114 protein-coding genes, 1 tRNA gene and 1 pseudogene (1 of these 116 running past the window's edge) are annotated in these 112130 nt (G+C 69.3%); 41 read left to right on the plus strand and 75 right to left on the minus strand.

Annotation, left to right across the window (positions count from 1 at the left end; all coding sequences use genetic code 11):
• Positions 1–456, minus strand: the beginning of a protein-coding gene (locus tag INTCA_RS14820) for a sensor histidine kinase (protein ID WP_148236614.1). Its footprint begins 765 nt before the window's first position; the window shows 456 of its 1221 coding nt (coding positions 1–456); the start codon lies at positions 454–456; its stop codon lies beyond the left edge, outside the window.
• Between the two features lie 161 nt (positions 457–617).
• On the opposite strand from INTCA_RS14820, the gene phoU reads away from it, so the two are divergent.
• On the plus strand, positions 618–1328 hold the full coding sequence (phoU, locus tag INTCA_RS14825) for a phosphate signaling complex protein PhoU (RefSeq protein ID WP_013493738.1): 711 nt from the start codon (positions 618–620) through the stop codon (positions 1326–1328).
• 127 nt (positions 1329–1455) lie between these two features.
• Here phoU and INTCA_RS14830 read toward each other — a convergent pair whose 3' ends face one another.
• From INTCA_RS14830 to mshA, 3 genes are read right to left on the minus strand one after another with little or no spacing between them, the layout of a single operon-like run.
• On the minus strand, positions 1456–2199 hold the full coding sequence (locus tag INTCA_RS14830; RefSeq protein WP_013493739.1) for a phosphoglyceromutase: 744 nt from the start codon (positions 2197–2199) through the stop codon (positions 1456–1458).
• A 31-nt stretch (positions 2200–2230) separates the two neighbouring features.
• Positions 2231–2758, minus strand: a complete 528-nt coding sequence (locus INTCA_RS14835; RefSeq protein WP_013493740.1) for a YbjN domain-containing protein — start codon at positions 2756–2758, stop codon at positions 2231–2233.
• A gap of 35 nt (positions 2759–2793) precedes the next feature.
• Positions 2794–4095: a D-inositol-3-phosphate glycosyltransferase gene (gene mshA, locus INTCA_RS14840; RefSeq protein WP_013493741.1), complete on the minus strand. Its 1302-nt coding sequence runs from the start codon at positions 4093–4095 to the stop codon at positions 2794–2796.
• Between the two features lie 136 nt (positions 4096–4231).
• Here mshA and INTCA_RS14845 point away from each other — a divergent pair, with 136 nt between their 5' ends.
• The gene (locus tag INTCA_RS14845; protein ID WP_041308858.1) at positions 4232–5029 is read left to right on the plus strand and encodes a class I SAM-dependent methyltransferase; all 798 of its coding nucleotides are present in this window, start codon (positions 4232–4234) and stop codon (positions 5027–5029) included.
• A 90-nt stretch (positions 5030–5119) separates the two neighbouring features.
• Here the strand turns inward: INTCA_RS14845 and INTCA_RS14850 are convergent, their stop codons facing one another.
• The 10 genes from INTCA_RS14850 to INTCA_RS14895 all read right to left on the minus strand — a co-directional run bounded on the left by INTCA_RS14850 (position 5120) and on the right by INTCA_RS14895 (position 13171).
• Complete coding sequence (locus tag INTCA_RS14850) at positions 5120–5590, minus strand: phosphomannose isomerase type II C-terminal cupin domain (protein WP_013493743.1); 471 nt, start codon at positions 5588–5590, stop codon at positions 5120–5122.
• Between the two features lie 72 nt (positions 5591–5662).
• Complete coding sequence (locus INTCA_RS14855) at positions 5663–5974, minus strand: DUF2516 family protein (protein WP_013493744.1); 312 nt, start codon at positions 5972–5974, stop codon at positions 5663–5665.
• 37 nt (positions 5975–6011) lie between these two features.
• Positions 6012–6437 carry a D-aminoacyl-tRNA deacylase gene (dtd, locus tag INTCA_RS14860; protein ID WP_013493745.1) on the minus strand — a complete coding sequence of 142 codons (426 nt, stop codon included), beginning with the start codon at positions 6435–6437 and terminating at the stop codon, positions 6012–6014.
• A gap of 10 nt (positions 6438–6447) precedes the next feature.
• Positions 6448–7512, minus strand: a complete 1065-nt coding sequence (locus INTCA_RS14865; protein WP_013493746.1) for an asparaginase — start codon at positions 7510–7512, stop codon at positions 6448–6450.
• 37 nt (positions 7513–7549) lie between these two features.
• A complete protein-coding gene (locus tag INTCA_RS14870) occupies positions 7550–8560 on the minus strand; it encodes a hypothetical protein (protein ID WP_013493747.1) in 1011 nt (336 codons plus the stop codon).
• Between the two features lies 1 nt (position 8561).
• On the minus strand, positions 8562–8978 hold the full coding sequence (locus INTCA_RS14875; RefSeq protein WP_013493748.1) for a helix-turn-helix domain-containing protein: 417 nt from the start codon (positions 8976–8978) through the stop codon (positions 8562–8564).
• A gap of 87 nt (positions 8979–9065) precedes the next feature.
• Positions 9066–10514, minus strand: a complete 1449-nt coding sequence (locus tag INTCA_RS18790; protein WP_148236616.1) for a hypothetical protein — start codon at positions 10512–10514, stop codon at positions 9066–9068.
• Between the two features lie 197 nt (positions 10515–10711).
• Positions 10712–11572, minus strand: a complete 861-nt coding sequence (locus tag INTCA_RS14885) for a beta-keto acid cleavage family enzyme (protein WP_013493750.1) — start codon at positions 11570–11572, stop codon at positions 10712–10714.
• Positions 11573–11595: 23 nt separating this feature from the next.
• Positions 11596–12627, minus strand: a complete 1032-nt coding sequence (gene ygfZ / locus INTCA_RS14890) for a CAF17-like 4Fe-4S cluster assembly/insertion protein YgfZ (RefSeq protein WP_041308860.1) — start codon at positions 12625–12627, stop codon at positions 11596–11598.
• A gap of 46 nt (positions 12628–12673) precedes the next feature.
• Complete coding sequence (locus INTCA_RS14895) at positions 12674–13171, minus strand: heme-binding beta-barrel domain-containing protein (RefSeq protein WP_013493752.1); 498 nt, start codon at positions 13169–13171, stop codon at positions 12674–12676.
• Positions 13172–13194: 23 nt separating this feature from the next.
• Here INTCA_RS14895 and INTCA_RS14900 point away from each other — a divergent pair, with 23 nt between their 5' ends.
• Positions 13195–13566 (plus strand): DsrE family protein, encoded by a 372-nt coding sequence (locus INTCA_RS14900; RefSeq protein WP_013493753.1) that lies wholly within the window; start codon positions 13195–13197, stop codon positions 13564–13566.
• 135 nt (positions 13567–13701) lie between these two features.
• On the opposite strand, the gene INTCA_RS14905 is transcribed toward INTCA_RS14900, so the two are convergent.
• On the minus strand, positions 13702–14541 hold the full coding sequence (locus INTCA_RS14905; protein WP_013493754.1) for a hypothetical protein: 840 nt from the start codon (positions 14539–14541) through the stop codon (positions 13702–13704).
• A 6-nt stretch (positions 14542–14547) separates the two neighbouring features.
• Entirely contained in the window at positions 14548–14820 is a 273-nt protein-coding gene (locus INTCA_RS14910) for a MoaD/ThiS family protein (RefSeq protein WP_041308861.1), read from the minus strand.
• Between the two features lie 100 nt (positions 14821–14920).
• Between INTCA_RS14910 and INTCA_RS14915 the strand changes: the two genes are divergently transcribed.
• The 8 genes from INTCA_RS14915 to pstB all read left to right on the plus strand — a co-directional run bounded on the left by INTCA_RS14915 (position 14921) and on the right by pstB (position 24124).
• The gene (locus tag INTCA_RS14915) at positions 14921–15604 is read left to right on the plus strand and encodes a response regulator transcription factor (protein WP_013493756.1); all 684 of its coding nucleotides are present in this window, start codon (positions 14921–14923) and stop codon (positions 15602–15604) included.
• Positions 15601–16512, plus strand: coding sequence for a mycothiol synthase (gene mshD, locus INTCA_RS14920; RefSeq protein ID WP_013493757.1), 912 nt, complete (start codon positions 15601–15603; stop codon positions 16510–16512). The genes INTCA_RS14915 and mshD overlap by 4 nt, the downstream gene beginning before the upstream one ends.
• Before the next feature lie 115 nt (positions 16513–16627).
• Positions 16628–18940: an RNA degradosome polyphosphate kinase gene (locus INTCA_RS14925; protein ID WP_041308862.1), complete on the plus strand. Its 2313-nt coding sequence runs from the start codon at positions 16628–16630 to the stop codon at positions 18938–18940.
• Positions 18941–18985: 45 nt separating this feature from the next.
• Positions 18986–19936 (plus strand): NUDIX hydrolase, encoded by a 951-nt coding sequence (locus INTCA_RS14930; RefSeq protein ID WP_013493759.1) that lies wholly within the window; start codon positions 18986–18988, stop codon positions 19934–19936.
• 209 nt (positions 19937–20145) lie between these two features.
• Positions 20146–21264, plus strand: a complete 1119-nt coding sequence (gene pstS, locus INTCA_RS14935) for a phosphate ABC transporter substrate-binding protein PstS (protein ID WP_041307799.1) — start codon at positions 20146–20148, stop codon at positions 21262–21264.
• A 95-nt stretch (positions 21265–21359) separates the two neighbouring features.
• A complete protein-coding gene (pstC, locus tag INTCA_RS14940; protein WP_013493761.1) occupies positions 21360–22367 on the plus strand; it encodes a phosphate ABC transporter permease subunit PstC in 1008 nt (335 codons plus the stop codon).
• On the plus strand, positions 22364–23329 hold the full coding sequence (gene pstA / locus INTCA_RS14945; protein ID WP_013493762.1) for a phosphate ABC transporter permease PstA: 966 nt from the start codon (positions 22364–22366) through the stop codon (positions 23327–23329). The genes pstC and pstA overlap by 4 nt, the downstream gene beginning before the upstream one ends.
• 18 nt (positions 23330–23347) lie before the next feature.
• Positions 23348–24124 carry a phosphate ABC transporter ATP-binding protein PstB gene (gene pstB / locus INTCA_RS14950; RefSeq protein ID WP_013493763.1) on the plus strand — a complete coding sequence of 259 codons (777 nt, stop codon included), beginning with the start codon at positions 23348–23350 and terminating at the stop codon, positions 24122–24124.
• Here the strand turns inward: pstB and INTCA_RS14955 are convergent.
• From INTCA_RS14955 to INTCA_RS14970, 4 genes are all read right to left on the minus strand, one after another.
• The gene (locus INTCA_RS14955) at positions 24100–25167 is read right to left on the minus strand and encodes an inorganic phosphate transporter (protein ID WP_013493764.1); all 1068 of its coding nucleotides are present in this window, start codon (positions 25165–25167) and stop codon (positions 24100–24102) included. The two genes, pstB and INTCA_RS14955, sit on opposite strands and share 25 nt — an antisense overlap.
• The gene (locus INTCA_RS14960) at positions 25167–25790 is read right to left on the minus strand and encodes a DUF47 domain-containing protein (protein ID WP_013493765.1); all 624 of its coding nucleotides are present in this window, start codon (positions 25788–25790) and stop codon (positions 25167–25169) included. Before INTCA_RS14960 ends, INTCA_RS14955 begins: the two co-directional genes overlap by 1 nt.
• 155 nt (positions 25791–25945) lie before the next feature.
• Complete coding sequence (locus tag INTCA_RS14965; protein ID WP_013493766.1) at positions 25946–26131, minus strand: hypothetical protein; 186 nt, start codon at positions 26129–26131, stop codon at positions 25946–25948.
• A gap of 575 nt (positions 26132–26706) precedes the next feature.
• Entirely contained in the window at positions 26707–27318 is a 612-nt protein-coding gene (locus tag INTCA_RS14970; protein WP_013493768.1) for a hypothetical protein, read from the minus strand.
• A 102-nt stretch (positions 27319–27420) separates the two neighbouring features.
• On the opposite strand from INTCA_RS14970, the gene INTCA_RS14975 reads away from it, so the two are divergent.
• Positions 27421–27496 (plus strand) — tRNA-Lys (locus tag INTCA_RS14975).
• A gap of 14 nt (positions 27497–27510) precedes the next feature.
• Here the strand turns inward: INTCA_RS14975 and INTCA_RS14980 are convergent.
• Genes INTCA_RS14980 through INTCA_RS14990 form a run of 3 tightly spaced genes read right to left on the minus strand, consistent with a single transcriptional unit; the run spans position 27511 to position 30367 of the window.
• A complete protein-coding gene (locus tag INTCA_RS14980) occupies positions 27511–28635 on the minus strand; it encodes a tyrosine-type recombinase/integrase (RefSeq protein WP_013493769.1) in 1125 nt (374 codons plus the stop codon).
• Positions 28635–28820, minus strand: coding sequence for a helix-turn-helix domain-containing protein (locus INTCA_RS14985; protein ID WP_013493770.1), 186 nt, complete (start codon positions 28818–28820; stop codon positions 28635–28637). The genes INTCA_RS14980 and INTCA_RS14985 overlap by 1 nt, the downstream gene beginning before the upstream one ends.
• The gene (locus tag INTCA_RS14990; RefSeq protein ID WP_013493771.1) at positions 28817–30367 is read right to left on the minus strand and encodes a replication initiator; all 1551 of its coding nucleotides are present in this window, start codon (positions 30365–30367) and stop codon (positions 28817–28819) included. Before INTCA_RS14990 ends, INTCA_RS14985 begins: the two co-directional genes overlap by 4 nt.
• 1531 nt (positions 30368–31898) lie before the next feature.
• Between INTCA_RS14990 and INTCA_RS15000 the strand changes: the two genes are divergently transcribed.
• Positions 31899–32264, plus strand: a complete 366-nt coding sequence (locus INTCA_RS15000; protein ID WP_013493773.1) for a hypothetical protein — start codon at positions 31899–31901, stop codon at positions 32262–32264.
• An 80-nt stretch (positions 32265–32344) separates the two neighbouring features.
• Here the strand turns inward: INTCA_RS15000 and INTCA_RS15005 are convergent, their stop codons facing one another.
• Complete coding sequence (locus INTCA_RS15005) at positions 32345–32707, minus strand: hypothetical protein (protein ID WP_013493774.1); 363 nt, start codon at positions 32705–32707, stop codon at positions 32345–32347.
• A gap of 184 nt (positions 32708–32891) precedes the next feature.
• Here INTCA_RS15005 and INTCA_RS15010 point away from each other — a divergent pair, with 184 nt between their 5' ends.
• Complete coding sequence (locus INTCA_RS15010; protein WP_148236621.1) at positions 32892–33797, plus strand: leucine-rich repeat domain-containing protein; 906 nt, start codon at positions 32892–32894, stop codon at positions 33795–33797.
• Positions 33798–34110: 313 nt separating this feature from the next.
• Complete coding sequence (locus INTCA_RS18795) at positions 34111–34509, plus strand: hypothetical protein (RefSeq protein WP_148236623.1); 399 nt, start codon at positions 34111–34113, stop codon at positions 34507–34509.
• Positions 34510–34653: 144 nt separating this feature from the next.
• Here the strand turns inward: INTCA_RS18795 and INTCA_RS15020 are convergent, their stop codons facing one another.
• The 4 genes and pseudogenes from INTCA_RS15020 to INTCA_RS15040 form a co-directional block, all read right to left on the minus strand.
• Positions 34654–35256 (minus strand): hypothetical protein, encoded by a 603-nt coding sequence (locus INTCA_RS15020; protein WP_013493777.1) that lies wholly within the window; start codon positions 35254–35256, stop codon positions 34654–34656.
• 212 nt (positions 35257–35468) lie between these two features.
• Positions 35469–37328, minus strand: a complete 1860-nt coding sequence (locus INTCA_RS15025) for an IS481 family transposase (RefSeq protein WP_013493778.1) — start codon at positions 37326–37328, stop codon at positions 35469–35471.
• Positions 37329–37582: 254 nt separating this feature from the next.
• Positions 37583–38041, minus strand: coding sequence for a hypothetical protein (locus INTCA_RS15030; protein WP_148236625.1), 459 nt, complete (start codon positions 38039–38041; stop codon positions 37583–37585).
• A 681-nt stretch (positions 38042–38722) separates the two neighbouring features.
• Positions 38723–40168, minus strand: a pseudogene (locus INTCA_RS15040) (IS1380 family transposase).
• Positions 40169–40947: 779 nt separating this feature from the next.
• Here INTCA_RS15040 and INTCA_RS15045 point away from each other — a divergent pair.
• From INTCA_RS15045 to INTCA_RS15050, 3 genes are all read left to right on the plus strand, one after another.
• The gene (locus INTCA_RS15045) at positions 40948–41595 is read left to right on the plus strand and encodes a SigE family RNA polymerase sigma factor (RefSeq protein ID WP_244859835.1); all 648 of its coding nucleotides are present in this window, start codon (positions 40948–40950) and stop codon (positions 41593–41595) included.
• A gap of 3 nt (positions 41596–41598) precedes the next feature.
• Positions 41599–41772 (plus strand): hypothetical protein, encoded by a 174-nt coding sequence (locus INTCA_RS19900; RefSeq protein WP_013493781.1) that lies wholly within the window; start codon positions 41599–41601, stop codon positions 41770–41772.
• Positions 41773–41932: 160 nt separating this feature from the next.
• Positions 41933–42268, plus strand: a complete 336-nt coding sequence (locus INTCA_RS15050; RefSeq protein ID WP_013493782.1) for a hypothetical protein — start codon at positions 41933–41935, stop codon at positions 42266–42268.
• A gap of 104 nt (positions 42269–42372) precedes the next feature.
• Here the strand turns inward: INTCA_RS15050 and INTCA_RS15055 are convergent, their stop codons facing one another.
• Together INTCA_RS15055 and INTCA_RS15060 are read right to left on the minus strand one after the other, a co-directional pair.
• Entirely contained in the window at positions 42373–42639 is a 267-nt protein-coding gene (locus INTCA_RS15055; RefSeq protein ID WP_013493783.1) for a Txe/YoeB family addiction module toxin, read from the minus strand.
• On the minus strand, positions 42636–42881 hold the full coding sequence (locus tag INTCA_RS15060) for a type II toxin-antitoxin system Phd/YefM family antitoxin (RefSeq protein ID WP_013493784.1): 246 nt from the start codon (positions 42879–42881) through the stop codon (positions 42636–42638). Before INTCA_RS15060 ends, INTCA_RS15055 begins: the two co-directional genes overlap by 4 nt.
• 669 nt (positions 42882–43550) lie before the next feature.
• Between INTCA_RS15060 and INTCA_RS15065 the strand changes: the two genes are divergently transcribed.
• A complete protein-coding gene (locus tag INTCA_RS15065) occupies positions 43551–43832 on the plus strand; it encodes a hypothetical protein (RefSeq protein WP_013493785.1) in 282 nt (93 codons plus the stop codon).
• A 236-nt stretch (positions 43833–44068) separates the two neighbouring features.
• On the opposite strand, the gene INTCA_RS15070 is transcribed toward INTCA_RS15065, so the two are convergent.
• From INTCA_RS15070 to INTCA_RS15110, 10 genes are all read right to left on the minus strand, one after another.
• Positions 44069–44803 carry a hypothetical protein gene (locus tag INTCA_RS15070; protein WP_148236627.1) on the minus strand — a complete coding sequence of 245 codons (735 nt, stop codon included), beginning with the start codon at positions 44801–44803 and terminating at the stop codon, positions 44069–44071.
• A gap of 380 nt (positions 44804–45183) precedes the next feature.
• Positions 45184–45744 (minus strand): IS110 family transposase, encoded by a 561-nt coding sequence (locus INTCA_RS18800; RefSeq protein WP_052338031.1) that lies wholly within the window; start codon positions 45742–45744, stop codon positions 45184–45186.
• A 76-nt stretch (positions 45745–45820) separates the two neighbouring features.
• The gene (locus INTCA_RS20675) at positions 45821–46393 is read right to left on the minus strand and encodes an IS110 family transposase (RefSeq protein WP_083807993.1); all 573 of its coding nucleotides are present in this window, start codon (positions 46391–46393) and stop codon (positions 45821–45823) included.
• A complete protein-coding gene (locus INTCA_RS20500; protein ID WP_267896152.1) occupies positions 46390–46512 on the minus strand; it encodes a hypothetical protein in 123 nt (40 codons plus the stop codon). The genes INTCA_RS20675 and INTCA_RS20500 overlap by 4 nt, the downstream gene beginning before the upstream one ends.
• Before the next feature lie 81 nt (positions 46513–46593).
• Entirely contained in the window at positions 46594–48177 is a 1584-nt protein-coding gene (locus tag INTCA_RS15085; RefSeq protein WP_013493787.1) for an ABC transporter permease, read from the minus strand.
• Complete coding sequence (locus tag INTCA_RS15090; protein ID WP_013493788.1) at positions 48174–48866, minus strand: ATP-binding cassette domain-containing protein; 693 nt, start codon at positions 48864–48866, stop codon at positions 48174–48176. The genes INTCA_RS15085 and INTCA_RS15090 overlap by 4 nt, the downstream gene beginning before the upstream one ends.
• A gap of 48 nt (positions 48867–48914) precedes the next feature.
• On the minus strand, positions 48915–49178 hold the full coding sequence (locus INTCA_RS19645) for a hypothetical protein (RefSeq protein WP_013493789.1): 264 nt from the start codon (positions 49176–49178) through the stop codon (positions 48915–48917).
• A 122-nt stretch (positions 49179–49300) separates the two neighbouring features.
• Positions 49301–49924 carry a peroxiredoxin family protein gene (locus INTCA_RS15100; protein ID WP_013493790.1) on the minus strand — a complete coding sequence of 208 codons (624 nt, stop codon included), beginning with the start codon at positions 49922–49924 and terminating at the stop codon, positions 49301–49303.
• A complete protein-coding gene (locus INTCA_RS15105) occupies positions 49921–50907 on the minus strand; it encodes a cytochrome c biogenesis CcdA family protein (protein ID WP_013493791.1) in 987 nt (328 codons plus the stop codon). Before INTCA_RS15105 ends, INTCA_RS15100 begins: the two co-directional genes overlap by 4 nt.
• Positions 50907–51233: a glutaredoxin gene (locus INTCA_RS15110; protein ID WP_013493792.1), complete on the minus strand. Its 327-nt coding sequence runs from the start codon at positions 51231–51233 to the stop codon at positions 50907–50909. The genes INTCA_RS15105 and INTCA_RS15110 overlap by 1 nt, the downstream gene beginning before the upstream one ends.
• Positions 51234–51395: 162 nt before the next feature.
• Here INTCA_RS15110 and INTCA_RS15115 point away from each other — a divergent pair, with 162 nt between their 5' ends.
• Entirely contained in the window at positions 51396–51848 is a 453-nt protein-coding gene (locus INTCA_RS15115) for a hypothetical protein (RefSeq protein WP_013493793.1), read from the plus strand.
• A 493-nt stretch (positions 51849–52341) separates the two neighbouring features.
• On the opposite strand, the gene INTCA_RS15120 is transcribed toward INTCA_RS15115, so the two are convergent.
• The 4 genes from INTCA_RS15120 to INTCA_RS15135 all read right to left on the minus strand — a co-directional run bounded on the left by INTCA_RS15120 (position 52342) and on the right by INTCA_RS15135 (position 56848).
• Positions 52342–52632 carry a metal-sensitive transcriptional regulator gene (locus INTCA_RS15120; RefSeq protein WP_013493795.1) on the minus strand — a complete coding sequence of 97 codons (291 nt, stop codon included), beginning with the start codon at positions 52630–52632 and terminating at the stop codon, positions 52342–52344.
• Between the two features lie 71 nt (positions 52633–52703).
• The gene (locus INTCA_RS15125; RefSeq protein WP_083807923.1) at positions 52704–55751 is read right to left on the minus strand and encodes a heavy metal translocating P-type ATPase; all 3048 of its coding nucleotides are present in this window, start codon (positions 55749–55751) and stop codon (positions 52704–52706) included.
• A gap of 93 nt (positions 55752–55844) precedes the next feature.
• Positions 55845–56045: a zf-HC2 domain-containing protein gene (locus INTCA_RS20680; protein WP_013493797.1), complete on the minus strand. Its 201-nt coding sequence runs from the start codon at positions 56043–56045 to the stop codon at positions 55845–55847.
• The gene (locus INTCA_RS15135) at positions 56042–56848 is read right to left on the minus strand and encodes a prolipoprotein diacylglyceryl transferase (RefSeq protein WP_013493798.1); all 807 of its coding nucleotides are present in this window, start codon (positions 56846–56848) and stop codon (positions 56042–56044) included. Before INTCA_RS15135 ends, INTCA_RS20680 begins: the two co-directional genes overlap by 4 nt.
• A 653-nt stretch (positions 56849–57501) precedes the next feature.
• Between INTCA_RS15135 and INTCA_RS15145 the strand changes: the two genes are divergently transcribed.
• Positions 57502–57714 carry a hypothetical protein gene (locus INTCA_RS15145; protein ID WP_013493800.1) on the plus strand — a complete coding sequence of 71 codons (213 nt, stop codon included), beginning with the start codon at positions 57502–57504 and terminating at the stop codon, positions 57712–57714.
• A 416-nt stretch (positions 57715–58130) separates the two neighbouring features.
• Here the strand turns inward: INTCA_RS15145 and INTCA_RS20595 are convergent, their stop codons facing one another.
• The 3 genes from INTCA_RS20595 to INTCA_RS15160 are packed head-to-tail and all read right to left on the minus strand — an operon-like array spanning position 58131 to position 60694.
• On the minus strand, positions 58131–58886 hold the full coding sequence (locus tag INTCA_RS20595; RefSeq protein WP_052338032.1) for a heavy metal translocating P-type ATPase: 756 nt from the start codon (positions 58884–58886) through the stop codon (positions 58131–58133).
• A gap of 18 nt (positions 58887–58904) precedes the next feature.
• Positions 58905–60389, minus strand: coding sequence for a multicopper oxidase family protein (locus tag INTCA_RS15155; RefSeq protein ID WP_013493801.1), 1485 nt, complete (start codon positions 60387–60389; stop codon positions 58905–58907).
• Between the two features lie 53 nt (positions 60390–60442).
• Positions 60443–60694: an SHOCT domain-containing protein gene (locus INTCA_RS15160; protein WP_013493802.1), complete on the minus strand. Its 252-nt coding sequence runs from the start codon at positions 60692–60694 to the stop codon at positions 60443–60445.
• Positions 60695–60850: 156 nt separating this feature from the next.
• Between INTCA_RS15160 and INTCA_RS15165 the strand changes: the two genes are divergently transcribed.
• Positions 60851–61585, plus strand: a complete 735-nt coding sequence (locus INTCA_RS15165; protein WP_013493803.1) for a response regulator transcription factor — start codon at positions 60851–60853, stop codon at positions 61583–61585.
• The gene (locus tag INTCA_RS15170) at positions 61582–62736 is read left to right on the plus strand and encodes a sensor histidine kinase (protein ID WP_041307810.1); all 1155 of its coding nucleotides are present in this window, start codon (positions 61582–61584) and stop codon (positions 62734–62736) included. The genes INTCA_RS15165 and INTCA_RS15170 overlap by 4 nt, the downstream gene beginning before the upstream one ends.
• A gap of 66 nt (positions 62737–62802) precedes the next feature.
• On the opposite strand, the gene INTCA_RS15175 is transcribed toward INTCA_RS15170, so the two are convergent.
• The 4 genes from INTCA_RS15175 to INTCA_RS15190 form a co-directional block, all read right to left on the minus strand.
• Positions 62803–63771, minus strand: a complete 969-nt coding sequence (locus INTCA_RS15175) for a YVTN family beta-propeller repeat protein (RefSeq protein WP_244859837.1) — start codon at positions 63769–63771, stop codon at positions 62803–62805.
• 636 nt (positions 63772–64407) lie between these two features.
• Positions 64408–64641, minus strand: a complete 234-nt coding sequence (locus INTCA_RS15180) for a hypothetical protein (protein WP_148236629.1) — start codon at positions 64639–64641, stop codon at positions 64408–64410.
• 26 nt (positions 64642–64667) lie between these two features.
• Positions 64668–65825: a cytochrome b gene (locus tag INTCA_RS15185; protein WP_013493807.1), complete on the minus strand. Its 1158-nt coding sequence runs from the start codon at positions 65823–65825 to the stop codon at positions 64668–64670.
• Positions 65826–65830: 5 nt separating this feature from the next.
• Positions 65831–66331, minus strand: coding sequence for a hypothetical protein (locus tag INTCA_RS15190; protein ID WP_041307812.1), 501 nt, complete (start codon positions 66329–66331; stop codon positions 65831–65833).
• 445 nt (positions 66332–66776) lie between these two features.
• Here INTCA_RS15190 and INTCA_RS15195 point away from each other — a divergent pair, with 445 nt between their 5' ends.
• The 8 genes from INTCA_RS15195 to INTCA_RS20505 all read left to right on the plus strand — a co-directional run bounded on the left by INTCA_RS15195 (position 66777) and on the right by INTCA_RS20505 (position 76136).
• On the plus strand, positions 66777–67430 hold the full coding sequence (locus INTCA_RS15195; RefSeq protein WP_013493809.1) for a response regulator transcription factor: 654 nt from the start codon (positions 66777–66779) through the stop codon (positions 67428–67430).
• Complete coding sequence (locus INTCA_RS15200) at positions 67417–68895, plus strand: PAS domain-containing sensor histidine kinase (protein ID WP_013493810.1); 1479 nt, start codon at positions 67417–67419, stop codon at positions 68893–68895. Before INTCA_RS15195 ends, INTCA_RS15200 begins: the two co-directional genes overlap by 14 nt.
• 319 nt (positions 68896–69214) lie before the next feature.
• Positions 69215–69625, plus strand: a complete 411-nt coding sequence (locus INTCA_RS15205; protein ID WP_342341435.1) for a MerR family transcriptional regulator — start codon at positions 69215–69217, stop codon at positions 69623–69625.
• A 177-nt stretch (positions 69626–69802) separates the two neighbouring features.
• Entirely contained in the window at positions 69803–71299 is a 1497-nt protein-coding gene (locus INTCA_RS15210; protein WP_041308872.1) for a SulP family inorganic anion transporter, read from the plus strand.
• 159 nt (positions 71300–71458) lie between these two features.
• A complete protein-coding gene (locus tag INTCA_RS15215; RefSeq protein WP_013493813.1) occupies positions 71459–73156 on the plus strand; it encodes a ribonuclease J in 1698 nt (565 codons plus the stop codon).
• A gap of 585 nt (positions 73157–73741) precedes the next feature.
• Entirely contained in the window at positions 73742–74032 is a 291-nt protein-coding gene (locus tag INTCA_RS15220) for a hypothetical protein (RefSeq protein WP_013493814.1), read from the plus strand.
• Between the two features lie 92 nt (positions 74033–74124).
• On the plus strand, positions 74125–74799 hold the full coding sequence (locus INTCA_RS15225) for a response regulator transcription factor (protein WP_013493815.1): 675 nt from the start codon (positions 74125–74127) through the stop codon (positions 74797–74799).
• Positions 74796–76136 (plus strand): sensor histidine kinase, encoded by a 1341-nt coding sequence (locus INTCA_RS20505; RefSeq protein ID WP_013493816.1) that lies wholly within the window; start codon positions 74796–74798, stop codon positions 76134–76136. The genes INTCA_RS15225 and INTCA_RS20505 overlap by 4 nt, the downstream gene beginning before the upstream one ends.
• A gap of 307 nt (positions 76137–76443) precedes the next feature.
• Here INTCA_RS20505 and INTCA_RS15235 read toward each other — a convergent pair whose 3' ends face one another.
• From INTCA_RS15235 to INTCA_RS15300, 14 genes are all read right to left on the minus strand, one after another.
• Positions 76444–76935: a hypothetical protein gene (locus INTCA_RS15235; RefSeq protein ID WP_013493817.1), complete on the minus strand. Its 492-nt coding sequence runs from the start codon at positions 76933–76935 to the stop codon at positions 76444–76446.
• Positions 76936–77054: 119 nt separating this feature from the next.
• Positions 77055–78605 (minus strand): hydrogenase large subunit, encoded by a 1551-nt coding sequence (locus tag INTCA_RS15240; protein ID WP_013493818.1) that lies wholly within the window; start codon positions 78603–78605, stop codon positions 77055–77057.
• On the minus strand, positions 78602–80053 hold the full coding sequence (locus tag INTCA_RS15245) for a proton-conducting transporter transmembrane domain-containing protein (protein WP_199921540.1): 1452 nt from the start codon (positions 80051–80053) through the stop codon (positions 78602–78604). The genes INTCA_RS15240 and INTCA_RS15245 overlap by 4 nt, the downstream gene beginning before the upstream one ends.
• 80 nt (positions 80054–80133) lie before the next feature.
• Positions 80134–80793 (minus strand): hypothetical protein, encoded by a 660-nt coding sequence (locus INTCA_RS15250; RefSeq protein WP_013493820.1) that lies wholly within the window; start codon positions 80791–80793, stop codon positions 80134–80136.
• A 36-nt stretch (positions 80794–80829) separates the two neighbouring features.
• Positions 80830–81753, minus strand: a complete 924-nt coding sequence (locus tag INTCA_RS15255) for a respiratory chain complex I subunit 1 family protein (RefSeq protein ID WP_199921541.1) — start codon at positions 81751–81753, stop codon at positions 80830–80832.
• A gap of 32 nt (positions 81754–81785) precedes the next feature.
• Positions 81786–83876: a proton-conducting transporter transmembrane domain-containing protein gene (locus INTCA_RS15260; RefSeq protein WP_013493822.1), complete on the minus strand. Its 2091-nt coding sequence runs from the start codon at positions 83874–83876 to the stop codon at positions 81786–81788.
• A complete protein-coding gene (locus tag INTCA_RS15265; protein ID WP_218916270.1) occupies positions 83873–84325 on the minus strand; it encodes an NADH-quinone oxidoreductase subunit B family protein in 453 nt (150 codons plus the stop codon). Before INTCA_RS15265 ends, INTCA_RS15260 begins: the two co-directional genes overlap by 4 nt.
• A 26-nt stretch (positions 84326–84351) precedes the next feature.
• Complete coding sequence (locus INTCA_RS15270; RefSeq protein ID WP_013493824.1) at positions 84352–84711, minus strand: ArsR/SmtB family transcription factor; 360 nt, start codon at positions 84709–84711, stop codon at positions 84352–84354.
• Between the two features lie 260 nt (positions 84712–84971).
• Positions 84972–86129 (minus strand): sensor histidine kinase, encoded by a 1158-nt coding sequence (locus INTCA_RS15275; RefSeq protein WP_052338034.1) that lies wholly within the window; start codon positions 86127–86129, stop codon positions 84972–84974.
• 50 nt (positions 86130–86179) lie between these two features.
• A complete protein-coding gene (locus INTCA_RS15280) occupies positions 86180–86926 on the minus strand; it encodes a response regulator transcription factor (RefSeq protein ID WP_013493826.1) in 747 nt (248 codons plus the stop codon).
• 2 nt (positions 86927–86928) lie between these two features.
• Positions 86929–87717, minus strand: coding sequence for a hypothetical protein (locus INTCA_RS20145; RefSeq protein WP_013493827.1), 789 nt, complete (start codon positions 87715–87717; stop codon positions 86929–86931).
• Positions 87714–87980: an SHOCT domain-containing protein gene (locus INTCA_RS15290; RefSeq protein WP_013493828.1), complete on the minus strand. Its 267-nt coding sequence runs from the start codon at positions 87978–87980 to the stop codon at positions 87714–87716. The genes INTCA_RS20145 and INTCA_RS15290 overlap by 4 nt, the downstream gene beginning before the upstream one ends.
• Positions 87981–88338: 358 nt before the next feature.
• Positions 88339–89967 (minus strand): PucR family transcriptional regulator, encoded by a 1629-nt coding sequence (locus INTCA_RS15295; protein WP_013493829.1) that lies wholly within the window; start codon positions 89965–89967, stop codon positions 88339–88341.
• Positions 89968–90006: 39 nt separating this feature from the next.
• Complete coding sequence (locus tag INTCA_RS15300; protein ID WP_041307815.1) at positions 90007–90963, minus strand: PaaI family thioesterase; 957 nt, start codon at positions 90961–90963, stop codon at positions 90007–90009.
• 145 nt (positions 90964–91108) lie between these two features.
• Here INTCA_RS15300 and INTCA_RS15305 point away from each other — a divergent pair, with 145 nt between their 5' ends.
• Both INTCA_RS15305 and INTCA_RS15310 read left to right on the plus strand, forming a co-directional pair.
• Positions 91109–91822: a haloacid dehalogenase type II gene (locus tag INTCA_RS15305; RefSeq protein ID WP_013493831.1), complete on the plus strand. Its 714-nt coding sequence runs from the start codon at positions 91109–91111 to the stop codon at positions 91820–91822.
• Positions 91819–92502: an HAD family hydrolase gene (locus tag INTCA_RS15310; protein WP_013493832.1), complete on the plus strand. Its 684-nt coding sequence runs from the start codon at positions 91819–91821 to the stop codon at positions 92500–92502. The genes INTCA_RS15305 and INTCA_RS15310 overlap by 4 nt, the downstream gene beginning before the upstream one ends.
• 32 nt (positions 92503–92534) lie before the next feature.
• Here INTCA_RS15310 and INTCA_RS15315 read toward each other — a convergent pair whose 3' ends face one another.
• A complete protein-coding gene (locus INTCA_RS15315; protein WP_013493833.1) occupies positions 92535–93710 on the minus strand; it encodes a CaiB/BaiF CoA transferase family protein in 1176 nt (391 codons plus the stop codon).
• Between the two features lie 293 nt (positions 93711–94003).
• On the opposite strand from INTCA_RS15315, the gene INTCA_RS15320 reads away from it, so the two are divergent.
• Both INTCA_RS15320 and INTCA_RS15325 read left to right on the plus strand, forming a co-directional pair.
• A complete protein-coding gene (locus INTCA_RS15320; protein ID WP_013493834.1) occupies positions 94004–95497 on the plus strand; it encodes a carboxyl transferase domain-containing protein in 1494 nt (497 codons plus the stop codon).
• A 262-nt stretch (positions 95498–95759) separates the two neighbouring features.
• Positions 95760–96560 carry a class I SAM-dependent methyltransferase gene (locus INTCA_RS15325; protein ID WP_013493835.1) on the plus strand — a complete coding sequence of 267 codons (801 nt, stop codon included), beginning with the start codon at positions 95760–95762 and terminating at the stop codon, positions 96558–96560.
• A gap of 57 nt (positions 96561–96617) precedes the next feature.
• Here INTCA_RS15325 and INTCA_RS15330 read toward each other — a convergent pair whose 3' ends face one another.
• From INTCA_RS15330 to INTCA_RS15355, 6 genes are read right to left on the minus strand one after another with little or no spacing between them, the layout of a single operon-like run.
• Positions 96618–97322, minus strand: coding sequence for an ABC transporter ATP-binding protein (locus INTCA_RS15330; protein ID WP_013493836.1), 705 nt, complete (start codon positions 97320–97322; stop codon positions 96618–96620).
• Complete coding sequence (locus tag INTCA_RS15335) at positions 97315–98076, minus strand: ABC transporter ATP-binding protein (RefSeq protein WP_013493837.1); 762 nt, start codon at positions 98074–98076, stop codon at positions 97315–97317. The genes INTCA_RS15330 and INTCA_RS15335 overlap by 8 nt, the downstream gene beginning before the upstream one ends.
• Positions 98073–99182 carry a branched-chain amino acid ABC transporter permease gene (locus tag INTCA_RS15340; RefSeq protein ID WP_013493838.1) on the minus strand — a complete coding sequence of 370 codons (1110 nt, stop codon included), beginning with the start codon at positions 99180–99182 and terminating at the stop codon, positions 98073–98075. The genes INTCA_RS15335 and INTCA_RS15340 overlap by 4 nt, the downstream gene beginning before the upstream one ends.
• Positions 99179–100054 carry a branched-chain amino acid ABC transporter permease gene (locus INTCA_RS15345; protein ID WP_013493839.1) on the minus strand — a complete coding sequence of 292 codons (876 nt, stop codon included), beginning with the start codon at positions 100052–100054 and terminating at the stop codon, positions 99179–99181. The genes INTCA_RS15340 and INTCA_RS15345 overlap by 4 nt, the downstream gene beginning before the upstream one ends.
• Positions 100055–100059: 5 nt before the next feature.
• Positions 100060–101349: an amino acid ABC transporter substrate-binding protein gene (locus INTCA_RS15350; protein ID WP_013493840.1), complete on the minus strand. Its 1290-nt coding sequence runs from the start codon at positions 101347–101349 to the stop codon at positions 100060–100062.
• Positions 101346–102575, minus strand: a complete 1230-nt coding sequence (locus tag INTCA_RS15355; RefSeq protein ID WP_013493841.1) for a CaiB/BaiF CoA transferase family protein — start codon at positions 102573–102575, stop codon at positions 101346–101348. The genes INTCA_RS15350 and INTCA_RS15355 overlap by 4 nt, the downstream gene beginning before the upstream one ends.
• 145 nt (positions 102576–102720) lie before the next feature.
• Between INTCA_RS15355 and INTCA_RS15360 the strand changes: the two genes are divergently transcribed.
• Complete coding sequence (locus INTCA_RS15360; protein ID WP_234423812.1) at positions 102721–103410, plus strand: FadR/GntR family transcriptional regulator; 690 nt, start codon at positions 102721–102723, stop codon at positions 103408–103410.
• Positions 103411–103572: 162 nt separating this feature from the next.
• Complete coding sequence (locus tag INTCA_RS15365) at positions 103573–104514, plus strand: amidohydrolase family protein (RefSeq protein ID WP_013493843.1); 942 nt, start codon at positions 103573–103575, stop codon at positions 104512–104514.
• Between the two features lie 617 nt (positions 104515–105131).
• Here INTCA_RS15365 and INTCA_RS15370 read toward each other — a convergent pair.
• Entirely contained in the window at positions 105132–106214 is a 1083-nt protein-coding gene (locus tag INTCA_RS15370) for a glycosyltransferase family 4 protein (RefSeq protein ID WP_244859838.1), read from the minus strand.
• A 212-nt stretch (positions 106215–106426) separates the two neighbouring features.
• Here INTCA_RS15370 and INTCA_RS15375 point away from each other — a divergent pair, with 212 nt between their 5' ends.
• The 4 genes from INTCA_RS15375 to INTCA_RS15390 all read left to right on the plus strand — a co-directional run bounded on the left by INTCA_RS15375 (position 106427) and on the right by INTCA_RS15390 (position 110674).
• Positions 106427–107644 carry a glycosyltransferase gene (locus INTCA_RS15375; RefSeq protein ID WP_013493845.1) on the plus strand — a complete coding sequence of 406 codons (1218 nt, stop codon included), beginning with the start codon at positions 106427–106429 and terminating at the stop codon, positions 107642–107644.
• Positions 107641–108708 carry a hypothetical protein gene (locus INTCA_RS15380; protein WP_013493846.1) on the plus strand — a complete coding sequence of 356 codons (1068 nt, stop codon included), beginning with the start codon at positions 107641–107643 and terminating at the stop codon, positions 108706–108708. Before INTCA_RS15375 ends, INTCA_RS15380 begins: the two co-directional genes overlap by 4 nt.
• Entirely contained in the window at positions 108705–110207 is a 1503-nt protein-coding gene (locus INTCA_RS15385) for a glycoside hydrolase family 130 protein (RefSeq protein ID WP_013493847.1), read from the plus strand. Before INTCA_RS15380 ends, INTCA_RS15385 begins: the two co-directional genes overlap by 4 nt.
• Before the next feature lie 71 nt (positions 110208–110278).
• The gene (locus INTCA_RS15390) at positions 110279–110674 is read left to right on the plus strand and encodes a phosphomannose isomerase type II C-terminal cupin domain (protein ID WP_041307817.1); all 396 of its coding nucleotides are present in this window, start codon (positions 110279–110281) and stop codon (positions 110672–110674) included.
• 38 nt (positions 110675–110712) lie between these two features.
• On the opposite strand, the gene INTCA_RS15395 is transcribed toward INTCA_RS15390, so the two are convergent.
• Entirely contained in the window at positions 110713–111585 is an 873-nt protein-coding gene (locus INTCA_RS15395) for an aminodeoxychorismate lyase (RefSeq protein WP_013493848.1), read from the minus strand.
• A 175-nt stretch (positions 111586–111760) separates the two neighbouring features.
• On the minus strand, positions 111761–112120 hold the full coding sequence (locus INTCA_RS15400) for a DsrE/DsrF/TusD sulfur relay family protein (RefSeq protein ID WP_013493849.1): 360 nt from the start codon (positions 112118–112120) through the stop codon (positions 111761–111763).
• Between the last annotated feature and the right edge of the window lie 10 nt (positions 112121–112130).

Raw genomic sequence — 112130 nt, forward strand, 5'->3', positions numbered from 1 at the left:
CCGGCGGATCTCCTCGACCCGCCGGGCCTGGGAAATGTCCTCCACGAGCAGCAGCACGTGGTCCGCGCCGAGCGGTGCGACCCGAGCCGCCACGACGACCGTGCCTTCGCCGATGCCTTTCCGGAGGTCGAGCTCGACCTCGCGGATGACGCCGTCGCGGCGCACGGCCCGGGCGAGCTGCAGCAGCTGAGGATGGACGACCTCCTGGCCGCGGACCAGCCCGTGGGCGACCGCGGCGGGCGAGTTGTTGACGACCCGGTCCGAACGATCGACGACGATCCCGCTCGATCGGAGCACGGAGAGGACCTCGCCGACCCCGGGTGGAAGGTCCGGTGGGGGCGCGATGACCACCTCGTTGCGCCGGGACCGGTCGGTGGCCCGCACGGCGAGGACGGCGACGCCGCCGAGCCCGAGGCCGACGAAGCCACCCAGAAGTGCCGCAGTCGTCGGATCCACGTCTCTCAGGTTACGCATGGATGTGGCAGGCTCAGACCACACGACTGCGGGGCGAGCAGGGTCGAAACCGAGTGTTCACCTCGTCGCCGTCATGCATTCACGCGCTGCTGCGACCCTCGCCCGAGAGCCCGCCAGCGCCCCGCACGAGACGAGGAAGACCATTGCGCGACCAGTTCCATGAGGATCTCGACACCATCACCGATCAGCTCGTCGAGCTGACCCGGCTCGCGGGGTCCGCGATCTCGCGCGCCACGACGGCCCTGCTCGACGCGGACGTCCAGCTGGCTGAGTCGGTCATCGAGGCCGACAAGCAGCTCGACGAGATCCGGATCAGCCTCGACAACCTGTCGATCAACCTGCTCGCCCGGCAGCAGCCCGTGGCGACCGACCTGCGCATCGTCGTCACGGCGATGCACATGAGCTCCGACCTCGAGCGGATGGGCGACCTCGCCCGGCACGTCGCCAAGGTCGCCCGGCTCCGCACGCCCGAGTCAGCGGTTCCGCCCCAGCTGCGCTCGCACATCCTCCAGATGGGCCAGGTCGCCGAGGCGATCGTCGCCAAGTGCGGCTCGATCATCGCGAGCAAGGACGTCGAGGCCGCTGCGGCGCTCGACAAGGACGACGACGCGATGGACGAGCTGCACCGCGAGCTGTTCGCCGTCCTGCTCGACGAGGAGCGTGACCTGCACCGGACGACCGTCCTCGACCTGGCCCTCATCGGGCGCTACTACGAGCGCTTCGCCGACCACGCCGTGTCCGTCGCCCGTCGAGTCGTCTACCTCGTCACGGGCGAGTACGACTCGGAGGTGAGCTACGACCACGAAGAGGTCGAGGACGCCGACGTCATCGCCGAGATCGAGCGCAACAGCTGACCCCGGCGCCGCAGTCGAAAGAGCAGCTTCTCCCCGGTTCGCGCCCAGGTGACCTCGGGCGCGCACGTGGGAGAAACTGCTCTTTCGATTGCGCGGGGGGAGGAACTGCTCTTTCGATGGACTGGGGTCAGCGGCCTTGCTTGGCCACGGCCTCTGCGGCGGCCAGGGCGGCCTCGGGGTCGAGGTAGCGGCCGCCCCGGGCGACGGGAGCGAACGACTCGTCCAGCTCGTACACCAGCGGCATCCCGGTCGGGATGTTGAGCCCTGCGATGTCGTCGTCGCTGATCTCGTCGAGGGTCTTGACGAGGGCGCGCAGCGAGTTGCCGTGCGCAGCGACCATGACGGTGAGGCCGTCAGCGAGGTCCGGCTTGATCTCGGTCTCCCAGTACGGCAGCATCCGCGCGACGACGTCCTTGAGGCACTCCGTGCTCGGCATGGCTTCGCCCAGGCCCGCATAGCGCGGGTCACCGGTCTGGGCGTACTGGTCGTCGGCGTCGATGGGTGGCGGCGGCACGTCGTACGAGCGACGCCACTGCATGAACTGCTCCTCGCCGAACTGCTCGAGGATCTCCTTCTTGTTCTTGCCCTGCAGCGCGCCGTAGTGCCGCTCGTTGAGACGCCAGCTGCGCTTGACCGGGATCCAGTGGCGGTCGGCGGCGTCGAGCGAGAGGTTCGCGGTGGTGATGGCCCGCCGCTGCACGGACGTGTGCACGATGTCCGGCAGGATCGCCGCCTCCTTGAGCTGCTGGCCGGAGCGGACCGCCTCGGCCCGGCCCTTCTCCGTCAGGTCGACGTCGACCCAGCCGGTGAAGAGGTTCTTCGCGTTCCAGTCGCTCTCGCCGTGCCGGACGAGCACCAGGGTGTAGGTCATGGGCGCCAGCCTAGCGACGGCCACCTCCCGGTCAGGAAGGCTGTCCAGCGTCGTCCTCGAGCAGGTGACGGAACGGCTCGAGGTTGCGCGTCGACTCACCACGGGAGACGCGCCAGGCCCACTCCTTCTTCATCGAGCCGAGGAACCCGAGGGCGAGCAGCTCGTTGAACGCCTCGTCGCTCGCGGCGAGGACCACACCGAAGAGCTGGTCGAGGTGCTCGGCGTCCAGGGCGTCGGTCGGCACCTCGCCCCGGACATAGACGTCGCCGTCGGTGTCGATCGCGTAGGCGATCCCGGTCAGGCGGAGGTTCTTGCGCAGCAGGGCGCGGTAGAACTCCGTGTGGTTCTCGTCGGGGTTGCGGATGACGAAGGCCGAGATGCTCGTCGTGCGCGGCCTGATGACGAGTGAGACGACCGTCCGCAGCTTCTTCTCTCCGGGCAGCGTGACGACGTACTCACCGTCCCGCCCGCCGAGCTCCCACTCGAGCTCCACGGACCGGAGGTAGTCGGTCAAGCGGGTCTCGGCAGCACTGGTGTCGGCGCTCTGTCGCTCGCTCATCGGGCCAGCATGTCAGGCCCGGAGGACCGATTGGGTCAGGGGATGACCGCGCGGGGCACGCCGACGAGCCCCTCCCCCTCCGCGATCGGAGAGTGGGTGCGGTCGTGGATCGCCTGCTGATACACCGCGAGCAACCGGTCGGTCGTCGCGTCCCAGCCGAAGCCCGACGCGTGCCGGATCGAAGCGCGCCCCAGCTCGAGGCGGAGCTCCTCATCGACGAGCAGCGCCTCGACCGCGTCGGTCCACGTCCTCGCGTCGTGGCCCTCGACGAGGATGCCGGCGTCTCCGACGGCGGTCGGGAGACCCCCGACATCGGCAGCGACCACCGGCGTGCCGCAGGCCTGCGCCTCGATCGCCACGAGCCCGAAGGACTCGCTGTGGCTCGGGACGAGGACGAGGTCGGCCGCGCGGTACCACTGAGCCAGCACCGGGCGCTGGACCGGCTGGACGAACCGGACCACGTCGGCGATCCCCAGCTCGTCGGCCAGCTCCTCGAGGCCGTGCGGGCGGGCCAGGCCGGTGCCGCTGGGACCCCCGAGCACCGCGACGGTCAGCCGCCTGCGGCGCTCGGGGTCACGCCGGAGCAGCTCTGCAGCCACGTGGAGGAGCAGGTCCGGGGCCTTGAGCGGCTGGATCCGGCCCACGAAGAGGAGCAGGTCCCCGTCGACGGGCAGTCCGAGGGCGACCCGGGCGTCCTTCCGGTCCCCGGGCGTGAAGGTGGTCAGGTCCACCCCCGGTGGGACGACCGAGACCTTGCGGGGTGGGGCGGCATAGAGCTCGATGAGCTCGCGGGCCTCGCCCTCGGTGTTCGCGACGAGCCGGTCGGCCGCCTCGACGACCTGCACCTCGCCGATCTCCCGCCCGCGCGGCTCCGGCCGGTCCCCCTCCGCGAGGTGGCGGTTCTTCACGCGGGCCATGGTGTGCATCGTGTGGACCAGGGCCACGCCCCACCGGTCCGAAGCGAGCCAGCCCACCTGACCGGCGAGCCAGTAGTGCGAGTGCACGACGTCGTAGTGGTCCTCCGGCAGGGACAGTCCCGCCTGCATGATCCCGGCGGAGAAGGCACACAGCTGGCCCGGCAGCTCCTCCTTGGGCAACCCCTCGTAGGGCCCCGCGGTCACGTGGAGGACGCGGACGCCGGGGACGAGCTCCCCGACGATCGGGGTCTCGCCGGTGGTGCGTCGGGTGAAGATGTCCACCTCGATGCCACGGCGAGCGAGCTCCTTGGCCGTCTCCGCGACGTAGACGTTGAGGCCTCCCGCATCGCCGGTGCCCGGCTGCTCGAGAGGCGAGGTGTGGACGCTGATCATCGCCACGCGCTTGGGGTCGTCCGTCATCTGGCGCCCTTCTGCTCGACCCGGCTCCGTCCTGTCCACTTCGACTCAACCACACCGTTGACTCCGCGTATTCCACAGTGTGGTCACCGGCGCCCACGACTCGGCCACCCGGCTCGCGCCCGTTAGGCTGCGCGACGTGCCCGGCCCCCATCGCCCCGTCGGGTCGATCACCCGGGGCACGACGAACCCGAACCGGTTGCGCCGCTGTGACCGATGGCTGGCCGGCCCCCAGTCCGGACGGTTGCGCCGCAGCACGACTCCCCCCATCGTCGTCGACCTCGGCTACGGCGCCTCCCCGGTGACCGCGGTGGAGCTGCACGAGCGGCTGCGCCGGGTCCGCCCGGACGTGCAGGTCGTCGGCATCGAGATCGACCCCGAGCGGGTGGCTGCTGCCCGGCCGCTCGAGCGGGCGGGCCTCTCGTTCCGCAGAGGCGGGTTCGAGGTCCCTCTGGGCGACGGGAGGCGGCCGACCGTCGTCCGGGCGTTCAACGTGCTGCGGCAGTACGACGAGGCCGAGGTCGCCGGGGCCTGGGCGCAGCTCCGGACCCGGCTCGCGCCGGGAGGTCTCATCGTCGACGGCACGTGCGACGAGGTGGGCCGTCGCGCCGCGTGGGTCGCCGTCGACGAGGCCGGGCCGGTGTCACTCACGATCTCGCTCCGCCTCCGCGGCCTCGGCCGGCCGTCGGACGTGGCCGAGCGCCTGCCCAAGGCCCTCATCCACCGCAACGTCCCGGGCGAGCCCATCCACGCCTTCCTCACCGACCTCGACGACGCGTGGGCGCGAAGTGCGCCGCACGCCGGCTGGGGCGCCAGGCAGCGCTTCCTCGCCGCAGCCGCGGACATCGCGGGGCGCTGGCCGCTGGCTGACGGCCCGTCCCGCTGGCGGCTCGGGGAGATGACCGTCGCGTGGGACGCGGTCGCGCCAGTCTCCTGACCCCCGTTCCGAGAGGGCGGGAGGAGACGGACGCAGCGGTATGCCGGTGAGCTGGCTCAGCGGCATACGACGATGGGTGGGTGGCGGGGTCTACTGCTCCTCGTCACACCGGGCGTAGTCGTCCTGGAGGCGCTCGATGTCCTCCTCGTCGAAGTGGCCGAACGCCACCTCGAGGAGCCGGCCGGGCCGGGAGCCGGAGTTGCCCATCCGGTGCGTCGAGCCCCGCGGCACCCAGACGGTCTCTCCGGGAGCGGCGGTCCACGCCCGGTCATCGACCGTGATGTCGATCGGCACGTCGAGGACCTGCCACATCTCTCCGCGGTGGTCGTGGCGCTGGAGGGAGAGTCGGTGGCCGGGGTGGACGGTGATGATCTTGACCGTCACCTGCTCGTTGGAGACGAACTGCTGGAAGGCCCCCCACGGGCGCTCGGCCACGAAGATGTCCTCGGCCGGGTTTCGGTCGCCCAGCGCATAGTCGTCCGGGGTGTGGCCAGGTCGCTTCGAGTCGCCATCACGCATCTGCGACTCCGTCACGCTCCCGGCACCGTGTTGGTTGCTCATGCCCTCCCCTTTGGGTTGTGAGTGCCCAGTGTGCCGCATCCGCGGTGCGGGCGGACGCGGCCGCGCGGGAGGTCACCAGCGGCTCGAGGACCCGCCGATACCGCGGACCTGCCGCAGGGCGGGGCGCACGTCGGTGAGGTACACGGCGGCGCCGACGATCGCGAGCAGGCCGAAGAGGTTGAGCGGGTTGAACATCGTGACGAAGCCGATCCCGACGGCGACCCCGAGGATGACGAGCCAGAAGGTGCGAGTGCGCTTGCCCGCTGCGAGGTACGCCCGCTCGGGGTGGCGCAGGGCGTCCACGAACGCGAAGATCTCCGCCCCGAACGCGACCACGCCGATGACGAGGAGGACGGCGTTCTGGAAGCCGTAGAACAGCTGCATGACCGCAGCCTAACTGCCGGACGAGGGGAGGGCGGTGTCAGGCGTCGACGACGAGCGTGACCGGGCCGTCATTCGTGAGCGTCACGGCCATCATCGCGCCGAACCGTCCGGTCGCCACCTCGATCCCGCGGCCGCGCAGCGACTCGACGACCGCCGCGACGAGGGGCTCGGCCACCGGCCCGGGAGCAGCCGCGGACCAGGACGGTCGCCGGCCCTTGCGGGTGTCGGCATAGAGGGTGAACTGGCTCACCACGAGGACGGGGGCGCTGGCCTCGAGCACGCTCTGCTCGTCCCGGAGGATGCGCAGCTCCGCGATCTTGCGGGCCAGCCGCTCCACCTGCTCGGGCCCGTCCTCGTGCGAGACGCCCACCAGTGCGAGCAGGCCCGGACGGGTGATCTCACCGACGACCTGTCCATCGACCTCGACTCGCGCGTCGGTGACCCGCTGGAGCACGGCGCGCACGGCGTCCCGCTCAGATGCCGACGGCGACGACGGCGCCGACGGGCTGGCCATGACCCAGGACCGGCTCGTGCTCCAGGGCCGCCAACGCGACCTCGTCCGTGATGCCGGCGCGGCGCAGGACCGCGGCGAGCACGACGGAACGAGCGCGAGCGCTGCCGTCGGCGATCTTCACGGCGACGCCCCGACCATCGGGAAGCCCGACGGCGTAGACGGCCTCGGCGCCGTCCTTGGCGATCAGCCCCGGCACGTGACGGATCAGGGTCGTCACGTCGCGGCGGGTCCCGCCGACGAACTCGGGATACTCCCGCATCGCAGCGGCGACCCGAGCCTCGGGGCCCCCGGTCGCCCGGGCGAGGCGACCGAACGACCGGGCCAGGCCGACGAGCGGGACCGCGTGGATCGGGGCGCCGCAGCCATCGACCGCGAGCGCGAGCGGCTGCGTCCCGGCCAGCTCGGCCACCGTCTCGGCGATCGCCGCCTGCAGCGGGTGGCCCGGGTCGCGATAGGTCGTGGTGTCCCAGCCGTTGAGCACGCACGTGGCGAGCATCGAGGCGTGCTTGCCCGAGCAGTTCTGCACGATCGACTGCTTCGGCAGTCCCGCCGCGATCCAGGCCGTCCGGGCCACCTCGTCGTACGGGTGGTCCGGGGTGTTCTGCAGGTCCGTCTCGGACAGCCCGGCCCGGTCGAGGATGGAGCGGGCTGCCTCGATGTGGAAGTCCTCCCCCGAATGGCTCGAGCAGGCGAGGGCGAGGAGGGCGCCCTCGGTGTCCAGCCCGCGCCGGACCATGGCGAGCGCCTGGATCGGCTTGGCCGACGACCGGGGGAAGACGGGGCCCGACGAGTCCCCCACCTCGAAGTCGACGCTGCCGTCCGGACGGGTGACGACGGCCAGCCCGTGGTGCACCGACTCGACGAAGCCGCCGCGGACGACGTGGGCCACGACCGGAGCGTTGGTCAGGGCCGGCGAGACGGGGCTCGGGGTGGATTCGAGGGCGGGGCCGGAGGGGTCGGCGGCAGGCGCGGTGAGGTGGTCAGGCACGTCCCGCAGTATGCCGCAGCAGCAGAGCAGGGCCATCACCCGGTGAGGTGGTGGCCCCGCTGTGTGACGAGCGTCAGCTGCTGGCCTTCTTGGCGGGAGCCTTCTTGGCCGGCGCCTTCGTGGCCCTCGTGGCCTTCGTGGCCGTGGAGGTCGTCGACGTGGCGGCCGGCGCCTTCCGGACCGCGGTCTTGGTGGCCGACTTCGCCGCCGACTTCGCGGTCGTCGAGGCCGACTTCGTGGTGGTCGCCGCCTTCTTGGTGGCGGTGGACCGCTCGGCAGCGGTGCTGCGCGCCGCCACCTTGCGCGTCGTCGTCGTCTCCACCTGGTCCGCCTTGCGCGTGGCGGCCCCCTGACGGGCGGCGGCCCGACGGACGGCTGCGCTGCGAGCGGGCGTGCGCTTGGCCTTGACCGGCTCGGCGGCCTGCTCGACGGCCCCGACCGAGGACTCGACCTGGGCCGCGACCCGCTCGGCGTCGTCGGAGACGGTGTCGACGAGGGTCCGGGCGACCTTCTCACCCTCGGTCCGCGCGGTCGTCGCGACCTTGCGCCCGCGGGTCACCAGCGACTCGGACCGCTCGGCGAGCCCGACCGCGGCCTTGGTGCCCTCGGTGCGCATGTCGGCGACGATCTGCTCCCCGCGCGCGGCTGCCGCGTCGTACTGGTCCTTGGCGTTGCTCGCGAGTACGAGGCCCTGGTTGAGGACCTGCGCGGGGATCTCCGCGGCCTCCTTGACGAAGCGGTCGGCGTACTGGGCTGCGACCCGCTGGAGCTCGGTGGTGCGGGCCTGGAGGTCGGCGAGCCGCTTCCTGAGGTCCTTCTGCAGCTGCTGCGCCTCCTTCTTGGCGCCCTTGCGCAGGTCGACCCCGCGCGCCTCCCTGGTGGCGGCCTCGAGCTGGTCGCCCGCGTGGCGGACGGTGTCGACCGCGATGTTGGCCGCGCCGACGACCGCGTAGAACGGTGTGGGGTCGACGTTCATCTCGGGGAGCCGGTTGTCGAGCTGGCCGCGGACGTCGGCCATGGCTGCCTCGGCCTGCTTCTGCGCGTCCTTGACGGCCTTGCTGATCTTCTTCTGGTTGAGAGCCATCTCAGTTCTCCTTCTGGGTTGCCTTGCGCTTCCCACTGGGCTGGGGAGCCGTCCCGCTGCGGCGCTCCTTCGGGCCGACGAACGACTGGTAGATCTCGACGAGCACCGCACGCTGCCGGTCCGTGAGGTCCGGATCGACGGCGATGGCGGAGAGGACGTCCGGCGCGGCGGCCGAGTCACCGTGGGAGAGGACCCGCTCGTCGAGGATGCCGGCGCGGACGTAGAGCGACTCGGCCGACACTTCGAGGCCCTTGGCGATCTGTTGCAGGATCTCAGCGCTGGGCTTCTTCAGCCCGCGCTCGATCTGTGACAGATAGGGGTTGGAAATGCCGGCGATCTCAGCGAGCTGCCGGAGGGACAGCTGGGCGTTCTCGCGCTGTTCGCGCAGGTAGGCGCCGAGGTCGGGGAGTCTGCTCACACCTCCATTGTGCTAACTAGAGCAAGCACAATGCAAACTGTGGGCAGCGTGAGGCCCAACACAACGCTCACCGGGACGCCGTCGACGTCAGACGCGCTGCCGACTCCATCCCACACTCAGCCACGAGCCGGAGCGCTGCAGAATGAGCCGATCGTCCCGTTTGTTCAGGTCGAGGACCCGGCCCAGCCTGAGACTGTAGAGGCGGTAGACGCTGGCGCCGATGCCGCCCGACACGCCGGCCCGCACGCCGTAGTCCGTGACGGAGCGACTCGAGACCGTCGTCGTCGACACCACCGGCGCAGAGGCGGCGCTGGACGCCGCCACGCTGATGGCACCAGACGACGTGACCGCGACGGACTTGACCCCGGTGCACAGGGCGGCGCTCGTGCCACTCAGGAAGGGCTTGCCGTCCACCTGGGAGAACCGGATCGTGCAGCCAGTCTGGATGGTGCTCCCGGCCGCGCTCGACCCATTCATGAACGCGCCGTACTTGTCGATGGCGGGGTCCTGGCTCGCATTGACCGCGCCGAGGCGGGTGGCGGTCTTGGTCCAGGTGAGCCAGACATTGGAGTACGAGCCGGCCACGCGTGCCCGGTCAGTGGCCACGTTGAGGTTGAGGGGTCGGTTCAGCCTGCTGTCATAGAACTGGTAATGGAAGGCGTCGACGCCACCACCGCCGATCCCCATGACGATGCCGCGTGCGGTCAGCGTCTCATCAGGGTCCGCCTGGGCGTTGACGACGCTGCCACGCTGCTCGGCAGACAGGTTCACCGCGAGCTTGCCCAGCGAGGTGATCCCGACCGATTGCACGCCCGTGCAGATGTGTGCCGCGTTGGCGTGCACGCGTGGAAGTCCCGTGTCGAACCTGATGACGCAGCCGCCCTGGACTGTCTCCGCGTCGGTCGTCGCCAAGTCGCGGTATGGGCCCAGAGCGTCGATTCCGAGCTCGACGAGCGACTCGCCATCACCGCCGACGGGAGCCTGTTTGGTCCAGCCCACGTTGACCTGTCCGCCGAGCGCCCCGAGTCGTCGCCGGTCAGTGGCGTACCGGAGGTCGAGGCGTCGACCCAGCAGGTCGTCGTAGAGACGGACGGCCACCGTGTCCTTGCCCGCCGAGATGCCGGCCGAGATCCCGCGCCGCGTCAGCTGCGTGCTGACGCTGACGAGGAGCCGGATGACGGGGAGACGCGAGGCCTCTGTCAGCACCACGTTCACATCTCCGGCCGGAGACACGGACACGGACGCCGCACCGATGCACGGTCTCGACCGCTGAGCCTCGAGGCGCGGCACCCCATAGGCGCTGAAGCCGATGGCACACCCGCCGATCAGGTACTGCTCAGGCACAATGATCTCAGGCGAGACCCCCGACGCAGCCGCACCGACGCTCACCGACGCGCCGAGCAGCACAGCCAGCAGGGCCGTGACCATGCTCATTCCGGCGCGCCGCATCCTGCCGGAAACAGGACGGACCTCCCCCAGCCGTACATACATCACCGCGCGTTCCCCTGACTTCGTCGTTCGGCTCGACCGGTCCACACCCTAGGACAGTCCTCAAGGACGCGTGGTCGGTTTGCGTATTTTGGTGGTTTCGAGCTCGGCACGGTAACCGTTACCGGGTGGGCGACACGCGTGCCGAGCGGAGACCATGTCGGATGCCGCTGAGCCGGCTCCGAGCCGCGCGCTCAGCTCACGTTCAGCGGGAGCGAGCCCAGCGGCATACGACCTGAGTGTCGTCAGCGGGAGCGACGGTCCTTGACGGCGAGCAGCTCGCGGGCCTCAGCGGTCGACATCGGCGGGCGCTGCATCAGGGTCGCGAGCTCCGCCGCGCGGCCGACGAGCTCGCGGTTGTGCCCGACCGGTCGGCCCTTGGCGAAGATGAGGTTGTCCTCCATGCCGACCCGCAGGTGCCCGCCCGCCGACAGCGCCGCCGCAGCGATCGGCAGGTGGGTGCGGCCGATGCCGGTCGCGGACCACGACGTCACCTCGGGCGGCAGGAGGGCGAGCCCCGCCATCAGGGCCTGCGGAGTGCCGGGCATCGACCCAGGGACACCCAGGACGAAGTCGACGTGCACGGTGCCGCCGTAGGGCAGACCGCACTCGTCGATGAGCCGCCGGAGCGCGTGGACGTGGCCCAGCTCGAAGAGCTCGAACTCGGGGACGACCTCGCGCTCCTGCGCCAGCCGGTAGAGGTCGACCATGAAACCCCAGGGGTTGAGGAAGACGCCATCGCCGAAGTTCGTCGTGCCGCAGGTCAGCGAGCAGGAGTCGGGGTCCGCGTCGAGGACGGTGAGGCGCTGCTCGAGGGCGTCGGTGACGGCGCCCCCGGTCGAGAGCTGGACGACGAGGTCGGTGGCCTCGCGGACGCCGACGACGGCCTCCCGCAGCAGGGCCTGGTCGAGGGTCGGCCGGTGGTCGGCGTCGCGGACGTGGATGTGGATCAGGGCGGCACCCGCGGCCTCACAGGCGATGGCGGTCTCGACGAGCTCCTCCGGGGTGGTGGGGAGCGCCGGGACGTCGGCCTTGGCGGTCTCGGCCCCGGTGGGGGCCACGGTGATCAGGGTGCGCGCGGCGGTGCGCGCGGGGACGGTCGTCATGGCGCCATCCTGCCAGCGCCGGGTCAGGGCGCGACGATGACCGTCTGTGCCGCGGTGACGTCGCCGACGAGGAGGACCGCTTCCGGATCGGTGTTGCGCTTGATGACGGCGAGGGCGATCGGGCCGTCCGTGTGGTGCCGTCCGACCGACGTGAGATGTCCGACGACGCGGTCGCCCGCCCGGACCTCCGCACCGGGCGCGGGCAGCACGTGGCCCGACCCGTCGACGTGGAGGAAGACGATGCGCCGCGGGGGCCGACCGAGGTTGTGCACCCGGGCCACGGTCTCCTGGCCCCGGTAGCACCCCTTGTGCAGGTGGACGGCGGTCCGGAGCCAGTCGACCTCGTGGACGATGGTCCGGTGGTCTGTCTCGGCGCCGAGCTGTGGCCGCCAGGCGGCGATCCGGAGGGCGTCGGCCGCCCACAGGCCGGCGAGGGGCCGGTCCGCGACCGCCTCCTCGAGGGACGCGCGGGGGACGATCACCTCACGCCACGACCACTGTCGGCCGGGGTGCCCCTCGACCGGGCCGTAGGCGGTCGTGTCGCCGACGAGGTCGGGCCACGGGTCGCGCCACGCCAGCGGCTCACCCTCGGCGGACTCGGCACTGTGTGGCTCACCGAGAACGGCCCAGTCCGCCGTCACGTCGGCGACCTCGACGCGCAGCATGAAGCGCATCCGGTCGAGCCAGGCCCGGAGCGACTCGCCGGCGCCGGGCTCGGTCGTGATCCACGTCGTCGCGCCGTCGTCGACGAGGTGGAGCGAGTGCTCGACGTGGCCCTTGGGGGTGAGGATGAGCGCCTCACGGGACTGGCGCACGCCCAGCCCGAGCAGGTGCTGGGTCGTCAGGGAGTGCAGCCACGACAGTCGGTCGGGCCCGGTCACGGTCAGCACCGACCGGTGGGACAGGTCGACGACGGCCAGCCCCTCCTCGAGGGTGCGCTCCTCGCGCATCGGGTCGCCGTAGTGGGTCGCGACACCCGCGGCCAGTCCCTCACCGGCGACGGCGCCCGGCCGCCCCAGGAGGGGGCTGCGCAGAACGGCGGGCGCCTCAGTCATGTCGGTCACGCTCGGTGCAACGCCCGTCGGGGCCACGGTCATCCCGTCACCCCACCCGGGTCAAGGTGGCGGAGAGGTGGCTCTGGAGCTTCTGGCCCACCGCCGCCATGTCCATCGCCCACATCAGCTTGGACTCGACGAGGCCATACATCCGCGTCGCGGCGTTGTACTCCTTCGCCCCCGGGGACCGGAGCACGCCGTCGGTCTTGAGCTGGATGCGGGCCGGCTCCATCGTGCCGTAGTAGAGCTCGAGGATCCCGGTCGGGTGCGCGAGGAGCAGCTCGACCTCACCGTTGGGCTGCGGCCGCCAGAAGCCCGACTCGACAGCCGCCGGGCGCACCCGCTCCCCCGTCTCCGAGTCGAGGATCCACGCCCGGCTCTCCCACTTGAGGAAGGACCGACCGTCGTGGGTCACCTCGACCTCCTGCCCGAAGTGGGCCGACTCGATGGTCGGGTAGCCGAGCACTCCGGCGCCCTCCCACCTGCCGATGAGCCACGCCAGCGGGCGCAACGGCTCGGGAATGTCCTGGTCGAGGTGGAACATGCTCGTGATCGTATCTTGAGCGCATGAACGCTCCCGAACGATCACTCGTCGTCAAGCTCACCTCCGGCGTCGAGGCACCCGAGCGCCTCTCCCAGGCGTTCACCGTGGCCGCGACGGCCGTGGCGAGCGGGGTTGTGGTCAGCCTGTGGCTCACCGGGGAGGCGTCGTGGCTCGCGGTCCCCGGTCGGGCGGAGGAGTTCGAGCTGCCGTATGCCGCCCCGCTGGCTTCGCTGCGCGACGCCGTGATCGCGGGGGGCCGGCTCACGGTCTGCTCGCAGTGCGCGGCGCGACGGGACCTCGAGGAGGACGCCCTGGTGCCGGGCGTGACGATTCGCGGCGCGGCGGCGTTCGTGGAGGAGGCCCTCGCGCCGGGCGCCCAGGCCCTCGTCTACTGACCGCATCGAAAGAGCAGTTCGTCACCAAGCTCATCGAAAGAGCAGTTCGTCCCCCGGGACGCCGAGGCGGTCGCGCTTCCTCCGAGCCGGACGAACTGCTCTTTCGATGCGGAGCGGGACGAACTGCTCTTTCGATCAGGAGACGAGGAGGAAGAGCCGGACGAGGACGCCGAGGACGAGCACCGAGCCCAGGCCCGCGGCGACCTGGCCCCGGACCCCGAGCATCGCCGGCTGCAGCGCGAGGACGCGACGGAAGGACCAGGACAGGGACCCGGCCGCGGCGGCGAGGCCGACCGCCGTCCACGCTCCGAGCTCGCCGAGGAGCAGCGCGGCGACCACACCTCCGGCGACCGCTGCGCCGAGGGCGACGAGGCCGAGCAGGGGGCTGAGACGACGCCGGCCCGCGAGGAGGTCCGCCAGCACGGCGGCCGCCGCAGCCGCCATCGTCACGACGACGTAGGCCCGGCCCAGCGACTCGTCGCCGGCCGTGACGGCCAAGGTGGCAGAGGTCATGGGGAGCAGGCCGCCGAAGGACGCGAGGAGCGTGAGGACCAGCCCCGCGCGACCCGACGTGCGCACCAGCTGGCCCATGAACGCCACGACGATCCCGAACGCCACGGCCGCGGCCGTCCAGCGCAGGTCGTCGCGCAGGGCGCTGAGGACGATGCCCGGGGCCGCGACCAGCAGGACGATCGACGTCGTCACCGGCGTGAAGGAGCCGGCGAGGACCGGCCAGGCCCAGGCCAGCACCAGGGCCAGCGCGAGCGTGGCTCCGAGCAGCGGGCCGAACCCTCCGGCGGAGGCGGCGGCGAGGACCGTGGCGGAGGTGATCACCGTTGCGACGGTCCAGGGGCGGACGCGGTCGGCCCCCAACGGCGAGAGCGGCAGGTGGAAGGGCGCGGGAACGGGTTCGTCGCCGGCGGTGTCGCCAGCAGCGGCGGCGTCGGCAGCGGCGGCGTCAGGCACGGTCCTCATTCTGCCTCACCCCCCCGCGAAGGGCGGGAGCACCTCGACGGTGGCCCCGGGCGCGACGGCCGCCTCCCGCCGGGCCGCGCGCCCGTCCACGAGGAAGGTCGCGACCGCGGCGACTCGCGCCAGGGCGGGGTGCGCGGCGACGGCAACGGCGACGACGTCTGCGACGGTGGCGTCAGGGGCGAGCCCGAGGGGCTCGCTGTCGACGCCGGCCGCCTCCCGCGCGGCCGCCCAGTACCGCACGGTCACCGCCTGCGTCACCGCGTCCGTCACCGGCTCCATCGGCCTCTGCTCGGTCGACCCCACCTCGCCCATGCCGCTCCCGTCTCATCGTGCATCCAGCTCCTCTGGTGCAGGTCCAGTGTCGCCTATCCTGCAGGGGATGGCCCGACTGCTGCTCCTCACGAACGCGCTCGCCCCGAGCGCCGAGGTGCTGCCCGCCCTGGGGCTGCTCGTGCACACGGTCCGGGTCCTGCCCGCCGAGCCGACCGCGCTCGTCGACTCCCCCGAGTGCGACGTGGTCATCGTCGACGCCCGCCGCGAGCTGGCGAGCGCCCGGTCACTCTGCCGGGTCCTCCGAACGACCGGGATCACGACTCCGCTGCTGGCCGTCCTCACTGAGGGCGGCCTTGCTGGTCTCACGGCTGAGTGGGGTCTCGACGACGTGCTGCTCGACACGGCCGGTCCGGCTGAGGTCGACGCCCGGCTGCGGCTCGCGCTGACGCGGGGCCAGTCCGACGACCCCGACCTCGACCTGCCGATCACCTCGGGTGAGCTCGTCATCGACGAGGCGAGCTACTCGGCGAAGTTCCGGGGCCAGCCGCTCGACCTGACCTACAAGGAGTTCGAGCTGCTCAAGTACCTCGCGCAGCACCCCGGCCGCGTGTTCACCCGCGCCCAGCTGCTCCAGGAGGTCTGGGGCTACGACTACTACGGGGGCACCCGCACGGTCGACGTGCACGTCCGTCGGCTGCGGGCCAAGCTCGGGCCGGACCACGAGGCCCTCATCGGCACGGTGCGCAACGTCGGCTACCGGCTCGTCGCGGACAAGGCCCCGAGCGCATGAGGGTCGAGGTGCGTGCGGCCGAACCCCTGGGTGCGGCCGAGTCGCAGGCCGTCCTCGAGCTCGCGGCCCGGGCCGAGTCCGCTGACGGGTCGGCGCCGCTCTCGGAGCAGTTCCGCCTGTCGGTGGAGTCGGGCGACCCGGGCGTCACACACCTGTTGGCGTATGCCGCTGGGCTCGGCCTCGTGGGCTACGCGCAGGCCCGCACGGGGTCGGGTGACGACCCCCTGTCCGCCGAGCTCGTCGTCTCCCCGGAGGCGCGGCGCCGCGGGGTGGGCTCCGCCCTGTTGTCGCAGCTTCCCGGGGCGGTTCGGGTGTGGAGCCACGCCACCGGCGCCGCGGCCGGGGCTGCGGACGGTTTCGCCCGGACGAGAGGGCTCGAGCCGGTCCGTTCGCTCCACGTCATGGGCCGCTCCCTCGTCGACGGGCCGCCCTGGCCGTCGGCCACCGTGCCGGAACGCTACGCGGTGCGCCACTTCGAGCCGGGTCGCGACGAGGATGCCTGGGTCGCCGTCAACGCGGCCGCCTTCGCCGACCACCCCGAGCAGGGCGCGCTCACCCGACGGGACCTCGAGCAGCGCATGGCCCAGCCGTGGTGGGACTCCGAGGGTCTGATCCTCGTCGTCGAGGCCGACGACGGCGACCGCATCGCGGCCTTCCACTGGACCAAGGTCGACCCGCCGGGCGGGGACACGGGTGAGGTCTATGCCGTCGGCGTCGCTCCGGACCGGCAGGGTGAGGGCCTGGGCCGGGCGGTGACCGTCCTCGGCCTCGACCACCTCCGGTCCCGGGGACTACACGACGTCGTCCTCTACGTCGACGAGGACAACCTGGCCGCGGTGCACACCTACACCGGCCTCGGCTTCAGAGATCTGGAGGTCCACCGCCAGTTCGCCCGGGTGCCCGGCTGACGCCAGCCGGCCGGGCTGGGACGGTGCCGGCGAGCGGGCGCGAGCCCAGCGGCATACGGCATCGGCGTCGGCCGTGTTCACCTGACCGTCGCCAAACGATGTCACGATGGGGGGCATGAGCACCGGCAGTCTCGAACGCACCGACCTGGACGGACAGGACCCCCACCGCGACGTCGAGGCCACCACCTCCGAGGCCAACCCGCCCGAGGTGAGCTCGTTCACGAGCACGGTCCCGAGCCCCCGGCCGGCGACGCGGGGGCCCAACGGCAGGTTCGTCGGCACCGGCCCCGGCCCCCGTCCGCAACGGCTCGCGGAGGACCTGCCCACCGACCGGTACCTCGAGCGGGAGCTGTCCTGGCTGCAGTTCAACGAGCGCGTGCTCCAGCTCGCCGCGGACCCCACCGTGCCGCTGCTCGAACGGGCCCGCTTCCTCGCCATCTTCTCGAGCAACCTCGACGAGTACTTCATGGTCCGCGTGGCCGGCCTCAAGCGCCGCATCGCGACGGGCCTCGCGGTCCGCACGGCCGCGGGCATCGAGCCGCGTGAGCTCCTCGACCGGATCGCCCGGCTCGCGCACGAGCTGATGGCCCAGCACGCCGCCCTCTTCCAGCACGAGATCCGCCCGGCCCTCGAGTCGGAGGGCATCACCATCGTCCGGTGGGACGACATCGACGCGGCGGAGCGCGAGCCGCTGCACCACTTCTTCGCCGACCGCGTCTTCCCGGTGCTGACCCCGCTCGCGGTCGACCCGGCGCACCCGTTCCCGTACATCTCCGGGCTGTCCCTCAATCTCGCCGTCCTGCTCGAGAACCCCAAGACCGGCAACGAGCACTTCGCCCGGCTCAAGGTGCCACCGAACCTCCCCCGGTTCATCCGGATCGAGGACCTCACCACCGACGACGGGTCGCACGTCCGGCGGTTCGTGCCGCTCGAGGACGTCATCGCCTCGCACCTCGACCAGCTCTTCCCGGGAATGGACGTCCAGGAGCACTTCTCCTTCCGGGTCACCCGCAACGAGGACCTCGAGGTCGAGGAGGACGACGCCGAGAACCTCCTCACCGCCCTCGAGAAGGAGCTGACCCGCCGGCGCTTCGGTCCGCCGATCCGGCTCGAGGTCGAGGACGACATGGACCCCAAGCTGCTCGACATGCTCAGCCGGGAGCTGCAGATCAGCGACCGCGAGATCTACCGCCTGCCGACCCCGCTCGACCTCACCGGCCTGTGGATCGTCACGGACGTCGACCGCTCGGACCTCGAGTACCCCAAGTTCTTCCCCCGGACCCACCCGGACTTCGCGCCGACCGAGAGCGCCAAGCCGACCGACCTGCTGGCGGCGGTCCGGTCGAAGGACGTGCTCGTCCAGCACCCGTACAACTCGTTCTCGACGTCGGTCCAGGCGTTCATCGAGCAGGCCGCCGTCGACCCGAACGTCCTCGCGATCAAGCAGACGCTCTACCGCACGTCCGGCGACTCCCCGATCGTCGATGCCCTCATCGACGCCGCCGAGGCCGGCAAGCAGGTGCTCGCCGTGGTCGAGATCAAGGCCCGGTTCGACGAGGTCAACAACATCTCGTGGGCCCGCAAGCTGGAGGAGGCCGGCGTCCACGTCGTCTACGGCGTCGTCGGGCTGAAGACCCACGCGAAGCTCTGCCTCGTCGTGCGGCAGGAGGCTGAGGGCCTGGTCCGGTACTGCCACATCGGCACGGGCAACTACAACCCGAAGACGGCCCGGACCTACGAGGACTACGGCCTCTTCACCTGCGACCCGCAGGTCGGCGACGACCTGTCCCGGCTCTTCAACCAGCTGTCCGGCTTCGCCCCGCGCAGCCGGTTCAAGCGGCTGCTCGTCGCCCCCCGGTCGGTCCGCACCGGCCTGATCGAGCTGATCGATGCCGAGGTCGAGCTGCACCAGCACCGCGCGGAGGGGGCCCCGCCCGGCCGGATCGCGATCAAGACGAACTCCATCGTCGACGAGGGGATCATCGACGCGCTCTACCGGGCGAGCATGGCCGGGGTCCAGGTCGACATCTGGGTGCGCGGGATCTGCGCGATCCGGCCCGGTGTCGAGGGCCTCTCGGACCACATTCGCGTCCGGTCCGTGCTCGGTCGGTTCCTCGAGCACTCACGCGTCTTCTGGTTCGACCACGGCGGCGATCCGCAGGTCTACATCGGCAGCGCCGACCTCATGCACCGCAACCTCGACCGGCGCGTCGAGTCGCTCGTGCGGATCATCGACCCGGGGCACCTCGCGGAGCTCAGCGGCCTGTTCGACCTGGCCTTCGACGAGAAGACGTCGAGGTGGGACCTCGGCGCCGACGGCCGATGGGTGCGGCATCACGTCGACGACACGGGCGCCCCGCTCACCGAGGTGCACGCGGCGCTCATCGAACGCCATGACAAGCGCCGCCGGAAGGCGCGGCGCCGGTGAGCGGGCCCGTGGTGACCTGTTCCGCATCGGCGCGCCCGGCCTGACGTGCCCTCCCTCATCCCGGCCGCCGGAACCCTCCCGTGGCGTCGGCGCCATGGGACGCTCGAGGTCGCCCTCGTCCATCGGCCGCGGTACGACGACTGGTCGTGGGCCAAGGGCAAGCTCGACCCGGGCGAGCAGCCATCAGTGGCGGCCGCGCGCGAGACCCTCGAGGAGACCGGCCTGCACGTCCGCCTCGGCATCCCCCTTCCGACCTCGGTCTACACGGTGCTCGATGCGGCGGGGTCGCCCGCGACGAAGGAGGTCCACTACTGGGCCGCCACGGTGACGGGCGGCTCGGGGGAGCTCGAGCACGAGATCGACGAGGTCCGGTGGGTCGACGTCCGCACGGCGAACGACCTGCTCGACTACGTCCGCGACCGCGAGCAGCTGCTGGCGCTCGTTCGAGCGGACCGCGAGCGCCGGCTCAGGACGTGGCCCCTCGTCCTCGTCCGGCACGCCAAGTCACGTCCGCGCAGCACCTGGGGCGGTGACGACCGCGAGCGCCCACTCGACGCCGTCGGGCGTGAGCAGGCGGACGACGTCGCGCGCGTCCTCGCGGCCTACGGTGTCCAGCGGGTGGTGTCCTCGTCCTCGCTGCGGTGTGTCCAGACCGTCGAGCCGTATGCCGCTGGGCTGGGGACGCGGGTCAAGGTCAAGGACGCGCTGTCCGAGGAGGCTTTCGCTGCGGCTCCCGCCGAAGCGGTGCGGCACATGGAGAAGGCGCTCGACCGGGCACAGCCTGTCGTCGTGTGCAGCCACGGCCCGGTCCTGCCCAGCCTGCTCGACGTCCTCGCGAGCCGGGTCCCGGCGGACTCGCCGTGCTCGGCCGTCGCAACCGAACACCTGGCCGCAGCAGCCGACTCGGCGATGCGCAAGGGCGAGGTGCTCGTCGCGCACCTGAGCGGCTCGGGGCGAGCGGCGAGAGTCATCGCCGTCGAGCGGGTCAACACCTGACCCAAACTCCCATCGTCCTTCGCGGGGCCCGTTGGCGCACCGGGTGCCGGCAGGGCCGCACCGGATTGTCGACCGTCGTTCACCTCTGGTTCACCGAGAGGGGGGATTCTGTCATCCGACGCTCCTAGGTTCGGCTCCGGATGACAGCTCAGCAGGGGCTGGCCGGTCACCCGAACACCGCAGAGTCACCCATCGAGAGGGAATCCCCCGTGTCTGTTTCGCGTGTCAGCGCCATCGGCGCCATCGCCCTCACCGGCGTCCTGGCGCTGTCGGCATGTGCGTCCGAGAACCCGGCCCCGGCCGGCAACACTGCTGGTGGCGGCACCGGTGCCGTCAACAGCGACTGCTTCGAGGGCGACCTCAAGGCCGAGGGCTCCTCAGCCCAGAAGAACGCCATCGACGAGGCCATCTCCGCCTACCAGACCGCTTGCGCGGACGCCAACATCGACTACCAGCCCAGCGGCTCGGGTGCAGGCATCAAGCAGTTCATCGCCAAGCAGGTCGACTTCGCCGGCTCCGACTCGGCCCTGAAGACCGAGGAGAAGGACGGCATCGTCGAGTCCGTCGAGGCCAAGAACTCCTGCGGCTCAGACGCCTGGAACCTGCCGATGGTCACCGGCCCGATCGCGATCGCCTACAACGTCAAGGGCGTCGACAAGCTCGTGCTCAACGCCGACGTCGCCGCGAAGATCTTCGACGGCAAGATCACCAGCTGGGACGACGCGGCCATCGCCGAGCTCAACCAGGGCGTCACGCTGCCGTCCACCCCGATCAAGGTCTACTTCCGCTCCGACGAGTCGGGCACGACCGAGAACTTCACCAAGTACCTCAAGGCCGCCGCCCCCGAGGCGTGGACGCACGAGACCGGCAAGAAGTGGACCGGCAAGGGCGAGGGCAAGGAGAAGTCCGCCGGTGTCGCGACGGCCACCCAGGGCCAGGACGGCGCCATCACGTACGTCGAGTGGAGCTACGCGCAGCAGAACCAGCTCGCGATGGCCGCCATCGACACGGGCGCCGGCCCGGTCGAGCTGAGCGCCGAGTCGGCCGGCAAGACGGTCGCCACGGCCGAGCAGACGGGGACGGGCAATGACCTCGCGCTCAAGATCGACTACGCCACCAAGGAGGCCGGGGCCTATCCCATCGTCCTGGTGACCTACGAGATCGTCTGCTCCAAGTACGCCGACGCGGAGACGGGCAAGAAGGTCAAGTCCTTCCTCAAGTCCTTCGCCTCCGACGAGGTCCAGGGCAGCCTGACCTCCCAGGGCTACGCGCCCCTCCCGGCCGAGGTCGCCACCAAGGTCGAGGCAGCGATTGACGCGATCTCCTGATCGTGACCCAATGGGGCGGGCGCCGAGTCGACTCGGCCCCGCCCCATCCGGCATGTTCACCCTCATGAAGCCAACCCCGAACGAAAAGGTCTGACGTGTCCACAGTGACCGGCGTCTCCGCCGCAGACGAGCTTCCCGGACCGGATGGTCGCAAGCCGCTCGCCGGCGACCGCGCCTCGACCGGACGACTCGGCGACCGGCTGTTCGGCGGGGCCGCCACCCTCTCGGGTGTCATCGTCATCGCGATGGTGTCGCTGATCGCGGTGTTCCTCGTCGCTCAGGCGCTGCCGGCGCTGACCAACAACTCGGAGAACTTCTTCACCAGCCGCGTATGGGCACCGGGTGGCGCGCAACCGGCGTTCGGGATCCTGGAGTTCCTCTGGACCACGGTCGCCGCCTCGACCATCGCCATGACGTTGGCGGTGCCCGTCGGGGTCGCGGTGGCGCTCTTCCTCACGCAGTACGCCCCGATGTGGATGCGCCGGCCGGCGGCCTCGCTCGTCGACCTGCTCGCCGCCGTGCCCTCGATCGTCTACGGCCTCTGGGGTCTGCTGACGTTCCGGGCGTTCGTCAAGCCGGTCGAGCAGTTCCTCCAGGACAACTTCGGCTGGTTCCCGCTCTTCGCTCCCACGCGGATCACCGGCGGCACGATCTTCTTCATCGGCATCGTCCTGGCCATCATGGTCCTGCCGATCGTGACGGCGCTCTCCCGGGAGGTCTTCGACCAGACCCCCACGGCGCACAAGGAGGGCGCGCTGGCCCTCGGTGCCACCCAGTGGGAGATGATCCGCACTGCGGTCCTCCCCTTCGGCAAGCCGGGCGTCATCTCCGCGTCGATGCTCGCCCTCGGGCGGGCGTTGGGTGAGACCATCGCCGTCACCTTCCTCGTGTCGGCCCTGTCCGACGGGAGCGAGTGGACCTGGTCCCTCTTCAACGGCGGCGAGACCTTCGCGTCCAAGATCGCCAACAACGCCGCGGAGTTCAGCAACCCGAGCAAGACCGGCGCCTACATCGCGGCCGGACTCGTCCTCTTCGTGCTCACGTTCGTCGTCAACAGCATCGCCCGCATCGTCATCGAGCGCAGGAAGGCCTTCACCGAATGAGCCTCACGACGACCACGGGCAGGGTGTCCGACGACGGCGTGGCCGACGGGCCCGGGAGCCCACCGAGCGGCCCGCCCGCTCGCGAGGCCGTGCGCGAGATGGACAACCCGCACCGGGCTCGCACGACCAAGGACCTCCTGGCGCGCATCGTCATGTGGAGCGCCTTCGCCCTGGCCATGGTGCCCCTCGTGTGGATCCTCTGGACTGTCGCGAGCCAAGGCGCCCACCTGCTCGCCGACCCGGTGTGGTGGACCGGCAACCAGCGCAACATCAACTCGGACGACGCCGGGGGCGGCGCCCGCCACGCCATCGAGGGGACGCTGATCCAGGCCGGCATGACGGCGCTGATCTCGATCCCCATCGGCGTGCTCACGGCTGTCTACCTCGTCGAGTACGGCCGGGGCCGGCTCGCCAAGGCGATCAGCTTCATGGTCGACATCCTCTCCGGTGTGCCCTCGATCGTCGCGGCGCTCTTCATCTACGCGGTGTGGGTGACCACGTTCGGCATCGACCGCAGCGGCTTCGCCGTGTCGCTCTCGCTCGTGCTGCTGATGATCCCGACGATCGTGCGCTCCACGGAGGAGATGCTCAAGCTCGTGCCCAACGAGCTACGCGAGGCGTCCTACGCGCTGGGCGTGCCCAAATGGGTCACCGTGGTGCGGATCGTGCTGCGCACCGCCTTTTCGGGCATCGTCACGGGCATCTTGCTCGGGCTGGCTCGAGTCATGGGCGAGACCGCTCCCCTGCTGATCCTCGGGCCCTACACCAAGAACTTCCAGCGCGACCTCTTCGACGGCAACATGGCCACCCTGCCGACGATGATCAACCAGGACCGGGGCGACTTCGCCCTGGCCACCGCGGCCGAGCGGATGTGGGGCGCCGCCCTGACGCTCATCATCCTCGTCCTTCTCCTCAACCTGCTCGGCCGAGTCGTCGCCCACTTCGGCTCCGTCAAGAAGTAAGAAAGCGAAGCAACCTCGATGGCAAAGCGAATCGACGTCACCGACCTCAGCGTCTACTACGGGGACTTCAAGGCCGTGGAGGGCGTGACGATGACGGTCGAACCGCGCTCGGTCACGGCCTTCATCGGCCCGTCCGGCTGCGGCAAGTCGACCTTCCTGCGCACCCTCAACCGGATGCACGAGGTGATCCCCGGCGGTCGGGTCGAGGGCAAGGTCATGCTCGACGACCAGGACCTCTATGCCGCCTCGATGGACCCCGTCCGGGTACGGCGGACCATCGGCATGGTCTTCCAGCGGCCCAACCCGTTCCCGACGATGTCGATCTATGACAACGTCGCCGCCGGGCTCCGCCTCAACGGGGTGCGGAGCAAGAGCACGCTCGACGGGATCGTCGAGGAGTCGCTCAAGGGGGCGAACCTCTGGACCGAGGTGAAGGAGCGGCTGGGGAAGCCGGGTGCCGGCCTCTCCGGTGGCCAGCAGCAGCGACTGTGCATCGCCCGGGCCATCGCGGTGCAGCCCCAGGTGCTGCTCATGGATGAGCCGTGCTCGGCGCTCGACCCGATCTCCACCCTGGCCATCGAGGACCTCATCAACGAGCTCAAGACCGAGTACACGATCGTCATCGTGACCCACAACATGCAGCAGGCCGCCCGGGTCTCGGACCGGACCGCCTTCTTCAACCTGCGGGCGACGGGCGAGCCCGGCCGGCTCGTGGAGATCGACAACACGACGAAGATCTTCAACAACCCGTCGCAGAAGCAGACCGAGGACTACATCTCCGGCCGCTTCGGCTGAGTCGGGTCCGCCCGTCGAGTCGTTGGAGCGGGGTCGCCCCGGGTCAGTGGAACAGGGTGCTGATGTAGTAGAGCGCCACGGCCACGAGCCCGGCCCCGGGGAAGGTCAGGACCCAGGCGCCGACGATGTTGCCGGCAACCCCCCCACCGGACCGCCGAGAACCGCTTGGTTGCGCCGACGCCCATGATCGCCGAGGTGATCGTGTGCGTCGTGGAGATCGGCGCGCCGAAGCCCAGGCCGGCGACGTAGAGGATCGAGGCGGCCGTCACCTCCGAGGCGAAGCCTTGGGGCGGGGTCAGGTGGATGATCCGTCGACCGAGGGTGCGCATGATGCGCCAGCCACCCGAGTACGTGCCGAGCGCGATGAAGGTCGCGGAGAGCATCAGGACCCAGATCGGAATGCTGTCGCCGGAGTGGTACCCGGTGATGTTGAGCGTGAGGATGATGACACCCGCCGTCTTGGCTGCGTCCTGGAGCCCGTGGCCGAAGGCCATGGCAGCGGCCGATGCCGTCTGGGCCCACCTGAACCCGCGGGTGACCCGGGCCGGGTGGGCATGGCGGAAGGCCCAGAAGATGGCGGTCATGACGAGGTAGCCGAGGGCGAGCCCGGCCAGCGGGGACAGGACCATCGGGATGATGACCTTGCTCAGCACCGTGTCCCACTGGACCGCCACTCCTGCCGCCAGGGCCGCGCCGCCGAGACCACCGATCAGGGCGTGGGACGACGACGAGGGCAGCCCGAACCACCAGGTGATGAGGTTCCACCCGATCGCGCCGAGGACCGCGCAGGCGACGAGCCAGAGCGCCCCCGGACCGGTCGGGACCTCGATGATGCCGGAGCCGATGGTCTTGGCCACCTTGGTGCCGAAGAAGGCTCCGAAGAGGTTCATCACGGCCGCCATGACCAGCGCCACCCGGGGGGTGAGCGCCCGCGTGGAGACCGACGTCGCGATGGCGTTCGCGGCGTCGTGGAAACCGTTGGTGTAGTCGAAGGCGAGGGCGATGGAGATGACGATGATGACCGCGATCAACTGCGCGTCCATCACGACTCCTTGACGGCGATGCCCTCAACCGTGTGGGCGACCTTCTCGAAGGAGTCGGCTGCCTCTTCGAAGCCGTCGATGACGCCCTTCATCTTGATGATGTAGACGGCGTCCTGATGCGAGTTGTTGAACAGGTCGGCCAGCATCTTGCGGTGCAGCTTGTCGGCTTGGTTCTCCAGCCGGTTGATCTCGATCCAGTAGCTGCGCAGGTCATTGAGGGAGCGCAACCGCGGCATGGCCTCCGCCGTGACCTCGGCCATCCGCGAGAGGATCTCGATCTGCTCGGCCATCCCCTCCGGCAGCACGCCGATGCGGTAGAGGACGATCAGGTCGGCCGTCTCCTCGATGTGGTCCATGCAGTCATCGAGGTGGGCCGCCAGGTTGTGGATGTCCTCGCGGTCGAACGGGGTGATGAACGACGTGTTGACCTTCTTGATCAGCTCGTGCGTCGCCTCGTCCGCCTCGTTCTCCAGCGCACGGAGCCGCTCAGCGATCGAGGTCCGTTCCGGGACCCCGAGCTCGAGGAGCTTGGTGAGCTCGCGCGTCGCCTCGACGAGGAGGCCGGCGGACGTGGCGAAGAGGGAGTAGAAGCTCGTGTCCTGGGGGGTCAGGCGAAAGCCCACGGGGGTGCTCCGGTCAATCGGAAGTTGGTCGCCACGATGCTATTGCCAGATGGTCACCCGCGCGCAAACCGGCGTACACGAATGTGTCACCTCCCACCCCGGCCCGCCGCCTCAGCCCGCTCCACGGGTGATGCCCGACGACACCTGGGCGGGTTTCAGCCGGCCGGCTCCCGGCCCGACGGGACCTCGACCTCGGCGCCCGTGATCCCCAGCAGGGCGTCGACCTCCTCGGGCGTGAAGTGGCGAGGGCTCGTGGAAGCCGCCACGACGAGGTCGCTCACCAGCTCGATCTCGTCGGCGAGGGCTCCGTCGACCAGATCGTTGGTTGCCTCGTCGCTCATGGACACAGATTAGTTCGCCGCAACGCCTTGTGGGGACGAAGCGTCCTGACGCGTCGACTTGCGCTCCGGCTGTGGTCACCGGGCATCATGGCCCCATGGCCGCTGACGCGGAGCGCGCGCCGGACCCACCTCTGGTGCCATCATGGAGCCCCTTCGAGCGGGGGCCGTTCATGTTCGGTCGCTGCGACCTCTGTGGCTTCGAGACCCCGGCGCGACGCGCGAGCTACTCCGTCGAGATGGACATGACCTCCCACGCAGTCCTCTGCCACTCAACGCCCCCTGCCGTGGCCGACATTGAAGTGACCGGATCGGAGTCCGAACCGGCAACCCTCGACCGATGACCTGCGGGACGTCTGCTGCGTCGGGCCGGGAGCGCCTCTCGGCACTGGGCCGCTCGGAGCGGCTGAATTTGGGACCCGGGGCTACCGCGGCCCGACGCCCCCCAAGAATAAGTGGAGTCTCCGGGAACGCCAAAGCGCCATCCACAGCCCTCAGTCCTGACACCCAGCCCACCACCCGAGGCCAGGTATGCCGCCGAGCGAGCCCAGCGGCATACGACACCTCTTGAGGACGGCTCAGTCCAGAGCAGCCGCGCGCCACAGCCGGGCCGACGCCGTCAGGTCCTCGGCCATCCCCAGCAGGTTCGCCGCGTGCTCAGCCGACGTGCTGCCCGGCGAGATGTCCGCCCGCCCCGCCGACACGACCCGACAGAACGCCGCGGCCCGCTCGAGAGCAACCGCCAGGTCGCCACTGAAGACGCCACGGAGGATCTCGTCGACGAGCCGGCTGATGCCGTCCGGGTCAGGCGGTTCGGAAGCGCCGGCGACGGCGTGGTTGGGGCCTGTGAAGCGGATCCCCGCCGCGTATTCGCGGGTTGCGTCCGCCGGGGCGCGGCGCACCCACTCACGGAGGACATAGAGGCGCCACAGGGTGCCCGGCAGGCTGCGAGCGGGGCGCTGCGACCACAGCTCGGCGAGCGTGGACAGCCCGATCTGGTCGACGATCGCGACCAGTCGCTCCGTGACGGCCGGGTCGGCGGCCGCGCGACCGGCGTGGACGAGCGCCATCGCCGTCTCGTGCGCCACGTGGATCTGCTCGGTCGGGTCGTACGCGCCGCCGTGCGCCTCGAGGGCCGAGGGACTGAAGAACGCCGGCCGCCTCGGGCTGCGGTACTCGCTGTCGCTCATCCCGGCAGGCTAACCCCGGGCGGGGACGGCGCCCCACTTCGAGCGCGGAGCGCGAAGCCGTAGACTCCCTCCGTGATCCGGTGGGGGAACCTCCCGGACCACGGGCCTCTAGCTCAGTGGGTAGAGCATCGGACTTTTAATCCGCTGGTCGTCGGTTCGAGCCCGACGGGGCCCACCACACGTTTCCGCAGGTCAAGCAGGGTCCGCGGCATCCGCTTGCCCCTCCTCTCCATCGCTCTGAACCCTGAGGGGGCGCAAAGGGGGCACAAGACCGTCGAGAGCAAGCGCGACGGCGTCCAGGTCGTCGCCGAACAGACCGGCGTACACGTCGAGCGTCATGGCCGCCGACGCATGCCCCAACATCTGCTGGACGGCCTTGACGTTCGCCCCCGAGGCGATCGCCAACGAAGCCGCAGTGTGGCGCAGGTCGTGCGGCGTGACGCCGACGAGGCCAGCGGCTCGGCAGGCCGGGTCGAAGACCCGACGCCGCCAGTTGCCCAGGCGTAGCGCCCCGCCTTCCGGAGCGGTGAAGAGCAGGTCATCCGGGCCCTTGCCCCGGCACAGTGCCTCGATCTGCGGAGTCAGCGACGGTGGGAACGGGACCGTGCGAGTACGGTTCGTCTTCGGCAACGACCACACCAGGCGACCGCCGACCTCGGTGACGCTCTCGGCCACGACGAGGCGGCGGCGAAGCACATTGGCTCGGCGCACCCGCAGGGCCGCGAGCTCCCCGAAGCGGAGGCCGCAGAAGGCGAGGACCGCGATGCTGAGTCCGTTGGTGCCGGCTCCCGCGATGAGGCGAGCTACCTCGTCGGCGTCGAGGAAACGCGGATCCGCCCGGACCGCGCGTGGAAGCTGCACGCCGGCCGCGACATTGCGTGCAATCCGCCCATCCTTGACCGACTCGGACAGGATCAGCGAGAGGACGCGGTGCGCCTGACGGACCGTCCCCGCCGACAACCCGCTGGCCGACAGGTCGTTGACCCAGTCTCGGACGTCGCTGTGTCGCAGGTCCGCGACCGCCCAGGCGCCGAAGCGAGGCAAGATGTGGCCGCACATGAGGCCTCGGTAGCGCGTCGCGGTGGACACCTTGAGGTGGGTCAGGCCGCGCGCCCAGCCTTCGGCGACCTCACTGACCCGAACCTTGCCGGCCCTGGGGTCGACGTACTGGCCTCGGTGGCGCTCGGCCTGCATCTGGTCGAGCCAGCGCTGCGCGTCGACCTTCCGCGTGAAGTTCTTCTTACGCTGCCTCCCTCCCGGGTCGCGCCAGCGGGCCTGCCAGCCCGGATCCTTCGGGTTCCTGCTGACGCTCGCCATCAGCCGGCCTCCCGTTGCTCCCGCGTCCATTGGCGGACCGTCTCGGGGTCGAAACGCAGGTGACGTCCGATCCGCATCGCCGGAGGGCCCTCACTGCGCACCCGCCACTGATAGATCGTGGCCACCGGCACGCGCAGGAACCCGCTGACGTCATGCACGGTCCACAACACTTCTGTCTCGCTCATCTCTCGAGCCCCCTTGCCTGTCGGTCTGATTCGTGACGTCTCGCCGCTCGTTCCTGGGCGTATTCGCGGGCGCGTGCAGCGGCTGCCTTGGCGAGCTCTGCGTCGCCCTCGGTCTCCCAGCCGGATCCGGCGTAGGTCCACTGCCCGATGACGAGGGTGGTCTCCTTGTCGTCAGCGAGGAGGTCGTCGAGGTCGCGCACGTCGAGCGTCGTGCCCTGCCTGTTCGCCTCGGTGAGGCGGCGCTGGAACCTCACCCGAGCGCGCCGGAGCCGACCGAGGGTCACGCTGTAGCGGCGGGACTTGGACGAGAAGTGACCGCGGAAGCCGAGCATGTGCCGCCACTTGCCCAAGAGGGCGTAGGGATGCTCGCGCAGCGGTATGCCGTCCGCCCGCGCTTCGGCGTGGATGCGGTCTACCGTCTCGGCCAGGACGGCGCGGAGGCGGCGCAGGTGCGAATTGCCCTCACTGACTGAGTCGGTCGCGGACTTGGTCGCGTACTTCGCGAGGTAGCCGGCCACCTGCTCGGGCGCCAGCTCCCGGTTGGGGTCATCGACCCGACTCCTGGTCTGAATGGGCTTGGTGTCGACCTGGGCCCCGAACCGCAGACGCCGCACCGGATCCTCGTCGTAGAGCGGCGGCGCGTCGAAAGAGACTCCCGCCACGGCCTGCTCGACCACCCGAGCCAGCAGGGCAGCGGTCAGGCCATCGGGTGCCGGCGCGAAGCCGTCGTGGGTCTTCGGTCCGTCAAGCCGGATCAGGGCGTGGAAGTGGATCAGGCCCCGCTGCTGGTACTCGGCGACCTTCGCGTACTGCACCGTCGCGCGATCCTTGAGCCGTGACTCGGAGACGCCGAGCGTCCTCGCGAGGGCCCTGCGGAGGTCGATGGTGAACCGGCGCCACAGCTCGGGAGCCCACCACTGCCAGACAATGTGCCCGAGGTAGTCGTAGCAGTCACCACAGAGCGGCTGCCCGAGCAGCTCGTCGCCCTCGCCGTGGGTCGCATGGCAGACGGTCGGACGCCCGTGCTCGCACGCCCCCGGCTGTCCCTTCGGGGTGAAGGGCCGGCACTTCCTTCCATTGCGGGTGCCGTGCACGAGCCCGAACGAGGGTGCGGTCAGGGTCGCGAACACCAGCGGGTTGTCCGACACATGCTCCGGGACGCCCTTGCCGCCAGTGACGCCGGAGCGGATCAGGTGGAAGGTGTCCGCGGCATACACCCGCGAGCACGACGGGCACTCGGCCGCGCGACGGTTCCCGCCTCGGACGTGCAGCACCCCGAGCGGTTCGTCGACCGTGGCGAAGGTCGAGAGGACCTCGCCAGTCTGGGCGTCGACCGTGGTGGAGTAGCCACGGAGGCGGATCGGCCTCGCGCAGTACCCGACCTGGGCGGCCGTCTGCGACCAAGCATCGAATCCCGGCGAGACGAGCCGGGACGTGATCTGCTCCCGGACGGACGGGTCGAAGCCGGATAGGTCGAGGGGGTGCTCTGCACCGGCGGGCCCGACGGGAAGGGCGCCCCATACGTGGTCACGGGTCCCCTTGCTCACCAGCTTCACCCCCCTCGACGGGTCCGAAGGGTGTGCCGTGCGGGTTGATGCGACCCGCGCCGCACGGCACACCCGGTCCAAACGGGGCAGCCCAGCCACGAAAGAGGGGATGCCGACGTCGCAGGTCGCTCACACGCCGGCCACCAAGCCAAGGAAAAGGAAGAAGAGGGCGGACTAGAAGAGGTGTCGTCGGTTGTCGCGGCTGTCTCAGCGGGTGGTGGCCGTCAGGCCGGGGTGGGGAGCCGACCCCCGGGGCGCATGGCCCGTCATGTTCGTGTCGTCAGCGAGGAGGTTTGTCGTGTCGGTATGTCCGCACTCCCGACCCTGACACCGCTCCTGAGGCGACTCCAGAATCTTGCCGAACCTTGACCAAACACTTACTCAACTGCCGATGTGCGAGCGTCTCTCCGGCACCGGCATCAGTCCCAAAGAGGTCCAACAATCCGTGCCGCTCGTGGGCCCCTGACCGTGTAGCTCAACGAGTCGTCACTGGTGCTCCACCCGGGCGGGAGGCGCGGGGGTGTGTCCGCGAGAGGCGCCGTGATCTCTGCCTCGCGGAGTCCGCGACTCGACGCCAAGGACTCGACGTTCGCGACTGGGCGATCGCCGCGGATGACGAGTATCGCAAGGCTGGCTAGCTGGCTCAACGGAGTGAGGTCAAGTGGCGATGACTCTGCGGGCAACGTCAAGTCGAGAGTGTGCAATGTGGTGCACCGGCCGAGTGGCTCGAGCCCCGGGAGTCGGACCGGCGCAAGTCGCAGTTCTTCTAGCTCGGCGGAGGCGATGGCCTCGAGGTCAACGTCCAACGGTGCTGTGGCCGCCACGCGGATTATGGAGGGCGTCGACGCCAGGCGTGCCAGCAGGCCGGGATCCTCAGGATCAGGCGGGTCGAAAACCTCAATGTCCAACGTCTCGAGTTCGCGCAGATCGGTGAAACCGAGTACCCGGCAACCGCCGGTCATCAGGTGTCTGAGCCCGTTCAACGGTGCGACGTCAACGGTGGGGACCCTCGTGGTTCCCTTGCGGACGCGAAACTGCGCCATGAGCGAAGTCAGGTCGGTGCACTGCGAGACCCATGACAGGTCACGGGTATGCCCTTCGATCTCCAGCCATTGCAGTCCAGGCAGCTTCGCGACGTCGGGCGGCCGGGCGTTCCCCCGGTTGCGCCACAGGACGCCCGCACAGCCGTAGGCGAGATACGCCGCGTAGCAGTCCTCATCCCAAGGGCCAGTCACGTCCAACCGCCGGTAGTCGCGGCCGGGGAACAGAATTCGGGTCAACCGATACGTGCGACCACGGCGTGGAACAGTCACTGCAGGAGTCCCCTCATGTCCAGTACCGCCTCTAGGGCCAGGCAGGGCCCAACCAGCCGGTGGGCGAACGGGCATAGCCATGATCTTTCCACGCCATACGCAGCCCGAGGCCGCGCTCTCATGCCGCCGTGCGGTCGTGCCGCGGATCGCGCTCGTCCATCGGCCGATGACCGCCTCCCGGTCCGACCCACTCATGGCTCAGATGGCAGGCTGACCCAGTGGCCCACGTGATCGAACCACCGAACTCCGTAGTGCTGCTGGTCGGCCGCGACGAGTACACGCCACCAGAGTCCCTCGCGGACAGAATCGTCGCGGCCACGGGCGACTGCGTGGCGGTTGGGGTGCTATCGGTAGACGATGGCGCAACGACCGTGGAACTCGCACCGACGCCACACATCGATGGCTTGAGCCGTCTCGGTGAGTTCATTCTCGAGACGGAGGGGCGAGTGTCGATCTGTGACGTCTACAACGGCGAATACGCCAGCCTTCTGGTCGAGCCCGGCACGTGCGCGGTGACCGTGTGGGGCAATGACACGGGCGAGCCGGACGTGGTCGCCTTCGAGGTGAGGCCGGCGGTCAGCTGAAACGGCCGCTTCTGCCGCGAATGGTGAGCCCGTCGATCCTGCCGATGAGCGGACGGCGGCACGACAGCAGCGAAGCCGGATCAGAAATCGTCCGGCCCAATGTTCAGCGCGGAGAGCACCGCCTGACGTGCTTCCTCAGGGAGCCACTCAACGGTGTAGTCCCCGCGGTGTGCATCATCCTGATCCCATGAGAAGGTTCCCGATTGCATCTCGCGGACGACTGTCCACGGGGCATAGTCCTCGTCACGCATCTCGCGATGCCCGTCGGCCCAAACCACGATGAACCAGACCCACCAATGACGACGGCGGGAGAAACTGAGAGGCGCCCAAAAGGTTCTGACCGTCGTCGCCACATAGCCGGCGACCTCCTCATCACGCCGCAGAACGGCCACGCCGTCACGAAACGGGTCAAGAGCAGGGTCAGGTTCGGGCTGCTCCAGCATGGCGTCTATGGTTCCACTCGGGTCGTCGGACTTCCGGACATGGGGCGAATGGTGAGCCCGTCGATCCTGCAGATGAGCGGCGGCACGACAGCAGCGAAGCGCGATCAGAAATCGTCCAGCCCAATGCCAGGGCACGGCGCCTCCGCTGGCCAGCCGCGTCTTTACCACTCAGTAAGGTGCTGTCGTGGCCAACGTGCTGAGGGTGGTTGCGCGAAGCGCAGCCGAAGGTGGCCGGGGGCGTCGTCCGGGCGCGACGATGTTGATCCGGTCGGGGGCGTGGACCGAGGAATGCTCTCGGATCTATTCCGAGCGACGAGCCACCGAGGTCGAGTGGCGCTGGAGCACTCGAGCTCGGGGGCGGACGACAGAGCCGCTGCTCTCCCTGCCAGGCCTGCGCGGTTTGGAGTTGCGGCTGCGTGGCGTGGATGACTCGTGCGTCGCGTCCCTGACTGAGTTGCAGGAGCTATCCCTGATCGGTCCCGCTGCCGGCAACGCCCTGGACTTGTCGGGCCTAACCCGCGTGCGCCTTGCGGTGATCGATGCGAGACGTCAGGGTGTGACGGGCGTGCGGGGCCTGCCCACGTTGGAGGTCCTGACGATCTTGGGGTCGGGAGGGGTGGCGGTCGGTGACCTGATCGGCGGGCCCCGCCTGGAGACCGTGATCTGCCAGGGGGACGGCACGGGCCCGACTGTGAGCCTGGGTGACCTCGGTGAATCCCCGACGCTGAAACGGTTCGAGGTCACCGACCACGTGGTGACAGACCTGTCCGGTCTGCGTGCGCTTCCGCGCCTGAAAGATCTGGGCCTCATCGGGCCACGCGGCACCGGCGCCGCGGCAGCGTCTGGCTCAGGGCTGGACCTGCTGCCCCTGGCTGAGCACCCAAGCCTCGAGTGGCTGCGGATCGGCGCTCAAGGGCGCCTACAGAACCTCGACGCCTTGAGCCGGTGTCGGCGACTTCGCAGGCTGTCCGTTGACGAAGACCACGTTGATGAGCGCGACGTACGCCGACTCCTCAACGATCACCCGGTCCTCAACGCGTATGAGCGAGTCTCCGGAGTGTGGCACCTGTCGGCCGACGCCGGCGTCTAGCCTCGTTGGGGCCGGCGGCAACCGGTGGGCTCCCCGAAGCGAGGGACGTCCGCACATGCCGCCGACCGCTCGGCGACATGCCCGCCCTTCGTCACAATGTGGTGTCGCCGCCGAGCAAGGTGACATTCCGACCCTTGTGCAGCCCTAGGTTGCGGGCATGTCAGCGACTCGCAGGCTCGCCGCTAGCGCAGTCGCGCTCATTGCCGGGGTTGCGCTGGCTGCCTGCGGCCCGCCCAGCACCGGAACGATCGGCGTGGGCGTCGATGCTGCGGGTCGACCGATCGGCTACTTGCACATCTGTCCCGGAGCCCACATGGACCGCGCCTTCGTGTTGGCCGAGCCCGCCGATGACAACAGCCCTGCCGTCGCAGCGTGGGATGCGAAACCTGCCGCCACCGGTTCCACGTCCTGGTCGTTCAGCGAACCCACCAGCGGCTGGGTAACCACGCACCCTCCAACGACGCTGAAGCCAGGGGTCGTCTACCACCTCGCAGCCGGCGCGGAGGACGGGTCAGGCTCCAGCGGATACGTCCTATTCACCGTCGAGGAACTCAAGAAGATGAAGCCCGGACAGGTGCGGATCTACGACTTCACACGGCCACTGCCAGCCGGCGAGCCGACCGGCAATCTGAAGCAGCAAGCTCGCGACGAGAACAACGACTTCATGCGAGTCGTCTCGCGTCGGGAGTTCGAGCAGTCACCCTGCTACTAGTTGAGCCAGTGGCCCCCCGTCCGCAACGGCCGGAGGGCTCAAGCACGCGCCCGAGTTTCGGCTTTGGACACCAGTTGCAAGGTGGCCTTTACCGCTCATGCCGCAGGACGCGTATTGGCCCTCGTGGACGCGACGGCCTCCGGTTCAGAAGTGCGGCAACTCTCGGCCTCCGATGCGTCGAAGCTTGTTGTAGCGCCTGCGGAAGATCGCGAGAACAAGGAGGGGCCAGCCCACGATCACCGGCACGAACAACCACCAGGGCCACCCCCACGCATCCTGCGCTGCTGCAGCCACCACACCCCACATCACCATCCCTAGAAAGCCCAGATCCATCCAGGTACGACCTGCGAAGAACCCTCTGAGGGTGTTCGGCCGAGACCGCAGGTGAAGGGTGTACTCGTTCGAGCCCAGCGCCTCCCAGAGGCTGCGGGCGGCTGCGACCACGGCGGGATCGTCGTCGGCTCCGGAACGCATCACCACTGTCTCCCACGGCGGGAACCCGGTCGTGCCAGGCAAGGTTTCCAGCCGTGCGATTTCCGCCAGGTCTCTGGGTTCGACGGTGGGCAAGGCCCTGAAGAGACGGACCAGCTCTGTGTATCGCTCGGCCACGACGTCGTCTGACCGCCCGTTGAGCCGCGGAGGCTCAGTGCTCATCGCTGCGGGCCGCCCTCGCGCCATGGCGGTCGCAACAAGCAGGCTGGACTGGACCGGCACCTCCCAAGCGAACACCGGTTCCACGACGAACATGCGGCAACCCTAGACGTCGACCGCGCCGCTCTCGTTCGAATGGCGAGTTCGAAATCGCCGGTCATTTCCGCGAACCGAGGGGGTGCAGGCGCCGCACATCAAGTGACGCGTGAGTACCGCGCATCACCCGGCACAGGACACGTAGGCAGGGTATCTGTGATGGGCCACCTGATGTGCGACGAAACTGTGCCACTTGATGTGCGACACCTGGCCTAGGAAATTGAGAGGACCGTCCGTGGTCGGTCCCCTTTGATGTTACGCACCGGCAGGGTCGTGGTGCGGCGCACGGTTCGGGTCTCGCCGTCGACCTCGATCGTGAGGGTGGTCTCGGCGACGTGGACGGTGACGGTCTCGTGCGCGTGGACGCGGCCGAGGGCGACCTGCTGTTTGCACACCGTGATGACTCCGGTGTTGGAGGCTCGTCGTTCCACGGTGATCGGCTCGCTCGAGGGCCGCAGCGGTGGCCCGGCCGGTCGGACCCCGCGCAGGTGCCGCCACTGCCCAACGGGGATCGGGTTCGGCCTCGTGCGCAGCAGCTCGCGGGTGTCCAGGTCGAAGAACATCAGCGTGGTGCCCTCGACCCGGATGCCGACCTGCCTCCCGCCGAGGATCTCCGCGGCGAGGATGACATGACCGCCCAGGGCGACTGTCCCGCCGCGGGCCACGGCCCGTTCGACCTCGATCACGCTGCCGGGTTCGAGCGAGGACGCCAGCGGCGGCGGTCCCGCGGGCGTCGCACCCTGCGCGGCAAGGACCGCGAGGTCGGTCACGGACAGGTGCGAGCGGACCGTCTTCACCCGGGTCCCGCCGATGGTCAGGTGGATGAAGTCGCAGTTGATCCAGAACCGCACGAGCTGACCGACCCGCGCCGGACCGAGCCAGAACTGCTGCCCGCGGACCGACAGGTTCCCTGACGGGCCGACGACCCGCTCCAGCTCGACCGCATCCGCCGGCTGCCGTCCCATACCCGCCAGCGCTGTGGTGGCGGGTTCGTCTGTGGCACAAGAACTCTCCTCCCGAGCCGGGCCCTGAGCCTGAGCTTGAGCTTCGGGTTGAGCCACGACCGACTCGAGGGTCGGCGGCAGCCACAACGGCAGCACCGCCCGCTGCTGGGCCGGCACCGGGGCGAACCGCTCCGTCGGGGTTACCGGCAGCTTGTCGTCCAGCGCCTGGTGCGGCCGGTCGATGTTGTACTCGAGGACCCACGCGTCGACTGCTGCCTGCGCCGCCTCGAGCGAGGTGAACGGGCCTGCCTCGTCGAGGAAGTCGGGACGGAACGTGCCATGGAACCGCTCGACCTTCCCGTTCTGGTTCGGCGACGCCGGTGCGGTCAGCCGGTGCGTGATCGCGTTCCGGCGGCAGATCTTGTCGAACAACACCTCCCCGTTGCGGGTGCCGTGCTTCCCGAACCGGTCGGTGAACTGCTTGCCGTTGTCGGTGATCACCTCCTCCGGCACCCCGAACGCCGCCAACGCCTGCGCGAACGCCAAACACACCGCCCGCCCCGTGGCCCGCTCCACCACCACCGCGATCACGCAGTACCTCGAGTGATCATCGACGCCCGTGACGAGCTTCGCCTCACGGACCACCCCGGTGGCCACGTCGACGAGCCGGATCCCGCCGACGATGTCGATCCCCCACAGCTGCATCGGCCCCGGCCGCTCGAACCGGATGTACGCGCTGCGCGGCTTCTTCCGCGGCCGAGCCTGAACCAGGCCCTGCCGATGCAGGATGCGCACGATCGTGCGCACCGCGGGCACCGTCACGCCCTCCACCGGTCTACGCAGCAGCTCCATCCGGATCCGCTTCGCGCCCCACCGCGGGTGGCGGCGCCGCATCTCTGCCACAACGACCTCGACCGAGGGCGCCACCTGATGCGGACACGAGGAGGGCCGGTGCGACCGATCCACCAGCCCCGCCAGCTGATCCGTCAGGTACCGCGCCACCCACCGGTGAAGAGTCGCCCGGTGCACGCCATACCGCAGCGAGACCTCGGTGACCTCCGCCCCGGACAGGACCTCACGAACCGCGTCCAACCGCTGCTCAACGACAGACAAGACAACCAGTGCCAATCCCGGCCTCCTTGAGTACCGACGCCCACGGAGACGTCAACTCAGATTGGCCGAACCGCGACCCGGTGTCGCACATCAGGTGGCGCGAGACTGTCGCGCATCACCCGGCACAGGACACGTAGGCAGGGTATCCCGCGGTGAGGACTTTCTGCACTGGCTCAAGCGCGCCTCCGGCGCGAAGAAGCGCGGGGCCCCGCGATGGGACCCCGCGCTCCGGCGCTGGCGCGCCTACGCGCACCCCACCGCACCCCGCGCTACACGAGACCCGGAGGCTCGAGCTTCCAGGCCTGAAGCACAAAGCGACGCGCCACCGGCCGACGATCGGCGATGCACTGCACCACGTGCCGATACGGATCGAGCTGCACGTCGCCTAGCTCCACGTAGCATGTCCCGAACTGGTCGAGCACCCAATACGCCGCTTCAACGTTCACCACGACCCAGTTGCACAGGTACACCGACAGGTCGTGTCCTGCACTCTCGCGGTCGATTCCCTCCCGATGGGACCTCAGGAACTCGTCCACTTCGTCGAGTGCGGATTCGTCGTAACGGTCGAGCCAGTCAAGCGACAGCCCGCGGAGATACGGGTACTGATCAAGGGGCTCGCGTGAGATGCGCGGGCCAGGCGGGCGGTCGACGACGGGCACGTACTCCATGCCTGATGATCCGGACGACGGTGAGGCCGACAGGAACCTGTACGCGGTCGGCTGGGCCATGCATCCGATAGTAGGCGCCTGCGCCGGGAAAGCACCCAGCCCCGCGGCCTGGGACTCGCGCGGCTTGCTTCCTCCGAGCCGCCGACCCGACGCTCCACTGTCCGCACGCCTCCGGACCGCGTCAAGGGCGCTGCGCGTCGCTGCGCGATGGCCTCCGGCCACCCTTGACCCGGCCACTCCGGCGTGCTGGCCTGCTCCGCTATGGGTTCGGTGGCTCTCCCTGGTCTTCCTGGTTCCGAACGCCGCGGCATACGACCATTCGCCCGATAGAGTCCGCACGTGCGTCGACTTGGACTCCGCAGCTGGCGAGGAATCGGCCAAGCCGTCACATGGACCTTCACGACAGCGGCGGGCTGGCGGTTCCTCGGTGCCCGCGGTCTGGCGGTCGCCGTGGCCTTTTGGGTGCTGGATCGGTATGGGAACGGCGCCTTCCTCATCACCATCCCCGTTGCCGTCATCCTGTTGACATCGTCGCACCACCGCCCCCTGATGACCTGGGCGGGCACGCTCAGCGCGAGGCTGGCCCATCGGCACACTAAGCCTCGATCCACCGATGGGCCTTCGGTTGTCGGCGTGATCTCGCTGGCGGGCTGATGCTCGGGTGGGGCGTGGGTGATCGCCCGGCCTCGCTGTCGGGGTGTTCCACGGTGGGGTCGTTCGTGCCGTCGCCGGCAGGGGTGGTCAGGTCCGTGCGGCCGTTGTTGGTGGCCCGCAGCCGAGCGTGAACAGTTGGGTCCACGCGCTCTGCCAGGGCCACTGCTGGGGCAGGTGCAAGGTGATGCGCCGCGCGGAGGACGCGACCCGGGCCGGGACCGCGATCAGCTTGCGGCGGATCGTCGGGGTCGTGGACTTGGCCAAGGTGGGCTCGCCGGTCACGGTAGCGGCGGCGCGGGTGAGGTTGAACGCGATCACGGCGAGCACGAGCCAGGCGGCGTTCGCGGTGAACTTCCCGGAGGGTAGGTGCGCGAGGGCGGAGTGCTTCAGGTCGGCGTGGACCTGTTCGATGATCGCGTGGTGCCGGTGGAGCTGGTCCGCGGCCACGGTGTCCAGCACGTCCGGTTCGGTGGTGGTGAAGAACGCGTGGAAGCGCCACACGTCGAACAGGGTGCCTTGCCCGGCGGCCTTCTTCTCGTCGGCGTGGAAGTCGGGGATGCGGCGCACGATCAGCCGACCCGGGACGTGGTGGGCCTTCGTCTGCGCGGCGAACGCGGTGAACGGGATCTCGGCGACTTCGGCCCGGGAGATCCACGCCCCGGTGGTCTCGTCGCGGATCGCGTCGGTGTACTCGATCGTGGTCTACGCGCTCTCGTCGATGCCAGTGATCGCGGTCTTGATCGTGCTCGTCATCCGCACCGTCACGGACACGTGCGCGCCACCGGCCAGTGCGGCCCGGACCGCGGGGGCACCGAAGAACGCCGAGTCCATCCGCGCCAGGACGGCCCGGTCTTTGCCGAGCAGGCGCCGGGCTTGTTTGACGGCGTCGCCGATCAGCCGCGCCGCGCCCCGCGGGGACCCGCACGAGCCCTTGCGTAGCCGCTGCGCGACGATGACCGGCGCGTGTCCGGCGGTGGTGAGGGTGGCCAGGAACGCGTTGAGCCCACGGACCCTCGAGTAGCCGAACCCGGCGCCCTGCTTCTGGTGGCCGTGGACCTCGATGATCGTGTCGTCGACATCGAGCAGGGCGTACTCGCCGGCGGCCGGTGCGGTGCCGATGCCCTCTTGTGCACCCGGGCCCGTCAGGAGCCGGGTGCGTGCGGCCAGGGCGAGCAGGAACCGGGCTGCGACCGCGTCGAGCTGGCGCACGTGCCCGAAGGTGAACGCGCGCAGGAACTGCCCGAGCGTCGAGGGCGCCTACGCCGAGGCGAAGACCTTGCTCATTCCGCCGTGGCGCAGCAGCGCCATGTCATCGATGCTGTCCGCGCCGGCGAGCATCCCACCCACGATCGAGGCGACCTTCAAACCGGCGTTCGCGCCCTTGTCCGTGGCCACCGTCAGCCGCTCATCGGTCAGCGTGCGTAGGCCTGCGGCGTCGGCCAAGGCCATCACCGGCACCAGCCCGGCGCAGGACACGAGGTTCGGGTCGTCGAAGACCGCAGAGGTCCGAGCCAGGGTGTGAGAGAGTTTCATCTACGAGGTGCCCCTTGTGTGCGACCTGACTGAAGCCTGAAGAACTCCAATTCTGTTGCACCACAGGGGCATTCTCATGTTCCGACGCGCTGAATCCCCTCACTACACCCTGCCCATCGGTGGATCGAGGCTAAGTGCCTGAAAGGTTCCTGCAAACGCGACATGAGCCAGAGCCAACTCGTATAGAGGAGTCTGAAAACCGTTGCAGCGAAAGGGCTTCCGGTTATCCATCTGACCCCAGTCGGACTCCTAAAGCGGAGCTCGCGTCTTTGCCCACCTCGCGGAGCTGCCGGGGGGCGCAAAAGGGGCACGCTCGCTCGGAACACGACGGCAAACCACAGCAACCAGCACTGATGCAACCGTGCTCGGAAGTCCTCACGGGCGCAAGGCACCGCATGCGCCGGACCGACTTTTAATCCGCCGGTCGTCGGTTCGAGCCCGACGGGGCCAACCACGCGTTTGCGCAGGTCAGACGCCCTTTTAGCATCCACGACTGGGCCCGCAAGGTGCCGAAACAGACCGTGGACGATGTGCCACAAATGTGCCACACGGTCCCGTGGAGGCACCGAACCGGTCCGCTAGAGCGGGGCTGATCAGCGCAGACCTGTCGAGCTGGACTACGTTTTCCCGGCCTGACCGGCGGATTGAGCCTCGGTCAGTGGCCCGTAGCGTTCCGCGCCGGCGAGCGCGCCAAGGCCGCGCGTGTCAGCGCCTGGTGAAGTCCCTGGTCGAGCACGACACGACCCAGGAGCGTCACAAGGGGCTTGCACCGGCGAGTTGTGGCGGGAGCAACCGAGCGATTGACTGATCGCGGACGGAGATCTCTCTCGACAATCGCGCTGAGAGATGCAGCAAGACGCCGCCAGTGCGGCGTTTACTCCTATGACGGCACTGAGCCTTCCGGGGAGGGACGCGATGCAGGGAGACCTGCCCGAGTTCGAGGAGTTCGTGGCTGCTCGGCAGCAGCAACTCTTGCGTGTCGCGTTCTTTTGACCCGTGACCATCATCGCGCCGAGGACCTGCTGCAGGCCGCCTTCTTGAAGGTGTACCGGCGTTGGCGTCACGAGGGCCTGCCGGAGCACAGCGAGGCGTACCGGCGTCGGGTGATGGTCAACGCGTACATCTCCACGCGTCGTCATCGACGGTCGACTGAGGTCCCCGTCCCCCATGACGAGCTGGCCAACGAGTCGGCACCAGCGGCACCGACCGACGACCGATTGCTGGTGTGGCGAGCCCTCGGGGTCCTGTCACCTCGGCAGCGCGCGGTCCTCGTGCTGCGCATCTACGAAGGGCTCACCGACGACGAGATCGCCGACCACCTCGGCTGCGCATCGGGCACGGTGCGAAGCCTGGCATCGCGGGCATATCTGACTCTGCGCACCAACAGTGAGCTGCTCGACCGGGCAGCACGCGCACCGAAGGACTGAACCATGGACACCTTGGATGAGCTCGTCAGGGACACGATGGACCTGTACGCCCGGCAGGCCAACTCGCTCGAGCTGCCTGCCCGGCTCACTCGCCGGCTCCGACGCCACAGCCGACTCCGCGGGGCGGGGGCGGCCCTCGCGGTCGCGGGCACCGTTACGCCAGCCTCTGGGGACTGACGGCGCTACGTGACGGCACGGGACGCCCACAGCCTGCCGCCCTGGTCACCACGGGTGAGTGTGCCGGGCTGAGCATCGTGATCGGCAAGCCAACCCCGAGGGTGGCAGTCCCCACCCGCTGGACCCGGTCGCCCTGAGGCCCGGCGACAACACCATCACCATGGCCCGGCAGGACTACCGGTGGCTCGAGGCCGCCGGGCCATGCCGCGGCCGACTGATCCTCGACGGCCCAGGCCCGGTCGTTCACCGGGGCGGCGGCGACGTCAACGCCGACGGCGTGGGGTCGCCTAGTGGGCCGTTCCAAGACGAAAACAACGTGTCCACCGCCGTGGTCTTCACCAACGAAGGCGCCGACGGGTCGGGGAAGTTCACCATCCGGCTTGGCGCAGCCTGTGACTCCGAACCGTGCCCCCCACCGCTTGCGACCGTGCACGTGTTCACCCAGGGCACCGTCACCTATCCCGGACAGGTCGTGACCTCTTCGCCCACCCCCTGACGGTCAGGCGGGCACCCGAGGAGGCGCGTTAGCCCTCCACCAGGCATAGTCGTGCGATCGTCGTCCGCGTCAGAGCGGCGGAGAGTGCGCGACGGTACCGGCGGCTATTCGTAGTGCGTCCACATGCGCAGGATGTGGACGACGTGCTGGTCGGGAAGGACCTCGTAGACGAGGCGGTGTTGGATGTTGATGCGCCGGGAGTAGCAGCCCGCCAGGTCGCCGACCAGTTTCTCGTACCGCGGCGGCGTGGTGAATGGATCCTCGCTGATGACGTCGAGCAGGCGCTGGGCCTTGGTCTTCAACCCGGAGGATGCCAGCTTCTTGGCGTCCTTCTGAGCTTGGCGCGAATAGATCAGCGTCCAGGCGCTCACCAGTCGAGCTCGGTGGACCCGGCCTCGATACCCTCGGCGCGGGCCTCGCGGATGGACTGGGCCAGACCCGGGACGGAGGCCAAGAACAGCGTCTCCTGGATCGCCTGCCAGTCCTCCTCCCCGACCAGCACCGCGTTGCCCCGCTGCCCGGTAATGGTCAGCGGCTCAGACTCGTCGTTGACCTGGTCGATCAGGCGGTACAGGTTGGCCCGTGCCGTCGTCGCGCTCACTGCAGTCACCATGACCACCTCCACCGTGAGCGTACGTTATAACGTACGCTCACGCAAGCGCGCCATCCGCACCACGTCCGCCCACCAACCCGTGCGCCGGCCGCGTGACCCTCGTAAACTGGGCCGCCCGAGCAGCCCCGCCGCCGCCCCGATCGCTTGTCCTTCAGTGGCTCCTTTTGCTTGAGTAAGTCGGCGGAAGAAGAGAGGGAGCCGCTGTGGCACATTTGTGGCACACAGTCACCAAAACGGATGGGTCGCAGTGTCAATGAACCGGTAGGAACCACGCACGATTTCGTGGATCGCGGTGAGGCTGAGCGGGTACTGATCGCCCCTTAACTCCGCCGGTCGTCGGTTCGAGCCCGACGGGGCCCACCATGCGAATTTCATTGTGTAACAGTGGTATTCGCGCGCGCCTTCATGCAGCCTTTCGGCCGAGGTTCCCCTTGTGGCCGGGTCGTGGCCGGGAACCTCCTCGCCCATCCGCCGGTCGGCGGTTCGGGCTGGATGGCCGGCTCGCCCGTTCGTGCACAAGCCCGGCACCATTCAGCGGAGCCCACGTGGCCTCACGTCACCGATTCCAGGACCGACCGATCACGGCATGGTCGGGTGGGGCGATCGCCCGCGGAGCGGCAGATGAGGACGCTCTCGCATTGAGATTCAAGGGCTGGCAGGATCTTTGTGGTGAGCCTGTTGGAGTTCTGGCCCGACTACGGTCCGGGGCCGTTGTTGACCGAGGACGGCAAGCCCGCGGACCTACAGTCGCTTGGCCTCTCCGGTGAACTGGTCGAGGAGCTTGAGTGCTGGAACGGCCAGTACGCCGAGGAGAAGATCCCAGTCGACGGTAACGGCGATAGTGCTTGGCTGGGCGAAGGCAGAAGCCTCCTTCTCCGGACGCGAGACGCACTCGCATGTGACGTCGAGGTCGTCGTCACGGAACCCTGGTGGGGAGAAGACCCGACCTGAGGACGACAGATGCGGATGCTTGCAACCGTCTTCCACGCGACACGACTGCATGTCGATGCGCGACACGTGTGGGCAGCGGGCCGGCGTAGGCGCTTGCGCGTCGGGCTTGGATCCTGACCCACAGCGACAACCCGAGCGTGCTCTCGTCGTACGGCAGCCGTTCGCCAATCGTCCGGCCAGCGCACCGAGCTGGCGCGGCGAGATGCTCACGCAGCCCCTCCGGGTCGTGCATCCCTCTAATGTTCGTCACCGACGCGTAGGGAGGCGCGGGCGGCGAGCAGTACCTGCGTCCAGAGAAGCACCACGGTGGCCACCGAGAACGGGACCCCCAGTTGGTCCGAGTGCGTCACCCGCAGGGCAAGGCCGAAGAATAGGACGATGACCAGCAGGACGCCGGTGCCGACTGCCGGACCGCGCAGCACCGCCTGGTTCCTGGCGTACCAGCTCGTGGCCAGGACAGCGCACGCCGCGGCGATCGCGAGGCCGATTCGAATGACCTGGGCAGACCCGCTCGCAAGTCGGTCCGCCGCCAGCAGCTCCCAGACCGGCCAGCTCAGGCAGCGAGTGTAGGAGCCAGCACCCGCGGCGAACAGGCTGACCAGGTGCATGGCGACCATCACCGTGACGCTCACCCACGCCAAGCTGCTCACGCGAGAGCGCGAGGGGCGCGTCGGCGTGCGCTCCAGCGCGACCGTCGCAACGACCATCGCCGCCATCGCGGCGAGCGCGGAACCGAGATCGAGCGCCCCGCCCCACGCGGGAACGGGCAGGCCGAGCACGGTCAGCCGGCCGAAGTACCCGGCGACGAGTGCCCCCGCCACGGTCACCCACGGCAGGACCTTGACCAGCGCCACCGCACCCTTGAGCCGAAGCGCCAGGACCGCGGCGGCCAGCGCCGCCGGGCCGACGAGGATCGCGGACGTACGGTGCGTCATCTCGATCCAGGGGTTCTTGTAGAAGAACGAGCTCACCGGCCCCGACGGGAGCAGAGCCGAGGCCGTACACCCAGGCCAATTACCGCACTCGAACCCGGATTCGCTCGCGCACACCAGTGAACCGAGAGCAACCGCCAGAAACGTCAACAAGGTCGCCAGCTGGAAGACGCGACGTGTCAAGGTCGGGACAGTCGAGGCCAGCGGCATGGCGGTGGTCGAACTCACAAGAAGTCACCGTAGAACCCCCGCCCGCCGGCCTCGCCACCGGGTCGGACACGCGGTGAACCGCGGGGATGATCTTCCAAATCACGACCCCTGAACTCGAACTAAGGGCAACCCTTTCGGAGGCGAGGGCGCGGTAGGCCCCAACGGAGTAGGCGTCCCCTCGGCGGCAGACATCCCAGGTTCTGGTTGTGTCAAGCGGCGCGCTGGTGGATGTGGGACCAAGCGGTGTCTTCGTCGTACGTGGCGCCGGTCTTCAGGCAGCCGTGCAGGATGCCGATCCATCGGTTGGCGAGCTGTCGGAGGGCGGCTTGGTGGCTGGTGCCGCGGGCTCGGATCTGTTGGTAGTAGGCCCTCGCGCCGGGTGAACCACGCATCGAGGAGGAGGCCCACTGGTGGACGGCGTCGGCAAGGTGCTTGTTGCGTGCGTGCCGGGAGAGCACTGCCTTCTTCTTGCCGGAGGCTTTGGTGATCGGTGCGGTCCCGGCGTAGGACTTTCGTGCTTTGGCATCGACGTACCGGGTGGGGTCGTCGCCGAACTCACGGAGCAGGCGAGCTCCCAGGACCACGCCCAGGCCCGGCAGGCTGGTGATCAGCTCCGCTGCCGGGTGCCGGCCAAAATGTTCGCCCACCACCTGCCCCAGGATCTCGATCTGCTCGTTGAGGGTGGTGATGACCGCGACCTCGGCGGTCACGATCGCCGCGAATGCTGCCTGCACCGGCGCCGGCTGGCGCAGCTCTTTGGTGCGCAGCACGAGCAGCAGCGCATCGGCGCGCGACTGCGGGCCGCCCGGTGGGCTCTGGTCAGGGCCATCACCACAGTGCGGCGGGTCAACGCGGCGGAGTTGTCGGGGTCACGGGCCTTGCCGAGCGCCTCGAGCGCGTCCGGCTCATCGAGGTCGGGGAAGGCCTGCAGGGCAGCGGGATAGAACTCCCGTAGCGCGCTACGCAGCCGCAGCACAAGCCGGGTGCGTTCCCACACCAACCTTGGTGGGCCCGAGCGGCGAGCTGGATGCCCTCGGCCAAGGTGCTGTCCCCGGCCACCGGGCGGTGCGCAGCCCGGTCCAGGCGGACGATCTCGGCCAGCGCGTGCGCATCAGCCGCGTCCGACTTCGCCCCGGAGATCAGGTGCCGCTCCCGGTACCGTGCAGCAGACCTGGGATTGAGCGCGTACACGGTACCCGGCCGTGACCAGCGAGGCCTGGTCATGTCAGGAGGCCTCCTGGTGGGTGCGGTCGAGGAGATTGGCGAAGAGCTCGGCCCGGCTGCTCCCTCGCGCCGATCACGCCTCCCGGCAACGACGACGGCGACCAGCTCAAACAGGCCATCCAGTGACGAGACATCGAGGCCGTCCCTCGCCGTTTCCGACGAACAGGTCAACGTGACCTGCATCCCCATACTCATCCAATGAGGACATCGCGCTCCATCCGCAGCTCGGCGTTCTCCGCGCGCAGCCGCTTGGGCTCGGCGATGTCCCCGGTGGACAGGCCCGTGGTGCCCTCCTTGGCCTGCCGGTCCAGCACGACCCAGTTGCCCAGGGTGCTCGTTGATCCCGAGCTCCCGCGCGGCCGCGGCGATGCTCTTGCCGGTCTCGTTGACCAGCCTCACCGCGCCCTCACGGAACTCCCGATCGAACTTCCGTCGCTTCTCCGGCCCGGAATGGGACAGTTGATGATTCGCCTGAGCAGCGCCAAGACCGCGCACATCAGTACGGCGATCCAGCCGAGGGCGACCAGGAGCATGGCGCCCTCGTCGAAGGTTGGGGTGAGCCCACCGTCGATGAGCAGTCTCATACCTCCGTAGCCGGGAATCCAGAGCGCCCAGTCGGCTGGGTCGCCACCGAGCATGGGGCTCTGGCCGAGACCGAGGTCGATCAAGGGCAGCAAGAATGCCAGGAACACTCCGGAGACACGCCCGAAGAGCGGGCCGAGGAGCATGCCCATGAGGCCGTAGGTGAGGGCGAGGATGAGGCTGCCGAGCGCGTAGACGGTCCACCGCTCCGCGGTGAACACGGTGGCCGTGAGGGCCAGCGAGACCCCACTGACGAGGACCGAGGCCATCATCACCATGGCGATCCGGGTGGCAACGGCGGCGGCCGGGCGTTGGCCTGCCAGCACGAGCCGTCGGTCGGCCGCCCGCGCGTCGAGCACCACGAACACTCCGACCAGTGCGGCGAGCGAGGCGATCGCCTCGGGGGCCATGGTCCCCGGATGGATCACCGCAGGGTCGACGATGGCCGTCACCTGAACACCAGCCTCGCGGACGACCACACGCGACCTGCCGTGCGGGGTGATGGCGGCCGACAGCAGGATGAACACCGCCGGCACGGCGGCGAGCAGCGCCCAGAGCAATGGTGTGCGTTGCCAGTCCTTCACGGCCATGGCGAACTCGGTACGGAACTGGCTCGGTGACCGTGGCGGCTTGGGGAACCGCTGCCGCGACTCCCGCGCGGAAGCGGTTCCCGATGTCGCTACGGACCGACTCTTGGCCGGAGCGGTAGCCGCAACGACCCGGTACGCCACGGCCAACGCTCCGACGACCCACAGGCCCGACCAGACCAAGGCGGCGGGTCCGCCATGCTCGGGCGGTTGGTTGACGGTCCACAGTGAGATGAAGTGGGTCGGGAGCACTCGCAGCAGGGGGGAGGTGGAGCCGCTCAACGTAGGACCGAAGAAGACGTCGAGGATCCAGACGAACAGCAACAGCACCGTCCCGTTCACCGCCGTCGGAACCACGGCGCCAATCACTGCCCCGATGGCCAGGTACACGATCGCGAACATTGCCGTCCCTGCGATGAGCCGCGCTGGATCCGCCCAGCCTTGACGGGCCGCGAGGGCGCTCAAGGCCGCGATCGTCGCGGCCGCGGCCAGGCCGGCCCCCGTAACGAGTCGCGCCACGGCCAATCGACCGGGGGACTGGCCGGCCAGGATGAGCCGCCGATCGGACGCGCGAGAGGAGGCGACTTGGAAGTACATGGCGATGCCGGTCAGGAAGGCAGCGGCCCAGCCTGCTGTGACCGTCTCGATGCCGGGTCCCTCGTGCGCGCCGCCCAGCACCTTGGCGGCGTCTGCGAGGGTGGGGGCGGCGACGATGACGAAGGTCACCGGGATGAGCACCAGCAGAAGGATGTTGGTGCCGGTGCGCGCGTAGTCGGCGAGGAATCTGCGCTCGAGCAGTGCCGTTGTCACGACGACCAAGTCCTGCCGTCGCTGAGTTTGATGACGCGGTCGAACCGCTGCTCGTCGGCGATGAAGTGGCTGATGATGAGCACGCTGCGCCCCCGAGTGCGCCGCTCGGCGACCATGCCCCAGAACTTCTGGTAGGTGTCCCAGTCGAAGCCGGCGTAGGGCTCATCGAGGAGCAGCACGTCAGGGTCGGGCAGCAGGGCCAGCCCGAGGTTCAGCTTGGCCAGCGTGCCGCCGGAGAGCTGGTCTGCGCGGGTGGAGGAGTAGCGCTCGAAGCCGAGCTGCGCGTAGAGGTCGCCCGTAGCGTCGCGCTGCGCCGCCGGCCTCATTCCATGCGCGGCGCCGAAGAGCTCGAAGTGCTCGTCGCAGGTCAGTCTTGGGTAGACGATCGGCTGTTGCGGGCAGTAACCCATCGTGCCGGACAGCCGAACCGTGCCGGAGTCGGCGGCGAGGTCGCCGACGAGGATGCGCATCAGGGTCGTTTTACCCGACCCGTTCTCGCCGACCAGGCCGACGACCTCGCCGGCGGCGAGTGCGAGATCGGCCCCGGTCAGGACCGGAACCTTGCGGCGGCTCAGCCGGCGCCAGCGGGTGTAGGCCTTCGCCACTCCCGTGGCGTCGAGAACTGGCGGGGGGCCCTGGCCCGGCTCTAATGCTTCCGGGCCTGTGGTGAGCTGCGCGTTGCTTGACATGATGTTCACCTGGATGCCGCCACCCGTGCCGCCAAGGGCTGCAGCTGCTTAGCGGCCGCCGTTCTTGCCGAGCATTCCCATCATCATCGCCATCATCGCGACGCAGAGGATCGCCGGGATCAGGGCAGCGGCGCCGGCGGATGTCGTGGTCATCAGCACGACGGCGAAGATGACCATCGGCAGGCACATGAGCCACATCATCGCCCCGTGGCCCCGGCCTGACCCGGTGTGCGGGTCGTGCTGCGGGGCTGGGGGACTGGTGGGCTGCCCGTGGTGGTCGGTTACCGGATGAACCTCGTGTGGTGTGGACATCACGTTCTCCTGTCCCGGGTCGGGGCTAGTGGCTCTGGTTTCAGCATGCGGCGGCCGTGTGGTTTTCGGGTGTCGGCGCCGTCAAGGTTGGGTCAATCGCTGAGCGCAGGAAGTGTGATGCTTCAGAGTCGAGCCTGGACTTCCTTCAGCAGCTCGGCGGGGGCGACGAACATCGAGGGGTAGTTGCCGAACCAGCGCTTGACGCCGTCGGCGTCGATGAGGATGAACCCGTGGCCAGGTAGGCCCTCGTGCATGCCGGTGCCGAGCGTTCCGTAGGCCTTCGAAACGGTGCCGTCGTCGAGCAGGTAGGGCGTCGTCACGCCGAACTGCTGCAGATCGGGCAGGATCTGCTCGGCTGAGTTCATGACGATGGGCAGGACGGTGATGCCGGAAGCCTTGAAGGCCGCGTCTTTCTCGATCTCCGCCATCTGCGCGGTGCAGGACCCGCATCCCGCGCCTTCGTTGAAGTAGAGCACCACGGGCTTGCCGCGGTAGTCGGACAGCGACACGGTTGTGCCGGTTGTGGTCTTGAGCGTGAAGCCGGGTGCGGCTTGTGCCGTCGATGTGCTCGTGGGCGCGGCCTTTGCGAGGGCGAGGGCAACCAGGCCGACGGCGATCAGGGAAAGTGTCAGCGTGATCAGACGTCGCGTGCGCTTTCGGCGCGCCAGTCGGTCCCGCTCGGTTCGGGCGTGCGCTTGGTGTGCGTCCTGTCCGGCAGTGCGCTTGGTCGTGGTCCGGGAGGTCATCGCGGTGCCCTTTCAGGTGCGTGGTCGCGTTGGTGTGAGGCATGACATTCGCCCGGCGCAGCTGACGAGTCTTCGGTGTCGCCGGTTTCGGTGGTCTCGCGCGGCCGGTGGGCGGCGCTCCTGGTACTCGGTTCCCGCAGGGTCGCCCAGACGAAGACGCCGACCAGTGCGAGCAGTCCCAACCCGAGAACCGGCTCGGGTACGGGATCGACGAACTCGAGGACCCGCCCCGCGACGCGGGTCAGGCCAGCCCCCGCGGCGTACTGGGCGTCGGTTCCACGGGTCATGTCTGGGGAGCCGGCCAAGCCGATGACGAGTACACCCATTCCGGTGAAGGCGACAGCAACCGCGGCGTTGATGGTGTTGGTCCGAACCGTGCGCGAGCCGATCCGCAGGTGCAGGGGCTTGGCCCGCAGCCACCGCCGCTCGCCGAGGTGGGCCTTGTCCCAGACGAGGGCCATGACGAACAGGGGCAGCACCATCCCGAACACGAAGGCCAAGCCCAGCGCCGCCCCGCCGACCGGTGACCGCGAGAGTGCGGACAGGGTCATCACTCCGGCGAGCACAGGGGCACAGCAGCTTGAGGCGATCCCGGAGAACACGCCCAGGCTGAAGAACGTCGCGCTGTCACCCCTGGCGGTGTCGGGGGCCTTGATGAAGGACGGCATGGACCACATCCGGCCGGAGAGGGCCAGGCCGCCCAGGCCGATCATCAGCAGCCCGCCGCCCCAGTAGAGGGGCACGTGGTACTTCGCGATGGCCCCCGCCAGGAGGCTGGCGCCCAGGGTGATGGGCACCAGGACCAGCGCCAGGCCTGCGGTGAAGACGAACGTGAGTGGTAGCAGCCGCCAGCGCTCGTTCTTGGCGGCCGCCGCGAGGTAGCTCGGCGCGAGAAAGACGATGCAGCAGGGCGCGAACAGGGCCACGGTGCCGGCAAAGAAGGCCGCCAAGATGCTGCCGGTCGCCAGGAGCTCCGCGCCCATCAGGACGACACCGCCTGTCGCGTCCTGGCTGCGAGTGTCTTGTCAAGCTTGCGCCTGGGCAGCCGGCCGGAGCTGAGGAAGGCGCCGTCTATGAGGACGAGCGGGAACATGACCGGTCGGTGCCGTTGCACCAGCTCCAGGCCGTCGGGCGTGTCGGCCGCGATGACGGTGAGCGTCAACTCGTGCCGGCGTCCAGCCAGTTCCGTGACGGCGTCCTCACACAGGTGGCACGCAGCCGACGTGACGATCGTGACGTCAGCGGGCGCATGCGAGCGGCCCTTCAGCACGTCGCTGTTCTGGGGGGTACTCGTGTGCGCGGTCCTCATGCCAGCAGCGTCCACCCCGAGCCCCGATAACCCCCTGAAGGTCAGTTCAAGATTCGATGTCGACCCTCGCCGAACGTTCGTCAGAACTTGACGGGGCTTTGCGCCGTTCAACAGGCGAGTCCGTCACGCTGGAGTTCCAGCACATCGAGCACAGGACGAAACATGCCCAACGCGACCAGCCAGCAGGAGCCCTCGCCAACCGCCGAGGCCACCGGCTCAGGAAGCGAGAGTTCCAGCCTCTCCATCCGACCCAAGAGTCTCCTTCGCAGCGCCTGGGCGACGATACGGGCCGGTCTGGGCGCGGCGCTGGGCATCCTGCCGCACGTCATGCACCACGTCGGATTGCTGGCCGGGGCGGCGTTGCTCACCGGCGCCCTGGGGAACGGGATTCTCTACGGGGTGGGCCTTCTCATGAGCATCCCGCTGCTGAGGAGGTTGCGATCGAGGTTTAGGACGGTGTGGGCCCCGGTGGTGGGTGTGGCCGTGTTCACTGGCTTGTTCTCCCTGTCGGCCTTCGTGATCGGTCCCGCCATCGGGTCCGGCGGCGCGGATGTACCCGTGGAGGCGCCCACCCCGACTGTGACGACCTCCGACGGGCATGATGTCCACCATTGACCCGATGATCACGCCTCACGGGGCGCTGTGGGTGCTGATGGTCCCGAGCGCCTTCGGCTACGGGGTCGGCGTCGACAGCTGGCCGATTGGGGCGTTGTGCCAGTGAGCCTGAGCCGAGGCGACAGACCAGGAAATACGCTATCGAGGGGATCAGCGGTGCCTTGCCAAGTGCCGTCTGGGGCACCTTGGCAACGATGTCCACGTGGATCTGCGGCACCACCGGGCCGAGGCGCTCGAGCTCGCCGCTCAGGTCGGCACGTAGGTCCTCGGCCGCGAAGCCGCTGCCTTGGCCCGAAGCGCGGACGGTGAGGGCATCGGTATTTTTGGTCGTGCACGACCTGCCATTCGGCAACGGGTACCAGATCCCTGTCCCGGTGGAAGGTGCCGGGTTGCACGGTGACGCGCCCGCCGACGGCTCCCGCGAGCGTCAAGTCCTCCTCCGGTCGTCCCTGGATGGCCTAGATTCGGGTGTTGGATGCGTGAGCGGGCGCGGTCAGCTGCGCACCAGCCGGGCGATCGCCTCGGACGCTCCGGTGAGCATCGACTCGGGCGGCTTGATTCCTGGCGTGGCGAGGCAGTGCCGCATATGGTCCTCGAGGAGGGCCAGGGCCACACCCTGCAGGGCCCGTGAGGCCGCGGCGACCTGAGTGAGGATGTCGATGCAGTACCGGTCCTGTTCGACCATGGCGGCGATCCCCCTGACCTGGCCCTCGACACGGTGCAGTCGCCGGACAGCCTCGAGCCGGGTTTGTTCTCGGCGCCACGTCGACGGCTCCTCGTTCATCGCTCTGCTCTCCTCGTCCGTCCGCCTGGACGGGTGCCTGGCCGTGGATGAGGGCAGGCACCCGCATCCGGTTACGCGGTGGCGCCGGCGTACTTGGCCGGGTCCTTCTGGAATGCCTTGGCGCAGTGCCCCGAGCAGAAGTAGTAGGTGGTTCCCTCGTGCTCGACTGTCTCGGCGGCGTCGTCGGGGTCGACGGTCATGCCGCAGACCGGATCGATGGCTTGGTGGGTCGTGCTGTTCATGTGTGCTTCCCTTCTCGTTGGGGTTGGCTCCGAGGCGGGCTCGGTCTCGCGCCCCACCTCCACGGTGGGCTCGAGTGGGTCGATGTGGACAGTGTCGCTGACGGGCGGGGGCCGGAAGGTCTTGAGCCGGTTGGCATTGGCGACGACCGACAGCGAGGACAGGGCCATGGCGGCCGCGGCGATCATCGGGCTCAAGGTCAGGCCGAGGGCCGGGTAGAGGGCGCCGGCGGCGATGGGGATGCCGATGCCGTTGTAGACGAACGCAAACACCAGGTTCTGCTTGATGTTGCGCATCGTCGCGCGGGACAGGTCGACAGCGGTGACCACTCCGGACAGCGCCCCCGAGATGAGAGTGATGTCCGAGGACTCGATGGCGACGTCGGTTCCCGTGCCGATGGCCGAGCCGACGTCAGCCTGGGCCAGCGCCGGGGCGTCGTTGATGCCGTCGCCGACCATTCCGACGACCTTGCCCTCAGCCTGAAGCCGCTTGACCTCGGCGGCCTTGTGCTCCGGGAGGACCTCAGCCACGACTCGCCGGATGCCGACCTGGCGGGCGATGGCAGCCGCTGTCGCACGGTTGTCGCCGGTCACCATGACGACCTCGATCCCCCGGGCCTGTAGCGCGGCGACAGCCGCGGCGGAGCCGTCCTTGACGGTGTCCGCGACGCCGATCACGCCGGCAGGGTAGCCGTCGACCGCGGCGAGGATCGGCGTCTTGCCGTCGCGGGCCAAGCGGTCGAGGTCACCCAGCAGCGGCTGGGGGTCGATTCCCGCACCGGCGAGCAGCCGGCTGTTGCCCACGAGCACTTCGCGTCCACCGATGAGGGCGCGCACGCCCTGCCCGGTGATCGAGTCGAAGGCGGTCACCTCGGGGAGCTCCAGGCCGCGCTCGTGCGCGCCGGCCAGGATCGCGCCGGCCAAGGGGTGCTCCGATGAGCGTTCAACGGCGGCCACGAGGGTCAGCAGGATCTCGGCACCAAGCGGGTGAACCGGTAGGACATCAGTCAGGACCGGGGCTCCGTTGGTGATGGTGCCGGTCTTGTCCAGCACGATCGTGTCGAGCTGGTGAGCCGTCTCGAGGGCTTCAGCCGATCGGATCAGGATCCCGTTGGTGGCGCCCTTCCCGGTGCCGACGGTGATCGACATGGGCGTGGCCAGGCCGAGCGCGCACGGGCAGGCGATGATCAGCACCGAAACCGCGGCGACCAACGCGAAGACGAAAGCGGGTGCCGGCCCGACGAGCGCCCAGACGACGAGGGCCCAGACGGCGACCGTGATGACGGCCGGCACGAAGTAGCTCGATACCTTGTCGACGAGCCGCTGGATCGGGGCCTTCGAGCCTTGGGCCTCGCGGACGAGCTTGATGATCTGCGCGAGCATCGTCTCGCCGCCCACCTTGGTGGCGAGGTAGCGGAAGGACCCGGTCTGGTTGATGGTCGCGCCGATGACCTCGTCGCGGGGCGACTTGGTCACGGGGATCGGCTCCCCGGTGACCATGGACTCGTCCACCGCAGAACTGCCCTCGAGCACGTACCCGTCGACCGGCAGCTTCTCCCCCGGGCGGACCACGACGATGTCGCCGGCGAGGACGTCGTCGATGGCGACCTCGGTCTCGATCCCGTCCCGAACGACGCGGGCGGTGCGTGGTTGCAGGCCGATCAGGGTGCGGATCGCCTCGCCCGTGCCCGCCTTCGCCGTGGTCTCCAGGAGCCGACCAAGGAGGATCAGGGTGATGATGACGCCGACGGCCTCGTAGTAAACCTCCCGCACGTCCTGCGGCAGGATCCCCGGAAAGAACGTCACGACCAGGCTGTACCCGAACGCCGCGACCGTGCCCAGCGTGATCAACGAGTTCATGTCCGCGGTGCGGTGGGACAGCGCGAGCCACCCGGTCCGGTGGATCGGCCACCCGGTGTAGAACATCACCGGCGCGATGAAGGCCAGCTGGAACCAGCGGTTCATCAGCAGCTCAGGGACCCACGTAGCGCCGAAGAACTCCGTGAGCATCACGGCGAACAAGACCGGCGCGGTCAGGATCGCACCGAAGACCACCCGGCGGGTCAGGTCCTTGATCTCCACGGAACGTTCGGCCGCTTCGGCGTCCTCGCCGGCTGCGTACTCACCGTCCACAACGCCCACCTCGGGGTGCCCAGCCGGGTGGTCGAGGGCCACGTGCGCGTGAGCCGCGTGGTCGCCATCGGCGTGCGCGCCGTGGTGCTCGCCGTGGTGCTCGCAGCCGCCATGGGCCCCGTGATCGCAGCCGCCGTGCTTGCCGTGCTCACATCCGCCGTGCTCACATCCGCCGTGCTCACATCCGCCGTCCTCGTGAACGCAGCCGCTGTCTGCAGGTGGCCGCTCGGCCAGGGCTACCGTGGTTCGGGAGGTCGTGGCGTCCTCGGCCGAGCTGGACGCTTCGCCGCGGGAGACGCGGACGATCCCGCTGAGCATGTTCATCCCGCAGGTGAACCGAAAGTCGCCCTCTTCGCGAGGCACGAACTCGATCGCGGTGGCCGCGTAGGCCGGGAGCAGCTGGTTGATCTTGAAGTCAGGGATGACTACCCGCGAGGAGCAGTCGCCGGCTTCTTGGCGATCAAAGATCATCCGTACCGGCAGGCCCGGTCGAACTTCGATCAAGTCGGGACTGTAGCCGCCCTTCACTCCGACTCGAACCATCTGGACACCCCCCTCAACCGCGGCCCGGCGGGACTTCTTCGGACCGAAGAAGAACCACCCGAGCAGGCCGGTGAGAACCAGCGCTGACAAGACGATCGCGCCATCCGCGATGGTCATCGGACTTACCTCCGCATCTTTGGTGTGTTGGCAGAGCCGGTCAACCGGCGGGTATACCCCTACCGGGTACTGGTTCCCTGGAGCCATACAAGCGCGTCAGGATGTCGGGTTGCGCGGACGGCCCGTCAAGGTCTGGTGAAGATCGACCAGACGAGCACGAACAGGCTTCGGTCCGACCACCTAGATGGGCGCCAGCCACCCGGGCTCTGAGGGTCGCCCCAGCTCGAGAGTGCGCGGGAGCTCGGCGACCTGATCGAGTTCCTGCCTGCACTGAAGGCATGAGCGGAGGTGGTTCCGGAACTCCGTCACATCCTCGTCGGACAGGCCGCCCAGCACGAACGCGCCCAGGAGGGCGTGCGTGTCGTCGTCGCGCGTGGTCATCGCGCCAGCCCCGCTGGTTCGCGGTCGCTCATCCCGGCCTCCGCGCTGGGGACGCCGACAGGTCCCTGTTCTTCCCGCCGGCGCCGCCGGGCGACCCAGGCCAACAGGGCGCCTGCGGCGATGCCCACCACCGCCCACAGCTGGGGCTGAGTCAGACCGAGAAATGCCGGCGAGTTGGTGCGGAGGAACTCCACGAGGAGGCGGGCGGCACTGCTGAGGATCAGGTATCCCGCGAAGATCGTCGGCCCGTTGGTACGTCGGCCCAGCCACCACAGGATCGCGGCGATCACGAGCGCGCCGATGGCCTCGTACAGGGGCGTGGGGTGAACGGGCACGTCCGTGGCCACCACCCCGTTCGGGAACGTCATCCCCCACGGCAGGGTGGTCGGGCGTCCGTAGGTGCCGTCGCCGGACAGAAGGCAGCCCAGTCGGCCGACCGCGTAACCGACGGACATCGGCACCGCCGCGGCACCGGCCACCGCACCGAGAGGTAGCTCCCACCGTCGCACCATGACCACGGCGGCCAGCGTCCCCGCTATGAGACCGCCGTACCACGTGAAGCCCATCCCGCCGAAGTCGTGCACCGTCAGCGTGGGCAGTTGCTCCAGCAGAAAATAGACCTTGGCGCCGGCGAACCCCCACACCGTCGACCACAACACGAACGAATACGCACGCTCACGGTCGAGGCCGCGGGCCTCGAAGGCCCGAGCCAGGAGCACGGCCGCGACCCACGCGGCCAGGGCTTTGCTCACGCCGTACGTCTGGACGTCGAAGCCCAGGATGGAGAAGAGGACGGGTTGCATGGAGGTCGCTCCTGAAAGGGTGAGGGGTGCAAGTCAGGTCGAGGCCGAGCAAGGGGATGGCGCTGAGCGTGGCCGATCCGGTTCTCAGTGCGGTTGGCGGTCCGGTGGCCTCAGGAATCGTTGGCCGCGGTCCCGGCGCACCGGCTGGTCGTCGTCGGGATTGACCGCGTCGCGTGTCGGGTCCGGGTGACCCACGTCGGAGACCAGCGCGGTCGGGGCCTCCGTGCCTTCCTCAGGCCGTCGCAGCTGATGAGGTTCACCGTGCGCCTGGTCCCCGCCCAGGTGAGTGCCCTGACGGGCATGGCCAGCACCGCACCCACCGCGCACACCGCGTCCGCTGTGTCCGCCACGCCGGAGCCCGCCACGCCGGTGCTCGCCAAGGTGCATGGCCAGCATGGCCGCCACCACGATGATGCCGACCCAGTTCTGCTGGATGAATCCCGCCATGTCCTGCTCCTCGGTTCAGGGGCGCCGACGGTGTGGCGCTCAGCCCCAGGTTCCAGACTGACGGCGGTACATGAAGGCCGGACCCGGCGGCTTCACAAGGATCGATGAAGGTTTGCGCGCAGGGGTTACGCGACCCCCGTCGTCGAACCATGATGGCTTCACGGGCGGCTGCTTCCCGGCCGCCACCCCCGATGGAAGGCACCCTCATGCGGAACATGCTCAAGGCTTTGGCCGTCGTCTCGCTGGCCGGATCAGGGCTGCTGCTCGCGGGGCCGGCGCAGGCGGCCGACTCGGCGGCCGACTACGGACAGCAGGTCAAGGTTTGCACCCAGACGATGGGCTTCGACGGGATGCACAACCCGGGCCTGCACGGAGGCATCTCGGGATGGGACCCCAGCCACACCTGTCCCATGGGTTGACGGACGAGCCCTCACCGTCAACACCAAGCGTGATGTCGGTGAGGGCCACAGCCGGCCTGGCTAGCCGCGGCGAGCCAGGCCGGCTTCCTCCGCGGTCGCTGCAGCGTTCGTTGGTCGCGCCGGCGCTGGCAGGCGGAGCCGCTTGAGTATGAGGGCATTGACCGCGACGATGAGGCTTGACCCGGACATCGACAGCGCGGCGATCTCGGGGTCGCAGGGTCAGGCCCCACGACGAGAACACCCCGGCAGCGATGGGCAGGGCGATGACGTTGTAGCCAACGGCCCAGCCGAGATTCTGACCACCTGCGCGCCGAGCTCGCGCACCGAGGGTATCGCGCCTGCGGACGTCTCACGCGCGGCGTCAGCCAGTCCGATCACCGCCATGGCGCGCCCGTCGACCCCCACGAGCACGGCCGTCAGTCCCGCCGAGGCGAGCTCGTCCCGCCGGGCGAGCAGATCGCCGAGCTGGACACCCTCGTCCGCCATGAGCTTGCGGTTGCCCACCACGACGCGACGTGCGTCCGCATCGGCGACGGCACCGTGTCCCGGAACGTTGCGAAAGCCCGAGGCCACTCTCCCCGCGTGACCGCGCTCAGCGGCATACGAGACAACGGCTGCGGCCAGCGGTACTCGGGCTCCTTCTCGACCGCGGCAGCCAGCGCGAGCACGTCAAGCTCGTCGAGGCCGGCGGCGATGAGTCTGGTCACCTCGGGCGTGCCTTTGGTCAGCGTGCCGGTCTTGTCCCTCACCACGGTGTCGATGCGGGCCGACGTCTCCAGGGCGGTGGCGTTCGTGAAGAGGACGCCTCGCTTGGCGGCGAGGCCTGCGCCGACCATGATCGCGGTCGGCGTCGCCAGCCCGGAGCGCGTCGGGGCACGTGATGACCACGACGGTGATCGCGAAGAGGAGCGCCGTCTGGACGTCGGCGCCGACTCCACCCACGTCAGGAACGTCGCGGGGCCGCCGATGAGTGCGACGAGCACGAGCCAGAACGCGGCGTGCCCCGGAACGCCCCGGTCGAAGAGGACCCACGCCGAGTAGAACCCGACCGGCAGGCTCAGCAGCGGGCCCCACACGTCGTCGCGCAGCCCGAACGGTGCCGGCGCCGAGAAGCAGAGCCGGAGGTGCAGCGCGAGGGGGAAGGGCGGCTGCACCTCCGGCTGGGGCGCCATCAGGGTGGGGGGATCACGTCAGGCACGGTAGTTCAGCCCGATCATCATCCCTGCCTCCGCGTGGTAGATGTTGTGGCAGTGCGCTGCCCAGTCGCCGGCGTTGTCGGCTTGGAGCTCGACCGCGATGGTCTCCATCGGGCGCAGCAGCACGGTGTCCTTGCGCAGGCCGCTGCTCAGCAGCCCGAAGGTGTGGCCGTGGATGTGGAACGGGTGGGTCATCATCGTCATGTTGGCCAGGTCGAGGTGGACCCGTTCGCCCTTGGTGATCACGATCGGCTCGTTCTCCCCGAACGGACCGCCGTTGATGCCCCACTGGTAGGGCGCCATCTGGCCGTTGAGCTGGATCACCTCGGTCGCCTCGGCGTCACGCTGCGCCAGCCGGGCTGACTCGGCAGCGACGAGGGTGGTCCCGAGCAGCACGGGCCCGGCCAGCTCATCGGGACGGAGGGTCGCCGGCGGGGCCGCGCCGGCGCCGGTGCGCACCAGCGCCAGGGCCTGCCCCTGTTTGCCGAACGGAGCAGCAACCAAGGGGAACACGCCGTCCTTCAGGGTGACCACGGTGTCGTACCGCTCCCCCATCCCGATGTAGAAGGCACCCGTCTCCGTCGGCTGCACGGGGAAGCCGTCGCTGTGCGTCACGGTCATCCGGTGGCCGCCGAGCGCGACGGTGAAGATGGTGTCCGAGGCGGCGTTGATGACCCGCAGCCGGACCCTCTGCCCCGGTTTGGCCGCAAGGACATCCGGGGCGGCGGGCACCCGGCCGTTGATGAGGTAGTGCGGGTACTGGACATCGCCGGCATCCCCGAACGGCGCGGCGCCCCCGCCCATCCCCATCGAGCCGTGGTCCATGCCGCCCATGCCGCCCATGCCGCCTGAGGTGGCCGAGCCGCCCTTGGCGATCAGCTGCGTCAGGACGTCATCGGGGGTCCGGCCGGTGCCGTCGACCCAGTCGTCCAGCACGACGACGTACTCGAGGTCGTACCCGCCCGGCTCTTGCGGGTCGTCGACGATCAGAGCCGCGTAGAGGCCGCGGTCGAGCTGGACGCCGCTGTGCGGGTGGTAGAAGTACGTGCCCGGGTCGGGCGCGACGAACTCGTACGTGAACGTGGTGCTCGGCCGGATCGGGTCCTGTGTCATCCCGGGCACGCCGTCGGCGGCGTTGGCCAGCGCGATGCCGTGCCAGTGGATGGACGTGTCGGCGGGAAGCTGGTTGTCCAGCGTCACGCGCACGAGGTCGCCTGCCGTGGCGCGGATCAGGGGCCCGGGGGCCGTGTCGCCATAGGCCCAGGTCCCCACCTCGGGCCCACCGAGATCGAGTGTCGCGCGCTTGGCGATCAGCTTCGCCGTCGTGACGCGCTGTCCGGGGGTTGTCGGATCGGCCGTCGGCGTCCCGAATGCAGTTGGGGTTCCGGCGGGCTGGGATGCGGAGCAGGCGGCAAGCGTGCCCGTTGCGACGATGCCCAAACTGCCGAGGATGACGCTGCGTCGGCTCAGGCTGTTCATGCTTCCCTCCGTGGGTTCGCGGGGGCTCTTGACTGCACCGGCCAGGCCGCATGTCAGCGAAAGCCGGTGAGGACGTTCCTGGTGTGCTGGTACTCCTGGGTGTCGATCTCTCCCCTGGCGAGGCGCTCGTCCAGCAGTCGCAAGGGGTCAGGCCCTGATGCCGGAGTCGATTCCGGAGCGCTCGGTTCGGCTTGGATCACCGAACGGACGACCGCAGCGACGAGCACCCAGAAGCCCAGGATCCCCAGGATCATCAGCACCCACATCCACCAGTCCATCCCGTAGCTCGCCCAGTGGTTGGTCATGACCTCTCACTCCTCTGGCGCCGAATCTCTGTCTCGAAGCCACTCTTGCTTGCCGAGGGTTTGTCTCGGCGCAAGGCCGGATCAAGGTTTGACGAAGAACCGGCCAAACTGGCCCCAGAGGGTGAATCCGAACATTTCGCAGACAACACTGGGCGCATGGAGACACCTCACACTGGTTCACCGGCGGACCGCGCGCGAGTTCTGGTGGTCGACGACGAGCGTGACATCGCGGAGATGGTCAGCGACTACATCGGCAGGGCTGGTTACGTGACCTTGGAGGCCTACACGGGACCGGACGCGGTTTCGGCAGCCAGGGAGTTCGATCCTGACGTCATCATGCTGGACCTGGGCCTTCCCGGGTTCGACGGGGTGGAGGTCTGCCGCCAGATACGGATGTTCTCCGACTGCTACATCCTGATGCTCACGGCACGAGCAGACGAGGTCGCACGCGTGGTCGGACTGTCCGTGGGTGCCGACGACTACATCACCAAGCCGTTCAGCACGAATGAGGTGCTGGCCCGGATCCAGGCGGTCCTGAGGCGCCCACGACGGACGGAGCCCCACGTCCGTCCGTCCGTCGTCGAGGAGCCTGCTCGGGTCTTCGGCGACCTCAGGATCGAGGTGCCCGGCCGCGAGGTCACCGTCGCCGGAACGCCGGTGCCGCTCACGCGGACCGAGTTCGACCTCCTTGATGCGCTGTCAGGGCGACCGAAGCTCGTCTTCACGCGACGCGCGCTCATCGACGAGGTCTGGGACACCGGTTGGATGGGCGACGAACATGTCGTCGACGTCCACATCGGACACATCCGGGGCAAGCTGGGCGACGACGCCAACTCGGCGAAGTACATCGAGACGATCCGCAGCGTCGGCTACCGCATGGGCAAAGGATGAACGTCGTGCCCAGACCGCAACGGCTCTCCTCACGCTTGATGCTGGCCCAGGTGTCGGTCCTCGTCGCGAGCATCCTGACCGCTGGCCTGGTCGCGTTGTTCGTCGGGCCGCCACTGTTCCACCAACACCTGCTGAAAGCCGGACACGCCGAGCACTCCCCCGAGCTCGCGCACATCGAGGAGGCCTACCGGGACGCGTCCGTGGTCTCGCTCGGGGTCGCCCTGATCATCGCTCTCCTCTGTGCGGGCGCCGTCACGTGGTATGTCACCCGCCGTCTGCAGGCCCCGCTGGCGGTGCTCGCCGACGCGGCCCGAGAGCTGTCCAGGGGACACCTGGCCACCCGTGTGGCGCCGACCGGGTCAGGGGCCGAGCTCGACGCACTCGGGGCCGCCTTCAACCTGATGGCAGCACAGTTGGAGCAGACCGAGGACACTCGCCAACGGCTGCTGTCGGACCTGGCCCACGAGATGCGGACGCCCGTCACCACGATCAAGCTGTGTTCCGAGGGACTTCGGGAGGGGTTCAGAACCTGGGACGCCCAGACCGACCGGGTGCTCACCGAGGCGACCGATCGGCTGTCCCGCCTCAGTGAGGACATCGACGAGGTGTCGCGGGCCCAAGAGGGACGCATCTCCCTCGAGCGGGACCTGGTCCTGGTCGGCGACCTCATCTGGTCAGCCGGTCAGTCCCAACGCGAAGCGTTCACCAGGAAGGGCGTCAATCTCGTCGCGGACACCGAAGGCGCACCCGGTGTCAGGCTCGAGGTCGACCGCCAGAGAATGGGCCAGGTGCTGGACAACCTCCTTCGCAACGCCCTGCGTCACACTCCCGCGGGCGGCACGGTCCGGCTCTTCGCCCGCCAGCCCTCGGACGAGGTCGAGATCGTCGTTGCCGACACGGGCGAGGGGCTTGAGCCGGGTCAGCTGCCACATGTCTTCGAACGGTTCTACCGCGGAGACACCGCCCGTGACCGCGACCGGGCAGGCTCCGGCGTCGGTCTCACGGTCAGCCGGGCCATCGTCGACGCCCACGGCGGCGGCCTCACCGCCGCGAGCGACGGCCCAGGGAAAGGCGCGACCTTCACGATCGCGTTGCCGAGCGCGCCACACAGCCCGCTCACCTCCTCCGCGCCAGAGCCGCGCGACAGCTGACGACCCCACGTCCGCCGCGCCAATCCTGGGCCGCGGGTCACGGACGCGCGTCTCCGTGGGGCCGCCTCAGTGGCCGTCGCCGCCGTGCCCTTGGTCCCCGATTCCCTGCCCCTCGGGCAGCTCGATGGTGACCGGGGCCTGCTCGCTCACCGGCACGGTGGAGAAGCTGATGCCGTTCGGCTTGTCGCCCACCGGGATACGCCCGACGACTCGCAGTTCGTTGAGGTCGAGGACGGCGACATCGTTGCCGTAGAGGTTGGTCACGTATGCGTGCCGGCTCGACGGGTCGACGACGACACCGTGGGCGCCTTGCCCGGTCTCGACGGTGCGCGCGACCGTGAAGCTCGTCGTGTCGATGACAGACACCGTCGTCCCGGGCCGTTCCTTCGTGCCTTGGTTCGCGACCAGGACGTAGCGGTTGTCCGGACTCACGTACGTCTGGATCGGCCCGTCGCCGACCATCACCCTGCCCACGACCTCGCGGGTCTGCACATCAACCTTCACGAGCGCGTCCTCGGCGTTGATCGATGCGTACACGAAGCGTCCATCCGGGGAGAACGCGACCTGGGCGGGCGCCTTGCCGACCTCGATGTCGGCGACCTTGGTGTTCGCAGAAGTGTCGATCACGCTCAGGGTGTTGCCTGACACGTTGGCCACGTAGATCCACCTGCCGTCCGGGCTCGGGCGCAAGCCGTGCGGCCCCTCCCCAACCGGGATCGTCGCCAGCGGTTTCATCGTGGCGGCGTCGATCGCCGTGACGGTGCCGTCGGCTCCGTTGGTGGTGTATGTCGTCTTCCCATCCAGGGTGACGATGACATGGGCCGGCGCTGCTCCCGTGGGGACGACGCCGTGCAAGGCCAGGGTTCCAGCGTCGAGCATGACTGCCATGGAGTCGTGGCCACTGACGGCCCACACGGTCCGGCTGTCAGGTGAGACCTGCACGTTGTGCGGGCCCTCTACGCCCTTGACCGACGTCACCACCGTGTTGGTCGCGGCGTCGATGACGCTGAGGCTCGCCCCGTCTTCGTTGGCCACCCACACCGCCCCCGAGACCATGCCATCGTGGGAAGCGCTCGCCGGCGACGGAGCTGTGCCCAGGCGCCCTTCTCGCACACCCTCGTCGACACCGCCTCGATTCACGGTGGCGAAAGCGCCCGCCGCACCAATCGCAACAACGATCGCAGGAAGAAGTACCCGTCGAGCTGTCCCAGCCGACTTCGGTCTGCCGCTTCGTTCTGCATCAGTGCTCGTGCGGTCCGTGTCGTCGTGCATCCCAAGTGCTCCCGCTTCCTCGTGGCTCACCCTCTTGGCATGCCGGCATGGTTCGCAAGCCTGAGGCACCTCCCACCTGCGAACGGCTTGCTTCCCGTCAAGGTTTGATGAAGTACCAACCGCTTCCGCGTGAGCCGCGGATCGAGCCAAGCGCCAGCATCATGCCGTATGCCGCTGGGCTGGGTCGCAGCCCGAGGCGACCTCACGGGGTCGCCGACGACAGCTGTCGCCTGGGTCGGGCCCAGGGTAGGACGCACACCCCGACGTTCACGGCGGCAATTGACGTCACGAGGTAGTCATCGCGACGAGGTTTGGCCAGGCGATGGAGTTCGACGCGACACACGATCCCAGCGAGGAGTAGCTCAGCCAGTGAGGGGGTGTCCTCAGAGCGGGGGTCGATCATTCAAGATCGTTTGCCCTTCGTCGCCGGGCGCGGGTGGTGGTGCTCGATCGGGTGGTGACGACGAGGATGCGACCGGCCAGAGCGAGCGACGCCGCCGCGGCCAGCCCGGCAACCGCCGTCAGGATCCCGGCGAGTGGGCTCGGCGGCATGCGAACCGCGGTCGACAGCAGCCCGACGGCGACAACCGACGCGGTCACCAAGATCCAGAAGTTGCGGTGGGGGCGGTTCACGGCCAGACCTTCCTCCGGGACCACATCTACAGGTGGGTCGCGGGCGTCGTGATTCCCATGAAGATGGTCAGCACGATCAGCGCCAGAATGACCAGGGCCGCCGAGGTCATGGCGACCGGGCGGGTGCGCCACGACCGCTTGGGGTTGCGGTCGATGAATGGGACCGCAAACAACAGTCCGAACAGCGCGAGCCCGCCCCAGAGGATCGCAGGTAGCCCGAACCAGTTCTCCAGCGTGAACATCCACCAGAAGGGCCACATCGGCTTGGTGACCTCGACGCCGGCGACGGGGGTCGGACCGACCGGCGGCGGGAAGAGCACGGCGACGATGCTGAGCACGCCGAGAAGCACCAGCCCTAGTGCTCCGACGCGGCGTAGGTGATGGGTGAACGGCTCCCGTGCCTCGAGGTAGGTCTCTCCCGGAGGAGTGGTGACCTCCACGAGCGATGAACGGGCGGGCGGCAGGGGGCCTCCATGCTCGAGACTCGCGGGAGTGTCGGGGGCCGGAGCGGGCAGGCCCGGGTGGTTCGAGATCTTGTGCCGCTTGATCAGCAGCGCGTGGAGGGTGACGAGGATGACGATCAGGCCGGGGATCAGCATGATGTGTGCCGAGTAGAGCCGCACGAGGATCGGAGTGTGGGCGGCGAAGGACGTCGAGAACCAGAACCCGGCGCCGCCGAGGAACTGGCCGAGCTCGAGGTTGTGGGCCAGCGCCTCGTACCCCTCCTGGTCCCATTTGAGCACGGTGCCGGTGAAGATCGCCAGGAAGGTCAAGCCGAACATGCTGAGCCCGATGACCCAGTTGGCCTCACGAGGACGCTTGTACGAGCCGTGGAAGAAGACGCGAATGAGGTGCAGAGCGGCCAGGACGTACATCGCCTGGGCCGCCCAGTAGTGCAGCGACCGGGTGAACCGGCCCAGCGCCACGTCCTCGACGATGGTGCGCACGCTCGCGTTGGCTACCTCAGGCGTGGGGTCGTAGAACTGGGCGAGCACGACACCCGTGGCGATGAGGATGGCCAAGGCGACCGCCGTCAGACCTCCGAGACTCCAGGCGAGGTTGTTGGCGTGCTCGGGCACCGGGTAACGAAGGGCGTCCAGGCCCAGCCGTTCGTCCACGGCTCCGACGAACCGCCTGCCGCGCGAGACGTGCTCGACAGGTCTCGTCTTGGTGACGTACGACATTGCGATCAGCCTCCGCCCTTCTGGTCCGCAGACCGGCCCGCGAGCGCGGCCCGCCGTCGCAGCGTGTGAATGGAGTGCGCCGGGCGGAACCTCCACCCGAGCAGAACCCCAGCTGCGGCGGCGGCGGCGGCGATCCCGATGAGGGCCGAATCGCTCCCGCTCCAGGCCCCGCGGCCGGTGAGCTCGTCAGTCACGATCAGGGTGCCCGGGTCCTGCCCGGCCGCCAGGCTCACGGTGGAGCTGCCAGGAGCCACTTGCAGTACGTGCCGGACATCCAGACCACTCAAGTCGGCCCGCGCGCCGATCGACTGCTCGAGCAGCAGGCGCACCTGGGGCATGTCACCCTGGTCGAGCGCCTGCATCGCCCGGTCGACCTCGGTCATGTCCACGCCCTCTTGGTCTTCCGACTCCTTCGCGTCCGTCAGCTTGTCGGTGATCATGTCCATGTCGTCGGGCGTGTTGACCACGTACGCAATGGCCTGCAGGACGTTTTCCCGAGCGGGCACCCCACCTTCGTCACCGTGGGCGAACGCCGCCCCAGGGAAAGCCAGACTCAGCACGGATACGGCAGCAGCCACGGCACACCGCGCAGCCGCCGAGGACACTCTGGATCCACCACGAGGTGACACACCCCGGAGGACAGCCAATCCGCACGAGGACGGGTTCGCCTGCTCTGATGGGGGACGGCGCAGCGGCGCAGCACCCAGATGGTCATCGGTGAACACGGCGGTAGCGCCCATCAGGCCGTCGGATGGTGCTCGTAGATCTCTTTCCATGAGAACGCTCCACTGGTTTGCCGCGTTGGCCCAGCCTGTGGGCCCAGGCCCAGCGTGCGGCGGCGTCCCAGGTGAGCAGAACCGAGAATCCCGTCAAGCCGTCGACGGCGGTCACGTAGCAGCGTGTGGGTGTTTGCCGACATCGCCGGGCACGTGGTCGGTCTAGCCTGCAGATATGGACGTGCCGCAGCTGCGCGTGCTGATCGTCGACGACCATGCCCTGCTCCGCGAGGGGACCAGTCGGATCCTCGAGCAGTACAGCGACATCAAGGTGGTCGGAGACGCCTACTCGGGCGAGGTCGCGCTCGCCCTGGTCAACCGCCTTCGACCCGACGTCGTCCTCATGGACGTGCGCCTTCCCGGGATGAGTGGCATCGAGGCCACCCGACGAATCGCGCAGGACCATCCTGGAATCAAGGTCCTCATCGTGACGGCGTACGACGACGAGGAGTTCGTCCGTAGGGGGCTTGAGGCCGGCGCCGTCGGCTTCATCAGCAAAGCAGCGCCGGGGCGCGAGCTCGCCACCGGGGTGAGGGACGCTGCCGCAGGTCGACTGGTGCTCCAGTCACAGCTGCTGGCACGGGTGCTGCGGCCCCGCGGCCCGGCCAACGACGGCGTCATGCTGACAGACCGCGAACGACAGGTGCTCTCGCTGCTCGTCGACGGCCTCCACAACAGGGAGATCGCGGACCGGCTCCACATCAGTAGCCGTACGGTGGAGCGCCATTGCGACAGCCTCTACGGCAAACTCGGAGCTGGTTCCCGGACCGAGGCCGTTGTCAAAGCCCTCTCACACGGGATCATCGAGGCGCCCGATGACGACGGATGAGGCCAACGTCGGGATCGACCATGGAGGCACGTCGCACGTCGCCAGGATTTATCGCGCCATCGCGCCGCCCGTACGTTCATGGCGCTTCTGGATCGTGCAGGCGGCAGTGCTCACCATCGCGGCGTTGCACGATCTCGTCCTCGTCTGGCTTGGCGACAGGGAAGACGTCATCCTCGTTCCCGGCCCGGTCACCTCTGCACTGCTGTTCGTCCCGGTGCTGTACGCCGCACTCAATTTCGGCGTCAAGGGGGCTGTCGGGACCGCGGTCCTTTCTACCCTCACCATCGTTCCGCACTGGCCTGCGGACAGCTCGTGGCCTTCCATCCACGTCTGGGTGGAGGGCGGCAACCTCATCCTGCTCAACGCCGTCGCTGTCGTTGTCGGCGTGCGGGTGGAGCGGGAACGCCGGGCGCGGCGACGTGCCGAGGACGCGCTGACGGCGGCCGAGGTGGCAACAGCTCGCTACTATTCGCTCTTCGACGATCATCAGGCGGCCGTGCTCATCGCCGACGCCGATGGCGTCGTCTCGGAGACGAACGCTGCCGGGACACGGCTCCTCGGGGATGACACGGTAGGGCGGGGCCTTCGTGACCTCCTCGGCCAAAATGTGCCGGCGCTCCTCACCGGGATGCCGGTGCTCCCGCTGACGACAACGGATGGCGAGCAGCGCCTGTTCGCCCCGAGCGCACAGGTCTTTTCACCCGACGCCGGATCACGGCTCGTGCAGGTCTGTCTTGCTGATGTCACGGAGCAGCATCGCCGTCAGGAGGAGCAGCGGTTGTTCAGTGCCCGGCTGATCGCCGTGCAGGAGGACGAACGACGCCGCCTGGCTCAGGACCTGCATGATGATCCGCTCCAGACCTTGCTGTTCCTCTCGCGAGGCCTGGATGACGTGGCCGCCGACCCGCAGCTCCCGGTGGACATAGCGGCGCAGATCTCGAGACATGCAGGGCTTGCCACCGAAGTTGGATGCGCACTTCGCGAGGTCATCCGAGGGCTGCGTCCCCCAGTGCTCGATGCTCTCGGGCTGGCTTCCGCCCTGCGACAACTCGTGGACGAAGCAGAGATGAGATCGGGTGCACCCAACGTCGGCCTCCAGGTGCGCGGCGAGCCCGTGCGGTTGACCCCCGAGGGCGAGCTCACGGCATACCGCGTTGTCCAGGAGTCACTCAGCAATGTCCTTCGCCATGCGGGAGCGGCGCGCGTCGACGTCCTCGTCGAGTTCCGCGACATGCTCTCCATCACGGTCTCCGACGACGGTCGTGGGATCGACAAGCGGCGTACGAGCCCACCGCCCCAGCCGGAGTCCGTGCGCGAGCTCGTCCAGGGCTGGGGACTGGTGGGGATGCGCGAACGGGTGGTTGCCCTCGGCGGAACCGTGGAAGTGCTCAAGCGCATCCCGCGCGGCACGACGATCCAGGCCACATTGCCCATTTCCGACGGACGCCGCGGCCAGGGCGCCTGAGGGCTCTCAGGCGCCCCGCGCGCTCGCCTTTTTCAGGCCCTCCGCCACCTGTCCTGACATCCCGTCCCGCGCATCAGCAGGGCGTGACGCGGGCGGGTCAGGCGTCGACACACCGCCCTATCCTCCTGGCTCATCTGATCGAGCACACTGCCGAGGGCCACGACCGGTGTGGAACCAGTTTTGCCCCACTCCTTCCTCTCCCTCCCCTCAACACCCTGCCTTGATCACTACCCTAACGAGAGGGTAGGGTTGCATAGTCGCCTCCAGCGGCACCCGACGACCTGGCCCGCACGGGTCCGACCGCGACCCGAAAGCTGACGTGAGCCCTACCACCTCCGCCCCGAGCACCGCGACCCTGATGCAGATCGGCGACGTCGCCGAGCGCACGAGCCTGAGCCTGCGCACGATCCGGCACTACGAGGAGGTCGGGCTGCTGCCGGAGGCGCAGCGCTCCCCCGGCGGGTTCCGCCTCTACACCGAGGACGCAGTCACCCGGCTGCTGCTGATCAAGCAGATGAAGCCCCTCGACTTCACCCTCGAGCAGATGCGCGAGATCCTCGACGTCCGCCAGCGCCTGGCCAGCCCGCGCTGTTCCGACAAGACCCGCGCCGGGCTGCAGGCCACCCTCGAGGACTACCAGCGGCTCGCCGACGACAAGCTGACTGAGCTACGCCGCAAGGTCGAGCACGCCGAGGCGTTCGCGGCTCACCTCCGCGAGCCCCTGAGCTAGTTTCACGCCCCCGAAGCCCGCCCCCGGTCACCGTCGTCCGGGATCCATGCCGCCGCCCGTCCATGCGCGCCGGTCCTCGCATCCCGATCCTCTGGAGCAGTCTTGTCCACCACCGAGCCCACGTCGCCCGGCCGCGACGACCACCACCACGACCACCACGACGCCCACCACGACGGTGTGGAGCACTTCCGGCACGAGCACGAGGTCACCTCTGTACGCGCCGCCCTCCGCTCCCCCAAGCGGCTGCGCACCGAGGTCCTCGCCGGTCTGGTCGTCGCCCTCGCCCTGATCCCCGAGGCGATCTCGTTCTCGATCATCGCCGGTGTCGACCCCCGCCTGGGCCTCTTCGCGTCCTTCACGATGGCCGTCTCGATCGCCTTCCTCGGGGGCCGCCCCGCGATGATCTCGGCGGCCACCGGTGCGATCGCCCTCGTCATCGCGCCCGTCGCCCGCGAGCACGGCTTGGACTACCTCATCGCCACCGTCATCCTCGGCGGGGTCATCCAGGTCGTCCTGGGCCTGGCCGGCGTCGCCAAGATGATGCGCTTCATCCCCCGCTCGGTCATGGTCGGCTTCGTCAACGCCCTCGCGATCCTCATCTTCCTCGCGCAGGTCCCGCACCTGGTCGACGTCCCCGTGGCGGTCTACCCGCTCATCGCGGTCGGGCTGCTCATCATGGTCGCGCTGCCGAAGTTCACCCAGGCCGTCCCCGCACCGCTGGTGGCGATCGTCGTGCTGACGATCTTCACCGTCGCCGCCGCGATCGCCGTGCCCACCGTCGGCGACCAGGGCGACCTGCCGGACAGCCTGCCGAGCCTGTTCTTCCCGAACGTGCCGTTCACCTTGGAGACCCTGCAGATCATCGGGCCCTTCTCGATCGCGATGGCCCTCGTCGGCCTGATGGAGTCGCTGATGACGGCCAAGCTCGTCGACGACGTCACCGACACCCATTCCAACAAGACCCGGGAGGCCTGGGGCCAGGGCGCCGCCAACATCATCACCGGCTTCTTCGGCGGCATGGGCGGCTGCGCGATGATCGGCCAGACCATGATCAACGTCAAGGCCGCGCGCGCCCGCACCCGCATCTCGACCTTCCTCGCCGGCGTCTTCCTGCTCATCCTCGTCGTCGGCCTCGGCGACATCGTCTCGCTCATCCCGATGGCCGCCCTCGTCGCCGTCATGATCATGGTCTCGGTCGGCACGATGGACTGGCACAGCCTCCAGCCCGCCACCCTCAAGCGGCTTCCGAAGAGCGAGACCTTCGTCATGGCCGCGACCGTCGTCGTGGTCGTCGCCACCCACAACCTCGCCATCGGGGTCATCGCCGGTGTCATCGTCGCCTCCGTCATGTTCGCCCGCCGCGTCGCCCACTTCACCGAGGTGGTCGACGTGGCCCACCCGGACGACGACACCCGCGTCTACAAGGTCGTCGGCGAGCTCTTCTTCGCCTCGAGCAACGACTTGGTGTACCAGTTCGACTACGTCGGCGACCCCAGGAACGTCGTCATCGACCTGACCGACTCCCACATCTGGGATGCGTCCACCGTCGCCTCGCTCGACGCCATCGAGACCAAGTACCGTGCCAAGGGCAAGAACGTGACCATCATCGGCCTCAACCCCGAGAGCCTCGAGCGACACGAGCGTCTCGCCGGCCACCTCGGCGGCGGCCACTGACCCGCTGAGCCAGCCCAGCGGCATACGACCCATGCCGTATGCCGCTGGGCTCGGTCCCGCCACCAACACCAGCCCCAGCCCACGGACCTTTGGAGGACCGCACATGAGGATCTCGCGCCACCCGGCCCGGCACGTCCCGACCTTCCGAGGTGGGATCCGATGAGCCGCCGCGGGTCTCGCACCAAGAGGGCCACTGGCCTGCCGGGTCTCGCGCCGGGCGGGCTGCGAGTTGTGCCGCTGGGTGGTCTCGGCGAGATCGGCCGCAACATGACGGTCTTCGAGCACGCCGGGCGGCTGCTGATCGTCGACTGCGGCGTCCTTTTCCCGGAGGAGCACCAGCCCGGGGTGGACGTGATCCTCCCGGACTTCACCTGGATCCGCGACCGGCTCGACCAGGTCGACGCGATCCTGCTCACGCACGGCCACGAGGACCACATCGGCGGGGTGCCCTACCTGCTGCGTGAACGGCCTGACATCCCACTGGTCGGCTCCCGCCTCACCCTGGCCTTCATCGAGGCCAAGCTCAAGGAGCACCGGATCAAGCCGGTGACCGTCGAGGTCCGCGAGGACCACCGCCGGAAGTTCGGACCGTTCGACTGCGAGTTCATCGCGGTCAACCACTCCATCCCGGACGGCCTCGCGGTCGCGATTCGTACCGCCGCCGGGCTGGTCCTGCACACCGGCGACTTCAAGATGGACCAGTTCCCGCTCGACGGACGGGTCACCGACCTGCGGGCCTTCGCCCGGCTCGGGCAGGAGGGCGTCGACCTCTTCCTCGTCGACTCGACCAACGCCGAGGTCCCCGGCTTCACCATCTCCGAGGGCGAGCTGGCCCCCGCGATCGAGACCGTGTTCCGGACCACGCCCGGCCGGGTGATCGTCTCCAGCTTCGCCAGCCACGTCCATCGCATCCAGCAGGTCCTCGACGCCGCGCAACAGCACGGTCGCAAGGTCGCCTTCGTCGGACGGTCGATGGTCCGCAACATGGGCATTGCCAGCGAGCTCGGCTACCTCACCATCCCCGAGGGGCTCGTCGTCGACGACTTGAAGAAGCTCGAGCGCCTCCCGGCCAACCAGATCGCGATCGTCGCGACCGGTTCACAGGGCGAGCCGCTCGCCGCCCTCGCCCGGATGGCCAACCGCGACCATCCCGTCCGCGTCACCGAGGGCGACACCGTCCTCATGGCCAGCTCGCTCATCCCGGGCAACGAGAACGCCATCTACCGGGTCATCAACGAGCTCACCCGTTGGGGAGCCAACGTCGTGCACAAGGGCAACGCCAAGGTCCACGTGTCCGGGCACGCCAGCGCCGGCGAGCTCGCCTACTGCTACAACATCATCCGGCCCACCAACGTCCTCCCTGTCCACGGCGAGTGGCGCCACCTGCGAGCCAACGCCGACATCGCCGTGCGTACCGGCGTCGATCCCAAGAGCGTCCTCATCGCCCAGGACGGGTCCGTCATCGACCTCGTCGACGGCCGCGCCGCCATCACCGGGACCGTGCCCGCCGGGATGGTGTACGTCGACGGGATGACCGTCGGCGGGGCGACCGAGGCGCACCTGCACGTCCGTCGCACGCTCGCCGAGGAAGGCGTCCTGACCATCATCTGCATCGTCGACCCCGCCACCGGCGAGCTCACCGAGGACCCCGATTACCTCGCCCACGGCTTCGAGCGAGACGCCATGGACTTCGACGACGCCACCCCGGCCATCCAGAAGGCCCTGACCAAGGCCTCCCGCGACGGTATCGAGGACATCGAGCAGATCGAGGAGCTCGTGCGCGCCGCCGCATCGGGTTGGGCCCACCGCAAGCATCGCCGCAGCCCGCTCATCATCCCGGTCATCATCGACGCCTGACTCGTTCCGGACGCATGCCAGAAGGTTGCGCCACAGAAGGATCCGCCACAGCGGGGCCGGCAGGACGGGAGGACCGTGTCTCCGACAACCCCGTGCCCAACCCCCGGCGAGACCAATGCAGTCACGGAGCCCCCGACCGCCGCCGACATCATGGGTGGGAGCGCCATCGAGCGACGCCGCTGAGAGGCACCTCCCCCGGCCTGGATGAGCAGCCCGCCCGGCTCGACGCGCGTCCGCTGCGCTCGGTCGTCGCCACGGGGACTGTCCGCTGAAACGGTGTTTCTGGCCGACACGCGTCTGGGGCTGGCCGTGCGGCGGCGAGAGTCGTCGGGGGCGCCAGACTGGTGATCGCATGCGTCCACCGTGTTCAAGACACTGCCGCGCGGCGTCGTGGTTGCCGCAATGACCTCGGCGGCCGCCACTGTCCTGTGGAGGTGGCGCCCGGGGTTGCCCCGGTGCCCTTGCGGAGGCGCCGGGCCGGCCGGATCGGGTTGGCTGAACCGGCTGACAGGTTGTGTCAGGTTCCGTTCAGGCGGTCCCCTGCATGGTGAGGGGGTCAGAGTGACACCAACGGAAGGACTTCCCATGCGGATCAAGAAGATCGCCATCGGCGGCGCGGCAGCGGCGGCTCTCGGCATCACGGCGATGCTCGGGTCGGGTGCCGCGTTCGCGGCGAGCCCGTCGCCGGTGGCTCCGGCTGCCACCTCGAGCAGCGTCCAGCAGGGCCAGCGAAGCGCCACCGACACCGGCGCCAGTGAGGTCTCGGGTGCGGAAGCCCCCGAGACCGCCGGCACCGAGTCGGGGACCTCGGACGGTCCGGGCGGCCACGAGGACCCGGCGGGCAACGTCGACCACCAGTTCGACGGGCAGGAGTAACCAACCCTGCGGGGGGACGGCCCTTCGGGCCGTCCCCCGTGCACGCGTAGGGTGGCGGTGCGTGCACTCCTGTGGGCTGGCCGGAGGTGACGGTGCGGGTTCTTGTCGTGGAGGATGAGCGGCCGCTGGCTGCTGCGCTGCGCCGGAGTCTGGAGTCCGAGGGTTTCAGCGTCGTGGTGGCTTTGAACGGTGTCGACGGCGACTGGCAGGCGCAGGAGCAGACGTTCGATGTGATCGTCCTGGATGTGATGCTGCCCGGCATGTCGGGTTACGACATCTGCCGCAACGTGCGCGCGCGCGACGACTCGACGCCCATCGTGTTCTTGACCGCGAAGGACGGGGAGTACGACGAGGCCGACGCGCTGGACATCGGAGGCGATGACTTCATCTCCAAGCCGTTCTCCCCGGTCGTTCTCGCGGCGCGGCTGCGGGCACTGCTGCGGCGCGCCGGCGAGGGGCCAGAGCCTTCCGTGGTGGTGGGCTCGTTGCGGTTGGAGCCTGCCAAGCAGCGGGCCTGGCTGGGCGCCGACGAGCTGCGGCTGACCGCACGGGAGATGGCGCTGGTGCGCTACCTGGCCCATCGGGTTGATCACGTGGTCAGCAAGACCGAGATCCTTGAGCATGTCTGGGACCAGGCCTTCGAGGGCGACGCGAACGTCGTCGAGGTGTACATCGGGCGGCTGCGTCGCAAGCTGGCAACTCAGCCGGACGTGGCGATCGAGACGGTCCGCGGCCTGGGGTACCGCTTGAGCGGACGAGGCGCATGAGAGCTCCTCCTCCGGGGGTCCGCACCTCGACGACGCTGTATGCGACGGCGGCGGTGGCTCTCGTGCTCGCCCTGGCCGGGCTCGTCCTGCTGGCGTTGCTGCGCACGACCCTGACGGATGGGATCGACGCGTCCGTGCGCGCCCGCGCTGACGAGGTCGCCGCGCTCGTGCGGGCTGGGTCGTTGGTGTCGGTGGTGCCGGCGGCAACGGACGAGGGCAGCATCGTCCAGGTCCTCGACGGCGCGGGTGCGGTGCTCGCGGCGACGGCGAACATCGAGGGAGAGGCGGCGCTGCTGGCACCGGGGGCCGGCGCAGGAATCCATACCGAGGTTGCGTTGCCCACGGCCGCCGGCGCGGGGTTCCGGGTCCTGACCCTGCAGGTGGGGCCGGACACGATCATCGTGGCCCAGTCGCTCGGTCCAGTGGACCGGGCGGTTGCCAGCGCTGGACGACTGCTGCTCGAGGTATTCCCGGTGGTCCTGGTGCTGGCGGCCTTGATCACCTGGGTGGGTGTGGGTCGGGCCCTGGCGCCCTTGGAGCAGATCAGACGCAAGACGGCGACCATCGGCGCCGGGGAGGTCACCGCACAGGTGCCGCTTCCGCGGACCCGGGACGAGGTGCACCGCCTTGCCCAGACGATGAATGCCATGCTCGCACGCGTCGGGGAGGCGAGCGCACGGCAACGCCGGTTTGTCGCCGACGCCTCCCACGAGCTGCGCAGCCCACTGGCGACCATGCAGGCCGTGCTCGAGATCGCCCAGCGGCGCGGCGAGCTTGCCGCGTGGACCGTGGCCGGGGCCGAGCTGAAGGCCGAGCAGGTGCGCATGCGGCACCTGGTGGAGGACCTGCTGCTGCTGGCACGGCTGGACGGCAGGGCGCCCGAGGTGCGTGATGAGCTCGACCTCGACGACCTGGTGCACGAGGCGGCCGACGCGTTGCGCCGCGCAGGCACGGTTGAGGTCGTCGTCGAGCCGTTGCCAGCCTTGCGGGTACGAGGTGATCGCGCCCAGCTCGCCCGTGTTCTGCAGAACCTGACCGACAACGCTCAACGGCACGCTGCCGGCACCGTCCACCTTGCGCTGCGGCGCCGCGGTGACCGAGCCGTGGTCCAGGTCCGAGACGACGGGCCCGGGGTCGCCCCGGCAGACCGCGAAGTGATCTTCGAGCGTTTCACCCGGCTCGACGAGGCACGGGCGCGCGACCGAGGCGGTAGCGGACTGGGGTTGGCCATCAGCCGGGAGATCGCCGCTGCGCACGCCGGCTCGCTGCAGCTGCTCGACGCTGACACCGCAGCCGGCGCGGTGTTCCAGCTGGACCTGCCCCTGTGGAACGGATGAGGTCTGGCGACGCACGGTTGACGGGGCAGGTGCGCCGGTCGGCGGCGGCCTCGGGACTCAAACTGGCCCGCCTGGTTGCCCTTCGACCACCCAGGCAAGTTCGAGCAACGTCTTCGTGGTTGGCCGCCACGACCTGACTACCCCTCTTCCATGACGCCTTCCACACAGCTTCTGTGTTGCGTCGTCCGTTGGAATCCACGTTGTCACAACCACCCCGGCCGTTCTCGCGCCCAGCGATGTGCTACCGAGACTCAGTGACTGGGGACCGGATACCCCAGCCTCTCCAGGGGCTCGAGCAGATGGGGGGTCAGCTTTCCTGCAACCACAGCGCCTGAACGACGGTCGCGAGCGGGAGCCGAGCGATCGCTTTCCGCTCTTCGTCCGAGGCCACACGCAGCGTCCGATTGGAGCGAGGGCCGTCCATGTCCACCGCGAACGAGTCGATGGCCGCGGACAGGGCTTGACCGAAGACCTCCGGCTGGGAGACGACGTCGGCGAAGATCGCGGCCGCTGCGCCGGGTCCGCCGAGCCGCGGGCCACGCTGCACCAACTCCAGTGAGAACGTCGGCTGGGTGCTGATGCTCCGCAGGTCGAGGCTGGGCGGGCCGGGCTCCCTCCGGCTCTCGGGGACCGCCGCCGCGTCCGCCTCTTCGATCGCCGCCACGCGGCAGGCCAAGTCCCACGCTGCCTGTACTCCGTTGAGCCACATCAGCACGGTCTGGAGGTTCACGAAGGGAGACGCGTACGGAAACTCCAGGCGTACCCCCTCCAGAGCCATCGGTTCGTCGGTGTACGCCATTGCGACCTCTTTCACAGCGCTGGGCCTTCCGAGTGTTCCACCGACCACTTTGCCCGGAACTGCTTCGAGAGAGGGGTCACACAGGCAGCGGGGGGTCAAAGGAGGGCAGACCCACTGGATCAGAGGTCGTTGCCGGCGTAGGACAGGTTGAAGCTCTTATTGGTCAGGGGGAAGTCAGGAACGATGGTGTCGGTGAGGCTGACCGGCACTGCGGGCCAGTTGAGGAAGGAGGGATCCACGATCTTCAGCCGTCGGATTGTCTTGTCGGGGGCCAGCTCGATCCGGTGGGCGATCGTGCCGCGCCATCCCTCGACCAATCCGACACCCGATGTCTGGCCGGCGATTGGGCTCAGTTTGCCCAGAGGCACATCACCACCGCCAACCAGCGCGAGAAGGTCCTTGACCAGGAGCGCGGAGGCGTGGAACTCCTCCGCGCGCATCAGGAAACGGGCCATGACGTCACCCTCGGACTTTGTCACCAGCTGCGCGCGGGTGGTGGCCTCGGTGAAGGGGTGGTCGTGGCGGGCGTCGATCCGGAGTCCGCTGGCGCGGGCGACGTAGCCCAACGTGCCCAGGTCTCGGGCTTGGTCTGTGGGGAGCACCGCGGTGTCGGTGAACCGGTCGCGCACCACGCTGTGGCCCAGTGCCAAGGTGACGATGCGGTCGGCCTCGGCGTCGATGTGATCTATGGCCGCGGCCGTGGGTAGGGTCTGCAGGCGGGCCCCCCCGGGGACGATCGCGCCGCGCAGCAGCCGGTGGCCGGTGGTCTCGGCATTGAGCCGCAGCAGCCGTTCCCGCAGTGTGAGAGCGTGCGCGTTGAGCAGTCCCTGGCCGACGTCGTTACACAGGGCGCCGATGTCGGTGATGTGGTTGTAGAGGCGCTCCAGCTCCAGGAGGACGGCGCGGATCAGCTGGGCCGGCGCGGGCACGGCCCAGTCCAGGGCTTCCTCGACGGCCAGGCTGAATGCGAGTGCGTGTCCGACTGAGGTGTCCCCGGCGACCCGTTCCATCAGCGGCAGCGCTTCGGAGACGGTGCGGCCCTCGGCGTGCTTCTCGATGCCGCGGTGGACGAACCACAGGCGTGCCTTGAGTTTGAGGATGGTTTCTCCGACGACGGAGAACCGGAAGTGGCCGGGTTCGATAAGGCCGGCGTGGATCGGGCCGACGGGGATCTCGTAGACGCCCGGCCCCTGGACGGTGGCGAAGGGGTAGGGCTGGTCCTCTGAGCCGAACGCCGGCGGTGCACCGGCATCGCGGCGCATGGGATACCAGCCCTGGGGCCAGTGTTGGTGCCGCACCAGGCGCCGAGGCAGGGGATGGTCGAGGGGGATGATGCCGTACAGGTCTCTCATCTCGCGTTCGAACCGTCCCGCGGGGAAGGACAGCCCGGCCAGTGTGGGCACCGAGGGCGCGTCCCGGTCGGTGGTGAGAACCAGTTCGACTCGGCGGTCGGGGTGACCGGCGAGGAAGAGGTAGACGACCCGGAACCGGTCCTCGTCCTCGTGTGCCGCGACCAGGCCCAGCCGGAAGCCGCTATCCAGCAGCTCGGTGGTCCGGGTACCCAGAGTGTCTGAGGTCACCTCGAGCTGACGGCGGCGGTGGTAGTGACGGCTCTCGACCGCCGGGAAATCGGTCGGGGGTGGGGTGTCGGGCCGGTCCGGTTCGCTCATCGGGCACCTCCGATCAGGCTGGCCGCTTGCAGCAGCTGGTCCAGCGGCCAGGCCACCATCCCCAGGACGGCGAGGACTACCAGGCCCAGCACCAGGGGGGACAACCCTGCGGCAGACCGGTCCACGGGCTGTCCGGGGGTCGGTCGTCCCAGAACCATGGGTGCCACGTGCACGGTGATGGCCACGAAGATGACCGCGACCAGAGCCATTGCGGCCGCGATCACCCATCCCAGTCCGGCCGAGGTGCCGGCCCGGGCCAGGCCGACCTCGCTGGCAAACAAGCTGAAGGGGGGCAGCCCGAGCAGGGCGGCGATTCCCGCGGCGAAGACAGCGGCGAGCGCTGGGCGCCGGACCAGCAGTCCGCGCACGGACCGGATGCTGGTGCTGCCCTCGGTGGCTAGGATCCGGCCGGCGCCGCAGAACAGGACGGCCTTGCCCAGGCCGTGGCCGACGATGTGCAGCAGCAGTGCTGCCACGGCTAGTGGAGTCCCGATCGCCACCCCAATGACGACCAGCGACATGTGCTCGATGCTGGAGTAGGCCAGCAGCCGCTTGTAGTCACGTTGGGCGATGATCAGCGAGGCGGCGAGAGCCAGCGAGCCGAGCGCGACGACCAGCAGCAGCAGCCTGACCTGGTGCTCACCCAGGCTGGGTGCCGCGATCACCCGGTATCGCAGCAGGGCGTAGACCGCGACTGGCAGCAGCACTCCCGACATCAGAGCCGAGACGGGGGCCGGGGCCTGACTGTGCGCGTCGGGCAGCCAGCTGTGCAGCGGTGCCATGCCGGCCTTGGCTCCGAACCCGAGCACCAGTAGGGCAAACGCGACCCGCATGACATCGGGGTCGAGCCGGGCTGCGCCGGCCGACAGTGCGGTCCAGTCCAGCGCCGCGGACTCGGCCAGCCCCGCGTGCCGGGCTGCGTAGTGCACCAGAACGGTGCCCAAGTAGGCAAGGGCGATGCCCACCGAGCAGATGATCACGTACTTCCAGGTGGCCTCCACCGAACCGCGGGAGCGGTGGTGGCCGACCAGGAACGCGGTCACGATCGTGGTCGCCTCGATCGCGGCCCACAACAACCCGAGGTTGTTCGCTACGACGGCCAGCACCATGGCCGTCAGGAAGGCGGGCAGCAGAACGCTGTAGGCGCGCACCCGCCGATCGGTGGTGTGGCCGCCGTTGATCTCGCCCTGGAGGTAGTCGACGCTGGCCGTGGTGGCGATCAGCCCGACCGCGCCGATCACGATGAGCATCACCGCCGACAGCGCGTCGACGCGAAGGGTGGAGCCGACCGCGGGTACTTCGCCGCGCACGTTGACCACGGCGACCGCGACGCCAGACCCGAGGATCACGGCGGCTGCGACGATGCTGGCTCGGACGGCGAGCAGCCGGTCGGTCCGGATGAACCACGCGGTCATGCTCACCAGCAGCGGCGCCGCCAGCGGCAGCACGGCGAGCAGGCCGCTCAGGGAGGACAGGGCCGGTGACGCGACCCCGCTGAGGTGGATCGGTGGGGAAGTCAGGTCAAGCATCAATCCCTCAGTCCTCGCAGCTCGTCGATATCGGTTCCTCCGAACGTGGCGCGGACGTGGCTGGTGACCACCAGCAGCACGAGCACGACCAGCAGCAAGTCCAGCGACACCGCCAGCTCGATCACGGCCGGGACCCCCGCGGTGAGCAGGAACGCGGTGGCGGCGATCCCGTTGTCCATCAGCAGGAACCCGACCACCTGGGAGATGGCGCGGCGGCGGGTGACCATCACGAACAGGCCGATCAGGACCATCGCGAGACCGACCGGTACCGCCCGGGTCTCCGGTCCCGGGCTCAGGGCGACAATCGGGCCGCTGACGGCGTACGCGACCAAGGTCAGCAACGAGGCGGCGAGGATCGACGCGGGGACATTGACCAGCGGCCGGGTCTCGCGTGCCTCGCCGCCGCTGCGTAACGCCCGCCGAAGCACCAACGGCAGCGCCACCCCCTTGAGCAGCAGCACGCCGACGGCTACGACGTAGAGCTCAGCGCTGTCGTGTCGGATCCCCAGCAGCATGGCGAGCAGAGCCAACAGGGCGCCCTGGACGATGAGCAGGCTTACCAGCGCGGAGAGCTGGCGCCGCCACAACGTCAGCACCGCAGCCAGCAGCAGGCCGCCGCAGGCGGCATACAGCAGCTCGGTGTAGACCTCGCTGGACAAATCAGGACCGCCTTCGATGGGTGAGCTGGGTCATGGTCATGCCAAGAAGAACGAGGTGGACACGGCGAGCACGCCGAACAGGAACGAGCCGGCCAGCAGCTCGGGCACCCGGAACAGTCGCCATTTGGCCATGAACACTTCCGCGGCGCTCAAGGCCGCGGCCGCGAGCCCGACTTTGAGCAGAAACACGAGGGCGCCCAGCGCCAACGCGACCGGCGTGGCCGCCCCGGGGATGCCCCAGGGCAGAAACAGGTTGACCCAGAGCCCGAGCAGGATCGTCAGCCGGATCGAGCTGGCCAGTTCGACCACAGCCAGGTCGCGTCCGGCGTACTCGAGGATCGTCGCCTCGTGGATCATCGTCAGTTCCAGGTGCGTCGTGGGATTGTCCACCGGGAGCCGACCGGCCTCCGCGACGACGACGATGGCCAACGCCGCCGCAGCCAGGAGCACCGCCGGCGAGAACACCTCGCCGGGTGCCTGCTGGCTGCGATCCACCAGCTGTCCCAGGTTGGACGAGCCGACCCGGACCGCCAACGCGAAACCGGTGAGCAGCAGTGTTGGTTCGGCCAGGGCCGCGACCATCATCGTCCGACTCGAGCCCATCCCGCCGAAGGCAGACCCAGTGTCCAGCCCGGCCAGCGCGAAAGCCACCGACCCCAGCAGCATGAGGGACACGACCGCGTACAGGTCCGCGACCGCGTCCAGCGGCGAGCCGGTCACGATGAAGGGGGCCACCGCAACCACCACCAGCGACGCGGACAGGGCCACGGCAGGAGCAGCGACGAAGACCAGGGAGGAGCCTTCCGGGCTGATCGCCTCCTTGCGGAGAAGCTTGCGCAGATCGCGCCACGGCTGTCCCACGCCGCCGCCGACCCTGCCCTCGAGGCGGGCTCGCACCTGGCGCATCAACCCGACCAGATACGGCGCGGCGACAACCACCACGACCATCTGGAGCAGCACCCCGACAGCACCCCACCAGCTCCAAGAGCCGTTCATGACGCCACCACCGCCGCGGAGATCAGCACGACGATGACACCGACGAGCCCGTAGGCCAGATACCGGTGCAGACTGCCGTTCTGGACCCGCCGGGCGAGCTGCGCCCACCGGTTCGCCGCCGCCAGGACCGGCGGATACAGGAGGGCCTCGACCCGGTCCCCCACGCGTTGCCGATACGTCACACTCTCCACCAGGTACCGCGACTCCGCGTAATGCGTGACGTCCACGTCCTGCTCCGGGCGCAAGACGTCATCGAAGACCCGGATCAGGGGCTCGGCATACGAGGTGGCCGTGTACTGCATCCGCGGGCTCAACCGGGTGCCGCCACAACCCCACACCAGCGACCGCCGCCGCGCTCGGCGCGCCGCAAGGACGCGCAGCGCCACAGCCACGACCGTGACACCCAACGCCACCGCCACCGCGATCAACACCGGGGAGATCGACCCGCGCACCCCTGACAAGGTCAGGTACGCGTCGGACCGCACCGGTGGGTCAGCCCCGATGCCAGGCAGTGCAGCAATCGCCCGCGAGACGGCTTGGATGGCGGCCGCCGGCCACAGCGCGAGCACCGCGCACACAGCCGCCGCCATGCCCATCCCCACCGACAAAGCCACCCCACCCTCGGCCGCGGACGCGGCCTCCGTGGAGCGGGGACGTGCCAAGAACCCGATTCCCCACGCCTTGACGAACGTCGCCACACCCAATCCGGCGGTCAGCGCCACCGCGCCGACTGCCAGGGGCATGGTGACCGCCAGGAGCAGGTTGGGGGTACCGGACGGGGGAAGGCTGTGGATCAGCCCCTGCAGCAGCAGCCACTCCGAGACGAACCCGTTTCCCGGAGGGAGCCCTGAGGCGGCCAAGGCGCCAGCGCCGGTGAGCAGAGCGGTGATCGGCATGAGGCGCACGAGACCGCCCATCCGGTCCAGGTCCCGCAGCCCGGTGGCGCGCAGCACCGCACCCGCGCCCAGGAACAACAGTGACTTGAAACCCGCATGGTTGACCGCATGCATCAACGCGGCCAGCAGCAGCAGCCCGACCAACGGTGAGTCACCGTTGGTGGCGACCAGACCGGCCGCACCGACACCGATACACACCAAGCCGAGGTTCTCCGTGGTCGAGTAGGCCAGCAGGCGCTTCAGATCGTTGGCCACAACGGCCTGCAGCACGCCGTACAACGCCGAGACGACCCCCAGCGCCAGCACCATCAGCGCCCACCAGCTCGGGCCTCCACCGAGCAGGTCGAACCAGACCCGGACGATCCCATACAGGCCGAGGTTGACCATCGCCGCCGACATCAGCGCCGACACATAGCTGGGGGCTTCCGGATGCGCCCGCGGCAGCCAGACATGCAACGGAACCAGGCCCGCCTTTGAGGCGAAACCCGCCAAGGTCAGGAGGAAGACGGCAGAACGCGCAGGCTCCGACAGACCGGGAGCCGTCTGTCGGATCCCGGCGAGGGTCTCCGTGCCCGACCAGGCGGCGAGCAGGACCAAGCCGACCAGAATCACCGCGAACCCCGCGTGGGTCATGGCCGCGTACCACACACCGGCCTGACGCACCTCCACCCGTTCCCGATGCTCGGCCAGCACCAGGACCAGCGAGGCGAGTGCCATCAGCTCCCAAGCCACCAGAAAGGTGGTGATGTTACCGGCCGCCGGAACCAACAGCATGGCGGCCACGAACAACGGCAGGCAGGCCGTCGCCCACCGCGAATCAATACCCGTCGTGTCGGACACAACCTCTCGGTGCCGGTCGTCGTCGGAGGCGGACCCAAGGTGCGTCTGGTGGACGTAGCCCATCCGATACACGCCGACGACGACAGCGACCCCGCCGATCATGGTCATGAACAAACCCGAGAGTCCGTCGATGTCCAGAACCATCCGGCTCAATGGGAGCAGGAAGTCGACTGACATTGTGTACTGGGTGCCCATCAGCGCCACCGAGCCCGCAAGGACGCCGCCGGCGCCGACCAGGCTGGTGACCAGACCTGAAGCGCTCCGGCGTGCACGGGCGGGCAGCGCCGCGGTCATTACGGCAAGGGCAGCGCCCAACGCCACACATCCCAGCCCGAGCGCAATGAGGCTCATCGACCGCTCACCTCGCGCAGTGCGGCGATGATCTCCTCCGGACTCGGCGGACATCCGCTGATCTCTCGGTCCACCGGGATCACGTCTGAAACCGCACCAAAGACGCCGTAGGCGCCCGCGAAGATGCCGCAGTTCCGGGCGCAGTCCCCGAGGGCCACAACGAGCTTGGGTGCCGGCATCGCTTCGTATGCCTTGCGGAGCGGGTCTGCCATGTTGCGGGTCACGGGTCCGGTCACCAGCAGGACATCGGCGTGACGTGGGGAGGCAACCAGCCGCACGCCGTAGCGCTCCAAGTCATAGACCGGGCCGAAGGCCGAGACGATCTCCAGCTCGCAACCATTGCACGAGCCAGCATCGACATGACGCACCTGGATCGACCCGCCGAACTCTCCGCCACGCGAAAGCCCGCCATCCGGCGCAGCAGGCGCCGCCTCCGCCACCCGACCCACGGCACGAATCCGCTTGAGCATGGCCCTCAATGGATTGCCCTGCGAACCTCGGCGTGGCGAGTTGTCAACGCATCCTCCTGCAAAGTGCTGAGCTGGTCGGAGACCAGACTGGTCAGCAGCTTGCGCGCCACCGTGAGCAGATCCGCGATCTCGTGACTGACGATCGAGTAGTAGACGGTGGATCCCTCTTTGCGGGTTGTCACCAAGCCTGCCCGACGCAGGACGGCGAGCTGCTGTGAAAGGTTCGAGGCTTCGATGTCGAGCTCGCGAAGGAGTTCACCCACTGACCGTTCGCCGTTGCTCAACAGCTCGAGGACCCGGATGCGCGTCGGATGACTCAGCGTCTTGAAGAACTCAGCTTTCAACTGATGCAACGGCGTGATCATGTCTTCGTCCCATCCTCTGGGTCCTCCAGGCGTGTTCTCCGGGAGCGATCGTAAGGTTCTCATGAATTGAAGAGATTATCAACTATGGCAAATGTCGTGACTGTCAACTGCCGATGATTGCAGACACACCGCCAGCCTGCGGCGGACCCCGACAAGACGAAGACGGGCCGCCGATGAGCCACCGACGTCGGCCGGTCTTCGCACGTCAGCCCGCGACCCTTCGCCGACCGCAAGGACTCGAACGGAAGTCGGTTCGTTCTTCACGTCGTGGGCGGTGTCTGCTCCCCGGACGGACGCGCCGCTGTGGGCAAGGTGATCGTGAACGTGGCCCCACGGCCGAGCCCCTCGCTCATGGCGGTCAGGGTGCCGCCATGGGCTTCCACGAGCGCGCGGGCGATGGTCAGCCCCAGGCCGCTACCGGACGAGTCGGCCGACTCACGGTGAAAACGGTGGAAGAGCTGCTCGGCATGGTGAGGGTCGAAACCGCGGCCCGTGTCGGTCACCTCGATGTCGGTGGAGCCCCGGTGGGGGTCGGCACGCATCGTCACGGCGACATGGCCGCCGGGTGGGGTGTGTCGCAGCGCATTGTCCAGGAGGTTCCCAAGGGCTTCGCGGAGCCGGTCGGCATCGACGCGCGCTGTCGGACCGGTCCTTGGCGATGGCAGATCGGCCTGGAGCGCCACGCCGCGGACGGCATACCTTTCCCTCTCTGCCGCTACGGCACGCTCGACTACGGGGGCGATCTCTCGCGCGGTGCTGGTGAGCACGATGCGGCGCTCCTCGGCCCGGCTGACCTTCTCCAGGTCCGCCACGAGCCGCTGAAGGTGCGCCGCCTGGTCGGTCAGGACGCCGAGCGTCTCGTCGTCGGGGGCCAGAATGCCGTCCTGAAGCGCTTGTGCGGTCGCCTGCAGGGACGCGATGGGGGTGCGCAGCTCGTGGGCGAGGTCCGCGGTCAGGCGGCGGCGGTGGTCGTCCGTGACCTGAAGGCGGTGGGCGAGCCGGTTCGAGGAGCCGGCCAGCGTGGCGAGCTCCGGCCCCAGACCCGGGTCGTCGACGTGTACGTCATGGTGGCCGTCGGCCAGCCGCTCCAGAGCCGACGCGGTCTGCTGGACCGGCGCGGCCACCCGGCGGGCGACGAGCCAGCTGATGGCGGCGGCGACCAGGGCCGCCACGAGGACACCGATGGCGAGGGCCAGTAGCAGGGCCTGGTCGAAGGCGTAGTCGATGTGCTGGCGAACGTCCGGATCGATCTGCGGTAGCTGGGCGCCTTGCAGGTGCACGTGGAACAGGGCCGGCCCGAAGAGCAACCCGGCGGTCAGAACGGTCACCGCTCCCGCTACGACGATGAGCAGGTTGTTGAGGAACAGCCGCGACGCCAGCCGCAGTCGCGACAGACGCCCGGCCCTGCGGGGGCGCACCTCAGGTACCGATGGGGGATAGGGGTGGCCGCGCCTCCGCGCAGCGTCCTTCATCCTTCCCCCATGCGGTAACCGATACCCCGGATCGTCCGAATGTACTTCGCCTCCCGCGCGTCGTCTCCCAGCTTGCGACGCAGGCGCCCGATGTGCACGTCGACCAGGTGCTCGTCCCCCGCCCACGCGCCGCCACCCCAGATTCGCTCGAGCAGCAGCGATCGAGAGAACGCGACCCGGGGCCTTTCACTCAATGTGTCGAGCAGGTCGAACTCGGTCCTCGTCAGCTCAACCGGCTGCCCGCCGAGGCTGACCTCACGGGCCAGGACGTCGATGACGAGGGCGCCGAACACCCGCGCTGCCTCCTCCCCCGACCCCCTGGCCGCAGCACCAGGACGGTCGGCAGCCGACTGCCGCGGACGGCGCAGGACGGTCTGGACCCGGGCCATCAACTCGCGGGGAGAAAACGGCTTGGTGATGTAGTCGTCGGCGCCGACGGCAAGCCCGATCAGCATGTCAACCTCGTCGGCGCGGGCGGTCAACATCACGACGTAGGCGTCCGTGAACGTTCGGAGCGTGCGGCAGACCTCAATCCCATCCATGCCCGGCAGTCCGACGTCCAGGACGATGACGTCGGGATCGGTCCGCCGGGCGAGGTCCAGAGCCGTCGGGCCGTCGGGAGCACTGTCAACCTCGAAGCCGCCCGCCTGCAGGTAGCCCACGACGACCCGGACGAGACTTGGCTCGTCATCGACGACGAGGGCGCGTGGCGACGTGGTGGCTGCCCGCGAGGAGTTCGGCATGCTCAGGCGTCCTCCATGGCGATAAAGGCTCCGTGCCACGTGTGATACCAGACCGCACCGGTCGTCGCGTTCACCGAGAGCATGCCGACCATCGTGCCCCCTGCCGCCGTGTCGATGGTGAAGTAGCCGGGATAGGCGGTGATCGACTTGACGCTCTCGCTGGAGCGGTTGGAGCTCAGCCAGGCGGCGGCCGCCTCACGGGCCTGCTGCTCGGTGAGCGCGCCCGTCCTCGTACCGGTGTTCCACATCATCGCGGGCCCGTACTCAGTCTGGACGGCGCCGGAGGCGGGGTCGACCAGCACCTCCGTCGTCGGGTCACCGTCAGCGCCCTTCAGCTCGACGTAGAAGCCGTTGGTGAACTGCATGACCTCCCCCGCCTCCAGTTCTTTCGGTGCGCCGGCCTGCGCCGCGCGGGCCCGAGCCTGCGCGATGGAATCGACGCGTCGGCCGTCTCCGGCCAGCCAGACGTGGCCGCCCATCATGCCGCCCATATCACTTCCCGTTCCCGATCCGTACGGGCCTCCCATCATGCCGCCGTACCCGCCCCATCCCAGGTGTGCGTCCGGGCCGCCCATCATGCCGCCGTACTGACCGAAGCCCGTAAACGGCACACCTCGTGCGTCCCCGGGGGCCGCCCACGGTGAGCCGGACTGCCACGGGGCGGGTCCCAGCATGCCGACAGCGGCCATGGCGGCGGAGGCGACGAGCAGCACCAAGGCGAGCCCGAGCGCCACAACCGGCCGGCGGTCCCGCCGCCCGCCCGGGGGCTCCACGCCGTCATTCAGCGTCATGCCCGGTCCTGCCGCCGACCGCGGGATTCCGCCAGCACCTCTCGCTGCGCCCGATAGGTCTCGGCGTCGATCTCGCCGCGAGCGAAGCGGCGATCCAGGATCTCCTCAGGCGTCTCGGTGACGCTCGTGCCGCCCGTTGGGTGCTGGCGTGACGGAAGGAGTCGGACCACCGCCCAGATGATCACGCCGAGGAGCACGAGCCAGAACAGGCCCATGAAGAACCATCCCGCAAAACCCATCCCGGATCCGTACCAACCCATCATCTCAATTACCTCTCTTCGTTCGCGACGGCCGCTGCTGGCCCTCGCCTCACCCACCACCTTGCCGCTCCCCTGTGTCGTCTTCCCTGCGAGAACCTCAAGTTCTTGTGACGATCCCCGGCGGTCCTCGCAGTGACGTGGTGGGGGGCGGCCGGAACCCCCTCGCGAAGCGGCCGCGCGTCTGCGACGCACGCTGCGGGTGGGCAACTGCGGTCGATCCCAGCAGCTCGCCCGAGCAAGACCGAGACCAGAGCCATTGCGCGTCTCAAGCCGGCAGCGCACGGCTCAGATCAAGGGAGGCCCCTTTGGACATTGCCGACGGTGACCAGAGTCAGACGCAGCTTCCCGAGATTCCCCCGCCTCAGAGAAGGATGCGCAGCTCGAGCGCGACGACGAGCCGTTGAACGGGATCGTCCAGATCGAGGCCAGCGATCTGGCTGAGGCGGCGCAGTCGGTGCCGCAACGAGTTCGGATGCAGCGCCAGCGCCTTGGCCGCGGCGCGCACGTCCCCGAAGGCATCGAGGTAGGCCGTGAGCGTCGGCACGTAAGCGGTGCCGCGGTCGGCGTCATGGGTGAGCAAGACGCTGATTGGGCGTGATGGCCGGCGAGCGCCGGCCTCGTCCAGAAGATCCCGGACCTCGACCAGCGCGATGTCTGCCCAGACGTCGTCCACCCCGGCAACGAGCGGCGTTCCTGACAGGTCCGGTTCGCCACCACCTTCCGGGTCGGCAGCTGACAGGACTCGAAGCACCTGGTCGACCTCCGCCCGTGAGAGCGCCACGTCGCCGAGCGATGTGACCGTGCGGCCGACGGCCCCCCGGACAGGGACGCCGGACACGGCGGCGCGGGCCACGACGTGCCGGGTCAGCAACCGCAGCCGGTCGCTCGACGGTGGATGCGGCAGCAGGGCATAGACGGTCGAGCCGATCCGGCACGTGACGGCCCTCGGGTGCTGGGTCTCCGTGAGCGCGCCGACCAGGCGAGCAGAACGCTCACGGCGAATCTCTGCTTCGGTCCCAGGACCGGCGGCAGGATGGAGCGCAAGGCCGATCACGGCATACGACGAGGTCAGCGGCAGGTCGAGCTCGCGACGATGCACGTCGAGCGGTCCACGCCCGGCGAGAAGCGCCTGCAACGCACTGCTTCGGGCTCTGCGGGTGAGATCCCGCTCGAGCCGGTGGCGCACCAGGTGAGGGGCGGCGAGCCGCGCCGCCTGCTCGAGCACGGCCTCCGTCTGCGGGCCCAAGCGAGCGGTGGTCTCGGCGACCGAGATCTCCCCAACCACCTCGTCGCCCGCCCTCACCGCCACGCGCAGCCGCGTGCGCAGGTCTGCATACCCCTCGATCCGCATGACACGGGCACCCGGCCGGCGATCGTAGACACCGTCCCGCTCGAACCGGTCCACCCAGTCATCAGGGGTGCGCCGCCCGAGAATGGTGCCCTTGCGGACCTCGTCGAGCGCGTCGACGTGGCCGTCCAGGCTCGAGTAGGCGAGCACCTGGTGATGGACGTCGTAGAGCACCACCGAACCGACCACGAGGTCCGCGATGGTGTTCGCCAGCGAGAACAGGTCGGACGGCTGTTCGTCGTCCGAGGCGGAGCCGGCGGCTGCGCTGAACACGAGGCCACGCCCGAATGAGATCAGCTGCTCCCACGCCAGGTCGGGGTCGACCAGAATCACGGCCGCACGCGATCCCCCCGGGAGCCGCGGGACCCCACCCGCCCGGCGGAAGGCCACACCGGCGGCGCCCGCCAGCTCGGCGGCGTCGATGAGCGAGATCGCGTCATTCCCGTCCGGAGCGACGCCGACGGCGAGGACCAGGTCGCCCTCCTCAAGGGCTTGCGGCGAGAGGGGGTCGTGGATCACGACATCGGTGACGACCCTGTCGAGCGGCTGGTCGCTGTCAAGCGGGCGAGCCATGACCTCGCCGAGTGCGTCGAGAAGCTGCCTCATGGTGAGCGCGCCGGCGCGGGCCGCCTGCCTGCTCATGACCTCAGTCTCTCGCGATTCATGACCCGCACCGACACATCACCGGCCGACCTTGAGGGCCACCAACGCGGTGGCCAACAGGTCGCCTTGGCCCGCTCGGAGGCCCGCCACATCGACCGCCACGACCCCAGAGGAGCGGCCGCGGCGGCGGACGGATGCAGACCCGGACAGCTCCGGGCCCGTGACGGGCCGCAGGAACTGCAGGGTCACGGTGTGGAGGTCGGTGGGCTGAGCGCCGAGCGCCGCCTGCGCTGTGCGCGCCACCAAGGCGATCAGTGCCCCGCCGTGCAGGTAGCCCGCACGGTTGGCGAGTGCGGGGCCCACCCGGGCCTCCACCAGCGTCTCCTCCGTCTCGTGCGGGAACGCCGAGAAGCCCAGCAGCGCGTCGTCCACCGCGTCGACGCCGCCGCTGGCTCGGCCTCCGTCGTACAGCACCGCCTCGAGGCAGGCGCGTTCCTCCGGTGACAGGTCACCCGGCGCGAGGGATGGCGGCCCGGGCTGGTCGATGGGCCCAGTGGGGCTCAGGGCGGTGTCCCACGGCATCGACCGGACAGACCTGGCCGCCGCGGGCCGAAGTGCGAAGGTGCCTGACGCCAGGCCGACACGCCCATCAGAGTCCGACAGGTCACACGAGGCAGTCGCCGTGGCAGATCCCGTCGCCGTGGGCAGCGCGAAGCCCTGCGCCACGACCTCCCCGCGCGGTTCCCGGACGAGGGTCAGGGTGAGGTCGACGGTCGGCATCAGGAGGCCGGTTCCCAGGGCGCTGCGCAGCGCCGATCCGAGGGCCAGATCCGCCAGCGTGCCCACGGCCATCGTCGACGGCCGGGGCTGGCCAGGGGCCGGCAGCACGGCGAGCTCAGAACGACCTGCGGCGGTGGCCCCGCCGCGAACCCCCACGAAGTGCGCGTAGAAGAACCCCCCGCTCTCCCGAGTGTTCCCGATGGCGTCAATCGCTCGCTGCCTCGGTGTCCTCTGTGGCCCTCGGACGTCACTCACCCCCACATCGTGTCACTCCGGCGCCGCCCAGGCGTCGTCGTCTTGCACGACGAACGTGGTCTTCTGTCAGCCGATTGGACGATGCCCCTGCGATCTGCAATGACTACCGTGGGAGACCTCCCAAGAGCAGACGAGGACGAGCCCGATGACCCATCCGTTCGACAGCGTGACCACCGTGATGTTCGACTTCTACGGCACCGTCGTGGACATGCAGTCGGGGCTCACCGACGTCATGACGCCCTACCTCGAAGGGAAGGGCTACACGGCGAACCCACCGTCGCGGCTGGTGACGTGGTGGCGGCGCACCCACTTCGAGAACTCGATGATCGACGCTCTGCTGCACCGCGAGCACACGCCGTACCGCCACATCGGCGAGCAGGCCGTCGGCTACACCCTCGAGCGGGCGGGAATCGACCACACGCCGCAGGAGGTCGCCGAGCTCGTCTCAGCCATCGAGCGGCTCGAGCCCTTCCAGGACGTCGTCGCCGCCCTGGAGGCCATGCGGGCCAACGGCCTGCGCCTCGTCATCCTGTCGAACGGCGACCCGGACATGCTGGAGCGGGGCGTCGCCCACTCGGGCACGAAGGATCTCTTCGACCGAGTTGTCTCAGTGGCCGCCGCAGGTACGTTCAAGCCCCACGTGGCGACCTACACCACAGCGGCAGAGCTCGTCGGCGTCCCCCTGTCGGAGATCTGCTTCGTGGCGAACCACGCGTTCGACTGCATCGGCGCCAAGGCCGCGGGGATGCGCAGCGCCTTCGTCGACCGTCGGCGTCGCCCGTTCGGCAACGACACCTACCCTCCGGACGCCACGGTCACGGACTTCGCCGAGCTGGCAGCACTGCTGACGACGAGGTGAACATCACGATCGACGTCTTCAGCGCGCTCGTCGACTCGCGGGCCGGAGCCTCGCGCGAGCTGCAGGACATCGCCGCCGCGGAGGGGTGGCCGCTCGCCGGTGACGAGCTGTACACCGCCTGGGACCGGCGTCACAAGCAGCTGCAGGCGCAGTGTCGGCAGTGGGTACCCTTCACCGAGCTGGGGCGGCGCGCCATGACCGAGATCCTCAGCGAGGCGCAGCTCGAGGCGGACGTCGATGGCGCCATGAGGCGGCTCTGGGCCTCCGTCGGGGACTGGCCCCTGTGGCCGGACGTCGAGGGCGGCGTCAGCGAGCTCGCAGCGAGTCATGAGGTGGGCGTGCTGAGCAACGTCGACGACGACCTGCTGGCGCGGACCCGCGTTGCGCGCCTCCCGCTGGCACCGGCCCTCCTCCTGACCTCCGAGCGGCTCCATGCCTACAAGCCGGCGCCGGCCCTGTATCGCGCAGCGCGAGCCGCGGCAGGCGAGCCATATCTGCACGTGGCATCGTCTGCGCGAGACGTACGCGGGTCGCTCGAGGCAGGCCTCTCCGTGGCTCGGCTGCAGCGGCCCGGGCATCACCTCGACCCAGACGGCCCGACGCCGACGCTGGAGGTCGCGAGCCTCCCAGCGCTCGCCGAGCATCTTGCTGAAGGGAAGCCAGTGGGCGGTCGGCGCTGATCAGGGTTTCGCGGCGGTGGGTGACCCAGAGGTCAGCTCGGCGGCTCGATGCCGTACTCGCGCAGGACCTGCGCCGTGTGCTCGCCGAGGCGGGGCGGCAACCGGTCGAGCCGGAAATCTGCCGAGGACAGGTGAAGGGGCGACCCGAGCATCCGCAGCGTACCCGCGTCGGGGTGCGGTGCCTCCACGACCATCCCGGTTGCCAGCGTGTGCGGGTCACGCAGGGCCTGCGCGTAGTCCTGCAGGGGTCCGGCCGGAACGCCGGCAGCCACCAGCTCGTCGACCCATTCGGTCGTGGGCCGCCGTTCGAGCTCTGCCTCGAGCAGGGCACTCAAGTCGCCGCGGTGAGCGAGGCGGTCCGCGTTCGTCGCGAAACGAGGGTCGTCGGCGAGCTCGGGCCGTCCGACGATGTCACACAGTCGCCTCCAGAAGCGGGCGTTCGTCGCGGCGACGACGACGTAGCCATCACTGGTGCGCAGCGCCTGGTAGGGCGCAGCCATCCGGTGCGCCGAGCCGAGCGGCCCGGGCTGCTCACCCGTCGCCCACAGCTCGGCCGTCTCCCACACGGCCAGGGAGAGGGCCGACTCGTAGAGGGAGGTGGCCACCTTCTGCCCGACCCCGGTCGCGTCTCGCTCGTGCAGGGCAGCGAGGACCCCGATGGTGAGGTACAGCCCTGACGCGAGGTCCGCGACGGGCGGACCGTTCTTCACCGGCCGGCCGCCCTGCTCCCCCGTGACGCTCATCAACCCGGTCATGGCCTGCACCACCAGGTCTAGTCCCGCACGGTTCGCGTAGGGTCCCTGGGCACCGAAGCCGGTGACGCTCCCGTAGACGAGCCCGGGGTTGATCGCCGACAGCTGCTCGTAGCCGGCGCCCAGCCGCTCTGCGACACCTGGACGGAAGTTCTCGACCACGATGTCCGCTTCGGCCACCAGCCCGTGCAGCGCGGCCCGCCCGGTGGCGGTGGACAGGTCGAGCTCGACGCTGCGCTTGTTGCGGTTGACCGCGAGGAACGCCGCGCTGTCGTCACCGATCCGCGTGCCGAGGGATGTGCGGGACTGGTCACCCTGCGGCGGCTCGACCTTGATGACGTCCGCCCCGAGGTCCGCGAGGATCATGGTGCACAGCGGGCCGGCGAGGACCTGGCTCAGATCGACGACGACGACACCCGTGAGAGGCCGCCGGCTGGCCGCCTCGGCGCTGCTCATCGGACGAGCCGCGCGCGGCTCGCACGGTCGGACCCGCTGGTCGACGGGGCATGGTTCAACGGCACGGTGCACTCCCTCTGGCCCACTCGGCCCGGTTGGCGTACCCCTGCATTATCTGGAGCCGAGCAGAGCGCGACAAGCGTCAACGCGGGTGGGGCCGTGGCGACGCCTGTCCATGGCAGGTGCGGGGCTGGTGGTCGACACCAGGCGGTATCCATTGACACGGACGACGATTCTCGATTGGCTAGGCCACTGAGCCAACACGCTCTCACACCGCCCGCAGGAGGTGCCCCATGAGCTCAACCCGGATGAGTGCGTTGGAGCTGCTCGACGTCGCGCTGGACGACGGGTCGTTCGTCCGTTGGGACGCGCCACCCCACCGGGTGCCGACCGACCCGGCCTACGAGGCGGAGCTGGAAGGGGCACGCCAGCGGAGCGGACTGGACGAGGCCGTCGTCACCGGCGAGGGCCGGATCCACGGCCGGAGGGTCGCGGTGCTCGCGTGCGAGTTCTCGTTCCTCGCTGGGTCCATCGGCGTTGCCGCGGCCGAGCGGCTCGTGGACGCCGTCGAGCGGGCGACGAGCGAGGGCCTGCCACTGTTGGCAGCTCCCGTGTCGGGCGGCACCCGCATGCAGGAGGGCACCATCGCCTTTCTCCAGATGGTGAAGATCTCAGCGGCCATCGCAGCCCACAAGGCCGCCGGTCTGCCCTATCTGGTCTACCTGCGCAACCCCACGACTGGCGGGGTCCTTGCGTCCTGGGGCTCGCTCGGGCACGTCACCGTCGCCGAGCCGGGCGCGCTCGTCGGCTTCCTCGGCCCCCGCGTGTTCGAGGCGCTCTACGGCCAGCAGTTCCCGCCGGGCGTGCAGGTCGCCGAGAACCTCATGGCGCACGGCCTCGTCGATGCCGTCCTTCCCGTCGAGGATCTCGCCACCCTCGCGGACCGGGCCCTCAACGTCCTGCTCGCACCGCGAGAAGGGCTGCCGATGGCACCCGAGATCCCGCCCGAGGAGCTGCCCGATGTCCCCGCATGGGACTCGATCATCCGCTCCCGCCGCGAGGACCGCCCGGGCGTGCGCAGGTTCCTGCGCTACGCCGCCACCGACGTCGTCCCGCTCAGCGGCACGGGGGAAGGCGAGCTCGACCCCGGGCTCCTCCTCGTGCTGGCCCGCTTCGGTGGAGCGCCCTGCGTGGTGCTCGGTCAGGACCGGCGCGGGCAGACCGCCGACCGACCCATGGGTCCAGCGGCGTTGCGTGAGGCGCGTCGCGGGATGCGTCTCGCCAGGGAGCTGCGGTTGCCTCTCGTCACCGTCATCGACACTCCCGGTGCCGCATTGTCGAAAGAAGCCGAGGAGGGCGGCATGGCCGGTGAGATCGCCCGCAGCCTGACCGAGCTGGTCACCCTCCAAGCACCGACGGTCGCGCTGTTGCTCGGGCAGGGCACTGGTGGTGGAGCGCTCGCCCTCCTCCCTGCCGACCGCGTGCTCGCCGCCGAGCACGCGTGGCTCTCACCCCTTCCGCCGGAAGGTGCGAGCGCCATCCTGTACCACGACACTGAGCACGCCCCCGAGATGGCTGAGAAGCAGGGCGTGCGCTCGCGCGACCTGCTTGCTGCCGGAATCGTGGACCGGGTCATCGGCGAGCGACCCGACGCCGCGGACGAGCCGGAGGACTTCTGTCGCAGGGTGGGACTGGTGCTCGAGTCGGAGCTGACGCGCCTGCTCCACGCCGACCCGGCGACCCGCTCCGCCGCCCGTCTCGCACGCTACCGCCGCCTCGGGACCTGACACGGACGACCCCAGGTGCCGACCGAGGCGCGTTGACGTGCGTGCGAGTCGGCACCCCTCGGCCTGCGGGGTCAGCCAGCTGGCACTGGTCGTCCTGCCACAGGCCCGGGGCCCGCTGAACAGGTCTGCGTGGCCCACCCGGCCCGTGCGCGGTGCCTCCGTGAGCGGCTCCGTGTCGTATGCCGCTGAGCTGAGTTGTCGAGCACGCCAACGTTCAGGGCAGGTCGCGTCAAGGCGCGTCCGGGCTGAGTAGCGTGGGGGTATGGCGAAGACCCATGGCGACCGCATTCGCGAGGCGTTCACTCGCCAGGCCGGGACGTTCGAGGACGAGCGGCTCAACGTCGCGTTCACGTCCGGGTTGCCCTGGCTGTTGTCGCATGTCGAGCCCCGTCCTGACGACGTCGTCCTCGACGTCGCGGCCGGCACCGGCATCGTCAGCAGAGCGCTGGCACCCGATGCCGCGCGGGTCGTCGCCGTGGACAGCACCGAGGCGATGATCGAGCAGGGCCGTAGCCGCGTGGTGGCGGAGGGCCACCTGAACCTGGGTTTCGTGCGCGGCGCAGCCGAGGACCTGCCGTTCAGCAACCAGGAGTTCTCGCTGGTCGTCACCCGGTTCTCGCTGCATCACTTCGCCGACCCCCCACGGGCCCTGCGCGAGATGGTTCGCGTGCTGCGCCGGGCCGGCCGGCTGGTGGTCATGGATCTGGTCGCCTCCACCGACCCGACCATCGCGGCGCGGCAGGACCACGTGGAGCGGCTGAGGGATGCGTCCCACGTCCGCATGCCGCCGCGCGGCGCGGTGCGCGACTGGCTCCAGGAGTGCGGTCTGGAGGTCGCCCAGGTGGCGGAGCGGCAGATCGACCGCCCGGTGAAGGGCTGGTTGCAGCAGTCGAAGACCGACGAGCACGCGGCCGCGCAGGTTCGCGCAGCACTGGAGGCGGATGTGGCCGGCGGCGAGAACACCGGCTTGCGGCCGCACGCGGTCGACGGCGAGCTGTGGTTCCACCAGACCTGGGAGCTCACTGTCGCGCGCGGTCGGGCTCGTGATGAGGCCCGGACGTGATCCCGGGATATGGCGCCCGTGATCCACAGCGTCCAGGCTGCCTCACTCCTTGATGCGTCAGATGCCGAGGTACGCGGCGCGGATCCCCTCGTTGGCGAGCAGCTCCTTGGCGGGGCCCTGCAGGGTGATGGAGCCGGTCTCGACGACGTACCCGCGGTCGGCGACCTCGAGGGCCTTCTTGAGGTTCTGCTCGACGAGCAGGATCGTCAGGCCCTCACCGGACAACCGGCGGATGACCTCGAAGACCTGGGTCACCACAACGGGGGCGAGGCCGAGACTCGGCTCGTCGAACATCAGCAGGCGTGGCCGGCTCATCAGGGCCCGGGCGATCGCGACCATCTGCTGTTCGCCCCCCGACATGGTCCCGGCGAGCTGTTTAGTGCGCTCGGCGAGCCTGGGGAAGAGGTCGAAGACGTACGCCAGCGTCTCGTCGCGGTGCTTGCGCGCGGACTTGGCGTAGCCGCCGAGCTCGAGGTTCTCGAGCACGGTCAAGGAGGGCCAGAGCTCGCGGCCCTCCGGGACGAGGTTCATGCCGAGCTCGGCCCGCGTGTGGCCGGGTTGGCCGGTGATCGGCTCCCCCTCGAAGATGATCTCGCCGCGCGCCACGGGCAGCAGCCCGGAGATGGCCCGCAGAGTGGTCGTCTTGCCGGCGCCGTTGGAGCCGACCAGCGTGACCACCTCGCCCTCCTTGACTTCCAGTGCGATGCCGCTCAGGGCGCGGGCGTCGCCGTAGTAGACGTCCAGGTCGCGGACCTCAAGCATCGTGGGCCTCCGGGGTCTCGGGGTCTTCGTCGTCACGGCCGAGGTAGGCCTCGATGACGTTGGGGTCGCGCACGACGTCCTCGGGCAGGCCCTCTGCGATCTGGCGACCGTGGTCGAGGACCATGACGCGATCCGAGAGGCCCATCACGGCGTGCATGACGTGCTCGATCATGATGATCGAGGTGCCCCGGTCGCGGATCTTCCGGATGAGGTCGACGAAGCGCTGGCCCTCCACCGGGTTCAGGCCCGCGACGACCTCGTCGAGCAGCAGCACCCGCGGGTTGGTCGCGAGCGCTCGAGCCACCTCCAGCCGCTTGCGCCCTCCGAGGGTCAGCTCGCCGGGGAGCGCGTCGACCCGGTCACCGAGACCGATGAACTCGAGAAGCCTCAGTGCGTGCTCGTGCGGAGTGCCGTGGCCCGGACCGGGGCGGCCGTAGTGGTGGCCGACGAGGACATTCTCGAGGACCGACAGCTTGGCGAACGGACGCACGAGCTGGTGCGTGCGGCAGATGCCCTGGTGCACCGAGCGGTGAGCGACCTTGCCACTGACCTCCTTGCCTTCGAGGAGGACACGTCCCTTCGTGGCCGGCGTCGAGCCGGCGGCGACGGAGAAGAGGGTCGTCTTGCCGGCGCCGTTGGGTCCGATCAGGCCGAGGATCTCGCCCTCGTTCAGGGTGAAGCTGACGTCGTCCACCGCCTTCAGACCGCCGAAGTACTTGCAGACCGACTCTCCGACCAGGATTGGGGTCGTCACTCGCGCTCTCCTTCATCGCTGTGGCCGCCCGACGCCGCGGGGATGGCGGTGGTCTCGGTGGGCGCCGGAAGCGCTCCAGCATCGTCGGCGCTGGCCGACGAACGGATGCCCCCGGCCGCCACGCCCGCGGGAGGCCGCCAGCCCAGGCGACGGGCGATCCGCATGATGAGCCCGCTCAGGCCCAGCGGCTCGAAGAGAATCACGATGATCAGCAGCAGGCCATAGAGGCCCAGGTAGAGCTGCGGGTAGCTGGCGAGCAGGAACTCCTGGATGACCACGAAGACGATGGCGCCGAGCGCTGGGCCCAGGATCGTGCCGATCCCACCGATGACGCCGATGAGGACGAACGAGATGGAGCGGTCGAAGCTGAACATGTCGAGCGGGTCGATGAAGGACTGGTACGAGGCGTAGAAGCCCCCGCAGACGCCGATGACGGTGCCGGACAGGAAGAGCACGAAGTCCTGGTAGAAGGTGGGGTTGACCCCGACGTCACCGGCGGCCTCGACGTCCTCCTTGATGGCCAGCAGGCCCAAGCCGATCCGGGACTTGCGCAACCAGTACGACAGGACGACCACCCCGGCGAGGAGGTAGAGGCCGTACCAGTAGAGCTGGTACTTGGTCGGACCGCTGCCGATCGGCAGGGAGAGGCCGGACGACCCGCCGGTGAAGCTCGTCCAGTACGTCGCGATGAGCCGGGTCGCCTCCCCGACGCCGATGGTGGCGATGCTGAAGTACGGCCCACGCAGCCGAAGCGTCGGGTGACCCCACAGCAGCGCGTACAGCCCGCCGACCATGCCGCCGACGAGCCAGGTCAGCCAGAAGGGCAGACCGAAGGTGATGCCGAGCCGGACGGCGACGAAACCACCGGTGCCGAACATCGCGGCGTGGCCGAAGCTGATCTGGCCGACATACCCGCCGAGCCAGTTCCAGGCCAGGCCGGCCGCCATGAACATGAACGTCAGACCGATGACGTTGTGCAGGTAGGCGCTGATGGGAATCACCAGCGGTGCGAGGTAGAGCACCACGAGCGCGATCACGAAACCCACCACCGCACGCCGCGACAGCCAGGGGACTGGGCGGACGCGGCGCGGCGTGGCGGCGGTCATCGCAGCACCTTCGAGCCGAAGAGACCCGCTGGGCGAACCACCAGGACGACGACGAGCAGCACGAAGCCGACCGCGGCGGTGAGGTACGACGGGACGATGTAGATGGCGAATACCTCCGCGAAAGCGAGGATGAGGGCGCCGAGGCCGATGCCCACGACGCTGCCGAGACCCCCGAGGACGATGATGACGAAGCTCTTGAGCAGCTCGCCCGACCCGAACGACGGGTTGAAGGCGAACAGCGTCGAGGCGAGCACTCCGGCAAGTCCCGCGAGCGCAGTCCCCACGCCGAACGTCAGGGCGTACACGCGCTCCACGTCGATGCCCGCGAGGGTGCTGCTGCCGGGGTTCTCGGCGACTGCCCGGACCGCCTTGCCCGTGTAGGTGCGGGACAGCCACAGCTGAAGCAGGGCGACTGCGACGAGCGAGATGAGGAACACCACGACGCGGTTCACCGAGAACTGGCTCCCGAGGATGCTCACGGAGGCCGTCGAGTAGGACGTCCGCACCGCCTGGTCGTCACCGCTGAACAGGAGGTACGCGATGTTGCGGATGACGAGCCAGACACCGAAGAGCAGGAGCAGGGACTGGACGCCTCCGGCCGCACCTCGCGGCAGGAAGCGAACCAGGCCCTTGTAGACCCCCACACCCACGAAGAAGAAGGCGATCATCACGAGCGGTGCCGCGACGTAGGGGTCGATGTTGAAGTGCGTGAACAGCAGCCACGACACGTAGGCCGAGGCCATGATCATCCCACCGTGAGCGAGATTGACGACCCGAAGGACGCCGTAGATCAACCCGAGTCCATAAGCCATCGAGGCATAGAACCCGGCGAGGAGCACGGCGGACACGGTGAGTGCAATGACCCCGGCCATACCCGTCAGCCCTTGCAGTCCGGGTTGGGGGCCGCGCCCTTACCAGTGGCTACGTCTTCCGGGAAGATGATCGGGGAGGTGCCGTCCGGGAGGTTCTGCTGGACGACGAACGGGTAGTCAGCCTGGCCGCCCTTGGCAGCGGGGAAGCTCAGCTTGCCGCCGGGGAGGATCGAGTCCATCTCCAGCGAGGAGAGGGCGTCGCGAACCTTGGTCTTGTCGACGGACTTGGCGTTGCCCATGGCGGTGAAGAGCGCCCGTGCCGCCTCGTAGGAGACTGCCTGGTACCACTCGGGGTCAGTGCCGTACTTCTTCTTGAAGCTCTCGACGAACGTCTTGTTCAGACCCGAGTTCCCAAGCTGCTTGTTCCACCAGACGGCCGACAGGATGTAGTTGACACCCTCCTGCCCCAAGGCCTTGCGGGCGTCTGCCTCGGTACCACGTGCGCCGTAGGTCTCGACCTTGTTGCACATGCCTGAGCTGAGGTACTGCCGGTGCATCGTGATGAAGTCCGGCAGGTGGGCGTCGACCATGAAGAGGTCGACGTTCGCGGCCTTCACCTTGTTGAGCACGGCGGAGAAGTCCTTGCCGTCCAGCGCGAACGACTCGTCGACGCTCACCTGGAAGTTGCCGGACGAGGCCTGCGCGAAGTCCTGGATCCCCTTCCGGAAGTCCTTGCCGTGGGAGGTGTTCTCCCACACGATGGCGATCTTCGCCGGCTTCGGCAGCGTGCCCGCCTTCTGCTGCTGGTCGATCCACTGCATCTCGGTGGTGGCGAGGTTCTCCACGGTGGCCAACGTGCCGAACACCCACTTGTAGCCCTTGCTGTAGATGGATGTCGCTGCTCCGCCGCCGTTGACGTAGGGGATCTGGTTCTGCTCGGCCACCGTGCTCTGCGCCTCGACGAGCGAGGTGGAGTAGGTGCCGAGGAACGCGTTGACGTTGTCGGAGGTGATGAGGCGCTGGGCGAGGTTCACGGCCTTGGCCTGGTCGCTGGTGTCATCGAGCAGCTTCAGCTCGACCTTGACCTTCTTGCCACCCAGGTCGATCCCTCCGGCAGCGTTGACCTCGTCCACGGCCAGCTCATAACCCTGCTTGTAGCGACCGCCGGTCTTGGACTCGCTGCCCGTCAGCGGCAGCGTCGAGCCAACGACGATCGTGTCGGGGACCTTCCCGGTGTCCCCACCGCTGGTGCCGGTGTTGGACTGCGAGGGTGCACAGCCCGCGACGACCACAGCGGAGGCGGCGAAGACGGCGACGGCTCGCCACGCGCGTCCTCTCAACAGGTCACTCTTCACGGTGCATTCCTTTCGACTGCGGCGGTGTCATCGTTGACCTCCGCCTGGTGGGGTGAAGACAAGAACTCTTCGTCGGTCGACCGGTGGCGGGCCACCTCGGCCAGCACCTGATCCGTGTGTTGCCCGAGAACGGGCGGTGGCAGGCGAATCGCCACGGGCTGGCCATCGATGCGCCACGGGCCGCCCGCCATGCTCACCTCACCCAGGGTGGGGTGCTCGACGCGCAGCTGAAGTCCTCGCCCCTGCACCTCGTCGTCGGCGAAGACCTCGTCGAGGGTGCGGATCGGGCCGGCGGGGACGCCGGCCACCTCCATTCGTCGCAGGACGTCGGCGCTGTCGAGCCCGGTCAGGACGTCGTTGAGGCGTCCGCGCAGCTCCTCCCGGTTGTCGAGGCGCTGGCGGTTGGTGGCGTACCGAGGCTCCTCGCCGACCTCGGGAATGCCGAGGGCAGCGCACAGCCGCTGGAACTGGAGATCGTTGCCCACGCAGATGTTGAGGCTGCCGTCCTTGGTGTCGAAGGTGCCGTAGGGCGCAATGGTGGCGTGCTGGTTGCCCTCCCGGAGCGGCGCCACACCGGTCGCGAAGTAGCGGGTGGCCTGGTAGGCCAGCATCGAGACGAGCGAGTCGAGCATGGCGACGTCGACGACCCCGCCACGTCCGGTGCGCTCGCGTCGGAGCAGGGCGGCGAGGATCCCGTGGGCGGCGAACATGCCGGCCGAGATGTCCCCGACGGGGACACCGGCCTTGAACGGCGGGCCGTCCTGGTCACCCGTCAGGGTCATCCAGCCCGACATGCCCTGGACGATCTGGTCGTATCCGGCGCGAGGCGGCCCGTCGGCGCCGAAGCCGGAGATGGAGCAGTGGACCAGGAGCGGATGACGGGCGGTCAGGGTCGCGGCGTCGAGCCCGAGGCGCTGCGCGGTCCCGGGGCGCCAGTTCTCGACGAGCACGTCACTACCGGCCACCAGGTCGGCTGCGTGCTCGCGCCCCTCCGGGGAGCGCAGATCGAGCTCGATGCTGCGCTTGTTGCGGTTGACCGACAGGAAGTAGGCGGCGGTGTCGTCGACGAACGGGGGGCCCCAGTGGCGTGAGTCGTCGCCGCGCCCTGGCATCTCGACCTTGACCACGTCCGCGCCGAGGTCGGCGAGCAGCATCGTGCAGTAGGGCCCCGAGAGTGCCTGGGTGAAGTCGGCGACCCGAATGCCGTCAAGGGGTGACGCCTGCACGAGCGGCTCCTTTGCGTTTCGTGAGCCATTGGCTAATTGGCTGAGCCACTTGTGTAATGCTTTTCTTCCGCACCTGTCAACGGCAAGACGACGAGGAGGCGCCCCCGTGGCGCAATCGAGACCTGGCCCCAGCCCCCTTCGCCCGGTGCCCCGACCCCGTCTCTACGAGCAGCTCGTGGGGCGGCTCGTGGCGCACATCGAGGACTCCGGGCTCCAGCCGGGCCAGCGTCTGCCCACCGAGCGAGATCTCGCTCGGCGCCTCGGCGTCAGTCGGGCGTCGGTTGCGCAGGCGGTGGTCGCCCTCGAGGTCCAGGGCGTCGTCAGCGTCCGACACGGCGACGGGATCTACCTCCTGCGCATGGTCGACCGACGGGAGTCGGTGCAGGAGCTGGTGAAACGTCGCCAGCAGCTGCCCGACATTCTGGAGGCCCGTGAGGCGATCGAGGTCAAGATCACCGCGCTCGCGGCCGAACGGCGCACCGAGGCGGATCTCCGCGCCATCGAGGCGGCGCTGGACCTCATGGAGCAGGAGGTCGCCGCGGGTGAGCACGGGTTCGACGGCGACATGGCGTTCCATTCGGCGGTCACGACGGCTGCCCACAACGACGTCCTCGCCGGCCTCATGGAACTGCTGGCGACAGCCATCGCGGAGACCCGGCGCGAATCCCTCTCGCAGCCGGGGCGACCGCCCAAGTCGCTCGCCGGCCATCGCCGCATTGCCGAGGCGATTCGCATGGGAGATCCCAATGCGGCCACGCGGGCGGCTCGTCGACACATCCAGCTGGTCGCCGACGTCGCCCTGCTCAAGTGGGGTGAGGACGGCAACGATCGCTGATCGTCGGGTCTCGACGCGCTGCTCTCCCGGGTGGCCCCGCCAAGAAGGCCGAGCCTGCACCCGACCAACCCGGCTGGCTCGCCCGCGACTCGCCCGCGCCGTGCCGTGCACCGCGATGGGTCCGGGTGGTGGCCTAAGGTGGCCGCTGGGAGGGAGGCGCAGATGAGGGCGGAGGTGGGGCCGCAGACGGACGCGGGCGTCGAGCAGTCAGCCGCGCCGCGCACCGATGCGGACGTCCCGGCCTTCTGGCGTGCCCTCGGCCTCCCGGGTCTGGCGGACATCCACATCCACTTCCTGCCCGAGCGCGTGCTGGACAAGGTCTGGGGCGTGTTCGACACGGCCGAGGAACATTACGGCTATCCGTGGCCGATCCAGTACCGCGCGAGCGAGCCGGAGCGGATCGCCCTGCTGCGCACGATGGGGGTGCGCGGCATACCGTCGCTCTGCTATGCCCACCGCCCGGGGATGGCCCGCTGGCTCAACGAGTGGTGCACCGACTTCGCGGCCCGGGTTCCGGACGCCGTCCACTCGGGCACCTTCTACGCCGAGCCGTCCTGCGGCGACGACGTGCGCGACGCGCTCGACGCCGGCGCCCGGCTCTTCAAGCTGCACGTCCAGGTGGGCCGGCTACGACCGGACGACCCGGTGCTCGATCCGGCGTGGGGACTGCTCGAGGACGCCCAGGCGCCGCTCGTCCTCCACGCGGGTTCGGCGCCCAGGCGGGGCGAGCACACCGGGCCCGAGCCGGTCCGTGAACTGCTGCGCCGGCACCCGCGGCTCGTGCTCGTCATCGCGCACATGGGGATGTCCGAGTACACCGAGTTCGCCGATCTCGCAGCGGCCTACGACGGAGTCCACCTCGACACGACGATGGTGGGCACTGACTTCATGGAGCGCGTCGCGCCATTCCCGCGCGAGGCGCTCGACCAGGTCCGCGACCTCGGCCACAAGGTCGTGCTCGGCACCGACTTCCCCAACATCCCGTACCCCTACGCCCACCAGTTGGAGGTCCTCGCCCGCTGGGACATGGGGGATGATTGGATGCGAGCAGTCCTGTGGGAGAATGGCGCTCGCCTCATGGGCCTGAGCGATCCCCAGGTCTGACACCGGAGCTCGAACCCTCCTCCGCACGTGGTCCAGCGCGGTGTCCGATCGGCCGACAGCGCCACCCGGAGCATCACCTCGATCTCCGGCTCGACTCGCTCGCGAAAGGCGGTCACCAGGTCATCGTCCATCCACTGACGTCCTTCCGTCACGGGCGGGGAACCCGGTGGCGGTCGCAAGACCTTCCCGGACCCGTGAAGAAGTTCGGTCACCGTCGTGGGCCCGAACCCCAGCACCCACGAACCGCAGGTGGGCCCGCTGAGCCAGCTCAGCGGCATACGGCAGCCGTATGCCGCTGGGCTCGGTCGACGAGTCAACGCAGGTCGCGCGGGCGGTTGGGCTCTTGCGTCAGGTACCTGCGGCACGACAGTCCCACCGGCGCGTCCGGTTCGGCGAACGCGTCGACGCCATCGACCAGGATGCTCGGCGATCCGTGGAACTCCGCCTGAGCGCGGTCCCAACAGCTACCGGGTCCGGCAACGCGAGCAGGCCTCCCTCGAGGCCGAGCTCGCCCGCCTCCTCACGTTCAGCGAGCGACTCGACCGCAGACTGCGCGGACGGCCGGATCTGCACGATCCTCGCCGCGCCCACCAGCGGTTGATCGCGCCGGATCACCGTCAGGCCCGGCTCTCGGGCCCGCCCTGCGTGAGGACTCGCTCGAAGACCGTGAGGTGCGCATCGACCATCCGCTCGGCGTCGAATCGGCTGACGGCCTCGGCGCGGCAGGCGCTCCGATCGATGAGATGGAGCCGCGAGACCGCGGCAACCGCCTGGTCGGCGTCGGCCACCAGCCAGCCCGTGACGCCGTCCCGGAGGATCTCCGGCATGGACCCGAGCGGTGTCGCGATGACCGGGGTGCCGGTGGCGAGGGCCTCGACGACGGAGAGCCCGAACGGCTCGGCGAAGCTGATGAGGTGGAGCAGCGCCCGGGCGCCCCCGAGGAGCCGGTCGCGTTCCTCGGGACCCACCGGGCCCACGTACGACATGTCCCGACCGTTGACGTGCGGGGCAACGGCCTCGCGGAAGTAGGCCTCGTCCTGGACGATGCCCGCGATGACGAGGGGGACGCCGCAACGCCGGGCAACCTCCACAGCGAGGTGGGTCCCCTTGTCCGGGTGGATCCGGCCGAGGAACAGCAGGTAGTCGTCAGGTGTCGGGACGAACGTGAATCGGGACAGGTCGATGCCGTGGTGGATCGTGGCGGTGTAGTGCAGGTCGGGGTGGCGGTTGGCGTCACTGATCGCGACGTAGTGGGCGATGTCGTCGTAGGCCCGGTAGGCGGCCACGATCTGCGGGGACGAGAAGCCGTGGATCGTCGTCACCACCGGCGTCGACACGAGCCGGCTGTAGGTGAGGGGCATGAAGTCGAAATGGTTTGCGATCAGATCGAACTCGCTGGCGCGCTCGAAGACGGCAGCGTTGTGCAACGCCTCCCACAGCTTGGCGTCCAGGCGGGAGTCTTCCTCGTAGCCCGTCGGCGCGGTGGGGTGCAGCCGAGCCGAGGTCTCGGAGTCGGCGGAGGCGAACAGCGTCACCTCGTGGCCCCGGGCGACGAAGCCCTCGGTCAGCGTCGAGGCGATCTGTTCCCACGGCCCGTAGCCTCGTGGCGGCAGTCGATGGGCGATGGACGCGATGACGCCGATCTTCACGTGGGTTCCCTGTCGCAGCTCGACGGCAGAGGCACACAGCGTGGTCCGCATCGGTTCGCCGAGCCTACGCCTCGTGGAGCGGCGGGCAGCGGGAACCACGTCGTCCGCCGCCGCCCTCAGGGGCGGCTGCTACCCTCGGACCATCGGTGTGCCTCGGTTGGACGAGGCCCTGTCACTGACGAAGTCGTCGTGATCGAACCCCTCTCGTGCACTCACCGGAGGAGTACCCGCGGCGCAGTTCGCGCGCACTCCCGGCTTCCGTAATGGCCGTCTTCGGCGTCAGCCTGTCGCCGTTGGATCGGGAAGGCACCCACGTGTCGACGTCCTACGGATTTCTCAGCACCTACCCACCGACCCAGTGCGGACTGGCCACGTTCACCTCGGCCCTCGTGTCGAGCCTGCGATCACCGCGTGACGTGGTCGGGATCGTGGACGTCGTCGACGTCGCGAGCTCACGGCGGCCAGCCGAGGTGCGCCACCAGTGGGTCCGCGGCCAGCGCGGGGGCGCAGAGTCGGCTGCCGCCCGGCTCAACGGCTTCGACATCGTCCTCGTCCAGCACGAGTACGGCATCTTCGGCGGACCTGACGGTCAGGACGTGCTCGACGTCGTCCGCGCGGTCACCCGACCGGTCATCACGGTCCTGCACACGGTCCTGAACACGCCGACCTTGCGCCAGAAGGCGATCCTGGACGAGCTCATCCTCCTGTCGGACACGGTCGTGACGATGACGCTGACGGCCAAGGAACGCCTGGTCCACCGCTACCTGGTGGACGGCGCCAAGGTCATGGTCATCCCGCACGGGGCCATCGACACCCGGGTCGGGGACCAGGCCAGCGCCCGGCTGAGCGGCGGTCGGACTGCCGCCCGCGCGGCCGGGGAGGGACCCATCGTCCTCACCTGGGGGCTGTTGGGCGAGGGCAAGGGGATCGAGTGGGGGATCTCGGCCATGGCTCAGCTCCGGGACATTCATCCGGCCCCGAGGTACCACGTCGTCGGGCAGACCCATCCCAAGGTCCTCGAACGCGACGGGGAGGCCTACCGCCACGGGCTCGAGGCCAGGGCGCGCGAGCTCGGGGTCGACGACGTCGTCACCTTCGACGCGCGGTACCTGGCCACGGGAGAGCTGGGCCGCCTCGTGCAGGAGGCCGACGTCATCCTCTTGCCGTACGACTCTCGTGAACAGGTGACCTCGGGCGTCCTGGTGGAGGCCGTGACGGCCGGCAAACCGGTCGTCTCCACTGGCTTCCCCCATGCCGTCGAGCTGCTGTCCAGCGGGGCTGGGCTGCTCGTCGAGCGGCAGAACCCCGCGGCGATCGCCGCTGCCCTGAGGAGGGTGCTCACCGAGCCCGGCCTCGCAGGGAGTCTCGCCGCGGAGGCCGACCGACTCAGCCCCGCGTTGCTCTGGAGTGCCGTGGCGCAGCAGTACCGGGACCTTGCCTCCTCGGCCCTCGACACCGAGTCGGACCGGGTCAGCGCGTGACCCGCCCGGCGGGTTCGGGCCTCTCGTTCAGCCATCTCGGACGCCTCAGTGACGCGACGGGTCTCTTCGAGCACGCAGAGCGCACCGAGCCGAGACTGGAGCACGGGTACTGCGTGGACGACGTGGCTCGTGGGCTGGTCGTCACCGCTCGCGAGCCGGCGCCGGAAGAGGCCACGGCGGCACTGGCCATGACCTACCAGCGTTTCCTGGCCGGCGCCCAGGACCTGGACGGCGGGATGCGGAACCGTCTCGGTGCCAACCTGGTCTGGCAGGACGACGCGGGTGTGGAGGACTGCTGGGGTCGCGCGCTCTGGGGCCTGGGCACCGCAGCTGCCCGCTCATGCTCGCCACGCCTCGCTGCGGAGGCCCTGGCCCTCTTCGAGGTCAGCGCCGCCAGGCGGTCACCGTGGACGCGCGCGATGGCCTTCGCCGCCCTCGGCGCCGCCGAGGTGCTCACGATCCATCTCGCCCACCCGGCGGCCCGCAGCCTGCTGGCTGACGCGGCCGCCATGATCGACCCGGTGGAGTCCGCCGCCACGTCGGCGCCCCCCGAGTGGCCCTGGCCGGAGGAACGGCTGCGCTACGCCAACGCGGTCCTGCCCGAGACCCTGCTCGCCGCGGGAGACCTCCTGGGTGAGCCGCGCTGGGTCGCCCGCGGACTTGCCCTGCTCGAATGGCTCCTCGCCACCGAGACCGCCGGCGGTCACCTGTCGGTCACCCCGGTGGGCGGGTGGGCGCGCGGCGAACCCCGGCCCGCCTTCGACCAGCAGCCCATCGAGGTCGCGGCGCTGGCAGACGCCTGCGCCCGGGCCCACGACCTGACCGGGCACCCTCAGTGGGCCGACGCGACCCTCCAGTGCGCCGCGTGGTTCGAGGGAGCCAACGACGTCGGGATCGCGATGGTGGACCCGGTGAGTGGCGGCGGCTTCGACGGCCTCGAGGCCGACGGCCGCAACGAGAACCAGGGCGCCGAGTCCACCCTCGCCATGCTCTCGACGTTCCAGCGGGCCAGCCGGCTCCGAGTCGGCGACGTCGCGGGACGCGTCCTCGTCCCGATGCCGTGAGCTATCAGGCGGACCTCGTCCGGCGGAGCCCGGTCGTCCTGCGCCCCGACTCGCGGCGGGTCATCGCGCGACCGTTCCTGCCTGGTCACGAGCTGCCGAGCCAAGGGATCTCACGTGCTGACTCGGTCGTGCAGAGGCTCGTCGCCCTGCCCGAGATGGACGTGGAGAAGACGCTGGCCGCCACGCTTGCGGCACACGCGGGGAGACACGCCGACCTCTTGGCCTCCTTCCGGGAGCACTACGAGCTGGTCGCTCACCGCGTCCCCTCCGGTGCGGGCATCTCTTCGGACCGAGCGGACCTCATCGGTGCATATCTCACCCACGAGTACGCCATCGAGGCGGCAGCGCTCTTCAACCCTTCCATCGCCGCACATCCGGACCAGAGCGGCCTCGAGCCGGGCGAGATCAGGTTCATCATGACGGCCCGGGCCGTCGGGGAGGGTCACGTCTCCAGCGTCGAGTTCCGCACGGGGACCCTGGCGGCGCACGACGTCGTTCGGCTCGACGAGGCGCGGACTCACCTCACCACCGGTCGGATGACGCAGAGCCCGATGTCGACCGAGTTCCTGCGAGAGGCGCTGGACGAGGACGGCGACGCGGTCACGGCCCAGAGCGTCCTCGGCCGCCTGCCCGAGCAGTTCACCGCGCCACAGCTGGAGGCCGTCCTCGCATCGAGCGAGCTCGACAGCCCCCGGCGCAGCGGGCCCGACGGACTTCTCGACCGGATCCGCCGGATGGCCGCCAGCACCTATGAGCTCACCTTCCCCACCACGAGCGACCTGTCGGAGCGGGTGATCTTCCCGAGGACCGAAGCGGAGAGCCACGGGATCGAAGATGCCCGCCTGGTGCGGTTCACCGACGACGACGGGAGCATCCGCTACTACGCCACGTACACCGCCTACGACGGGTCCGGCATCGCGCCGCACCTGTTGAGCACCACCGACTTCGAGACCTTCTCGATGCGGCCACAGCTCGGTCTTGCCGCCAAGAACAAGGGGATGGCCCTGTTCCCCCGTCGGATCGGTGGGTCGTACTGGAGCCTGTCACGCTGGGACCGCGAGTCCATCAGTGTGGCCAGCTCGGTTGATGCGCTGCGCTGGGGACAGCCCGTCACGGTGCTGCGGCCCACTCAGCCCTGGGAGCTCATCCAGCTGGGCGGCTGCTCGTCGCCCCTCGAGACGGCCGAGGGGTGGATCGTCATCACCCACGGGGTGGGGCCGATGCGCACCTACGGCCTCGGCGCCGTCCTGCTCGACCTCGACGACCCCACTCTCGTGCTGGGCGCGCTGACCGAACCGCTCATGACCGCAGCACCCGACGAACGCGACGGCTACGTGCCGAACGTCCTCTACTCCTGCGGCGGGCTCATCCGGGACGAGACCATCGTGCTGCCGTACGGGTGCAGCGACTCGTCGATCCGCTTCGCCTTCATCGACCTCCCGGGGCTGCTGTCCAGACTGCTCGCTGACCCCGGCACCGTTCCGGCGTCCGAGCGCTGACGACCTCCCGAGCTCGAACGGCTCACCCCCAGGCACGACCCCCACAGCGCGCACCGACCATCGGAGCCACCATGAAACTGCCCCTTCTACCGAACCCCGCCCGACGCCCGCTCGAGCTCATCTCGAGCTCGGACCGGCCGTGGGGACATTTCGAGCAGTTCGTCCACAACGAGGCGGTCACCGTGAAGATCATCACGGTCGCCCCGCTCCAGCGGCTCTCGCTTCAGAGCCATGTCCAGCGCGATGAGCTCTGGCAGGTCATCGACGGTCCGGCCGACGTCGAGGTGGACGGCGAGTCGACCACGGTACCCACGGGCGGACGGGCCTGGATCCCGCGCGGCTCAACCCACCGTCTCGGGAACTCGGGCGGGGCAGCGGTCCGTGTCCTCGAGATCGCCTTCGGTCACTTCGACGAGGAGGACATCCAGCGGCTCGCCGACGACTACGACCGAGCGGCAGATGCGTGACCGGGTCGCTCGCGACATAGCAGGACTGCTGTCGTCTCTCAGAAGCCGGCGTAACCAGCCACGTCCCCGGCGAGCCCCGGGTCATGGCGAAGCGGGCGACCGTCGAGCTCGGTGACGAGCACCGGCCCCCGGCCCGAGGACACGAGCCAGAGCCCGTCCGAGCGGTAGAGGTCCTCGACGGGGACGAGCGCCCACCGGGCCTCCCGGCCCTCCCGGCGGGCGGCCTCGAAGATCGCCTCGACGGTGACCGACTCGAGGATGCCCGTGTCGCCCGGTGGTGTGCTGAGGAGCACACCGTCGCGGGCGACGAGGAGCCCGGAGGTCGGGCCGTCGAGCGCATATCCGTCCGTGGTCGTGAAGATGACGTCGTCCGCCCCGCGGCGCCGCGCCTCGCGCTGGGCGGCGACGTTGACGACGTAGGAGAGCGTCTTGACGCCGCCGAGGAGCCACGGGGCCTCCCGGAACGCGTCCGCGGGGTGACCTCGTGTCAGGGTCACCGCGGTGATCGTCCGGGGAGGCCCGGCCTCACCCGTGCCGAGGTCGCGGAGGTGCGTGACGCTGACGTAGGCCGTGGGTCCGGCCGGGCGCCACTCTCGACCGCGGGTCAGCACCAGCTTGAGGACCGCTTCTCCGGGCGTCGACCAGGTGTCGAGGGCGCACGCGGCGAGGTCGCGCCACGCCGAGCGAGGGGGGTTGTCCAGATCCAGGGCCCGCGCCGACCGTTCGAGGCGGTCGAGGTGCCCCTCCAGGTCGACGGCCGCAGCGTTGCCGGCCCGGTCGGTGCGGACCAGCGTCGAGTCGAAGCAGCCGTCGCCGCGGGTCAGTCCCAGGTCGTCGGCGGTGATGACCCGCTCGTCGGCGTCGACGAGGCCGCGGCCGAGCACGGCGACGACGTGCGACCCCTCACTCATGGCCTCAGCCTCGCACGCAGGTTGGGCTCCTCGCCGCACGGGGGTACCTCCTGACCTGACTGCAGGAGGAGGCGCCAATGGAGGTGCGGTCGACGAGCTGGGGATCACCGGCCACTGGCCGGGGCAGAAGGTCCGCGCGGAGGGGGCTCGAACGGGCTCCTGACAACCGGGATCCTCAGAAGGTGAGGACCTGGTCGGCTTCCACCGTCCAAGCCGCGAGCTCGTCCATGGTCGAGCGCCGCGCCTCCTCGACGAGGTGCTCCTCGGTGAGGCCACGGGCGTCGAGGCAGGTTCCGCAGCAGGCGATCTCGCCACCGTGGCGGGCGAAGCCGCGGAGCATCCGGTCGAGCGAGTAGTACCCGTCGGGCGTCTTCTGTCCGGCGATCGCACAGGTGACGGCGTCACCCATGAGGAAGACACGCGGGGTGGCGTCGTCACGCCGGCTCAGCGCCCCGGCCAGGCGCACGGCGTTGAAGGTCTCGTCGGCTCCGTAGGCGGGCCCGTTGATGATGATCAGGATGTTCTTGCCGGCCATGTGGCTCCCT

It is taken from the genome of Intrasporangium calvum DSM 43043 (genome assembly GCF_000184685.1).
GTDB classification, from domain to species: Bacteria; Actinomycetota; Actinomycetes; order Actinomycetales; family Dermatophilaceae; genus Intrasporangium; species Intrasporangium calvum.

What these genes read in the sequence shown, in the direction of transcription:
- INTCA_RS15200 (WP_013493810.1), top strand. Translation starts at nt 67,417, where the DNA reads ATGACGACGGATGAGGCCAACGTCGGGATCGACCATGGAGGCACGTCG.
- INTCA_RS15290 (WP_013493828.1), bottom strand. Translation starts at nt 87,980, where the DNA reads ATGATGGGTTGGTACGGATCCGGGATGGGTTTTGCGGGATGGTTCTTC.
- INTCA_RS14925 (WP_041308862.1), top strand. Translation starts at nt 16,628, where the DNA reads ATGAGCACCGGCAGTCTCGAACGCACCGACCTGGACGGACAGGACCCC.
- INTCA_RS15030 (WP_148236625.1), bottom strand. Translation starts at nt 38,041, where the DNA reads ATGGCCCAGCCGACCGCGTACAGGTTCCTGTCGGCCTCACCGTCGTCC.
- INTCA_RS15330 (WP_013493836.1), bottom strand. Translation starts at nt 97,322, where the DNA reads ATGCTTGAGGTCCGCGACCTGGACGTCTACTACGGCGACGCCCGCGCC.
- INTCA_RS15305 (WP_013493831.1), top strand. Translation starts at nt 91,109, where the DNA reads ATGACCCATCCGTTCGACAGCGTGACCACCGTGATGTTCGACTTCTAC.
- INTCA_RS15270 (WP_013493824.1), bottom strand. Translation starts at nt 84,711, where the DNA reads ATGATCACGCCGTTGCATCAGTTGAAAGCTGAGTTCTTCAAGACGCTG.
- INTCA_RS14835 (WP_013493740.1), bottom strand. Translation starts at nt 2,758, where the DNA reads ATGAGCGAGCGACAGAGCGCCGACACCAGTGCTGCCGAGACCCGCTTG.
- INTCA_RS15170 (WP_041307810.1), top strand. Translation starts at nt 61,582, where the DNA reads ATGAACGTCGTGCCCAGACCGCAACGGCTCTCCTCACGCTTGATGCTG.
- mshD (WP_013493757.1), top strand. Translation starts at nt 15,601, where the DNA reads ATGAGGGTCGAGGTGCGTGCGGCCGAACCCCTGGGTGCGGCCGAGTCG.
- INTCA_RS20680 (WP_013493797.1), bottom strand. Translation starts at nt 56,045, where the DNA reads ATGACCACGCGCGACGACGACACGCACGCCCTCCTGGGCGCGTTCGTG.
- INTCA_RS15295 (WP_013493829.1), bottom strand. Translation starts at nt 89,967, where the DNA reads ATGAGCAGGCAGGCGGCCCGCGCCGGCGCGCTCACCATGAGGCAGCTT.
- INTCA_RS14980 (WP_013493769.1), bottom strand. Translation starts at nt 28,635, where the DNA reads ATGGCGAGCGTCAGCAGGAACCCGAAGGATCCGGGCTGGCAGGCCCGC.
- INTCA_RS15135 (WP_013493798.1), bottom strand. Translation starts at nt 56,848, where the DNA reads ATGCAACCCGTCCTCTTCTCCATCCTGGGCTTCGACGTCCAGACGTAC.
- INTCA_RS14855 (WP_013493744.1), bottom strand. Translation starts at nt 5,974, where the DNA reads ATGCAGCTGTTCTACGGCTTCCAGAACGCCGTCCTCCTCGTCATCGGC.
- INTCA_RS14955 (WP_013493764.1), bottom strand. Translation starts at nt 25,167, where the DNA reads ATGGACGCGCAGTTGATCGCGGTCATCATCGTCATCTCCATCGCCCTC.
- INTCA_RS15260 (WP_013493822.1), bottom strand. Translation starts at nt 83,876, where the DNA reads ATGAGCCTCATTGCGCTCGGGCTGGGATGTGTGGCGTTGGGCGCTGCC.
- INTCA_RS15120 (WP_013493795.1), bottom strand. Translation starts at nt 52,632, where the DNA reads ATGAACGAGGAGCCGTCGACGTGGCGCCGAGAACAAACCCGGCTCGAG.
- mshA (WP_013493741.1), bottom strand. Translation starts at nt 4,095, where the DNA reads ATGACGGACGACCCCAAGCGCGTGGCGATGATCAGCGTCCACACCTCG.
- INTCA_RS14965 (WP_013493766.1), bottom strand. Translation starts at nt 26,131, where the DNA reads ATGAGCGACGAGGCAACCAACGATCTGGTCGACGGAGCCCTCGCCGAC.
- INTCA_RS20675 (WP_083807993.1), bottom strand. Translation starts at nt 46,393, where the DNA reads ATGAGTATGGGGATGCAGGTCACGTTGACCTGTTCGTCGGAAACGGCG.
- INTCA_RS15340 (WP_013493838.1), bottom strand. Translation starts at nt 99,182, where the DNA reads ATGACCGCCGCCACGCCGCGCCGCGTCCGCCCAGTCCCCTGGCTGTCG.
- INTCA_RS15060 (WP_013493784.1), bottom strand. Translation starts at nt 42,881, where the DNA reads ATGGTGACTGCAGTGAGCGCGACGACGGCACGGGCCAACCTGTACCGC.
- INTCA_RS14915 (WP_013493756.1), top strand. Translation starts at nt 14,921, where the DNA reads ATGGCCCGACTGCTGCTCCTCACGAACGCGCTCGCCCCGAGCGCCGAG.
- INTCA_RS15195 (WP_013493809.1), top strand. Translation starts at nt 66,777, where the DNA reads ATGGACGTGCCGCAGCTGCGCGTGCTGATCGTCGACGACCATGCCCTG.
- INTCA_RS15315 (WP_013493833.1), bottom strand. Translation starts at nt 93,710, where the DNA reads ATGAGCAGCGCCGAGGCGGCCAGCCGGCGGCCTCTCACGGGTGTCGTC.
- INTCA_RS14865 (WP_013493746.1), bottom strand. Translation starts at nt 7,512, where the DNA reads ATGGCCCTGCTCTGCTGCTGCGGCATACTGCGGGACGTGCCTGACCAC.
- INTCA_RS19900 (WP_013493781.1), top strand. Translation starts at nt 41,599, where the DNA reads ATGGACACCTTGGATGAGCTCGTCAGGGACACGATGGACCTGTACGCC.
- ygfZ (WP_041308860.1), bottom strand. Translation starts at nt 12,627, where the DNA reads ATGACTGAGGCGCCCGCCGTTCTGCGCAGCCCCCTCCTGGGGCGGCCG.
- INTCA_RS15390 (WP_041307817.1), top strand. Translation starts at nt 110,279, where the DNA reads ATGAAACTGCCCCTTCTACCGAACCCCGCCCGACGCCCGCTCGAGCTC.
- INTCA_RS14885 (WP_013493750.1), bottom strand. Translation starts at nt 11,572, where the DNA reads ATGACGACCGTCCCCGCGCGCACCGCCGCGCGCACCCTGATCACCGTG.
- INTCA_RS15145 (WP_013493800.1), top strand. Translation starts at nt 57,502, where the DNA reads ATGCGGAACATGCTCAAGGCTTTGGCCGTCGTCTCGCTGGCCGGATCA.
- INTCA_RS19645 (WP_013493789.1), bottom strand. Translation starts at nt 49,178, where the DNA reads ATGTCCACACCACACGAGGTTCATCCGGTAACCGACCACCACGGGCAG.
- INTCA_RS15100 (WP_013493790.1), bottom strand. Translation starts at nt 49,924, where the DNA reads ATGACCTCCCGGACCACGACCAAGCGCACTGCCGGACAGGACGCACAC.
- INTCA_RS15220 (WP_013493814.1), top strand. Translation starts at nt 73,742, where the DNA reads ATGCGGATCAAGAAGATCGCCATCGGCGGCGCGGCAGCGGCGGCTCTC.
- INTCA_RS15235 (WP_013493817.1), bottom strand. Translation starts at nt 76,935, where the DNA reads ATGGCGTACACCGACGAACCGATGGCTCTGGAGGGGGTACGCCTGGAG.
- INTCA_RS15155 (WP_013493801.1), bottom strand. Translation starts at nt 60,389, where the DNA reads ATGAACAGCCTGAGCCGACGCAGCGTCATCCTCGGCAGTTTGGGCATC.
- INTCA_RS15115 (WP_013493793.1), top strand. Translation starts at nt 51,396, where the DNA reads ATGCCCAACGCGACCAGCCAGCAGGAGCCCTCGCCAACCGCCGAGGCC.
- INTCA_RS15105 (WP_013493791.1), bottom strand. Translation starts at nt 50,907, where the DNA reads ATGGGCGCGGAGCTCCTGGCGACCGGCAGCATCTTGGCGGCCTTCTTT.
- INTCA_RS14985 (WP_013493770.1), bottom strand. Translation starts at nt 28,820, where the DNA reads ATGAGCGAGACAGAAGTGTTGTGGACCGTGCATGACGTCAGCGGGTTC.
- pstA (WP_013493762.1), top strand. Translation starts at nt 22,364, where the DNA reads ATGAGCCTCACGACGACCACGGGCAGGGTGTCCGACGACGGCGTGGCC.
- INTCA_RS15320 (WP_013493834.1), top strand. Translation starts at nt 94,004, where the DNA reads ATGAGCTCAACCCGGATGAGTGCGTTGGAGCTGCTCGACGTCGCGCTG.
- INTCA_RS14895 (WP_013493752.1), bottom strand. Translation starts at nt 13,171, where the DNA reads ATGTTCCACCTCGACCAGGACATTCCCGAGCCGTTGCGCCCGCTGGCG.
- INTCA_RS20595 (WP_052338032.1), bottom strand. Translation starts at nt 58,886, where the DNA reads ATGGCGCCCCAGCCGGAGGTGCAGCCGCCCTTCCCCCTCGCGCTGCAC.
- INTCA_RS15280 (WP_013493826.1), bottom strand. Translation starts at nt 86,926, where the DNA reads ATGCCGAACTCCTCGCGGGCAGCCACCACGTCGCCACGCGCCCTCGTC.
- INTCA_RS20145 (WP_013493827.1), bottom strand. Translation starts at nt 87,717, where the DNA reads ATGACGCTGAATGACGGCGTGGAGCCCCCGGGCGGGCGGCGGGACCGC.
- INTCA_RS15090 (WP_013493788.1), bottom strand. Translation starts at nt 48,866, where the DNA reads ATGTCAAGCAACGCGCAGCTCACCACAGGCCCGGAAGCATTAGAGCCG.
- INTCA_RS15125 (WP_083807923.1), bottom strand. Translation starts at nt 55,751, where the DNA reads ATGGCTCCAGGGAACCAGTACCCGGTAGGGGTATACCCGCCGGTTGAC.
- INTCA_RS14970 (WP_013493768.1), bottom strand. Translation starts at nt 27,318, where the DNA reads ATGAGCGACAGCGAGTACCGCAGCCCGAGGCGGCCGGCGTTCTTCAGT.
- INTCA_RS14850 (WP_013493743.1), bottom strand. Translation starts at nt 5,590, where the DNA reads ATGAGCAACCAACACGGTGCCGGGAGCGTGACGGAGTCGCAGATGCGT.
- INTCA_RS15020 (WP_013493777.1), bottom strand. Translation starts at nt 35,256, where the DNA reads ATGTTCGTCGTGGAACCGGTGTTCGCTTGGGAGGTGCCGGTCCAGTCC.
- INTCA_RS15370 (WP_244859838.1), bottom strand. Translation starts at nt 106,214, where the DNA reads ATGCGGACCACGCTGTGTGCCTCTGCCGTCGAGCTGCGACAGGGAACC.
- INTCA_RS15050 (WP_013493782.1), top strand. Translation starts at nt 41,933, where the DNA reads ATGGCCCGGCAGGACTACCGGTGGCTCGAGGCCGCCGGGCCATGCCGC.
- pstB (WP_013493763.1), top strand. Translation starts at nt 23,348, where the DNA reads ATGGCAAAGCGAATCGACGTCACCGACCTCAGCGTCTACTACGGGGAC.
- INTCA_RS15325 (WP_013493835.1), top strand. Translation starts at nt 95,760, where the DNA reads ATGGCGAAGACCCATGGCGACCGCATTCGCGAGGCGTTCACTCGCCAG.
- INTCA_RS15395 (WP_013493848.1), bottom strand. Translation starts at nt 111,585, where the DNA reads ATGAGTGAGGGGTCGCACGTCGTCGCCGTGCTCGGCCGCGGCCTCGTC.
- INTCA_RS14905 (WP_013493754.1), bottom strand. Translation starts at nt 14,541, where the DNA reads ATGAGGACCGTGCCTGACGCCGCCGCTGCCGACGCCGCCGCTGCTGGC.
- INTCA_RS15110 (WP_013493792.1), bottom strand. Translation starts at nt 51,233, where the DNA reads ATGAGGACCGCGCACACGAGTACCCCCCAGAACAGCGACGTGCTGAAG.
- INTCA_RS15240 (WP_013493818.1), bottom strand. Translation starts at nt 78,605, where the DNA reads ATGAGCGAACCGGACCGGCCCGACACCCCACCCCCGACCGATTTCCCG.
- INTCA_RS15165 (WP_013493803.1), top strand. Translation starts at nt 60,851, where the DNA reads ATGGAGACACCTCACACTGGTTCACCGGCGGACCGCGCGCGAGTTCTG.
- INTCA_RS15345 (WP_013493839.1), bottom strand. Translation starts at nt 100,054, where the DNA reads ATGGCCGGGGTCATTGCACTCACCGTGTCCGCCGTGCTCCTCGCCGGG.
- INTCA_RS15005 (WP_013493774.1), bottom strand. Translation starts at nt 32,707, where the DNA reads ATGCTGGAGCAGCCCGAACCTGACCCTGCTCTTGACCCGTTTCGTGAC.
- INTCA_RS15375 (WP_013493845.1), top strand. Translation starts at nt 106,427, where the DNA reads ATGGCCGTCTTCGGCGTCAGCCTGTCGCCGTTGGATCGGGAAGGCACC.
- INTCA_RS14870 (WP_013493747.1), bottom strand. Translation starts at nt 8,560, where the DNA reads ATGGCTCTCAACCAGAAGAAGATCAGCAAGGCCGTCAAGGACGCGCAG.
- INTCA_RS14910 (WP_041308861.1), bottom strand. Translation starts at nt 14,820, where the DNA reads ATGGAGCCGGTGACGGACGCGGTGACGCAGGCGGTGACCGTGCGGTAC.
- INTCA_RS14900 (WP_013493753.1), top strand. Translation starts at nt 13,195, where the DNA reads ATGAACGCTCCCGAACGATCACTCGTCGTCAAGCTCACCTCCGGCGTC.
- INTCA_RS15160 (WP_013493802.1), bottom strand. Translation starts at nt 60,694, where the DNA reads ATGACCAACCACTGGGCGAGCTACGGGATGGACTGGTGGATGTGGGTG.
- INTCA_RS15215 (WP_013493813.1), top strand. Translation starts at nt 71,459, where the DNA reads ATGAGCCGCCGCGGGTCTCGCACCAAGAGGGCCACTGGCCTGCCGGGT.
- INTCA_RS15185 (WP_013493807.1), bottom strand. Translation starts at nt 65,825, where the DNA reads ATGTCGTACGTCACCAAGACGAGACCTGTCGAGCACGTCTCGCGCGGC.
- INTCA_RS15400 (WP_013493849.1), bottom strand. Translation starts at nt 112,120, where the DNA reads ATGGCCGGCAAGAACATCCTGATCATCATCAACGGGCCCGCCTACGGA.
- INTCA_RS15365 (WP_013493843.1), top strand. Translation starts at nt 103,573, where the DNA reads ATGAGGGCGGAGGTGGGGCCGCAGACGGACGCGGGCGTCGAGCAGTCA.
- INTCA_RS20505 (WP_013493816.1), top strand. Translation starts at nt 74,796, where the DNA reads ATGAGAGCTCCTCCTCCGGGGGTCCGCACCTCGACGACGCTGTATGCG.
- INTCA_RS18795 (WP_148236623.1), top strand. Translation starts at nt 34,111, where the DNA reads ATGGACCGCGCCTTCGTGTTGGCCGAGCCCGCCGATGACAACAGCCCT.
- INTCA_RS14830 (WP_013493739.1), bottom strand. Translation starts at nt 2,199, where the DNA reads ATGACCTACACCCTGGTGCTCGTCCGGCACGGCGAGAGCGACTGGAAC.